We start from the raw sequence: 115,343 nt of genomic DNA, 5'->3' as shown, positions 1-115,343 counted from the left end.
TGAATTTCTATTTTGAATAGCATTCTAGGCAATAAAAAATGCAGGCCAAACCCCACAATGTGGCTTTTGGTCTGCATACATACAATTTGGAAACATTCATATTAAAGACATAGTTAAATAAAGGTATAGTTAAATAACCAATATCCTCACCGTAACTAATGAATGCTCAATATCGTATAAATAAGCACAACAAAAAAGCCTATCATCGGGTATAGATTCTGCTTTTTTTATTGCCAGCTTATCTTAAACGCATTGAGGCTGTCATAGTTTCGGTTCCTCCTACATCTTTGTTTATATCAATTTATAGTATAACACAACAAGATGATATGTTCAATATAAAAGTTATGGAATGAGACTCATACTTCCAATTCGATGCCAGATTTAAAGGATATGACGAAGTTTTCTTCATAGACTGTAACGCTCTGGATTATCTTCCTTAGTAGCAAGCGATTAGCTTTCACAAAATCTTCTGTTTGTAGTTTTAAAAATTCATCAGGATTTTCTAACTCAACCTCAAAATATTTCATTTTACATTCCCTCATTTCATTTATTGATAAATTGAGTTTGCAAAAAAGAGTGGACAATTTTTGTCTACTCTTAACCTTTAAAATAGTTTTTTTTAATCGATTTGAAGTTGCCTAAATTATTACTTATTCGGTAAAATGAAGTATTGCTTTCAACAGATTTCCTTCAACTACACTTCACTTGATTCAAACAAGGTGGGTACATTTCTATTCCCACAAACTCCTTGTCAATGGAAACAAACACGTACCCACAGGGTAAATGGAATCGGTATCTTCAGACGGCAATTCGATTTCCGCCACAATCAATGGCGCATTGTCGCCGAAATATTCGTCGATCTCATACACAAATCCTTCAAATTCGACCCGATAGCGATATTTTTCCATTTTAAACGGGCACATATCCGCCATCATCGCTTGCGCGTGAGATAACGGAATTTCGTATTCAAACTCGCTGCGCGTCATGTCGGAAATATAGCCTTTCAGGGTCAGCCATGCTTGCGAATCGATAATCCGCACGCGGATGGTGCGCTCTTTTTCCACGCTCAAATAGCCCTGTTGCAACACCAGCGGCTCGCTTGCCGCTTCGCGCCAACTGTCATTTGCCAGCAAAAAGCGGCGTTCGATTTCGACCGTCATGAATTCTTTCCTTATTTACCAAACAGGCCGTCTGAAGATTAAAACGGCTTGAAAACCACCATATAAAGCGCGGCCACCATCATCAATACGGGGAGTTCGTTGAATACCCGATACCAGCGGTGCGAATACACATTGCTGCCATTTTGAAAACGGCGCAGCAGCAGACCGCAATAAAGCTGGTAAGCCAAGAGCAGCAAGCCGCACAATAATTTAACCGCCAGCCAGCCGTTGCCCCACCAATTGTTTACAAACCCGATGGCTGCGCCAAATATTAGCGTTCCCCAGCCCAAAGGCGACATAAAGCGGTACAGCCGCCGCGACATATCCGTCAGCCGTACATATTCCACGCTGCCGGGCTCTAATTGCGCCAGATTCACATAAATCCGCGGCAGATAAAACAGTCCGGCAAACCAAGAAATTACAAAAAACACATGCAGCAGCTTAAACCACAAATACATTTCAGACGGCCTCAACACCTAAAACCGTTATTTTATCCGCAATACGGCCCGAGCCAAAACAAAATAGTCAAAACAATCCGCTTTAGTACGCCGCAACAATGTGTTGCAGGCATGATTCTACCCAAAAACCAAATTGTAAATTCTGCAATAATATGCAAGTTGGGATATGCATGATGCAAAAAACTTGTTAGAATTCTATGCTATTTAATTATAAAAACATTATGGACGGAAAACATGAAACAATTCGAAATCAGCAACAGCGTCAGGAAAGAGCTTAGCAACTACCTGAATACGCACAATCTAAACCTCAAAGCCGCCATGGACAACGAAACAACCAATGGCGAAGTCGCGGCCATCGTTCATGCAGGATTGCCGGCGATGATTCGGAAAATCTATTCTTTGGAAAAAATGAAAACCTTTTTCTGGACGAAAAAAGATTTGATGATGGAATTTATCAATATGCGCTTGGATGCCGACGATAAAAAGGGCAAAAACTAATTTTAGCGTTGGGTAGGGGGAGATAGGAGTTTGAAATGCGGACTTTTGTTTTCTCGAAAATTTTGTTAGGGGCAGGGCGCACTCATTGTTCCTAATAAGTTTTGATAACCGAAAGACCGTCTGAAATTCAAATGATAGGGCATGGGAACATGCCCTGTTTTTATGGGCGACTTCCGCATTGGGAAAATATTGAGCATGGCAACCGCTGCGGCGTTCCGCGCCGGGTGGTTTTATCGGCTGAATGGTTTTATTTGTTTTGCTGAAAATATTGAATTAATTATAAAAAGGCCGTCTGAAACATTTCAGACGGCCTTTAACTTTGAATCAGCAACCGTTCTGTTTAAAACGGCGGATTTTCAAATCAAGCTGCGTTGTCGAAACCGCTGTGGCGGAGCAGGGCATCCAGGCTTGGTTCGCGGCCGCGGAAGGCTTTGAAGGATTCGGCTGCGCTGCGCGAACCACCAACGGCCAGTACTTCTTTCCAGAAGCGGCGGCCGGTTTCGGCCACGTCGTCGCTTTCTTCAAACGCCGCGTAAGCGTCTGCGCTCAAAACTTCCGCCCATGCGTAGCTGTAATAGCCTGCGGCGTAGCCGCCGGCGAAGATGTGGCTGAAGCTCAAGGCAAAGCGGTTGTATGCCGGCGGTTGGGTTACGGCGACTTCTTGACGCACTTTGTCCAAGATTTGCGGCCATTCTTTCAGACGGCCTTCGTCTTCCTGATGGTAGATTTCCATGTCGAAGAGGGCAAATTCCATTTGACGGACGAGGAACATACCGCGTTGGAAGTTTTTGGCGGCATGCATTTTGTCGAACAGCTCTTTCGGCAATACCGCGCCGGTTTCTTCGTGCGAGGACATTTGCGCCAATACGTCGTATTCCCAAACGAAGTTTTCCATGAATTGGCTAGGCAGCTCGACCGCGTCCCATTCGACGCCGTTGATGCCGGATACGCCCACTTCGTCAACCTGGGTTAACAAGTGGTGCAGGCCGTGGCCGGTTTCGTGGAAGAGGGTAATGATTTCGTCGTGGCTCAAACGCGCTTCTTTGTCGCCGACCGGAGGGGTGAAGTTGCAGACGAGGTAGGCGGTCGGCAGTTGCAGCGTACCGTCGGCAAAACGGCGGCGGCTTTTATAGCCGTCCATCCATGCGCCGCCGCGTTTGCCTTCGCGTGCGTACAAGTCCATGTAAACGCCGCCGATGGTTTGGCCGTCTTGCTTCAGCTCGAAATAGCGCACGTCTTTGTGCCAAACGGGGACGGTTTTTTCAGCCAGCTCGATGCCGTAGAGTTTTTTGATTTGGGCAAACAGGCCTGCCAATACTTTGCTGATAGGGAAGTATTTTTTTACTTCGGTTTCGCTGAAGGCATATTTGGCTTGGCGCAGTTTTTCGGCGGCGTAGCTCAAATCCCAAGATTGCGGATCTTCGATATTCAGGCTCTCGCGTGCAAAGGCTTTGATTTCGGCAAAGTCTTTTTCGGCAAACGGTTTGGCGCGACGAGCAAGGTCGTGCAGGAAGTTTAGAACCTGTTCGGGCGTATCCGCCATTTTGGTTGCCAGCGACAGCTCGGCGTAGGTTTTGAAGCCGAGCAGTTTGGCGGTTTTCAGCGCGTTTGCAAGCGTTTGTTCGACGTTGGCCGTGTTGTCGAATTTACCTTCGTCAGACAATTCGCTGGCACGGGTAACGTAGGCGCGGTAGATTTGTTCGCGCAGTTCGCGGTTGTCGGCGTATTGGATAACGGCGAGGTAGTGCGGAATCTGTAGGCCGATTTTGTAGCCTGTTTTGCCTTCGCTTTGCGCGGCGGCGGCAAACATGGCGATGGAGTCTTCGGGGATGCCGGCAAGCGGCGCGGTATCGTCAAAGTAAATGCCGAAAGCGTCGGTTGCGTCTTGGATGTTTTGTGCGAATTTGGCACCCAGTTGCGCGCCTTCGGTTTGCAGTTGCGCCAGTTCTGCCTGCTGTTCGGGCGGTAATTCGGCACCGCTGAGGACGAAATCGCGCAAATCGTGGTTGAGCTTGGTTTGCTGCGCCGGGGAGAGGGTGTCGAATTCGGCAGAATTTTTGATGATTTTGAAGCGGTTGTACAACTCGATGTCTTGACCGATTTCGGTGAAGAAAATGGTGATTTCGGGCATCAATTCGTTGTATACGGCACGCAGCTCGGGCGTATCGACCACGGAGTTGAGATGGGAAACCACGCTCCAAATGCGGCCGACGCGTTCGGTAATGTCGGTCAGTTTTTCGACGGTGTTTGCCCAGTCGGTGTGCGTTTGCGCTTTGATGGCGGCGATTTGTTCGCGCGCTTCGGCGATGGCGGTTTGCAGGGCGGGTTTGATGTCTTCGGTTTTGATTTGGTCGAAACGGGGTTCTTCGCCCAAGTGGAGCAGGACGTTGTCGCTCATATGGTTTCTCCTGAATAAGATGGATTCAGACGGCCTTGTGGCCGTCTGAAAAGAAAACGATAGGCGTTATATGGTGGCAGACAGGCAGAATTAAAGTGTCCCGCATGCCTGCCGGCCAATCTTATTCTGCGCCGCGCGGATTGGCGTGCAACGGTGCAGCCAGTTCGAGGCGCATGGTGGTGCCTTCTGGGGCATAAACCGCATTGGCAACATTGGTTTGCAGGGATTCGGCAAACGAGCCGCGATACACTTTTGCGCCTTGGTGGGTCAGGTTGGATTGTACATCGACGTACACTTCGCCGCCGATTTGACGCCAGAGGTAGCAGAAGGTGTAGTCTTCGGACAGGTAGCGTTTGCTTTCAGGATCGACCATGCAGTCGAAGAAGCGGTAGTGCAGGCCTTTGTTTTCCGGGCTGTAGTCGCTGTCGGAGACGTAGTTCAACTCGGGGTAGGCCTCTATCATTTTTTCAAATACGCTACGTTTGATAACCATGAAGCCGGTTGGCGCGTCATGAACTTTCATGAAGCCTTCTTCATCCACTTTCAGGACGATTTCACCGTTTTCGTTTTTATCGTTGGTGTTGACGGTGTAAGAAGTGTACATGCGCTCAAAATCGGCTTGGGTCATGCCGGCCGGAAGGCCTGCTTCAGGCCAATTCTCGCGTTTGAGCGGATAAACGCCGGCTACAACGTCTTTGTCTGCCAAAAGCAGGCGGTAGAATGAATCGGGAGAGAAGCCGATGTCGGAGTCAATCCAAAATAAATGCGTCCATTCTTTGTTTTCCAAAAATCTGGCCACGCAGTTGTTGCGTGCGCGCGTAATCAGGCTTTCGCCGCGCTGCATCATCACTTGAAGCGGCAGGCCGAGGGAGGCGTTGGTGTGGACGATGTTTAGAAGCGAGAGGGTATAGTTGTGGAAATATTTGCCGTCATGGCTGGGGTCATAATGACTGGGTACATTTCGGCAAGGGCTGATTCGGGCAACATGATTTTTCCTTATTGTTTATTGTGAACCTCGGTATTGTAAGTGATTTGATAGTATATATAAACTGGGCTATTTTAATTTATTGATTAATCGGCATTGCGTACGCAAGAATTCGTCCAAAACCGCCTGTTGGATTTCCAAGCGTTTGGCTACGGGCGAGGCAAAGCGCACGATGATGTTGTACACCTTGTCATCATGTGGCACACGGGATACACGCGGCTGGGCGGCGGGCGTGATAAACAATTTTTGGGTTTGCACGTTTTCCAAATGCTGCTTGATGGCAGGGACATAAGGCTCGCACAAGGGCTCAAGAACATTTTTCAGACGGCCGATGATTTCGTCCGAATCCAAATGAATCGGCACGGGGATTTCCACCGTATGAATCACATAATCGCCCAAAATATTGTCGCGGCGCACGGGGTGGCTCAAAAGCAGGCTGTTGGGAAACGAGAGCGTTTTGCCGGAAAGTTGGCCGATCAATGGATTAGGGCCGATTTGCATCATCAGCGTGTTCAGCATATTGATATCGACCACCCGTCCGCGCAGGCCGTTGATTTCGATGTAGTCGCCGATGGAATATTGTTTGGTTACCGAACGCAGGATGCTGCCGGACAAACACATAATCAGCTCTTTGGTTGCCACCACAATCGCCGCGGCTACCGCAAACATCGACAAGGCCAAAGTTTGAATCTGCGCCGCCCAAATCATCGCCAGCCCGAACAAGAGCAGCAACATGGTCACGTTGCGGCTGAACACCAGCGAACGGCGTTTGTTTTCGATACTCAAATCCGGATGGCTGCGAAAATGCGCCGAGAGCAAGATGCTGCGCCCGGCAATGACGGCCACAATCATCAAAGCCGATTTGATGATTTCTTCACTGACAGGCAAAGCATTCAGCCATTCCTGCATGGTGTTCCACATAATCCTGTTTCCTTTCCCTTTTTAGGCCGTCTGAAAACCCACGCGTTCAAAAATTTCTGCCGCACACGCTTCCGATACCGCAAACAAAGTTGCCACGCTGCCCAAAGCCCGTTGCGTAGCCGCACTCAAATTATCACGGCACACTTCGCCCAGCCACTCAACCGGCCGCACCAGCGACATTTTTTCATCGTCCCATTGCGGACAATGTACCGCGCCGCCCGTAATCCTGCCGACCCGATAACGGCGCAAAGCAGGCGAGTAGGTCAGTACGGCATCTCCATCAGCCAATTCGTTGACAAACCGCCACATTTGAGCCGCGCCCGATTGCGCCGTTCTCAACTTCACATCCGGCACGGCCGAACGGTAAATATCCGTCAGCTCCTCACGGCCAAAACCTTTTGCCGCCGCTTCGGCCAGCATGGGCCAAGCCAACGCCGCCACACCGCGTTCAAAAAATACATCATAAAGCGCACCTTGCGTGCTGCGAACCATATAAAGTTTGGCTTGTTTTCCCATTGCAGTACCTATTTGTTTGAAGAACCCATCCCTTTGTTTCCATGTTACCTGTTACGGCTGAAAAATTCGATATTTTACATTGCCGGAAGGGTTTGAATTCTCGCTGAAAATAAATGAATTATAGATGAAAGGCCGTCTGAAAAATAAAATAGGCTGATATATCAACAGATGATATATCGTAACAATATATTAATAACTGTAAAATTTTTTACGTTTGTATCAAAAAAAAGATAAAATGAAAGAATCAATCGCGAAAGATTGCTATTCACTGAACATTAGGAGAGAAAAAATGACCTGCAAAACCCACGAACATCATGACCACGTTCACGGCGCAAACTGCGGCCACACTGCCATCAAACACGAAGGCCACGTCGATTATTTGCACGACGGCCACCTGCACCATGAGCACAACGGCCACTACGACGAGCATGTCCTGAGCGTCAATGAAACCAATCCTGACGGCTGCCATCCGGTTGACACCTGCCACGGCCACGTTCACGGCGAAGGTTGCGGCCACGAAGCCGTACCGCACGGTGATCACGTTGACTACATCGTCAACGGCCGTTTGCATCACCAACACGGCGATCACTGCGACGACCACGGCCCTGTTGAAATCGTTAAATAAAACTGTTTTTCAGACGGCCTTTAATATGGGGCTTCTATAGAAAAAAGGGGGGTATTTTCACCCCCTTTTCATATATATTGTTGTACCGTACACTAAAACAACCATTATTATGTTTGACATCATATTTGTATTGGTATTCGGCAGGCTCCAAGCCTCTGGAACACTGAATTTCCCCGATAGGCTTTATCCCATCTGGAAATGGGCGGTAGGCGCAGGGACGTTTTATGCCGTGATAGGGACAATGCTGGGATACGTTTTCTACGGTTCCTTCTCCCTCGTCAGCTTTTTGCTGACTACTTTCTTGTCATCCGCCTGGTTCTCCTTGTATTTCAAACTGCTGCGGCTTACCGCCTCAAAAACTATATTGAACCAATGTATTTACTGGGTGCTTGGCATTGTTTCGGCATTGTCGCTCCCCTTTGTTGTGGGCTACCTTTCCTTATTGGCCAAAGGCTTTGTGCAATAAACTTTTCAGATAAACTCTCTATACAATAAGGTCGTTTGAAAGCCTTCTATACAAGGTTTTCAGACGACCTTTGCTTTATTGGGGAACACTTAAAAACCAATGCGGCAAACCGATAGCCATCAACACTGCCGTGATACATGCTAAGAGCGCGCAGATTTGCAGGGCTGTTGAGTTGGCTTTTGGGTAACCCATCAGATTGGGCAGAGGGTTGGACGGCAATATCATGCCGTAGACGAATTGAAGCAGCCCACCTGCTACCATAGGCCATGTAAATACCGGAAATATCAGGCTGATGGCGGCAAGTACGATGCTAATTCTGAACATCCATATCGCCGGATAATGCCCTTTTTCGGCATCATTGCACCGCTTTTCAAGCCAAGTGCTTTGATAGTGCAGTAGGCCGTAAAAGGCGATAGCAAAGACATACACGGAGCCTCCGACCTGACGGCTGAGGCTGCATTGATCCAAGCATGATTGGTTTATCCATAGCAATAGTGCAGACACTACACCTATGCCCAGCAAAATAGGCAGGTTTACTGCGGCAAAACGCGTATGGTTGGCTCTGCGGTTGTCGAGGGGATCGGGTCTTTCGTCGTACAGGATGAAGCCGTCAGGATCTTCGGGGTATGTGCTCATGATGTGGTGAGTGATGATTTAGTTGTAATGCGGTGTTGTTTTGTGTTTTCAGACGACGACTTTGAATTGTTTATCAAACGTTGTCTGAAAAACAAAGGTACAGCTTTGCATCTTATTGGCGATGCAGTTTAAGCAGCAGCTTTCCGTCGCTGTTTCAGACGGCCTTTAATTTTACCAATTTACACGAACAGCCCTGCTGCCGAGCAATGTTTCCAGTTCGTCAAACAAGGCGGTGCTTGGCGTTACCATCCATTTTGGCGCAATTTTCAATTTGCCTGATGCTTTGCCGTTGCTGTACGACAGTTGCAGCGGGATGTGCGACGTGTCGGGCAGGCGGTGTGCGGTGAGGATGGCGGCGAGGCGTGCGATGTCGTGGCCGGGGCGAGGGCGAGGCTGAGGCTTCGGGCGTAGCGTTCGCGCGCCATTTGCAGGGTCATGACTTGGTTGGCCATGATGCGCAGCCCGTCGCCGCCGCCGTAGTCGTCGTGGCTGACTTTGGATTCGATAATCAGCACTTGGTCGGATTTGAGGTAGTCGGCGCAGTTTTCCAGCGTCTGGCCGCTGACCATGATTTCAATCTGTCCGCTCAAATCTTCAAGGCTGACGAAGGCGATTTTGCCGCGTTTGCCCATCATGGTGCGCACGGCGGTCACGAATCCGGCGAGGCGCACGCTGTCTTGCGGTTTCAGACGGCCTAATTTGGTCGGGGCGATTTGGCGGACTTCTTGGGCATACGGGCCGAACGGGTGGCCGGAGAGGTAGAAGCCGATGACGGTTTTTTCTTCGGCGAGTTTTTCCGATTCGCTCCACATGGGTGCGTCAACGAGCTGCACCGGTTCGATGGCGTCTTCCATCATATCGAAAAGCCCGCCCTGATTGGCGTTGGCGGCTTTTTGGTCGGCGTTGTTCATGGCGAGGTCGATGTTCGCCAAGAGCATAGCGCGGTTGGGTTCGATGCTGTCGAACGCGCCGCCGCGTATCAGAGCTTCGAGGGTGCGGCGGTTCATGTGTTCTTTGCCGACGCGCTCGCAGAAGTCCAAGAGGCCGGTAAACTTGCCGCCGCTTTGCCGCGCGGCGATGATGGATTCGACGGCGGCTTCGCCCGTGCCTTTAATCGCGCCGAGTGCGTAGCGGATTTTCATGTTCGGATACGGCGTGAAGCGGTAGTCGGATTCGTTGATGTCGGGCGGCAGGAACTCGATGCCGTTGGCGCGGCAGTCGTCGTAGAAATGTTTGAGCTGGTCGGTGTTGTCCAATTCAGACGACATGGTTGCCGCCATAAATTCGGCAGGATAATGGGCTTTGAGCCATGCGGTCTGGTAGGAAATCAGGGCGTAGGCGGCGGCGTGGGATTTGTTGAAACCGTAGCCGGCGAATTTTTCCATGTAGTTGAAGATTTCGTCGGATTTTTCGCGCGAAATACCTTGTTTTGCCGCGCCTTCGGCGAAGATTTCGCGGTGTTTCACCATTTCTTCAGGCTTTTTCTTACCCATGGCGCGGCGCAGCAAGTCCGCGCCGCCGAGCGAGTAGCCGCCGATAATCTGCGCCGCCTGCATCACTTGTTCTTGATACACCATAATGCCGTAGGTCGGCGCGAGGATGCCTTCGAGCAGCGGGTGGATGTATTGGAATTCCTGCCCCTTCATACGCGCGACAAAGTCGGGAATGTTGTCCATCGGGCCGGGGCGGTAGAGCGACACGAAGGCGATGAGTTCTTCAAACTTGGTGGTGTGCGCCGTTTTCAGCATTTTCTTCATGCCGGTCGACTCGAACTGGAAGACGGCGGTGGTGTTCGCATCGCGGAAGATTTGGTAGGCAACCTGGTCATCAAGCGGAATCTTGCCGACATCGACGATATCGCCGGTGGTGTTTTTGATGTTGTTCTGCGCCATTTCGATAATGGTCAAGTTGCGCAGACCCAAAAAGTCGAATTTCACCAAACCCACGTCTTCCACATCGCCTTTGTCGTACATGGATACGGGCGAGGCGGATTCGTCCGCCTGATACACGGGGCTGTAATCGGAAATCTTACCCGGCGCAATCAACACGCCGCCTGCGTGCATACCCAAACCGCGCGTCAAATCTTCCAGCTTTTTCGCCAGTGTAATCAGTTCGTCCGCTTCTTCCGCTTCGATTAATTCCTGAATCTGCGGCTCGGCCTCCATGGCTTTTTCCAAACTCAGGGGTTTGTTGGCTTCTAACGGAATCAGCTTGGACAGTTTGTCGCACAGCATAAACGGCAGTTCCAGCACGCGTCCCACGTCGCGGATGACCGCTTTGGACGACATCGTGCCGAAGGTGACAATTTGACTGACCGCTTCCGCGCCGTATTTCTCGCGCACATACTCAATCACGCGGCCGCGGTTTGCCTGACAGAAGTCTACGTCAAAGTCAGGCATGGAAACGCGTTCAGGGTTCAAGAAACGTTCAAACAGCAGCGCGTATTTGAGCGGATCAAGGTCGGTAATCTTCAGCGAATACGCCACCAGCGAACCCGCGCCCGAACCACGGCCCGGCCCCACCGGACAGCCGTGCGTTTTCGCCCAGTTGATAAAGTCTTGTACGATAAGGAAATAGCCGGGGAATTTCATCTGGATGATGATGTTCAACTCAAAATCCAAACGTTCCTGATATTCCGGCATTTTTGCCGCACGCTCCGCCTCGTCGGGATAAAGCTGAACCATGCGTTCCTGCAAACCCTCATTGGACAGTTTCACCAAATAATCATCCAGCGACAGGCCGTCCGGAGTAGGGAAGAGCGGCAGGAAGTTTTTGCCCAATGTGATGTGCAGGTTGCAGCGTTTGGCAATTTCTACTGTGTTTTCGAGGGCTTCAGGCAAATCGGCGAAACGTTCGGCCATGGTTTCCGTCGGAATGAAAAACTGGCTCGGCGTGAAATCGCGCGGACGTTTTTTGTCCGTCAGTACCCAGCCGCCTGCGATACATACCCGCGCCTCGTGTGCGTTGAAATCATCGCTGCTCATAAACTGGGTTGGATGCGTTGCCACTACCGGCAAACCCAGTTCCTCCGCCAGCTTCACGCTGCCGGAAACGCAAGCCTCCCATTCAGGACGTTCGGGCAGGCGTTGCAGCTCTAAATAAAACGCATCGGGAAACCACGCCGCATATTTCAACGCCGCCGCACGCGCCGCGTCTTCATTGCCGTTCAACAGATTCACGCCCACCTCGCCGTAATGCGCGCCGCTCAAACAAATCAAGCCGCTGTTGTTGCCGTTTTCCAGCCATTCGGGGTTGAGTTCCGCATGATGGACATTGCGGTCTTTGCCGACATAGGCCTCCGTCAAAAGCTCGCTCAAGCGCAGATAGCCCGCATCGTTGCGGATAATCAGCATGGCGCGAAAGGGTTTGTCGGGCGCATTCGGATTGCCTATCCACACGTCCGCCGCGCCGATGGGCTTAATCCCTGCACCGCGGCAGGCTTTATAGAATTTCACCAAGCCGAATTCGTTCATCAAATCGCTGATGCCCAAAGCAGGCAAACCGTATTCCTGCGCTTTGGCAATCAGTTTTTTAATCCGCACCATACCGTCGGTAATCGAAAATTCGGTATGCAGGCGCAGGGGGATGTAGGTCGGCTCGGTCATGGCAAAATCGGCGTGAACAATAAAAGGCGTATTGTAGCAGGGTTGGCGGTTAAAGGCCGTCTGAAAACCAAATGTAATGGGTTTGGATAAAGCAAATCAAACAGAAGGGGGCTTTCTTTCAGACGGCCATGTTAAAATATCGCCATTATTGAAAAGGATTAAATGATGGAAGCAACCGTCTATCTTGAAGACAACGAATACATCGCGTTGTGCGACTTATTGAAATTGGCCGGCCTTGCCGAAAGCGGCGGACAGGCAAAAGCGTTTATCGCCGAAGGGCTGGTATTGCGTAACGGCGAAACCGAAACCCGTAAAACCGCCAAAATACGCGGCGGCGAAGTGATTGAGTTTGACGGTGCGCGTTTGGAAATCGCCGATGGATACGACCCTGAAGAATAAGGCCGAAGCCATCTTGGGCGAGCCGTTGTTAGACGAACCTGTCCGCCCTGAGTCGTGGGAATGTTGCGGCAGCGAGTGCGGCGATGCCTGTATCCAGACAATGTATTGGGCGGAAAAAGCACGCTATGATGCGCAACAGCGGAAATTGAGAGAAGCGGGTTGGACTGATGGCGAAGATGAGGCAAAGGCCATCTGAAAACGATTGGTTTCAAACAATGCTGCATTAAAGCCAATGCCGTCTGAAAGTTTCAGACGGCATTGGCTTTTTAAAAGTTTAAATTAAGATTTTGTTACCTCGGAAGCGGTTGCATTTTCAGGTGTGTCAGGTGCAGCATCGGCAGGAGCCTGATAATCTGTATTTTGCGATGAAGAGGGCTCGGTATTGTCATAGTTATCATGTTTATGATGCTTATCATGTTTACCAAAGTGTCGTTTGTCTTGATCGTCATCTTGCGCTACCGCCAATACTTTGCCGTTTTGAGCATCAACCAAAGCTTCGTATTCGACGCCGTCTTTCAAGATTTCTACTTTGTAACGGCCGCCCAAATGTTGTTTGTATTTGTAATCGACATCTTTAACGACGCCGCCCACTTCTGCTACCGCTGCTGCGGCTGCTTGCTGGCCGGAAACCTTTGCAAACATACCTTCTTTGAAAGCCATGGTACCTGCCGCACCAGCAACACCCAAACTTGAAGCAATAATACCGGCAATGATGAGTTTTTTTGAAATAAAAGCGTTAATGCGTTTCATGATTTTCTTTCCTACTGTGTTGTTGAACGATGAATGCATTCTATGCCTCAACAATTAGCTGAATATGAGCAAAATGCTAAGATGTGTAATTAGTTGCAATACTAAAATTAACACTTTAATAATAATGGAGATCGAAGCCGCGCTTTCAGACGGCCTTGCTGATATGTTGTGATGGCATATTTGGCGGAGATTGTGGTTTGCGTGTGAAAACAAAAAAGTGTGATGAAAAAAGGGCATGTGTGAGACATGCCCCCGGATTAAATGGTAAATGCGATGGTGAGAAACCAAATGACGGAATAAGATTTGCGGTTGGTCAACTTATCTCATTCCGCCTTGTTTTACAATCACTCAGGCGATGTTTCGCCTGCAAGATTTTCGATTTCTTCGCGATGCGCGTCAAACCATGAACCGACCACTTGATTGACTTCGTCCATGCCTTGTTTTTTCAGGCTGGAGAATAATTGAACGCTGATTTTTTGGCGGTCGGTGTAGGGTTTGAGTGATTTTTTAACCGCCGCCAACGTTTTAATCTGATCGTTTTTAGACAGTTTGTCTGCTTTTGACAGCAGGATATGCACAGGACGGCCGGTGATGTGGAAAAAGTCCAGCATTTGAATGTCTAAAGCTTTGAGCGGATGGCGCGAGTCCATAATCAAAATCAGGCCGATCAGTTGGCGGCGTTGTTGCAGGTAGTCGCCCAAGAGTTTGACCCAGTGCGCACGGATGGCCTCCGGTACTTGCGCGTAGCCGTAGCCGGGCAAGTCGACCATGAAATTGCCGTTTTCCAGTTCAAAGAAATTGATGTGTTGGGTGCGGCCCGGTGTTTTGGAAACATAGGCAAGGCGCACATGATTGGTTAAAGTATTGATGGCGCTGGATTTGCCGGCATTGCTTCGGCCGACAAAGGCAATCTCGGCCGACGTGTCGGGCAGGTCTTTCAGATGGTTGACCGTTGTAAAGAATTTGGCGTTTTGAAAAAGGTTCATCAGTATTTCCTTGCATGGAAACAAAACTGCAACATCATAATTTGTATCGGGCATTTATGTTGCAGCAGTTTGGTAATTTGAGTAGTAATTTAATGTAAACTTGGTATAGAATAGCACGTTTATAGAATTATCGGTTTTAATCGGGAAAATTCCCCGGTATTTGAGTATAAAAAAGGCATTGACGCGGTACGCAATGCTGTAATCAGGAGCACTCCATGAAACGATTGACTTTATTGGCCTTGGTATTGGCTGCCGGTGCGGTTTCCGCTGCCCCTAAAGCAGATGCTGAAAAAGGCAAACAGGTAGCGACTACTATCTGTGCGGCGTGTCACGCAGCCGATGGTAACAGCGGTATCGCAACTTATCCTAAACTGGCAGGTCAGGCTGCGGCCTACACCTACGGTCAAACCATGGCCATCAAAGACGGTACCCGTACCCACGGTGCTGCCGGCGTGATGAAACCGATGGTGATGAACTTGTCCGAACAAGACATCCGCGACGCTGCCGCCTACTACGCCAAACAACAAGGCAAACCGGGCGAAGCTAATCCTAAAGAAAACCCAGAGCTGGGCGCGAAAATCTATCGCGGCGGCCTGAGCGCTAAAAAACTGCCGGCATGTATGTCTTGCCACGGTCCTAGCGGCGCAGGTATCCCTGGCGGCGGTACTGAAATCCAAGCCTATCCTCGTCTGGGCGGCCAACACAAAGCTTACGTTGTCGAGCAAATGAAAGCTTACCAATCCGGTCAACGCAAAAACGCCATCATGGCCGATATTGCCAACCGCCTGAGCGAAGAAGAGTTGAACGCAGTAGCCAACTTCATCCAAGGTTTGCACTAATTTCGTTTTGAAACGAGCTTATTGATACAGGCCGTCTGAAAACCCTTCAGACGGCCTTAGCCAATATAGGCCGATAAGCCTGATTGTTTTTTTCAAATAGCGACAGCAAGATTTTTACTACAATATGCAGTATTCTTCCTTTCGCATCACACGTCATTGCAGTCCGTTCCATCGGATCGGGTTGCCCCAAGCCGACATTTGAGACATGAGTAAATCTTCATCATCCGTCCCACTTATCCGTAGACCATGGTTTGCCTTTTTCAGCTCCATGCGTTTTGCCGTCGCCCTGCTCAGCCTGTTGGGCGTGGCTTCGATTATCGGTACGGTCTTGCAACAAAATCAGCCACAAGTCGATTATTTGGTGAAATTCGGCCCGTTTTGGTCGCAGATTTTCGGCTTTTTGGGCCTGTACGACGTGTATGCCTCGGCGTGGTTTGTTGTCATCATGATGTTTTTGGTGGTTTCCACCGGATTGTGCCTGATTCGCAATGTTCCGCCGTTTTTGCGCGAGATTCGTTCCTTCCGTGAAAACGCGAAGGAAAAATCACTGGCGGCAATGCGCCATTCCATCGTTTTAGACGGACAGGTGACGCCCGAAGTCGCGCAACGGTATTTGGAAGTACAAGGCTACGGCTGCAAAACCGTTACGCGTGAAGACGGTTCGGTTTTGGTGGCGGCAAAAAAAGGCGCGATGAACAAATGGGGCTATATCTTTGCCCATGCCGCGCTGATTGTGATTTGTTTGGGCGGTTTGATAGACAGCAATATCCTGCTGAAAATCGGTATGCTCACTGGTCAAGTCGTGCCGGACAATACTGCGGTTTATGCCAAAGACTTTAAGCCAGAAAGCGTGTTGGGTGAATCCAACCTGTCGTTTAGGGGCAATGTCAATATTGCGGAAGGGCAGAGCGCGGACGTGGTGTTTCTGAATGCGGATAACGGCATGCTGGTGCAAGACCTGCCGTTTTCGGTCAAATTAAAGAAATTCCATATCGACTTTTACGATACCGGTATGCCGCGTGATTTTGCCAGTGACTTGGAAGTAACGGACAAGGCAACCGGCAAAGTCAGCGAACACACCATCCGCGTCAACCATCCTTTGACGTTGCACGGTATTACGGTTTATCAGGCAAGTTTTGCCGACGGCGGCTCTGACTTGACGTTTAAAGCGTGGAATCTGGTTGATGCCGACCGTACTCCGGTCAAACTCAAAGCGACTTCCATGCGCGAGTTTCCGCTGGATTTGGGCAAGGCTTCTTATAAGCTGGAATTCGACCAGTTTACTTCGATGAACGTCGAAGACATGAGCGAGCCGTCTGAAAAAGAGCAAAATTTGAAATCCGCCATCAATGATGTTCGCTCCGTCCGTCAAGAAGGCAAAAAATACACCAATATCGGCCCGTCTATCGTTTACCGTATCCGCGACAAAGCAGGGCAGGCGGTCGAATATAAAAACTATATGTTGCCGGTAAAACAAGATGAAGACTATTTTTTCATTACCGGCACACGCAGCGGCTTGGCGCAGCAATACCGCTGGTTGCGCATTCCGATGGATAAAAACGGCCAAATCGACACCTTTATGGCTTTGCGCCAATATCTGAAAGACGATGCGGCACGCCGTAAAACCGTTGCCAATGCCGTTAAAGGCGCGCCTGCCGAAATCCGTGAGCAATTCATGGCGGCGGCGGAAAACACTTTGTCTATTTTTGCCAAAGGCGGCTATTTGGCTTTGGACGAATTTGTTACCACCAATATTCCGAAAGAACAGCAGGAAAAAATGCAGGGCTATTTCTATGAGATGCTCTATGGCGTGATGAATGCCGCTTTGGAAGACACGATCAGCACATACAATCTGCCGGCTTGGCCGCAAGATGAAAAACGCAACCGCTTCCTGCTGCATGCAATGGATGCTTACACCGGTTTGACCGAATATCCCGCGCCGATACTGCTGCAACTGGAAAGTTTTACCGAAGTGCGCTCTTCCGGTCTGCAGATGACCCGTTCGCCGGGCGCATTCTTGGTGTATTTGGGTTCGGTATTGCTGGTGTTGGGTACGGTGTTTATGTTCTATATTCGTGAAAAACGTGCTTGGCTGCTGTTTTCAGACGGCCGTATCCGTTTTGCCATGTCTTCCAGCCGCAACGAACGCGACTTGCAGAAAGAATTTCCGCAACACACACGGCAATTGCAGCAGCTTGCCAAGGATTTGAACCATGAATAACAAACATCAGGCCTTGCCCGAGCATGAGCTTCTGACACACAAATCATTTATCCGAAACCTCAACCTTTTCGACTGGGCATTTGCGCTGCTGATTGCAGTCGGTGCGTTTATTGCCCAAACCCAGGCCGGTCTGCACATGGACATCTACGAAATGGTGATTTTGTGGGTGAGTGCTGGGATTGCCGTTTTTCTGGGTTGGTTTTTCAAACCGATGCGCTGGTTTATCCCTTTGGGCGTGTGCTTGGCGTATTTGGCCGTTGATTTGTATGGGGGCGACATCAAACGCGCAGACGGCTTCCTGCTCAAATACCTGTTAAGCAGCCAGTCGGCGATTATGTGGCAATGCGCGTTTGTGTTCTTCGCCTTGTTCGCCTATATCGTCGGCGCGATAGCGGCGGTGCGCAAAAATGTACCGTCCAATACGCTTTTGGGCATGGGTACCGTGTTTGCATGGGTTTCCGCGATGGCGGGCTTTGTCGGTTTGCTGGTGCGCTGGCATGAAAGCTATCTGCTGCGTCCCGATGCCGGCCATATTCCGGTTTCCAACCTTTACGAAGTATTTATCTTGTTCTTGGTCATTACGGCGCTGATGTATCTCTATTACGAAGGCCGTTTTGCCGTACAAAAACTGGGCGGCTTCGTCTTCAGCTTTATGGCGATTGTGGTCGGATTTGTCTTGTGGTACAGCGTTTCACGCGAGGCGCATACCATTCAGCCGCTGATTCCGGCTTTGCAGTCTTGGTGGATGAAAATCCACGTTCCGGCCAACTTTATCGGCTACGGCGCATTCTGTATCGCCGCCATGCTGGGTATTGCCGAATTGCTGGCACTCCGAAAAGAAGATGCGGGCAAAAAATCATGGCTGCCGCACTCGCAAGTCATTGAAGAAGTCATGTACAAAGCGATTGCCGTCGGTTTCCTGTTCTTCACGATTGCCACCATTCTCGGCGCATTGTGGGCGGCCGAAGCGTGGGGCCGCTATTGGAGCTGGGACCCGAAAGAAACTTGGGCATTCATCGTTTGGCTGAATTACGCGGTCTGGTTGCATTTGCGGCTGGTGGCAGGCTGGCGCGGCAGGGTGTTGGCTTGGTGGGCAGTCATCGGCTTAATCATTACCGCCTTTGCCTTTATCGGCGTGAATATGTTCTTAAGCGGCCTGCATTCTTACGGCACTTTGTAAGCAACTATCCCACACTTTATTTCAGACGGCCTTTTTCCGTTTTCGGAGAAAACGCCGTCTGAATCGTTTTTAATCATTTTTTCAGACGGCCTCAAACCATGTTGGTATTAGGAATTGAATCATCTTGCGACGAAACCGGCGTTGCGCTCTACGATACCGAGCGCGGCCTGTTGGCGCATCATTTGCATACACAAATGGCGATGCACGCCGAATACGGCGGCGTTGTCCCAGAATTGGCCAGCCGCGACCATATCCGTCGTGTCGTGCCGTTGACGCAAGGTTGCTTGAAAGAAGCAGGCGTAGGCTATGCCGATATTGACGCGGTTGCTTTTACGCAAGGTCCGGGCTTGGGCGGCGCATTGCTGGCCGGTTCAGGCTTCGCCAACGCTTTGGCATTTGCCATCGGCAAGCCCGTTATCCCCGTCCACCATCTTGAAGGCCATTTGCTCTCGCCTTTGTTGGCAGACGACAAGCCCGAATTTCCGTTTGTCGCTTTGCTAGTGTCAGGTGGACATACGCAATTTATGGCTGTACGCGGTATCGGCGATTACACCTTGCTGGGTGAAAGCGTCGATGATGCGGCAGGCGAGGCGTTCGACAAAACTGCCAAGCTTTTAGGTTTGCCTTATCCCGGCGGTGCCAAATTGTCCGAGTTGGCCAAACTCGGCACGCCTTATGCTGTCACATTTCCACGCCCCATGCTCCATTCGCACGATTTACAGATGAGCTTTTCCGGTTTGAAAACCGCCGTTTTGACCGCTGTCGAAAAAGTCCGTGCCGAAACCGGCAGCGATGAAATTCCGGAACAAACACGCAACGACATTTGCCGCGCTTTCCAAGATGCGGTAGTTGACGTATTGGCGGCCAAAGCCAAAAAAGCGTTGTTGGATACCGGCTTCAGAACTTTGGTGGTTGCCGGCGGTGTGGGTGCAAACTGGAAACTGCGTGATGAATTTTCGCGCTTAACCGTCAAAGTGCCGTCTGAAAAAGGCAAACCCAAACCGCAGGAAGAAAAAATCAATGTTTATTTCCCACCGATGGCATATTGTACCGACAACGGCGCAATGATTGCCTTTGCCGGCGCGATGCGTCTTGCCGAGCGTCAGGCTGTCGGCGCATTCAATGTCAAGCCGCGCTGGCCGCTGTCGGATATTGTGAAACAGGGCTGATGTATTAGACTGCTTCGATGCAATGAAAGGCCGTCTGAAATGACGAATTTATCCAAAGGTTTGCTGGCGGCCATAACGTCCAATGCATTGTTTGCCATGCTGTTTCTGTACGGCATATGGATGCAGCCGATGAGCGGTACGGAAATTTTTGCGTGGCGTATGGTGGCGATGCTGTCGGCTTTATGCGTGCTGATGACGATGGTCAACGGTTGGCAGGCGGCGGCGCGGTTTGCGAACAATATCGGCCGCGATTGGAAGAGGTGGCTGTTGATTGTATTGCCGACGCCGATATTTGCCAGCCAGTTGTGGCTGTTTGTCTGGGGACCCGTCAACGGCGAAGGTGTAAACGTGGCGATGGGCTATTTTCTGTTCCCATTGTCTATGATGTTGGGCGGACGGATTTGGTTTAAAGAGCGTTTAAACCGATTGCAGACGGTTGCCGTTGTGTTGGCCTGTGCAGGCGTGGCATGTGAATTGGTACGGTCGGGTGCGTTTTCGTGGACGACTGTATGGGTGTTCGGTACTTATCCGTTTTATTATCTACTGCGCCGAAAACTGGGCGTGCCTTCTTTAATCGGTCTGACCTTTGATTTAATGATGATTACGCCGTTTGCGTTGGCGTATATTTTGCTGGCAACGGATACTCCGGCGATGATTGCGGCCAAACCGGTTTTAATTTTCTTTATTGTGTTGCTGGGCTTCAATAGCGCAATATCTATGCATTTGAATTTGAAGGCGAATCAGTTACTTCCGGTTGCGGTGTTCGGTATGTTGAGCTATTTGGAACCTGTATTGCTCTTTATCGTGTCGATTGTGTGGCTGGGCGAACCGGTACAAAAAGGCGCATTGATCGGCTATGGCCTGATTTGGTCGGGATTGTGCGTGATGATAGCCAATGGCTTGTTGGGAATGAAGAAAGAAAAAAAATTGGCTAAAGCTTGATGATAGATTTAAGGCCGTCTGAAAAATGGGTTGCCCAATATTTTCAGACGGCCTTTGATATTGCAAGGGACGTATCGGATACGCCCCTTTTGTTTTACCAGCTTTGGGCGATACGGTCGGCTTCTTGCAGGCGTTCGACTGTGCCGACGTCCAACCAAAGGCCGTTGTGATGTTCGCCGCTGATTTGGCTTTGACTCATGGCTTGACGCAACAGTGGGGCAAGTTTGGCAGCTTGGTGTGCCGGTGTGTCTTTGAAAAGCGCAGGATGATAAACGCCCACGCCGCTGAAAGTCAGGGCTTGGCCGTCTGTGGATGATGCGGATACCAGGCCGTCTGAAAGCAGGCCGAAGTCGCCTTCGGGATGATGGGGCGGATTGTCCACCAGCCACAAATGGGCGAGAAGGTTGTGTTCCTGTATGCGCTGGGCAGCCAGTCGTGCAACTTGGAAATCAATGTCGGTCAACACGTCGCCATTGACGACCAAAAACGGCTCGTTGCCCAAAAGCGGTAGGGCGGTGGCAATGCCTCCGGCAGTTTCCAGGCCTCCGGCGCGCTCGGGAGAATAGACAATGTGTACGTCGTAGGTTGAACCGTCTTTCAATGTATCTTCGATTTGCTGGCCAAGCCAGGCATGGTTGATGACGATTTCAGTGAATCCGGCCTGTTGCAGGCGGCGCAAATGCCAGCCGATAAGCGGCGTGCCTGCTACTTTGAGTAAGGGTTTGGGCGTGTGGTCGGTCAGGGGGCGCATGCGTTCGCCGCGACCGGCGGCCAGTATCATTGCTTTCATGGGTGTGCCTATAATGTGTGAAACAGAAAAAGTCTCAGGCCGTCTGAAAAATGAAACCGATGTTTCAGACGGCCTGAGACCTTTATTTATTCCAAAGATTTGAATTGCCTACGGAAATACAGCAATGCCGGTGCTTGCGTGTCGGTATTGCGGATTTCGTTGAGCTGAACGAAAAAGACGTAATGCGTGCCGATTTCGCGCTGATCGACAATGCTGCCGTGCAGGTGCGCCAGCGCGCCTTCAACCTCGAGCTGTCCCGTTTGCCCTCTATGCCAAATATGGTATTCGAAGCGTTCTTCGGGCGAGAGGTCGGTCAGTCCGGCAAAGTGTTCGGCGACATCCTGCTGGCTGTCGTTGAGCGTGTTGATGCACAAATCACGATTGCCTTGCAGGATGGGAATGATGGCGGATTGGCGGTTGATGCACAGCATGACCGTCGGCGGCTCATCGGTAACGGCGGTTACGGCAGTCATGGTAATGCCATAGCGTCCTGCTTCGCCGTCTGTCGTGATAACGTGCACGCCGGCGGCACAGGAGGCCATGGCATCTCGAAATGGTCTCTTGAGTGTGTGTGTTGAGTCTGTCATCCGGCTTTCTTTATTTTAATGCCTGTTCGATTTTTGCCAGCTCTGCCAAGAGTTCTTTAAGTTGTGCCATTTTTTCTTTGGATAGAACTTTTTCAATCGCATCGTAGCGTTCGTCAACCAATGCACCGGTGGATTCATAGAGTTTCTCGCCTTCGGGCGTCAGTTTCAGGTAAACACGGCGTTGGTCGTTGGAAGGCTTCAGGCGCACGGCCAAACCTGCTTTTTCTAAGCGGGTCAGAATGCCGGTCAGGCTGGGACGGAGGATGCAGGCCTGATTGGCCAAATCTTGAAAGTCGAGTGTGCCGTTTTCCGCTAAGAGCCGGATGATACGCCATTGCTGGTCGGTAATATTGGCTTGGTTCAGAATAGGGCGGAATTGGGTCATCAATGCTTCCCGCGCCTGAATCAGACCGATATTGATAGATGCATGTTTAGATTGGTTGGGCATTACTAAGTCTCCGGTGTTATCAAAAATCAAACCGTTGAAGCGTAGGTAGATTGATAAAGGCGAATATTGCTGTTTTAAGGCTGCCGTCGGCAGCCGGGTCATGGGAACAAAAGCATCACTGCCACAATATTAGATGAAGATCTCTAACAGTTTGTTTTAATAATAATGTTTCCAATTGTTCTTATGGTTATATCTTAGTCTATTTTCTTTATAATCTCAACAAAATCATATGTTATTGGGAAAGAGATAGTTTATTTATTTATGAAATGGAATTGGTTGAATATATTCAGGTGAAATTATTCTTTAGATTCTCTATTTTTAGTGGATTTTCAATGAATTTAGCTGAAGATGTTTGCCAAGTAAATCCTGATTTTTAAACCGATATAACTGGAAAGTCCGGATGTGTGATGAATCATTTTGCCATCTTTTAATATGATAATGGTCGGTGTGACGGCTATGTTCCATTTTTGAGCCATCAGGCCGTCTGAATCATTGAAGTTTGGAAAGGATAGATTGTTTTGTTGCATATGGTAGGCAATGTCTGCATCGCTTCCGGAGCGCAAGGCTACGCCCAGTGTTGGGATATTGTCTTGGTGCAGCTTTTCTATGGTTGATGATGTGTATGAACAAATACGACACCAACTACCCCAAAAATAAACGACGGCAACCCGATTTTGGCTGAAGGATTGGAGGGAGGTGGTTTGATCATTGGTTAAGGTCAGGGTTTGTGCTGCTGATTGTGAGGGTTGGTCAGGCTTGCGCACCCAGTCGACAATCAGGGATAAGAAGATGAAGATAATCACAGCCTGAAGCAATGATTTGGCGTAGTGGAGCAGGGTTTTCATCATATATTGCGGGGGATATTGGATTATTGTTTTATAAATGAAAAAAGCCTTGCAGAGCAAGGCTTTTTGATTCGATTCTGAAAACGTATTAACGTTTGGAGAATTGTTTTGCGCGACGTGCTTTGCGCAAACCAGGTTTTTTACGTTCAACTTCACGAGCATCGCGAGTAACGAAGCCTGCTTGAGACAGAGCTGGTTTCAGAGCTGCGTCGAAGTCGATCAGGGCGCGGGTGATGCCGTGACGGATAGCGCCGGATTGACCGGTTTCACCACCACCGGTTACGTTAACTTTGATGTCGAAAGATTCGGCATTTTCAGTCAGAACCAGAGGTTGACGTACAACCATGCGGCTGGTTTCACGTGCGAAGAATTCGTCAACGGGACGGCCGTTTACGATGATTTGGCCGGTACCTTTAGTCAAGAATACACGAGCCACTGAACTTTTGCGGCGGCCTGTGCCGTAGTAGTATTTACCGTTCATGTCGTGTCCTTATTATTTCAGTTCCAAAACTTTAGGTTGTTGTGCAGCGTGGTCGTGTTCGGCGCCGGCGTACACTTTCAGTTTTTTGATCATGGCGTAGCCCAGAGGACCTTTAGGCAACATGCCTTTTACGGCTTGTTCCAAAGCGCGACCCGGGAATCGCTCTTGCATTTCGCGGAAAGTACGCTCGTAGATGCCGCCTGGGAAACCAGAGTGACGGAAGTATTTTTTGTCTTCGAATTTAGCACCGGTCACGCGCAGTTTGTCTGCGTTGATGACGATGATGTAGTCGCCGGTATCAACGTGAGGGGTGTATTCGGGTTTGTGTTTGCCGCGCAGACGGTGTGCGACTTCGGCTGCGACACGACCCAGAACTTTGTCTTCTGCGTCAATGACGAACCATTCGCGCTTCACCTCATGGGGTTTTGCAGAGAAGGTTTTCATGGTTGGAATCCAGATATATATAGAAAGTTATGGATTTTAAAGAGGAGATTGGTTTTTGTCAATCTTAATTGAGTGTGTTTGATGCATGAATATGCGGTTTTTTCAGACGGCCGGAAATCTTTACGAAAGTCTTTACTTAGAAAGGGGAAAGCCACACCTGTCGGTATGGCTTTTTTAGGGAATCCCCACGAGTGCCGTTTAGGCTGAATCCGCTTGAACCTTGCTGACAAGGCGGTCACCTCGGGTAGTTTCGGGTGCGTCCGATAAACGGACGCTCGCGCCCACTACAGCTCCCGGCAACCTAAAGCGAACGTATTGGTTCAAAGGAATATATGCCTTTGCGAACACCGCAGGGAAAAGGGGGAAATCAGTTTTGTTCCAAGCGCGCCAGTGCTTTTTGGCACGCGTTGTTCATGTCGGTTATTCTACGCTCAAATTCACCGATTGCCAAATCGTCGTTGAGGGTGGTTTTCAAGAGGTCGTGTACGACGTTGAGGGCTGCCATGACGACGATTTTGTCCGTGCCGACGATGCGGCCGCTTTCTTTAATTGCATCGCTTTTTTTGTTGAGCATTTCAACGGCTTGCAGGAGGGTGGCTTTTTCTTCACTCGGCGTGTTGATGGTGAAGTTGACATTCATGATGTCGAGATTGACTTGTTCGATACTCACGGGGCATCCTTTTATTGTTGTGTTTCTTGGGGCAATCGGGCAATGAGGCTGCGGATTTGGTCTGCACTTTGGGCCAGCGCGTTGCGGTAGTTTTCTTTTTCGGCAGTCAGGTTGTCAATTTTGCTTTGCAGGTCTTCTTTGAGTTTGCCGACTTGAACCAGCAAGGCTTCGCTGAGTTCGTCAATGGCCGCGTCGTGTTGGCGTTTTTGTTGCTCTTGCTCGAGTTTGAGTCTGTTGATTTCTTCGTTGAGGCGGCGGTTTTCTGAAACCAGAGTTTCAAATTTTTGGACAAGTTGGTAAACGTTGATTTCCAGATTGTTCAGTGATTGGTTCATGTGTTTCCCTTCAGACGGCCTTATGGCCGTCATATTGTGCGTCAGGCCGTCTGAATGGCAGACGGCGCGACCGTTTATTCGAAGCGCGCGCTTCGTTCCATCAGTCGTTCAACGACTTGCTGCGGGGTCATTTCTTTGCGGATGAGTTGCAGCAGGGTTTGAGTGATGGGCATATCGATTTGGTATTTGGCGGCGGTATTGAAGACTTCTTCAATGGTGCTGACGCCTTCGGAAACGTGGCCGATTTCGACAAGCACTTGATGCAACTCTTTGCCTTCTGCGAGACCGAGGCCGACACGGCGGTTGCGCGAGAGTGCGCCGGTACAGGTCAGGATAAGGTCGCCGATGCCTGCCAAGCCCATCATGGTTTTGGGTTGCGCGCCCATGGCGATGGCAAGGCGGGTGATTTCGGCAAGGCCGCGTGTTACTAAGGCTGCGCGTGCATTGAGGCCGTACTCGAGGCCGTCTGAAAGGCCGGTGGCAATTGCCATGACGTTTTTAACGGCACCGCCCACAGCGACGCCGATGACGTCGGTGCTGCCGTACAGACGCATCACGTTGGTGTTCAGTTGGGCAGTGGTTTCCTCCACCCAGTCTTTGTTTTCGGAAGCAAGCACGACGGCGCAAGGCAGTTGGGCTGCAAGTTCTTGGGCAAAGCTCGGACCTGAGAGAACGCCGATTTTTTTATTGTTAGGCAGGACTTCTTTCAGTACTTGGAAAGTCAGAAGGCCGGTATCTTGTTCAAAACCTTTGCAGGCGGCGAGAACGGGAATATCGGCGGCGTTATGCTGTTTGAGCAGCTCGGCGCTGCTTCTGAGTCCGGCTACGGAGGTGACGATCAGGGCAAGTTGGCTGTCTTTCAGCGCTTCTCCCAAATCGGCGTGAACAGTCAGGGACTCAGGGAAAGGGAAGCCGGGCAGGCCGCGTTTGTTTTCGCGATCTGCTTGCAGGGTGCGGATTTGGTCGGGATTGCGTGTCCAAAGTGCAACTTCATTGTTGTGGTGCGCAAAGTGCAACGCGAGAGCTGTACCCCACGAACCTGCGCCGATGACGGTAATTTTCATGTTTCTCTTCCATATGGGAACGGGGCTTACTTTAAAACAAACGGCTTTGGGGTGCAAGGGCGGCGTTTGTGAAAAGTATTTTGTGCCGTTTAAAAAGCCTTAGGCCGTCTGAAAGTTCAGACGGCCTGCTTCGGTTTATGATTTATTGTTACCGGAATGGTAGGCATCGTAGGCGTAGTAGTCGTAGCTGTTGTTGGCTTCACGCTTCATGCCGTTGAGGACGACACCTTTGATGTTGATGTGGTTTTGTTTGAGGCGTTCGACGCTGGCCTCAAGCTCTCGTGCACGTGTGTGTGCATAACGGCTGATCATCAGGACGGTGCCTGCATGTTGGCCGATGATGACGGCGTCGGTCACGGCCAATACGGGCGGCGTATCCAAGATGACGTAGTCGTAGCGTTGGCGCGCGTGGGCAAGCAACTCGTTGAAACGGTTGTCCATCAAAAGCTCGGACGGATTGCTAGGATAGCTGCCGCTGCTGATGAGGTGGAGGTTCTCAATGCCGGTTTCTTGTACGGCTTTGGCCGGAGCGGCTTTGCCGTTGAGGATGTCAGACAAGCCGAACTCGGGGTAAGGCCGAAGAGTCGGTCGAGGTAGCCTTTGCGCATATCGGTATCGATAAGCAGAACGCGTTTGCCTGACTGCGCCATTACGGTGGCGAGGTTGGCGGAGATAAAGGATTTACCTGCTTCAGGCGCGGCACCGGTAATCATGAGGACGTTGTTAGGCGCATCCAGCATGGAGAAGTAGATATTGGTGCGCAGGGCGCGGATGGCTTCGACGGCAGTGTCGGTGCGGTCTTCGCTGGCCAGCAGATAGTTGGAACGGCCGCCGGTTTTCTTGAATTTGCTTTTGAAGAAGTCGCGTTTTTGCTGGGTTTTGGAGTGCGGAACAAGAGCGACGACTTCCAAATTGAGGTTTTCGATTTCTTCAGATGAAGTAATGCCGTTTTTCATGCGGTTGCGGATCATCAGCCACAAAGCGGTCAATGAGCCCGCGGCAAGTGCGCTCAGGAGCGTGATGACGGCTTTGCGCGGGGCAACAGGGTTTTCGGGGACATAGGCATAATCGACGATGCGGACATTACCTTGCGCACTGGCTTTCATGATGTTGAGTTCTTGTTGTTTGCTCAACAGTTGAACGTAGGTAGCCTGGTTGGTTTCTACGTCGCGGGTCAGGCGGATAACTTCTTGTTGGGTATTCGGCAACTCGGCAATTTGTTGGTTGATTTTGTTTTTAGCGCGCTCGAGAACGGCAAGTTTGTCCAATACGGCTTTATAGGAAGGGTGTTCCGGCGTGTACAGCTCGGCCAAGCCTGCTTCTTCGGTTTTGAGCAGGGTAATTTGGGTTTCGATACCGGTCAGGCTTTCCAATGCACCTTTGGACTCGAGCGGAATGTCGAGGGAACCTGATTGTTGGCGGTAGGCATTGAGCTTGTTTTCAGCGTCTTGCAAGGTTTCTTTCAAGCGTGGCAATTCTTCGCTGATGAAGGCCAAACCGCTGGATGCAACTTGGACGTCGCGTTCGCGGTTTTGTGCAACGTAGTTGTCGGCAATGCTGTTGAGGATGACGCTGGTACGTTTAGGGTCGGTGCCGGTAAAGGCAAGGTTGATGATGGGGCTGGTTTTACCTTTGCTGATAACAGCCAGCTTGTTTTGGATGTTTTCGATGGCGCTGATGCGGGAGAACTTGGTCAACGCAAATTCTTGACCCGGATTGGCCAAGATTTGATCGATTTTGAGGGTGGTTTGATTGTTGATTTTCAGAGGCACGCCGACCTTGCCTTCTACAACGCGTTTGTCAGGAAGGGTAAGGGTATAGGCTTTGTTGCTCTTGGCGGTCAGCGTGAAGGTTTTGTTGAACCATTCGTCTTGTACGGTAAAGTTGCCGACGGTCAGTTTGGGATCGGGGTCGCCGCTGATGTTGTGCATCAGGCTGCCGATAATAGGTGTGTATTTGGCTTTTACTTCTTGGTCAAGCTGAAGGTCGTCAACGGTTTTACCCAGCACCAAGCGTGATTGAACCAGCTCGACTTCTGCTTCAGACGGCGTGGTTTGGTTGTTGAAGATGCTGTTGATTTCGGTCAGGATTTGGTTTTGTCGCGTTTCAATTTCCAGCATGGCGTCGGCACGGTATTGTGGAGTGGATGCCAGGCTGAAGGCTGCGCCAAGAATGCCGCCTGCAAGCAGGGCGGCGAGGATTTTGTATTTATTTGTCCAAATTACGCGCAGTTGTTGGCCGAAGTCGATTTCGTCGTTGTCTGCGCTGTAAGGTGTATAGGTCGTTTTTTTCATTGCTTGCTTTCTTGTTCATGCCGGTTTTATACCGGTTGAGTTTTTCCGTTTAGTTTGGTTTTCCAAGTGTCTGCGGCAGCATTGAGTTGTTCAAAAACGGCTTCAAACATTTCGCTGCTTTGTTTGTATGGGTCAGGTACGGTTTTTTTAGGCAACCATTGGGCAAACAGCATGGTTTTGCTGCGTGCCGGCGGATGGATGTCGGCCACCATGTCGATTTGGCTGGGCTCCATGACGAGAATCAAATCGGCCTGTTCGCACATCGAGGCGGTCAGTTGGCGTGCCGTATGGCCTGCAACGATAACGCTGTGTTTGAGTGCGGTTTTAATGGCTTGAAAATCGGCATCCTTACCTGCCAGTGCTTTTATGCCGGCGCTGCTGATTTGATGGCCGGGTAGTTTTTTCTGCATGATCCGCTCTGCTGTGGGGGAGCGGCAGATGTTGCCTAGGCAGACGATGAGTATGTTGTGGTACATGATATTGTTTTCGGTTTATGGTCTGAAAAAAAGCGTGAGTCAGACGATAAGGTACTGCTTTTCCGTTTGTGCGGTGTGTACGGCTTTTGTATGCCGTTTATGTAATTGGCGTGGATTGTGCGTGATTTTGTATCCTGCTGTCAAACAAGGGTCTGACAGCAGGAACCACTGCTTATTTAAACGTATTGTCGAGGGTGTTGACGTTGCTGATGGAGTTGGTAATTTGTGACATTACGCGGTTCCAACGGGTAACTGGGGCGGCGGTAACGTAAACGGTGTCTTCCGAACGCAGTTTGAATTCGCTGCCCAGTGCGTAAGAAGTCGCATCTTTCAGGTTGAGCTGGTAGATGTGGATAGGTTTGGCCGCATCTTCAGGTACGCGGCGGATCACGAATACACCGGTTGCATCAGCATAGTTTTGGTTCATGCCGCCAACTTCGCCGAGCGCTTGGGTCAGGTTGAGGCCGTGATTGCCGATCGGCAGGGTGGCTTGTTTGCCGACTTCACCCATGATGTAGATTTTGTTGTTGCTGCTGTTAGGAACGTAAACGATGTCGCCATGGCTGAGGAGGTGGTTTTGCGACATATCGCCGTATTGCAGCATGTTTTGCAGGGAGATGGTGCGGTCGACGCCGTTGTGCGTCCATTTGATGTGTTGGGTGTCGGCACTTTGGGTGACGCCGCCTGCTTGGTTGATGGCATCCAAAATGGTCATCGGGATATTGGTAATCGGCAGTTGACCTGCTTGGTTGATGGCACCGGATACAGAAATGCGTTGCGAACGGAATTCGGTAACGTTGATGGCGACTTGAGGGTTTTTGATGTAGCGTTTCAGAAGGCTGGTCAGGGTATTTTGCAATTCGTCCAAAGTTTTGCCTTTGGCTTGAATTTTGCCTGCCAACGGGTAAGTGATATAACCGCCCTCATCTACCCAGGCGCCGCGGCTGACTTGGTTGGTTTGCGGGTTGCTTTGCTGGATAGGGGAGTTGAGGTCGGAGTGCGCCCAAACCATGATATTGAGGACGTCGCCGCTGCCGATGCGGTAGCGGTAAGCGCTTTTGCTTTGCTCCAAGCCTTGGTTGGATTGGGAAAGTACGGGCGGCGTACGCATTTTTTCAATCAGGTTGGGCGTGATGGGGTAAACGGCAACGCGGCTGTCGAGGTTTGTATCGGCGGCGGTGTCGGTATCGGTGTAAACAATGGTTTTGGTTCGGGTTTTGATGGTTGAACCAGGAATGACTGTTGTGCTGTTACAGGCAGTCAGTGCGAATAGAGTAAGCAGGGAGAGCGTTTTTTTCATGTAGTAGTCCTTGCAGTATGGTGTCCGGGCCGTCTGAAAATGTTCAGACGGCCTTATTGTTTTGTTGCCAAACCAAGTCGCAGATACCGTCTTTAGGTACGAAGCCTGTCGGTGCGCGCAACAGAAGCTGGCGCAGGCTGTTTTGGTCGCTTTGGAGACAAGCGGTTTGGAGTTCCGACAGTATGTCAGATAATTGCATCCATGGAAGCATTACTTCACTGGCGGTCATAATACGGGGATGAGTGGTTTTTTGCACCTCGTCTCCGATGAGCAGTTCTTCATAAAGTTTCTCGCCCGGGCGCAGGCCGGTAATCTTGATTTCGATGTCGCCGTGGGGGTGTTGCTCGTCTTTCACTTTGAGGCCGCTGAGGACAATCATTTGACGGGCAAGGTCGATGATTTTGACGGATTCGCCCATGTCGAGGACGAATACGTCGCCGCCTTTACCCATTGCGCCGGCTTGGATAACCAGTTGCGCCGCTTCGGGAATGGTCATGAAGTAGCGGGTAATGTCTTGGTGGGTCAGGGTAATCGGGCCGCCTTCGGCAATTTGTTTTTCAAATACAGGGACAACGGAGCCGGACGAACCCAAGACATTGCCGAAACGAACCATGCAGAAGCGTGTTTTTTGTTCCGGCTCGGCGGCAAGGGCTTGCAGGCAGAGTTCGGCCATGCGTTTGCTGGCTCCCATGGTGTTGGTCGGACGGACGGCTTTGTCGGTGGAAATCAAAACAAAGGTGGAAACGCCTGCATCTACGGCAGCCTGTGCGCAGCAGAGTGTGCCGAACACGTTGTTTTGAATGCCTTCGATGGTGTTGAACTCGACCATTGGAACGTGTTTATAGGCTGCGGCATGATAAACGGTGTCGACGTGATAGGCCTTCATGATGCTGCTAAGGCGTTCTTTGTTTTGAACCGAGCCCAAAAGCGGTACGACTTCGACTTGGCTGCCTTGCGCGGCTTGGGTTTCACGCAATTCTTTGTCTATGCTGTACAGGGCAAATTCGGACAATTCAAACAACAGCAGTTTGGTCGGACGGCAGTTGAGAATCTGACGGCAAAGTTCGGAGCCGATAGAACCGCCTGCACCGGTCACCATCACGACTTTGTCGCTGATGTCGGCACTCATCAATTCAGGGCGCGGTGCCACAGGGGCGCGGCCGAGCAAATCGACCACAGAGATTTTTTTCAATGAGCTGACGTTGATTTTGCCGTCGACCAAATCTTTCATGCCCGGAATGGTCAGGACTTCGCATTTGTATGCTTCGAGGCGGCGGATGATGTCTTTGCGTTCTTCCGGCGTAGAACTTGGAATCGCCAGCAAGATTTTGCGGACGCCGTAGCGGCTGATCAGCATCGGGATTTCGTTGGGGTTGTGGACGGCCAGGTCATAGATGACGGTACGTTGGATTTTCGGGTTGTCATCGACAAAGGCAATGGCCGAATATTCGTTAACCTGTTTGATGGCTTCCAACAACTGGCGGCCGGATTGGCCTGCGCCGTAGATGATGACGGGTGTCATTTGTTTGCGGTGATGGTCGGTCAGAATCGCACGCAGGATCATGCGCGAGCTGGTGACGCCGACCACCAAGACCAAGAAATAGACGATGGGCAGGGCAAGGTGCAGTTTTTGTTCAAAAATCAGGGTGGTCAGGCAGAACAAGACTGCTGAAATGATGCTGCCGAATGCGGCGGCGGTCAGGACGCGGATGCTGACGAAGCGCGTGACGGCGCGATAGAGGCCGATACGGATGAAAAGGATGATGGTCAGCACAGCGGTGCTGCCGAAAGCCAGCCAGTTGGCGATACTCAACCATTCGTCGGAATATTGCACTTTGAGGCTTTGGGCAAACCAAAACGCCACGAATATCATCAAGATATCGTGGATGACGAAGAAGGTTTTTTTAAGGTTGCGCGGCAGAGCCAGCAGGGTTTCCAAGTTCATTTTATATTTCTTGTGTCTGAGTGTTGTAATGTGGCTTGGTATGGATTGTTTGAAGCAGGCTATTTTATTTTTTTCAGACGGCCTGAAGTTGCAGGCCGTCTGAAAATGATTATGCCGTGGCTTCAGTCAATACGGCTTCGATGTTTTCTTTGCAGAACGCAATTTCTTCATCGGTCAGGGTTGGGTGGACCAAGAACATCAGGCTGGTGTCGCCCAACTCGACGGCGTTTTTCAAACGCTCTTTCGGACGCCAAGGCGTGTTGTCGAAGGCTTTTTCCAAATACACTTCGGAGCAGCTGCCTTGATAGCATGGGACTTTGCGCGCATTCAGTTCGTTGACGATGCGGTCGCGCGTCCAGCCGTCTTTCAGGTGTTCGGGTTTGACAAAAACGTAGAACTTGTATTGCGCGTGTTCGATGTAATCGGCTACTTCGACCAAACGGATGCTGGCAAATTTGCCCAAGCTTTCAGCCAGTTTGGCGGCGTGTGCTTGACGGCGTGCCGTCCATTCGGGCATACGTTTGAGTTGGATGCGACCGATGACTGCCTGCATTTCCATCATGCGCCAGTTGGTGCCGAAACTTTCGTGCAACCAGCGGAAACCGGGTGCGTGTTCGCGGTGGTACACGGCATCATAGCTTTTGCCGTGGTCTTTGTACGACCACATTTTGCTCCACAGTTCTTTGTCGTTGGTGGTCACCATGCCGCCTTCGCCGCCGGTGGTCATGATTTTGTCTTGGCAGAACGACCATGCGCCGACGTGTCCGATGGAGCCGACGGATTTGCCTTTGTATTTCGCACCGTGCGCTTGGGCGCAGTCTTCGATAACCCACAAATCATGTTCTTTTGCCAAGTCCATGATGCCGTCCATTTCAGCAGGCATACCGGCGAGGTGGACGACGATGATGGCTTTGGTATTCGGTGTCAGTGCGGCTTTGATGGTTTCCGCGCTGATGTTTTGGCTGTTCAAATCCACATCGGCAAACACTGGATTTGCACCGGCAGTCACGATACATGACGCGGAAGCCAAGAAAGTGCGCGAAGTGACAATCACATCATCGCCTTGGCCGATGCCCATTGCTTTGAGGGCTACGTCCAAAGCCAACGTACCGTTGGAAAGGGCAACGGCGTATTGTGTGCCGACAAAGGCAGCAAATTCTTTTTCAAATTCGCGACATTCCGTACCTGTCCAGTAGTTGACTTTGTTGGACAGCAGGACTTTGGAAACGGCATCGGCTTCTTCTTGAGTAAAGCTTGGCCATGGGGAGAGTGATGTGTTAAGCATTTGTTTTTCCTGCGAAAAGACTGGTTGAGCCTTTGGGGGCGATTTCTTCCAGCAGTTGACGGTTGATCAGGGTGTATTTCTGACCGTTGATTTCGACGTATGCGCCGTCGTAAGGCGGGAACCAGAAGGCGCGGATTTTCTTCTCGATATTATCGCCGTCGCGGATTTGCTTCATGGCTTCCATTTCGTCACGGCTGACATAGCGGCCACCGATGTTTGGCGTGGTCGGTAATTTGGTTTTCGACTCGATGGCGCGGGTGATGATGCGTCGTGCGAAATCTTCCAATGCCTGCATGGTTTTGCGTTCGAGCGATTGGGCGGTTTCTGTTTCAGCTTCGATAGGGAAACGGTCCACTTCGATAATTTCACCGGTATCGATGGAAGCATCGACGTAGTGGGCGGTATTGCCCCATGCGTTCAGCTCGTCCATGATGGCCAGGTTGTAGCCGCCAGTACCTTTGTATTCGGGTAACAGCGCAGGGTGGAAGTTGATCGTGCCTAAAGTCGGAATGCTCAGGAATTCATCACGCAGCTTGCGCCAGTAAAGGACGGACAAGCCCAAATCGTATTTCAGACGGCCTTCTCGCATTGCTTCCAAAGCCGTATCGAAGGTGTACAGGGGCAAGCCCAATTCCTGTGCGGTAGCCGTGGTCGGCGAGCCTTGCAGATGGCTGTCGGTCAAGACACCGACGATTTCGATATGGTCTTGTTTGGTCAAAAAATGAAGCAGGTTGGCGGAAACCTGTTTACGACCCATAAATAAGATTTTCATGGAGAAATGTCCCTTATGCATTTGCTTTTTCGGTGGCGGAAGTTGTCAGTGTAGTCAGTTCTTCCAGGGTGTTTATCCAAAGGGTGGGCTGGTATTCACGACCGTATTGCTCGGGCTCGGCTTGATGAATATTGTGCGGCTTAGGCATGATGCCTATGGAGAGCCAACCCAGTTTGTTGGGTGCGACAAAATCTTTTTTGATGTTGTCGCCGATGTAGATGAAACGTTTTGCAGCCGGATATTTGTTTTGCAGGAAGACAAAACGCTTATTGTCGGGTTTTTCCGATTGCATGGCTTCCGAAATCAAAATGTCGTCAAACAAATCGGTCAAACCCAAGGCCTGTATTTTCAAACGCTGTGTCAGACTGCGGCCGTCTGTAATCAGGGCGCGTGCGGCAAAAGGGCGCATCAGCTTCCGCAAAAAAGACGGTTCGACATAGGGTCGGATAACAGGCCTGTGTAGTCGATATTGCCACAAAAGTGATTGTTTCTCTAGTTCGTTTAATTTGCAATGATGACACAAATTATCGAGCCAGTCTTTACTTTTATTGTCTGCAATTTCATTTAGTACGTCGGCATCGTATTGCGGGTAAAGCGACGTAATTATCCCTACAACTGCCTGTATTCCGGAGCATTTGTAGTCGTACTCAGAGTAAAGCGTATCGTCAAGATCGAAGACGATGACGGATTCTTCCGGCTTAATCATGTTCTCTTACCAAAACCTTAGCATCGTAACGAAGCATGATTAAATTGTTTTCCCAGTCGTCGGAGAAAGGGACGTCTTGGCCGCCGATGTATTCTTGAATCAGCCAGCCCGGATAGTTGCCGCCTGCGGCGTAAGTCAGCGGGAAACCGCCGCCGAAACGCGGGTTGATTTCCACGCCGTAGGTCGTGCTGTCGGTTTTGCTGACGAAGAATTGCGCGGTAATGCAGCCGCGTGCGCCTTCCAATACGGCCATTTTTTCAACCAGCTCTTCATACAGGGCATTGCGTCGGGTTGCGCCTTTGCTGACTTCACCGGTACGCACTTCCAAACGTTCGCGAGGAATGGCGCATTTCAGACGGCCTTGACGGTCGTAATACATATCGACGGTAAATTCGGAGAAAGTATTCTCGATATCGATGTATTGGGCGAACATCATTTTCGGGTCTTCGGTAATGTCGACAGTCAAATCAGCCGGTGTGTTAATTTTTTTCGCACCGATGGCGCGGCTGCCGTCATAAGGCTTGGCAAAACATGGGAAAACCAGGCGGTCCCGTTCGTAAATTTCAGGCGAACGGATGCCGTATTGTGCAAACAGGCCTGCGGTCAGGCGTTTGTCGCGGCACAGGGTAATCAGTTTTGCATCGGAAATGACAATATGTATTCCTTCAGCTTCAAAACGATCACGTGCTTCGGCCAGTTTGAGCAGCTCGGTATCGATGGTTGGCACAATCAGACCGATGTCGTGTTGTTGGGCCAGCTCGAAAATGCTGTCAATGTATTCGGCTGCATCGATGCGCGGTACGCTGAAAGCGCGGTCGGCAACATGGCAGGCAGAAGACATGTGGGGATTGAGGTCAGTAGCAAAAACGCCGATGCCGTCTGAAAAACGTGCGGCTTCGGTTTGGAAGTCCTGCACCAATTCGACACGGCGACCTGCCGACAGAATCAGTATGTTATTTTTTTTCATCAGTTTTATTACCCGTGAAATAAGGCATGGTGGCTTCTCCTTCGGCTGAGATGCCTTCTTTGACGAAGACTTTTTTAACCGTCAGGAACAAAATTTTGATATCCAGCCAAAAGCTGAAGTTGTCGATGTACCAAACATCGTGGGCGAATTTTTCATCCCATGAAATGGCGTTGCGGCCATTGACTTGCGCCCAACCGGTCACGCCCGGTTTCATTTCGTGGCGGCGGTTTTGGAAGTCGTTGTACAACGGCAGGTAGTGCATCAGCAGCGGACGAGGGCCAACTAGACTCATCTCGCCTTTTAAGACATTCCATAATTCAGGAAGTTCGTCCAAACTGGTGGCACGTAATTTTTTGCCGAAATCGGTCAGGCGTTCGCTGTCCGGGAGTGGGTTGCCGTCTTTATCGATCGCATCGCGCATGGAGCGGAATTTGATCATTTTAAACGGCTTGCCATCCTTGCCCGGCCGCTCTTGGATGAAGAACACGGGCGAGCCTAGGTTTTTGCGGATGAGGTACACCAAAATCAAAAACACAGGCGACAGGATAATCAGCCCTGAAGCGGAGGCAACAATGTCAAACAGGCGTTTGAAAAATTTATTCATGAGCTAATCTTTCAATCAGGTTGACGATTTTTTGATAGGCAACGTCGCGTTTGAAGCGGCGGACGATTTCTTCGGACTGAACGGGATCGTTTTTGCGCTTCAAAATATCTTTGGCGGCTTGAACAAAACCGTCCACATCGCCGGAACGGTAGTTCGCATGCGGCAGCAGGGTAAGGACTTCGGCAACTTCGTCGTTGACCTGGCTGTTCAGAATCGGTTTTTGCAAAGCCATATAGTCGGAGAGTTTGTTGGTAATCGACTGCATGGCGTAAGAATGGATGGCGTTGACGGAAATATCGCAGCCTTTGGCGACGGACATCATTTCGGCGTAAGGAATGTAGCCGTAAAACTTGATGCCGTCGCAGGCGTATTGTTTGAGCCTGTCCAAATCGGGGCCGCCGCCCATGATGTGCAATTCGACGTTTTCGCCGGCGTCCAACAGCTTGCGAACGCCTTTGCACACGGTTTCCACGTCATAGCTGTAACTGAGCGTGCCCAAGTAGAAAAAGCGGGTTTTGTCGTCGCCGAAATTTTTGGCAGGCGCGGCATCGAGTTTCGGAAAATCCGCGCCGATATAGACGACTTCGCCGGGTACGTTCGGATTGGCTTCTTTGGCACGGTCGAGATAAGTCTGCGATACGGCGACCAGCGCGTCGGCGTAGCGGTAGGCTTGGTTGGCGCGTGAAGCAAAAGGCAGCAGGTTGTGCGGTACTTTTTTCAAAAAAGGTACGACCGAGGAGAAGGACTCCGGCCATACGTCCTGCACATCGACAATCAGCTTGTAGCCCAAACGCGCTTTGTGTTTGCCCAAGAGCAGGTTGGTGGCAATCAGCGGATAGGCGGAAAAGACGACGTCTTGTTCGCCCGGACGGCAGTTTTCCAACCATTTTTCAAAATGTTTGACGAAGCGGTGATGGCTGGTCACGCGCCCTAAAGACACGTTTTTGCTGTATCCGCTTTCTTCCAACAACATCACTTTCAGACGGCCTTGTGAAGCGGCCTCGGCATCTTCGGGCCGTCTGAAAGATTTGTCGTAGTGTTTGAAATTGCTGGTAATCAGCAATACGTCATGCGACTGCGACAACAGCTCGGCAAGATACCAGAAGCGGTTGAAATGCGGCTCGGACGGCAGCGAGCAATAAGGGGCGACGATGGTAATGTTCATGTTTCAGACGGCCTTACATTTCGTACGCAGCCATGGTGGTGCGGTAGATTTCGTCGTCGGAGCATAAAGTTTCGACGTGTTTGTGCAGGGCTTTGCCCATTTGACCGCGCAGCTCTGGATGCTTGATGAGTGTATCGACGGCTTCGATAAACGCTTCGTCATCGCCGAAAGGAATGCAGTAGCCGGTTTGGCCGGTGATGACCATTTCGGAAATACCCGCCATGTTGTAGGTCACGACAGGCGTGTCGTAAAGGCCGGCTTCCAAAATATTGTTGCCGACACCTGCGCCGTGGTCGCCTACGCAATGCGGCGTGTTCACCAAAATATCGACTTCTTTGAAGTAGCCGGTCAAGTCGCGGACGCCGCCGAGGAAGGTGACTTTGTCTTCAATGCCCAAACGTTTGGCTTGGGCTTTGAGGTTGTCCATTTCTTCGCCGATACCTGCAACGTTGAGGCGTACAGGCATACCGCGGTCAACCATTTTCTTCAAAATATCCAACATCAGATGCACGGCGCGGACGGTGTCCAAACGGGAAAGCGTGCCCAGTTGGACATAGTCTTTGACCGTTTTTTCAGGAACGAAATCCGCTTTGTGCAGGGCGTTATAAGTGTAGGTGATGCGGTTGGCAGGGAAACCGTAACGGATAAGTTTTTCGCGTTCGTGTTTGCAGTTGCCGATGATGTACACGCCCAGCTTGTCGAAAAGCTTGGCAATTTTCGGATAAGTTTCCGGGTCAAGGCCGCGCGCGTGGTAGAACACTTTGGTTTTCGGAGAGGCAAACTTGGCCGCAATGGCGCAGGCCGGAACGATACGCGCCATTTGGCAGTGAATCACATCGGGCTTCTCTTTTTTCAGCAGTTTCATATAGGCAAACATGCCTTTGACGTAACCTAAAAGACCGCCTTGGTAAAAATCAATCGGCTGCCAACGGATGCCCAATGCTTGCGCTTCCTGAATCAAAGGGCCGTCTGAAGAGGCCAATACGATATCGTGTCCGCGTTGTTTGAGCAGGCGGCCGAGGCGGAAAGTGGCATTTTCAGTGCCACCGAGGCCGGACATGGAGGTAGTCAGGATGATTTTCATGATGGTTTCTTCGTATCGTATAGTGTTTCGTTGTATGCGTAAGCGGCCATATTTTTCAGCTTGGGCGCAACAAATACGCTGTAAATAAAAATCAGCAGGCAGGGCAGCCAAATAAACGGCATACGCAAAATGGTGGACGGAATAAAACCGGCCAGCAGGAAAATACCCAAGGCAACCCAAGCCAAAACGCGCGATTTGCCTGTTACTGCGCGGCTTGAGGCAATGTAGAGGAAATAAAATGCCACAAAAGCAATAAAGCCGAGTAAGGAAATCATGCCGAAACCCAAATACAACTCAATGATGAAGCTGTGCGGGTTTTCAAAGCCCAAGCTGCCGCTCAAATGGCCGCCGAAATATTCGCGGAAGTTTTTAGGACCGTAGCCGGTCAGCAGCAGGGGAGGATTATTCCAGAAGTAGTTGTAAATCTCCTGACGGTAGGACACGGAGTTGTCGCTGCCCAAGTCGTACAGGAAGAGGTACACGCGGCTGGAAAAACGTTCTAAGAACTGGTTGCCGTTGAGCGACAGCAAAAATTCCGCAATCGCGCGTGACGGAATCATCGACAACACCAAAGCCAGCAAACCAGCTACGCCGACTGTAATAAAACCGTTTTTGCGATAGGCTGTATAAACCAGAAAAATCAACAGGTAACAGCCGATGGCGGTACGCGATACGCTGGCGAAAATGGCCATGCCCAACAGTAGGAACAAACCCCAGCCCAGTAGTTTTTCTTTGTGTTTCCGTCCTTGGAGTTGGAAGAAAAACAAAATGGCAGGGGCAAGGCAGACTGCGGTGGCGGCAAGGTTGTTCGGGTTAAAGAACAAGCCTTTGAGCGAGCCTTCGTCAATAGCCAACTCATCGCTGGCACTCACAAACTGAATCCCGGTGGCCAGCTCTACAAACGGCGGTACGGCGATAAACAGCGTAAATACGATGAGGAACTTCTGAATTGTCCCCAAAGGGTCGTCGGCGCGTTTCAATACTTGGTAAAACAAGTAGAAGAAAGCCGGAACCGCCATAAAAAACAAAATATCCATGTACTGCGTCGGCGTCAGCGACGTAATGCCCATGTGGATGGCAGGCCAGATGCACATGGCGGTCAGGGCGCAGAGCATGGCAAAAATCTTGCGCGGAATATGCTTGCTTTCTAGAAAAAATACGACAAAACCAAGCAGTACAAATATCAGGGTCAGCGGGTTGTCGATACGCGGCACGCCGACCTTAAAGGACAGCGCTGGCCCCAGCATATAAGCTGCGAGCATGATGTATAGGATGTAAGTGTATAAGTTCAGACGTTTTATTTTCATGGTCGTTCTGTTGTTATCGTAGAGACGTGAATCTCAGGTTGGCTATTTTGCCGAACGGTTTAATTTGGATTTGATTTTTTCGGTCGCGGCAAATAGTGCGTGTTTGTATTTTAGGAACAGGAAACCCAGTCCGACTGCCCATGCCAGCGCAAACCAAATGTAGTTGTCGCGCGTACCCAGCCAAGTGTAGGCAAGGCAGATTATCAGGCAGAGCGTTGAGTTGGTATAAATCTTCAGGCGCGGCAAAGGTTGCCACAGGCGTGAAGAGAATTCGGTTTTAAAGATGAAAAACAGCCAAAAAGCCGTTGCGCTGGCCATAGCCGCGCCTTTTGCACCGAATTTCGGTACCAGCAGATAGAGCAGGGCGGTATTGGCGATAAAGGCAACGATGTTGATGACGGTAATCAGCCAAGTCGAGCGGACGACGTTCAAACCGATGCCGCTGACTTCGGTCAGCGTGTAAAACAGGGGGAAGAGCATACACGAGAGCAGGATAAATTGAACCTGCGTGTATTTTTCCGGCAGTATCCAAGTCGCCATCGGCGAGAAAATCCCGATGAGGCAAATCATTGCGCTGATGAGGACGGTCATGGAAAGCGTGATGTCGCCGATTTTGTCCAGATTGGTTTTTTCTTCTACCCATTTGAACACCAAAGGCGCCCAAATAGTGGAAAACACGCTTTGGAAAATCAGGGCGACGGCGCCAAAGCTGACCGCCATCGAGTAAATGCCCAATTCGTCCAAACCTGAGATGTCTTTGAGGACGAAGCGGTCAATCGAAGTCAGGCCCCAATAGGCCAAGTTGCCGAATGCCAGCGGCAGGCCGTAGCGCAGGCCGTCCCGATGTAGCTCGGACGACCATTTCGCATGGGAAACGGCTTTCAGGTCTCGGCGCAGCTGATATATCAACAGTACAACAGTCAGCACTTGGGCTGCGGTGTAGGCAAAAACCAGCGAAGTGGTATTGGCAGGCAAGCCGGAAGCAATCACGGCAAAAACCAACACCAAAATCAAGAATTTCGGCGCAAGCTGGCTGACGGAAAAAGCCAATGCCTGCTCTTTCATCCGCAAAATCAGAGCTAAAAAACGGGTAATCAGCGTGGTGGCCAAGAAAATCAGAAAGAGAATCCCCAAATTTGCACTGGGGATGTCAAAAATGATTTCAGACGGCCATGATGCGTTTATCAGTAACGCTAAAACCACAACTGCCACAGTCAGAATCAATGGCGATAAAAAAACGGATTTGAACAGCGCAGCCTTGTCTTTAACGGCGTAATAGTCGCGAATATAGGATTGATCCAGCCCCAAGCCCAAGAGCAGAATGCTCAGTCCGGCAATGGTCTGCAAGAGTACGATACGGCCGATGTCTTCCGCAGGGAAGTACCATGAGATGAGTGGCAGGGAAAGCAGGCCGAAAGCGGCGCTTCCTACCGGGCCCAATGCATAGCCGAGGATTTTTTTCGCGTTCATATTATTTGTTTTCAGACGGCCAGAAGTTCGAGCTGAGCGTTTTTCGTAAGGTATGTGTTGTTACCGTTGCCGGTTTGCCAAGGCCGTCTGAAAAACAAATGGCCTTGGGAAACCGGCCGCCGTCCCGGTCGGGGAAACCGGAGGCAGCCGGATGCGTCTGAAGCAAGACTATGCTTTGATGACTTTAGGATTTTTTACTGGGAATTTGCCGCGGGTATCGACAATCAGCTTGGCATGTTCGGTAATCATGTCATAGTCGAATTTGTCGTGATCGGTGGTCAGAACCACGCAATCGTATTGGGCGACAGTTTCAGGGGTCAGCGCTTCGCTCTTCAGGTCGAAGTAGTGGTGGCCGGGGATGTGCGGGAACTCTGGAACGTGTGGGTCAGAGTAGGAAACCACTGCGCCCAGTTTGTGCAGGCGGTCCATCACTTCCACAGACGGGCTTTCGCGCATATCGTCCACGTTTTTCTTGTAGGCGATACCCAATACCAAGATTTTGCTGTCTTTGATAGAACGGTTGTGGTCATTCAAAGCCAGGCCGACTTTTTCGATAACGTAGTCAGGCATATGGGAGTTTACTTCGCCGGCCAATTCGATGAAACGAGTGTTTACGCCGTATTCGCGTGCTTTCCAAGTCAGGTAGAACGGGTCGATAGGGATACAGTGGCCGCCCAAGCCAGGGCCTGGGTAATAAGCAACGAAGCCGAATGGTTTGGTTGCAGCGGCATTGATGACTTCGTGAATGTCGATGCCCATTTTGTCGGCAACGATTTTCATCTCGTTTACCAGGCCGATGTTTACGGCGCGGTGGATGTTTTCCAGAAGTTTGGTCAGCTCGGCAGCTTTGGTAGAGCTTACTGGAACAACTTTATCGATGGCAGGTTGGTACAGCGCAAGGCCGACTTCCAAACAAGCAGGGGTATGGCCGCCGATGACTTTGGGAATGGTACGGGTTTCAAAGTTAGGGTTACCCGGGTCTTCACGCTCAGGAGAGTAAACCAAGAACACGTCTTGACCGACTTTCAAGCCGCCTTCTTCCATGCGCGGCAGCAATTCTTCTTCGGTAGTGCCGGGGTAGGTGGTGGATTCCAAAGACAACACTTGACCGGCGCGCAGGTAAGGTTTTACCGCATCGGTAGTGTCAATCACAAAGCTCATGTCCGGCTCGCGGTATTTGTTCAGCGGAGTCGGTACGCACAAAATGACGGCTTCTACTTCGCCAATACGGGAGAAGTCGGTCGTTGCTTCAAACAGGCTGTTGGAAGCAGCGGCAATTTTGTCGGAAGGGATATGCTCAATGTAGCTTTCGCCTTTGTTGAGCTTGTTGACTTTGTTGGTGTCAATGTCGAAACCCAAAACTTGGTAACCGATATCCACATAGCGCAACATCAGTGGTAAACCGACATAGCCTAAGCCAACGATGCCGATTTTTGCGGTCTTATCGGCAAATTTTTGTATCGTAATGTTTTTCATGATGTCTTTCGTTTAATGAATGAGTAAATCGGGAGTGTTTTCCCGATGCCTGAGTTGTTTGCTGCAACCGCATAGCCATAGCCGGCTGCCGTATCGTGTGAAGCCTTAAAAACCATACTTATAATTACATTAGACAAAATCATAAGCACTTATCAGATTCGTCTCAATCGGAAAAGTTTAACGGTCGTTCAGACGGCCTCTGTGGTATGGAAACGGTATTTTTGAATATTAAATTTTTAGAAGTCACATTCAACTACATGTTTTGAATTTAGATATTGCTTTGTCAAATGCATGGTTCATGAAATTAAACTACCGTTTATGCCGTTTAAAACCCTTCTAGAATAAAAACTTTTAATAAATTTTCGTGGCTTAACTTATCTTAATAATCCATTATTTCGTGATGAAAAAAAGGAAAATTTGTCGACAATCAGCTTGAGGATGGTTGACTCAAGTCAAAGTTTTAAATTGGAATACGCTATAGTCATTATAATATATCGACGAAAAAAGCACATTTATTGCTATATAAATGATATATAAATTCTATTGAAAATGGTTTAGCTATTAAACTAAGGCAATTAGACGGATTTTTTTCGGAGAACCCATTTAATGTCCTGCCCGATGATTTCCACCGATTGACTTTGCCAAGGGCCGTCTGAAAGTAGGGCGGCCGGATTTTCAGGAAGGGAGAAAAGAGGTTTGCCTGCGCCTAACAGTTTCGGTGCTTGGTAGAGGACAATTTCATCCACCAAGTCATCCTTCAGGAAGGCTGAAGCAAGTGTTGAGCCGGCTTCTACCAGAACTTCGCCAAAGCCAAGCTCTGCCAGTTGCGGCATGAGGGAGGAAAGATTGATGCGGCCGTTAATGTGTTCGGACGGCCTGATGATGCGGACATGTTCAAATGCGCTTAGAGCCTGCAAACGTTGTTCGTCTGAGGAAAGGGTAACGATAACGGTCGGGCTGTCGGTATCGGTAACGAGGTGGCAGTCCAAAGGGATTTGCAGTCGGCTGTCCAAGACGATACGCGCAGGTTGACGCAGGGTGGAGAAGCTGCGGACGTTGAGTTTCGGGTTGTCGGCAAGTACGGTACCGATACCGGTCAAAACGGCGCAACTTTCGGCACGGAGAATTTGTACGTCTTCGCGTGCTGCTTCGCCGGTAATCCAAAAGCTGCGGCCGTCTGAAAGGGCGGTTTTACCGTCCAAACTGGCGGCGCATTTGAGGCGGACAAACGGTCTGCCACGTTCGATACGCGACAGGAAACCGCGGTTGAGTTCGCGCGCCTGCGCTTCTAACAAACCGCTTTCGGTACGGATTCCGGCGGCTTCCAACATAGACAAGCCTTTACCTGCAACCAATGGGTTCGGATCGGTCATAGCGGCGACTACGCGCGTTACGCCGGAATGAACCAGCGCTTCGGCACATGGCGGTGTGCGGCCGTAATGGCTGCAAGGTTCCAGCGTGACATAGGCTGTTGCGCCTTTTGCCGCCGCTCCGGCCTGCCTCAACGCATGAACTTCAGCGTGCGGCTCGCCTGCTTTGACGTGGAAACCTTGTCCGACGATTTGGGCGCCGTGTGCAATCACGCAACCGACGCGGGGATTGGGGGAAGTAGAAAACCGCCCAAGCTTGGCCAGCTCGAGGGCGGTTTGCATCATTTGGGTATCAAGTGCGGAAAACATGGTTTCAGACGGCCTTATTTGGCTTTGCATTCGGCGATGACTTGGGTGAATTCGGAAACGTCTTTAAAGCTTTTATAGACGGACGCGAAGCGGACATAGGCAACTTGGTCGATTTTTGCCAGCTCTTCCATCGCCATTTCGCCGACGATGCGCGAAGCGACTTCTTTTTTGCCCAAACGGTAGAGGCGCTGCTCGATAAGGGCAACGGTTTCATCGATTTGTTCTTGCGTGACAGGGCGTTTATGCAGCGCGCGCTCAAGGCTGGTCTGCAGTTTGTGCGGATTGAAGGGAACCCGTGTGCCGTTGGATTTGATGACTTGCGGCATCCGCATTTCAACGGTTTCAAAGGTGCTGAAGCGTTGTCCGCATTCCAAGCATTTGCGACGGCGACGGATGCTGTTGGTGTCTTCCAACCATCGCGAGTCGGCTACTTGTGTGTTGGGGTGTTGGCAAAACGGGCACTTCATCGGGTTTCCTTGTCATACGCTCGGCAAGGTCGCTAAGCAATTGAATTTATTGTTTGTGACCTATTATTGTAGCGGATTGCGCTATTTTCGTATAGTAAAGGCTTTTCGCTGGATTAAGTATAAAAAGGCCGTCTGAAAGGGCAACTTGAGCAAAGTTGGGCTTTTCAGACGGCCTTGAGTTTTTCAGTCAATCAACCGTTAAACCGATACGCCAACGGCACGGGCGATTTCCAAACCTTCTTCCGCACTCATATAAACCGGATTTTCGGGGCGGTCGCTGAGGACAATGTCGCCGTCTTGAAACATCACCAATTCATTGACTGCCAACTGCGACCAAGTTTCATCGCGGGTCAGGGGCAGGGTGGCGATGACGGAGACCTTATCGTTTGGCGTGGTCACTTCGGAAAAATCGACCATCACGTCATCGTCCAGCAGACGTGCTTTGCCAAACGGGGCTTTGCGCACGATGTAGTGCAGTAAGGTACTGGCATGGGCAAACAGGCAGTCGCCGTTGGACATTACAAAGTTGAACAAACCGTAGCGGCGGATTTCATGGGTCAAGCCGGCAATGGCATCAAACAAAACTTCAGGTTCGGGTTTGGTGGCAAAGCGGCTGCGCAGGCGGTTGAGGATAAAGCAGAACGCGCGTTCGGAATCGGTTGAACCGACGGCATGGTAGTACTCGCCCTGCTCGGGGAAAAAATCAATCAAATGGCCGTTGTGTGCAAACAGCCAATATTCGCCCCACATCTCGCGCATGAAGGGATGAGTGTTTGCCAATGAGGTCTGGCCTTGTGAGGCCTTGCGGATGTGGGCGATAACGTTTTCAGATTTGATCTGATAGGCGCGTACCAGGTCGGCAACGGGCGAGTTGGCGCTGGGTTTGTCGTCGTGAAACAAGCGCACACCTTTGCCTTCAAAAAAACCGATACCGAAGCCGTCGGCGTGGTAATCGGTAATGCCGCCACGGCGGCGGAAGCCTTCGAAAGAAAATATGATGTCTGTGGGAGTGTTGCAATTCATGCCGAGTAGTTGGCACATGGCGTTAACCTTTTTTCCGAGTATTTATAGGGTCATTATGGTGTATCAGGCAGGCAGTTTCAATATGTAGAGTGTGATATGTTTATAACTGTCTCATACTTGGCGGGCCGTCTGAAAAATTGCTGTCAAAAATTCAGACGGCCTTAAAGTGTTCCCAGACCGGGCGGCATTGTTCGGGTAAGTCGGGGCAGGCGCCGAGTATGCCGCCGCTGAAGTCGTTGGGGCGGTGGAAGTCGCTGCCTGCGCTGGCGAGAAAGTCGAAGCGGTCGGCAAGCAGGGCATAGTTGAGGCGGTCGTTTTTGCAGCAGTTGCCGCTGTGTACTTCAATCCCTGCGCCGCCGAGATTTTTAAATTCTTGAAACAGGTTTCGTTTGGCGGTGGCGGATAATTCATAGCGCATCGGGTGGGCGATAATGGCCATGCCGCCCGCGCCTGTAATCGCGGCTACGCAGTCTTCCAGTGTGGTCCATTCATGTCTGACGGAACAGGATTTGCCGTCCCCCAGATATTTGGTAAATGCCTGCTGTTTGTTTTTGACATGGCCTTCGCGAATGAGGAATTCGGCAATGTGGGTGCGGCTGGCCATTTCTTTATTGGCAGCCAATGCCAGCGCGCCTTCATACGCGCCTGTGATGCCTTTTTTATCCAGTTTGGCCGCAATGGCTTCCAATCGTTTCAGACGGCCTTTGCGGACTTCAGCAAGCAGGTTTTGCAGGGTTTCGTTGTGTTCGTCAAAGTCCAAGCCGACAACGTGGATGGTGCGGCCGCGCCAAGTGACGGATATTTCCACGCCGTTGACGAAGGGGAGGCCGAGGGTATCGGCTTCGGCGCGAGCTTCGGCCAGTCCGCCTGTGTGGTCGTGGTCGGTCAGGGCGAGCAGGGTGCAACCGTTTTGATGGGCGAGTCGGACAACTTCGGTTGGGGACAGCATGCCGTCTGAAACGGTTGAATGGCAGTGTAAATCAATCATGGTTTTGCTTTGAATTTTCTCAAAAAAGGCCGTCTGAACGTTTCAGACGGCCTTGATTTGTTAGAACAGAGAGTCCAGTTGTTGTCTGTTATTGTTGCCGGTATTGCTTGGAGGAACTGGGGTTTCGTCTAATTCTTCACGGGCTGGCGCATTGCCGCTCTCGGTACGGCGGCGGTTTTCATTCGGAACGGCACGATGGGCAGGACGCGGAGCAACGCCGCTGTTGTCCAAGGCCAGGTCGGAGCTGGTGGTCATGCGTTCGCGCATATACACTTCGCCGCCGTTTGTAACCACGCCTTCAGGTGCTTTCATCGGTTTGACGCTGGTGCCTTTCAGGGCGAAGCGCATGTATTCTACCCAAACCGGTACGGCGATTGTACCGCCGTAGCCTGCACGGCCCATGCTGCGCGGTTTGTCAAAGCCGATATAGACGGCAGTCACAATGCTAGGGTTGAAGCCGACAAACCATGCGTCTTTGTTGTCGTTGGTGGTACCGGTTTTACCGGCGATGTCGGAGCGGCCGAGTGCGGCTGCACCGCGTGCGGTACCGACACGGACAACGTCCTGCATGATTTTGTACATAATGTAGGCGTTGCGCGGGTCAATGGCTTGAGGTGCATTTTCACCGGCTACCAAAGGTTGCATTTGCGCCTTCAGACGGCCTTGACTGTCGTAGATTTTATCGATGACGTGGGCAGATACTTTGTAACCGCCGTTGGCAAAGACGCTGTAACCTTCTGCAATACGCAACGGCGTGGTTTCGCCTGTACCCAAAGCCATAGACAGGCTGGCAGGAATTTCAGACGGCTTGAAGCCGAAGCGTTGGATGTATTGTTGCGCGTAGCCGATGCCGATAGACATCAGGATGCGGATGGACACCATGTTTTTCGAAGCGGTCAAAGCCTGGCGCAGCGTGATGTAGCCGGAATAGCGGCCGTCTGAATTTTTCGGGTTCCACGCTTTGCCGTTTGCACCTTTACCCGGCAGGGAAATCGGCGCATCGTTAATCATGGTGGAAGCAGTCATGCCTTTTGCCAAAGCGGCGGAATAAACGAACGGTTTGAACGTCGAGCCGGGTTGGCGCATGGCTTGAGTTGCACGGTTGAAGGTTTTGCTGTGGTAGTCATAGCCGCCGACCAATGCACGGACTGCACCGGTTTTCGCATCTAAAGACACCAATGCGCCTTGCAGCAAAGGCTCTTGAACGACGGTAAAGGTATCGCCGCTGCCTTTAACGCGAATGACGGAGCCGCGACGGATACGGTCTTCGCCCATTTTTTCGTTGTTGACGGCACGGGCGGCAAAGCCTAAAGCGTGGCTGTTCAGCGTGACTTTACGGCCGCTCGGCAACTGAATCTGTACACCTTTGCGTGAGGCTTCCAAGACAACCGCCGGAATCATTTTATCGACGGTGTAAAGTGTAGAAAGATATTGGCTGACGGTTTCTTCTACGTTGTCGCTTTTGCTCAGATCAATGTAGTTTTCTGCACCGCGGTAGCTGCTGCCGCGGTCGAAATTGCGCAGAACTTTACGCAGGGCTTCGGTAGCCACGCGCTGGTGTGCGGTATCGACGGTGGTATATACCTTGAAGCCTTGTGTGTAGGCATCTTCGCCGTATTTTTCAAACAGCTCTTGACGCACCATCTCGGCAACATACAGGGCATTTTGGTCGATGTTTTGTACAAAACGCTCGTAATGCAACTCTTCTTTCAAAGCCTGATCGCGTTGCTGCAGGGTAATCATGCCTTCTTCCAGCATATTGTTCAGAATATAAGTCTGACGCAATTTGGCACGCTCAGGGTTCACAATCGGATTGTAGGCAGAAGGTGCTTTAGGCAAGCCGGCCAACATGGCGGCTTCGGCCAATGTTAATTCGTTAACATTTTTATTGAAATAAATTTGGGCGGCGGAGGCAAAACCATAAGCGCGTTGACCCAAATAGATTTGGTTGAAGTACAGCTCCAAAATCTTGTCTTTACTCAAAGACTGCTCGATTTTGTAGGCCAGCAGGGCTTCGTTGAATTTACGGGTGAACGAACGCTCGCTGCTCAGGTAGAAGTTTTTGGCAACCTGTTGCGTAATCGTACTGGCACCGGATTGAACACCGCCGGCCATGACGTTGCCGATTGCGGCACGCGCAACGCCCCAAACGTCCACACCCCAGTGGTCGTAGAAGCGTTTGTCTTCGGCAGCAATCACGGCGTCTTTCAAAATTTTCGGGAAGTCGCCGATTTTGGTAAATTCACGCCGTTGTTCGCCGTAAACGCCAATGACTTGGCCGTCTGAAGAATAAATCGTCAGCGGCATTTTTGGTTTGTAGTGTTGTAAAGAGTCCAAAGACGGCAGTTTTGGATAGGTTACCAAAATTGCAATTGCAATCAGACCTACACCGAAAAGAGCCAGTCCTAATAAGAGACCCATGCAGGTCGTTATAATCTTTTTAATCATGACTAAGTAATAATTTTGCCATTAATGGCGATAAATAAAGTAAAATGGGAAACGATTTCTATCAGCCACAGTCAATACTGTGTAAAGAATAAGAAGTCCTTTACGGATAACGAAACAGTTACTCACTCCTAAATGATACAGGGAAGTCAAATCATGCGCTTATTTAAAAGCACGAAGGATACCAAAACAGGCAAGGCTTCTAGCGGATTGAACAACCGCTCTGCCATCGGCGTCGACATCAGCCAACATGCCATTAAGATGGTACAACTGACAGGCCGTAGTTTAAACCAAATTCAGCTGGAAAAATACGTTATTACCAAATTGCCTAAAAATATTGTCAAAGGCAACAAAATTCAAGACTACGATCAGCTTGCTACTTACATCCAACATACTTACACACAATTACGCAGTTCTTGCAAAAATATTGTTGCGGCTGTGCCACAAAATTTGGCGACAGTCGAGCAAATTATTTACAACCCGCGTGATACCGATTTGGATTTGGAAGAGTTTGTCGAGGCGGAAGTCGGCCAATTTGCGCCTATTGAAGAAATGAACTACGACTTTCAAGCCGAAGAAGTCGGTTCGGGCCAGCATGTTTTAGCTGTTGCCGCCAAAAAAGACGATGTCGAGCCGCGTATTGAAATGTTTGAAAATGCGGGTTTGCCTTTGTCTGCTTTGGATTTGGACTTGCTGGCGCAACGCAATGCCTTTGTTTATTGGATGAATACGCATGCTCCCGAAATGGCAGAGGAAAAAGTTGCCGTGTTCGGCATTCATGCGACGCAAATGTATGCCCTGATTTTGCAAAACGGCCGCATTCTCTACAAACAAGAAACACCGGTCAGCACTGAGCAGCTCAATCAGCTGATTCAGCGTACTTATCAGGTAACGGAAGAAAAAGCCGCGCAAATGATGGCTTCTCAAAACAAGCCTTCCGACTACCAGTCTCAGATTGCCGACCGTTTTAATGTACAGGTTGCGCAAGAAGTTCAGCGTGTTCTGCAATTTTACTATACCACGCAGGCCACTGATTCTTTCGCCAATATCAAACACATCCTGCTGACCGGCTTTACAGCGCAACAGGCAGGTTTGGCAGAAAGCATTTTCTCGCAAACCAATACGGCAACAGAATATCTGCATCCGATTTCATATGTGGAACGCAGTGCAAAAGTAGAATTGCCGCAGTTTCAAATTGATGCGCCGTCACTGACTTTGGCGTTCGGATTGGCATTAAGGGGACTTTGAGAACATGATCGAATTAACCAGAATCAACCTTCTTCCGTATCGGGAAGAGATTAAACAGCGCAAGCAGCAGCAATTCAAAATATTGATGCTTGGTGCTTTTGCAGTGGGTTTGGGCTTGGCGGCCGCTACTTATCTCGGTATTGATAGCGCCATTAGCAATCAAGAAGGCCGCAACAACTTCCTGCAAACCGAAATCGACAGACTTGATAGAGAATTGGGCGAAATCGATAAACTTCAGCAAGAAAAAGAAGCCTTCTTAGCTAAAAAGCTGAAAGTTGAAGAGTTGCAGGAAAAACGCTATCAAGCGGCTTATATCCTTGATTCTTTGAATGCGCTTACGCCCGATAATACTTATTTGACTGCGTTGGAAGCAGAAAGCCCGACCAGCTATAAAATCAGCGGCCATGCCATCAGCGACAATAAAATCGCCGTTATGATGCGCTCCCTGCCAAGTACAGGTATTTTCTTGCAGCCTGAATTGTTGAGCATTAAAAAAGTAGATAACTACCAAGAATTTACTTTGAAATCTTCAATCAACCAAGTAAATACGCCGGCTCCTGCACCGACTGCCCAAAGCAGCGGTGAAATGGCCGAACCTGTGGCAGAACCTGCTCCGGAGGCTCAATAATGGCATCTAAAAACCTGAAACAATTGGACGTACAAAACCTGTACCTGCTCAATATGCCTTCAAAACTTTTGCTGGCAGGTTTATTGATTGTCGGTATATTGGCTTTGGGCTATGTCGGCGTATTTAAAGATCAGATTGAAACCTTGAATACGCAGGAAGCCAAAGAAGAAGAGCTGAAGGAAACCTTTACGCGTAAAAGCATTCAGGCGGCAAGCTTGAATAATTTGAAGGCTGAATTGGCTTCGATCCGTTCTGCATTTGATGTTTTGTTGAAACAATTGCCGACCGACGCGGAAATTCCGAACCTGATTCAAGAGCTGCATCAGGCAGGTTCAACCAACGGACTGCGTTTGGACAGCGTTGCGCCGCTCCAACCTGAAAACGATGGTCCGATTCAAAAACTGCCTTATCAGATTTCCATCACAGGCAAATACTCTCAGATCAGCCAATTTACCCGTGATGTAGGTGATTTGTCGCGCATTATTACTTTAGATTCCTTGAAACTCGTGAACGTAGGCGAGGATAAAGAAGGCAAAGGCAATAAAGGCGAGTTGACATTGAGCGCGATTGCGACGACTTACAAAGCCCGTCCGGCCGAAGAGATTGCTGCCGAATTGGCTGCGCAACAGGCACAAGAAGAAGGCAAACCTGCCGAGAATGAGCAAAAATAAAAGAATAGGGAAATCATGAAAAAAATCATCTTACTCTTAAGTCTTCTTCCCTTGGCAGCCTGTACGCAAAGCTATGAAGATTTGACTCAATGGATGACGCAAACCCGTCAGGAAGCGAAATCCAAGATTATTCCGTTTGAAGAACCGACGGTTACATTGCCTAAGCCGTATAGCCCGCCGAACTTTAAAGGCATGAATGCGTTTGATTCACGCCGTTTGGACACTGCCCCTAAAGGTGGCAATGCGCCGGATGTGAACCGTCCGAAAGAAACATTGGAAGCCTTCAGTTTGGAAAATATGGCCTTTGTCGGAACGCTGCAAAGCGGTGGCAAAGTTTCCGGATTTATCAAGGTCAACGACCATGTTTATACCGTTTATCCCGGAAACTACATCGGTCAGAATTATGGCAGAATCCAAAGTATTACCGAAGATAAAATTATCTTGACCGAGCAAGTCGAAGACAGCTACGGCAACTGGGTATACCGGAAGGCCGAATTGCCATTGAGCAGTAAAGAGGCGGATTCTTCCAATAGCTCAGATAGTTCGAATTCAAATTAATTTAGGGGTCTCACTCAATTATGAAAACCAAGCACATGACAAAATTATTTGCCGGCTTCAGCGTTGCCCTCGCTATTCAGACGGCCTTTGCAGGCAATATTACCGATATCAACGTTTCCACTTTGCCTGACAACCAAAAAATTATCAAAATCCGTTTCGACAAAGACGTCACTACACCTCATGGTTTTGTAACATCTACTCCGGCGCGTATCGCATTGGATTTTGCCAACACCAATATCCGTTTGCCTCAGCCTGTTTTGGAATATGCAGACCCATTGCTGAATCAAATTACTGCGGCACAAAACAATGACCGCGCACGCGTAGTTTTGGGTTTGAACAAAATCAGCCAATACAATACTGAAATTCGCGGCAACGAAGTTTGGGTATTTGTAAATGAATCTACTGATCAAACCAATGCGATCGTTGCAAATGAACGTGCGGCTACGCCGTCTACCGCGCGCTCTGCTCAGACTTATCAAGCCGTTTCAGCAGCCAATATCGATTTTCGCAAAGGCGCACGCAATTCCGGCATTATTGAATTGTCCGCCCCTGGTTTCAGCGGACAGCCGGACATTAAACAGCAGCGCGACCGCGTGGTTGTTACCTTGAAAAACCATACGCTGCCGACACAAGCGCAACGCAGTTTGGATGTGGCTGATTTCAATACCCCTGTACAAAACGTTACGCTCAAACGTATCGGCAATTCTACCCAGCTCATTATCCGCAACAATAATGCGAATTGGGACATCAATACCAAAGCCTCTTCCGGCCGTTTTGTATTTGAAGTATCGCCTAAAGCCGCCAATACCGAATCCGGCGGCTTGAACCAAAATGCAAACAAATCGTTCAAAGGCCGTAAAATTTCTTTGGATTTCCAAGATGTAGAAGTTCGTACCATCTTGCAGATTTTGGCAAAAGAATCCGGCGTGAATATTGTTGCCAGCGATACCGTCAAAGGCACCATGACCCTGTCTCTGAAAGATGTACCTTGGGATCAGGCTTTAGACTTGGTTATGCAGGCGCGCAATTTGGATATGCGCCGTCAAGGCAACATCATTAATATTGCGCCTCGCGATGAATTGTTGGCAAAAGACAAAGCCTTCTTGCAGGCTGAAAAAGAGATTGCCGAATTGGGTCCGCTGTATTCTCAAACCTTCCAGCTGAAATACAAAAATGTGGAAGAGTTCCGCAAAATTCTGCGTTTGGAAGAATACGACAGCAATAATTCCAACACCCGCAACACTCTGTTGAGCAACCGAGGCAGCGCCTTAATCGATCCTGCCACCAATACGCTGATCGTGACCGACAACCGCGGCGTGATTGAGAAATTCCGCAAACTGATTGATGAATTGGATGTTCCAACCCGTCAAGTAATGGTGGAAGCGCGTATTGTGGAAGCAGAAGATACCTTCTTCCGCAACTTGGGCGTTAAATTCGGTTCCGGTGGTGCAAGTGGCCGTAACGCATGGGGTAGCAACTGGAGCAATGCGCAAACCAACTACAATACCAATGCCTCGTTTAACCGTGGCGACGTAGGCTACCGCACATGGACTTTGGATCCGAATGTCAGTCTGCCGACCGCAGCCGCAGTCAACAGCATTGCGCTGGTGCGTGCGTTCTCGTCCGGTGCATTGGGCTTGGAAATCAGCGCGTCTGAAGAACAAGGTAAGAGCAAAACCATTTCCAATCCGCGCGTGCTGACACAAGACCGCAAAGAAGCTAAAATTGAATCCGGTACGGAAATTCCTTACCAAGAGGCTTCTTCCAGCGGTGCGACTTCGATTACCTTCAAGAAAGCCGTTTTGGGCTTGACCGTAACGCCGAACATTACGCCTGACGGTCAAATCATCATGACTGTGAAGATTAATCGCGATACCCCGATCGACTGTACCGTGGATTCTCTGACAACCAAGTGTATCAATACCAAGCACTTGAATACCCAAGCCATGGTTGAAGATGGCGGCACGCTGATTGTCGGCGGTATTTACGAAGAAGAAAGTACTAATGCAGTGAACAAAGTCCCTGTTTTGGGCGATATTCCTGTTGTCGGCAATCTGTTCAAATCACGTGGCAAACGTGAAAACCGCCGTGAGCTGTTGATCTTCATCACGCCGCGCATCATGGATAATGTGGGTAACAATCTGCGTTACTGATTTTTAAAATGACAAACAGGCATATCTGCAAAGGTATGCCTGTTTTGGTTTTCAGACGGCCTGAGATGAAAAGGCCGAGACCTTTGCAAAATTCCTTTCCTCCAACAGCCGAAACCTAAACAAAGATTTTCGGCTGTTTTTGTTTCAAATATCCACTGATTCTACTCAAATACCCCCTTAATTCCCCTTGGATACCTGATTAATCAGGCATCCGGCCGCCTTTTAGGCAGCAACAGGCGCACTTAGCCTGTTGGCGGCTTTCAAAAGGTTCAAACACATCGCCTTCAGATGGCTTTGCGCACTCACTTTAATCAACCCGAAATAGGCTGCCCGGGCGTAGCGGAATTTACGGTGCAGCGTACCGAAGCTTTGTTCGACCACATAACGGGTCTTCGACAAATATCGGTTGCGTTTGGTTTGCGCTTCCGTCAGCGGACGGTTGCGGTGTGCTTTGCGCATAATACCGTCTAACAACTGATGCTCTTCCAGATGTTGCCAGTTTTCCTCACTGTCGTAGCCTTTGTCGGCATAGACGGTCGTACCTTTGGGTAACCCTTCCAACAAAGGCGACAGATGTTTGCACTCATGGGCATTGGCAGGGGTAATGTGCAGTTTCTCTATATAGCCTTCCGCATCGGTACGGGTATGTTGTTTGTAACCGAGTTTGTAGAGGCCGTTTTTCTTTATCCAACGGGCATCGCTGTCTTTACTCGGTGTGGTTTGGCCGCTGACTTGCTCTTCTTCATCAACTTCTATGGCCTGGCGTTGTTTGCTGCCGGCGGTCTGAATAATGGTGGCGTCAACAACGGCGGCGGATGCTTTCTCTACTTTTAAGCCTTTTTCGGTCAGTTGGCGGTTAATCAGTTCCAGCAGTTCGGACAGGGTGTTGTCTTGCGCCAGCCAGTTGCGGTAGCGGCATAAGGTGCTGTAATCGGGGATACTCAGTTCGTCAAAACGGCAAAACAGGTTGAAGTCGATACGGGTGATGAGGCTGTGTTCGAGTTCGGGATCGGAGAGGCTGTGCCATTGGCCGAGCAGGACGGCTTTGAACATGGACACCAGGGGATAGGCGGGACGGCCGCGGTGGTCTCTAAGGTAACGGGTTCTTTGACGATTCAGGTATTGTTCGATCGGCTGCCAATCAATCACCTGATCCAACTTCAATAGTGGGAAACGGTCGATGTGTTTGGCAATCATGGCTTGGGCGGTTTGCTGGAAGAAGGTGCTCATGAGAAATCCCCTAAATGTCTTGGTGGGAATTTAGGGGATTTTGGGGAATTTTGCAAAGGTCTCAGGCCGTCTGAAAAACGACGAACTTTTCCACGAAACCACCATATCGTATAAAATGACCCTCATGGAAAAAATCAACGGTAATTTAATTTTAATCGGGCTGATGGGCGCGGGCAAAACCACTTTGGGCAAGCAGCTTGCCCAAATGTTTGAATGCCCGTTTTACGACAGCGACTACGAAATCTGCACTTCTTCAGGCGTATCCATTCCGACTATTTTTGAGATGGAAGGGGAGGAAGGCTTCCGCAACCGCGAAACCAATATGCTGAAGAAGCTCGCTTCCCGGCGCAATATTGTTTTATCAACTGGTGGCGGCTCCGTATTACGCAGTGAAAACAGACAGATTTTGCGCCAAAACGGTATGGTTGTTTATCTGCATGCCAGCCCCGAAACCTTGCTGGAGCGTACCCGTTACGACAGCAACCGGCCGCTGTTGCAAGTTGCCGACCCTTTGGTCAAACTGCAAGAGCTGTATGACCAACGCGATACGCTGTACCGTCAAACCGCCCATCTCGTCATCGAATCCGACAGCTGTCACAAAACGCTCAAACGCCTGATGCAGGCTTTAGGCGAATAAACACGCTTTGCAAAGGAACACCATGCGCACACTGACTGTCCAAACCCCGTCACATCAATACCCCATCTTTATCGGGCATAAACTGATTGAGCAGGCAGATACGCTGCTTCAGCCCTATTTAGGCAAAAAAGCAGCCATTATTACCAACGAAACCGTTGCGCCGCTTTATCTCAAACAGCTTCAGACGGCCTTAGACAGACTGGGCGTGCCGCATTTCAGCATCATCCTTCCCGATGGCGAAGAATATAAAAACTGGCAGACGCTTAACCTGATTTACGATGGCCTGATGCAAAACCGTGCCGAACGCAAAACCACTTTAATCGCTTTGGGCGGCGGCGTGATAGGCGATATGGTCGGCTTTGCCGCGGCGACTTATCAGCGTGGCGCCCCTTTTATCCAAGTGCCGACCACATTGCTCAGCCAGGTCGATTCCTCGGTCGGCGGTAAAACCGCCATCAACCATCCGCTCGGTAAAAATATGATTGGCGCGTTCTACCAGCCGCAAGCCGTTTTGGCCGATTTGACCGCCCTGCAAACGCTGCCGCAACGCGAACTTTCCGCAGGCATGGCCGAAGTCATCAAATACGGCGCATTGGGCGATGCCGAATTTTTTGCCTGGTTGGAAGAAAATATGGCCGACCTAATGGCGCAACATCAAGAAAAAATGGCAGAAGCCGTTTATCATTGCTGCAAAATGAAGGCCGATATTGTTGCCCAAGACGAAACCGAGCAGGGCATCCGCGCATGGCTTAATCTCGGCCACACTTTCGGCCATGCCATCGAAGCTGAAATGGGCTACGGCGTATGGTTGCACGGCGAGGCTGTTGCCGCCGGCTGCGTCCTTGCTTCCCGTTTGTCGCAAATCTTGGGCAAAACCCAACAAGCTGATACCGACCGAATTGCCGCTTTAATGGAAGCCGCCTCCCTCCCGTCTGCGCCGCCTGTTTTCTCATTTGAAAAATGGATTGAACACATGAGCCACGATAAAAAAGTCAGCAGCGGCATCATGCGTTTTGTCGGTTTGGAATACTTGGGCAAAGCCAATATCACTGAAATTACCGATATGGAAATCCTCCGCCAAACCTTGCAGCCGTATTTGTGAAGAATGAATGAGGTTTGCTTTAAAATATAAAAAAGGCCGTCTGAAAGTTATTTTCAGACGGCCTTTGGTTTTTTAAGCGTTTTGATTCATCAGATTAAAGCTAGATAAACCAATTTGAGCGGGTCAATTATTTAAAGCGTCTTTTTATCCAACTCGGCAATAATTAGCAAGCCGCTGTCAAAGCGTCGGCTGTCTGCCAGTTTCAGACGGCCTTGATGGCGTTTGACAATGGTGTTTGCGATGGAAAGCCCCAGGCCGGTGCCTTGTTGTTCGGTGCCGAGAATGCGGTAGAAGGGGTCGATAACGCGTTGGCGTTCGCTTGGGGGAATGCCGGGGCCGTCGTCTTCCACCCAGATGTTGAGGTATTCGGCGGTTTCATCAAAGCCCAAATCGATACGGCCGCCTTTGGGGGTATAGCGGATGGCGTTGTCGGCAAAGGTTTTGATGAGGGTGTAGATTTCGGTGTCGTCGGCGTGGATTTGGCAGTCGTTTTCAACGGCGACACCGATGTCTTGACCTTTGGCCAACGCCAGCGGCATGAGTTCCTGCAAGACGCGGCGGAACTGGTTTTGCAGGCTGATCAGGGTTTTGGGGCGTTGGGTTTCGGGTGCTTGGGCGCGTGCGAGGGAAAGGAGTTGCTCGAGCAGGTGGCGGTTGCGCTGTATGCTTTGTTGCAACAGGGTAGACTGCTCGCGCGCTTCGGCGGACAGCTGCATATTGTTGAGCCGCTCTGCCTGAAGGGAAAGGGCGGTCATGGGGCTGCGCAATTCGTGTGCGGCATCGGCGATAAAGCGTTGCTGTTGGCGGACGTTTTCGTCGGTACGTTGCAACAGGTTGTTGATGGCGACGACAAAGCCTTGGATTTCGCTGGGAATGGCTTTCGTGTCCATCGGTGAGAGGTCGTTGATTTGGCGCTGTTCTAAATCGTTGGACAGGGTTTTGACGGAACGCATGGCGCGGTGGGTAATCCAGACGGTAAGCAGGATAATCAGGGGCAGGGCGAGGAGCATGGGGAGGATGCTCTGCACGGCGGCCATTTCGGCCAGCTCTTCGCGATAGTCGCTTTCCTGCATGACGGCGATGCGGCCTTGCTTGGTGTCGCGGGTATAAACGCGGTAGTAATCGTCGTCGTCATCGGCCTGAATGGTGTGCAGGCCGTCTGAAATCTTTTCAGGCAGGCTGACAATGGGGTTGGGCGTATTGGGAAATTGAACGGAAATTTTGTTGTCGTTGTCTAGCGAGTGTTTCTCGTCATCGGCATCGCTCGGGTCGAGATAGTTCGCGACTTGGCGCAACAGGTCGTCTTGAACCTCTTGGGTCTCGTGATAAGTATCGTAATATGAAAATATGCCTGCAAGGATGGAGAGGGGCAGGAGCATACAGATCAGGGCGAGGCTGATCTTGACTTGCAGGGATTGTTTGATGGTGTGGATAAGGCGTTGCATGGTTTGTGTGTTGATATTGTTGTGGTTTTTCAGACGGCCTGGTTGTTTTGTGCAACCAGCCAGCCGACCCCGCGGACGTTTTGAATCGCTTCTTTGCCGAGTTTTTTGCGTAAGGCGTGAATCAGGAAGTCAACGGCGTTGCTTTCAACTTCTTCACCCCAGCCGTAGATTTTGTCTTCCAAATCGCTGCGCGACAGAATCATGCCCGGACGCAGCAGCAGGGCTTGGAGGACGGCAAATTCTTTGTTGCTGAGCATGATGGCCTGTTCCTGCCCGACTACTTCCGCCTGATGGGTGGAAGGGTTGAGTGTGATGATGCCGTTGCTCAGCAGCGTTTGCGCCTGTCCGCCGTGTCGGCGCAATACGGCGCGCATACGGGCTTGCAGTTCCGCCATGTCGAAGGGTTTGACGATGTAGTCGTCTGCGCCGCCGTCTAGGCCGTTGAGCCGGCTGTGCAAATCGTCGCGTGCGGTCACGATTAAGATGGGAACGGTACAGCCGCCGTTGCGGATTTGCGCCAATACGTCCAAACCGTCTTTGCCGGGCAAACCCAAATCCAAGAGCAGCAAATCGTATGCTTGCGCCGCCACTGCTGCGGCAACTTCCGAACCGCGGCTGACCCAATCGACAGCGTAGCCGGTGTCTTTCAGATTGGCACTGACGGCTTGGGCAATCATGGCATCGTCTTCAACCAATAATACGCGCATGGAAGTTCTCCGTGAGGATGGGCGGATAGTGATTATAACCGCACTCAATTAGTAAAAATTTAGGAAGGGTCGAAAAACTGATTTTTTGCAAAAGATGAGGCCGTCTGAAATTCGTTTTTCAGACGGCCTGTATGCTTCAATCCCGATTATTTAGGGTTTTTCTCAATCAAGGCAACCAATTGGTCGATATATCCTTGAACAAAGCCGCGCGTGGATTCGATGAGCTGGCCGTTGTCGTCAAACAGGGTAGGCGAGTTGCCGAGGAACACTTCCGGTTGGCCGGTCAATGGCATATCGAAATACGAAAGGGCAAGGCGCAGATTTTTTTGCGCGCTATAGCCGCCCATTTTACCGACAGAATGGCTGATGATGCCGGCAGGTGTTTTTTTCCAGGCAACATCGGCATTGGGTTTGGAGCCGATATCGATGGCGTTTTTCAGGCAGGCCGGTACGGTACGGTTGTTTTCGGAAGTCACGAACAATACGCCGGCAGAGGCTTTGATGGTTTCGCGGAACTCGGTATAGCTGGATGGAGTGGGGAAGTCGGTAACGGCAGGATCGTCGTAGTCGAAGTTGTATAAAGGCAAATGGCCGATTTCGACGATTTGCGCTTCGTAGCCTTCGGGGAACATGGAAATGACGTTTTGTGCGATTTTTCGTGCGAACGAGCCTTTACGCAGGCTGCCGACCAAGATGCTGACTTTCTTTGACATGTTTTTCTCCTGTTTAATAATAAAAATGAAAACAATTCTAAATTTTAGTGTTATCTGGGGAAGCGGTCAAGGTTTCAGACGGCCTGTCAAAATGGTTTATGCTAAAATAACGGTTTCGCTGATATTTCAAATTATTATGCACGCTTCTGATTCGCAAGAGGGCGAAACGGCACACGAATACTATGCCGACAATCCCGACTTTCCAGCTAAAACCATTGTCGCCACCTTATTCATCGGCGCATTTTTCGGCTATCTCAACGACACGCTGCTGAATGTCGCGCTCACGCCGATTATGAAAGATTTCGGTGTCGATAAGACCACGGTTCAATGGCTGACGACGGGCTTTTTGCTGGTCATGGGGGCATTTACGCCGATTACGGCAGGCGTGATTCAATGGTTTGAAACACGCAAAATGGTGCTGTTTACGCAGGTGACGTTTTTAGCCGGCTCGCTGATTTGCGCGTTTGCACCGACGTTTGGCGTATTGGTGGTCGGGCGTATGGTGCAGGCAGTGTCTGCCGCGTTTTTTGTCCCGCTTTTGTTTAATGGCGTATTGTCGATTTTCCCGCCCAACAAGCGCGGAACGGCGATGGGCGTGATTACCATGATGTTTACCGCCGCGCCTGCAATGGGGCCGACGCTGTCGGGCATCATCATCGACCATACGCATTGGCGCGTGCTGTTCGGTTTTACCGCGCCGTTTATGTTGGCGGCGATGGTGCTGGTGGGCAAATATTTGACGGTCAATTTGAGCAACATCAGCCGTCCGAAAATCGATATGTTGTCGGCTGTGCTGTCGATTGCGGGCTTCGGCGGGCTGGTTTATGCGAGCAGTAATTTTGCCCATATGCCGCTGGTGGAATTTATCCTGCTCTTTGCCGCTTCCGTTGTGCTGGTGGGGTGGTTTGCGCACCGTCAATTCCGTTTGGCCACGCCGTTGTTGAACCTTCGTGCGTTTGAATACAAACAGTTCAGATGTTGTGTTGTGATTTTGGCCGGTGCGATATTCCTGTTCTTGGGCTTGGAACTGATGGTGCCGATGTACACGCAGCAAGTGTTGATGCTGACCGGGACGGCAACCGGCCTGATTCTGATGCCTGCCAGTATTGCACAAGCGGTTGCCGCGCCTTTGTTCGGCAAATTGTTGGACAAAAAGGGCGGACGTTTTGTCGTCTTGCCTGCAACAGTGATGCTGGTGGTGTCGTTGGCGGTATTGTGGCTGTTTTTGCGGATTGATACGCAAGTGGTGATGTTGACGGCGATGTTTACGCTGTTGGCACTTTCCGTGTCTGCTTGTGTAACCGGCGAAACCCATGGTCTGAACGCGTTGCCGAAAACACTCAATCCGCACGGTGCGGCGATTCTGACCACCATCAACCCGATTGCCGGTGCCATCGGCGCGGCGTTTTTCGTCGGTGCGACCAATATCGGCGAGAAACTTTCCAGCGCAGATATGCCGCAACAGGCAATGTTGGACGGTATCCATTTGGCGATGGGTTGCGCTTTGGGTGTCGGTGTTATGGTCGTCATGTTTGCTTTGCGTTTGAAAGCGCATCAGAAATAAATAAAAAGGCCGTCTGAAACGTTCAGACGGCCTAAGTACCTCGTAAGAATTTATAAGATTTTGTAACACAATGAAGTTAAAAAGTATTTTATCAGTCAGCCTGATGATGGCGGTTTGTCCGTCATGGGCTTTGGATTTCGGGCGCATTCCTGAAAATGAAATTTCCGTTTATGTACAGGAATTGGACAGCGGCAAAGTGATTGCCGAACACCGTGCCGATGAATTGCGCAATCCTGCTTCGACCATGAAGCTGGTAACGGCGTTTACCGCGTTTCGTATGTTGGGCGGCGATTATCGTTGGAAAACTGAGTTTAAAACCAACGGCTCAATCAAAGGTGATACGCTGAAAGGCAACGTGTATTGGGTGGGGAGCGGCGATCCTGTGTTTAACCAGCATGATTTGGTGCAAATGCAGCAACAGATGCGCGATAAGGGCATACGCCATATTGACGGACATCTGATACTCGACCGCAGCCTGTGGGGCGATGTGAAGAATCCGGATGATTTTGCTTCCGATTCTGCCGAAAGCTTTATGACGCCGCCTGACCCTAATATGTTGGCGTATAAAACCGTTGAACTCCGTGCTGAAAAAGAAGAAGACGGAAGCTTGGTCATCCGTACCAATCCTCCGCTGCCGAATCTGAACATTCAAAACAAATTGACGCTTGAGAATAAAGAAGGGAAGTGCGGTGTTTTAAAAAATCACATGAAGACTTCCTATAAAAACAATACGCTGACTGTATCGGGCAAGCTGCCGGAAAGCTGCTTGGGTCAAGAGTTATATCTGAATATGTACAGCATGAAAGAATATGTCGGCAGAAGTTTTGTGAACCAATGGCGCCAACAAGGCGGTACGGTTTCAGACGGCCTGACAACAGGTGTCGCGCCTCATGATGCGCATGTGTTGGCAAGCCATCTATCCAAACCGCTTACCGATATCCTCACCGATATGAACAAGCATTCCAATAATCTGATTGCCCGTTCGGTTTTCCTTAAATTTGCCGGAAATATGTCTGATTACAAGCTGGCGCAGGCCAAGGCCGCGTCTATCGTAAAAAGCGAGCTGGCGGTTGCCGGTATCAATACGGAAGGGCTGGTGTTGGAAAACGGCTCAGGCCTGTCCCGTGTCGAACGGCTCAATGCGCGAATGATGGCGCAAATGTTGGAAAAAGCCTACTTCAGCCCGTTTAAAAACGAGTTTATCAGTACGCTGCCGATTGCCGGTAAAGACGGCACGCTTAAAACACGCTTGAAACAGCCCGGTGAAAACCTGCGCCTCAAAACCGGTACGCTTAAAGATGTCCGCGCATTGGCAGGGTATTGGTTGGGCGAAAAGCCGTTGCTGGTTGTCGTGATTATCAACAGCCAAAAATCAACCGATTATTTACGCGACTTGGATAAGCTGGTGTCTAAAATTGTTCAGCCCGGTGGCGAACATTGGATTGATGCTAAGGCCTCCTGCATGATTAGGTATCAGGCTTGATAAGCTAAAAAGGGCCGTCTGAAAATGTATTGACGTTTTCAGACGGCCTTTGTGTAAGAAGGGGAGGCAAGCATTGATGTCTATTTTGAAAGATGATTTAGAGATTTGATGAATAAGCGTTTGGTGTGAATCAGCTTGAAATAGATGGTCTTTCAGGATTTAAACCATATGTCTGCTTTATTGTGCTGTCCTGTTTATACTATTTAAAAAGCTCGATTTTTCATAAAAAGGCATCAAGTACAGACGAAAAAAATACCGGTAAAAACCGGTATTTTTTATTTTTAACTTGATGGCGCGGCGGACGGGGCTCGAACCCGCGACCCCCGGCGTGACAGGCCGGTACTCTAACCAACTGAGCTACCACCGCGCATCCATTGTCAGAGACAATGAAAAGGAAAGTGGTGGGTGATGACGGAGTCGAACCGCCGACATTCTGCTTGTAAGGCAGACGCTCTACCAACTGAGCTAATCACCCGAAAAAGGGAGATACTGAAGAATCAGTATTTTTAAATAATGGCGCGGCGGACGGGGCTCGAACCCGCGACCCCCGGCGTGACAGGCCGGTACTCTAACCAACTGAGCTACCACCGCGCATCCACTGTCAAAGACAATGAAAAAGAAACTTGGTGGGTGATGACGGAGTCGAACCGCCGACATTCTGCTTGTAAGGCAGACGCTCTACCAACTGAGCTAATCACCCATGCGCAAAATTGCGAAGACGCTATTAAACCAAAAAATCCTGATGCGCGCAAGATCTATTTGCCGATAATTAGATGTCTCCCTGCAAGCACCAGTTTTCAAAGGAAATAATTTCTTCCTGCTTGCCTGCGACAACCAAAATATCACCGGTTTCCAGAACAAAATCAGGATCAAGGTCTTGGATTTTTCCGGTATTGCGGCGGATAAACAATAGTTTCAGATAATGTGCTGCCAATGGTAATTCACGGATGGTTTTACCGATGGCATGTGCTTCTCCTTGCAATGGGAAGGCATGGCGGCAGACGGCCTTGCTGTCTTCGTCGGAGAAGCTGTCATCATCACTGCCGACAAACAAGTCTTGCAACGATGCATAGCGGCTGTGACGGATGTGGGTTATGGTTTGATAAACATGATTGTAGGAGAGGCCGTGGCCCAACATGGCATAGCTTGCCAGCACCAGGCTGGTTTCTTTGGTATCGGAGACGGTTTCTTCCGCACCCATTTCGGTAAAGGTTTTGACGTAATCGTCATTGGTGGCGCGAACATAAACCGGCATGCTCGGATGCATGGACATGATGTTGCCGAGAACATGTTGGGTTTCGTGCATATTGTTCAGCGTGATGACCACCATTTTGGCGCGTCCCAAGCCGGCGGCTTCCAAGACTTCACGGCGTTTGGCATCGCCAAAGGAAACCGGTTCGCCTGCGTTGCGTGCCACTTGTACGCGGGCAATGTCCAAGTCAAGGGCAAAGTAGGGGATACCCTCTTGCGCCAATACACGGGCAACCGATTGACCGCCGCGTCCGAAACCGATAATCAGGACGTGTTCGGATTTGCTCATGGTTTCCACCAGCATGGAGTGCAAGTCCAAGGCTTTCATGTCCCAGTCGGATTTAACGAAGCGGCTGACGATGGTATCGCTGCTGCCCAAAATGAATGGTGCGGCAATCATGGAAAGCAAGACGGCTGCAGTGGCTGCTTGTTCCAATTCGGGCGAAACCATATTGATTTTGCTGGAAATGGCCAGCATCACGAAGCCGAACTCGCCGCCTTGCGCCAAATAAAGCGCACTTTTGAGGCTGTCGCCCACAGGGTTTTTCATGCGCAAAGCGATGATGAAGACAACCAGTGCTTTCAAGACCAACAGGATTGCCAACAAAATCAGGATTTGCTGCCAGTTGCCGATCAGCGCCTGAATATCGAGCTTCATACCGACGGTAATGAAGAAGAAGCCCAGCAGGATGTCGCGGAATGGACGGATGTCGTCTTCCACCTGAATACGGTATTCGGTTTCGGAAAGCAGCATACCGGCGACGAATGCGCCCAATGCCATAGACAGGCCTTCAAGCTCTGTCAGATAGGCCACGCCCAAAGTAACCAGCAAAACGTTGATCATGAAGAGTTCGGACGATTTGCGTTTGGCAACCAGTCTGAACCAGCGCGACATCACTCGGCTGCCGACAACGAACAAAATGCCCAAGGTCAGCAACATTTTCAAACCGGCCAAGCCCAGCTCTACCCACAAGTTGCCTTCGCTGCCGCCAGCAAGTGCCGGAATCAGAATCATCAGCGGTACAACGGCAATATCTTGCATCAACAAAACCCCCATGGCCATTTGACCATGCGGTTGACCCAGCTCGGTTTTCTCCGACAGAATGCGGCTGACGATGGCGGTGGACGACATGGTCAGTGCGCCCGCAGTGGCAAACGCCCAGTTAAACGGCGTGCTCATTGCCATCAAAATGCCCATAATCGAGAGCATGGTAATGATGACTTGCAAACCACCCAAGCCGAATACGAGGCGGCGCATGGCTTTGAGTTTGGGCAGGGAGAATTCGAGACCGATGCTGAACATCAAGAACACAATGCCGATTTCGCCCAAATAGTCGGTGGCGTGGCTTTGCGGAATCAGTTTGAACATACCCGGACCGGCAATAAAACCGACCAAAAGATAACCGAGCATGGAAGGAATGTTGAACTTGCGACAGCAGATAACCGTAATGACGGAAACCAACAGGACAATGACAATGGGACCGAGGGAGAATTCGTGCATAGAGTGGGCGGCCTTTCGTTAAAAGTAGCTATTGTTATATAGGCCGTCTGAAACACGTCGAAAACCGACAGCAAACCCAAATAAAAACGCACAGAATGAACTTCATTTCTGCGATTTGATTTCCCGTATCATGCTTATTTGGACTTACTGTTTCGAGCGTTATCTAACGGATTATTAAGATTATATCAAGATAGAATGTAAAGTAGTGTTTTGATTGACAAAAAGGGCCGTCTGAAATATTCAGACGGCCTTTAAATAAACAAACGGTTTAAGGCATCAACATGCCGCCGTTGACATGAAGTGTCTGACCGGTAATGTATTTTGCCTGATCAGAAGCCAAGAACAAGACTGCATCGGCAATATCTTGCGCTTCACCGAATTTGCCCAAAGAAGTTTGCGCTTCAAAGGTTTTGCGGGTTTCTTCCGGCAGGGCGCGGGTCATATCGGTGTCGATAAAGCCGGGGGCAACGCAGTTGACGGTAATGCCGCGACTGCCGACTTCACGCGCCATAGATTTGGAGAAGCCGATTAAGCCTGCTTTTGCAGCCGCATAGTTGGTTTGGCCGGCATTGCCCATCACACCGACAACGGATGTGATGTTGATAATGCGGCCGGTACGCTGTTTCATCATGCCGCGCAATACGGCTTTGGAGGCACGGAAGACAGATTTGAGGTTAACCTGCATGATGTCGTCCCACTCTTCCTCTTTCATGCGCATCAGGAGGTTGTCACGGGTAATACCGGCGTTGTTGACCAGAATATCCAGTTTGCCGAATTCTTTTTCGATGTCGGCAATCAGGTTTTCGATGGTTTCAGGTTCGGCAGAATTCAATGCACGGCCTTCGCCGCCCCATTGTGCCAAGCGTTCGCCGATTGCAGCCGCACCGCTCTCACTGGTAGCTGTACCGATAACTTTTGCACCGGCCGCCGCCAAAGTATCGGCAATCGCCGCACCAATACCGCGCGATGCGCCGGTTACCAAAGCGATTTTACCGCTCAAATCTTGTGTACTCATGTTTTATTCCTTAATTGCGATTGGGAAAAATGGTTTCAGACGGCCTTATTTACCTAGGGAGGGTGCTTGATACCGTCGTTTGTTGATTCTGCGTAATAAATATTCTTTGTAGTATGCCCATGCTTGCTTTTTTTGTCCTTGTTTCCAAAGTCGTTTGGCTGCTTGTCTAAATTTCCTTTTAGGATTTGGAAAGGGCAACCAAGTTGATAGAGGTTGTTCTAGATATCCGTTATTCCATGGGGAATTCTTAAAATATTGATCATATGCAGGGTGGAAGCCTAATTGATGCCACGGTTTGATATGACCAACAAAATGGACTAAGCGGATACTGTTGGGATTGTCGATTAATTCACTGTATTTTTGATGCCAATGTATCCAGTTAAAGTTTTCTGAAAGCCAGTGTACATGACCTATACAGGCTAAATTCAAAATATCTTGGTCTGGACAGGAGAGTTTAAAATTCTGTTTTTCTACGGCTTGCATTTTTTCAGACAAAATTTTATCTATTGCCATATCATTCCATTTGTCAATATTGAATAGAATGACCCCAGAGTTGAAATAAGGCTCAGTATCTGTAAAACCAAATTGATTGAGTTGTTTTATATATGCTCTGTATAAAATTGCATCAGGTACGGCAGCAATCAAAGAATTTGAAATGTCGATTTCAAATAAATCATCAATATTGCCCAAGCATAGTACATCAGTATCTAAATAAAGCGCAGTATGAGCAATACCTTTTAATAAGCAAGGGATACTCATACGGTAATACATAGCGATAGTAAAATAATGGGTAGTCTGCAGGGTAGAAAAGTATTCTGTATTTAAATGGTAAACGCTTATTGCGTAGTTTTGATTTGATGTTTCAATTTGATCGAAAATATTAAAATCATAACCTTCTGAACCACTAACTAACAAATGAAAATATATTGGACTGGTATTGTTTTGCAGCACAGAAAGTAACGCAGTGCCGATGTGTTTGATATAGTTTTGATCGGCTGCATAAACAATATGTTTCGGCTGTTCAATGAATTCTCGTTTGCGGATATGAACAGTTTCTAATACTAATTTTTCTCTATCAAACATTTAAATTCTCCACAACTTCTCTATCGATTTCAGGTAATCCGATAGGGATATTCGGTTCAATATCAAATGCGCAGCTGATCCAGTTGCTAAAGCTATATTTGTGTTTCAGGCCGGGGGCAAGCGGTACATACGGTAAGGTCAGGAAGGCTTTGAGTTCGTCAAGGTTGCTTCCATTCCAGTAGAACATATTGTTCGGGTGATAAAAATCGTAATGTACGATGGTCGGATTGGTCGTAATCAGTTTTTTGTCCAAACCGATCGCTTCGAAAATCCGCAAAGAGAGGCCGTAGTGCTTACGGTTGAGGAAATCTACCAATACGGAGGATTTGGCTGCTTCTTCTAAGTTTTGACGATAGGAGAGGGCGTTTTCAAATGAGAAGAACTCGACTTCTGGAATGCCTAAAGCCGCTTTTTCTTCTTCAATTTTCTTACTGGCCAAGCGGAAATCTATTTTTAAACCGATTGAACGCGCAGCTTCGCAAAATGCACGGATGTCATTGTTACGGTCGGCAGCGTACGAGCCGATAAACAAGATTTTGTTTTGCGGGTTTTCAGACGGCCTGAAGCTGTCAAAGTAGAAGCTGGTGGTTGGAATGAGTTTTTCAGTGTATTCAGGATGTTTGCCCTGGTCAAACGGATCGAAAAAGTAAAATTTGTCGAAAAATTCGATATTGTCGAAGTCTTCTTTTAAGAAGGTCAGGGCTTCCCAGTTGTAATACACCATTAATTTTGAATGCGCTCTGAGCTTGGCGATGAAGTCTTTCGGATAGGCGCCCAGCCAAATCATGAAGCAATAATCCGCTTGTTCGGGATGTTCGCTTAACAGGGTATTGAGGCGTTCTTCTACGGCGCGGAACATGGTCCGTTTTTTGAAGTCTTTTTGTCCAAGAATATTTCGATACCAAATTTTTTTCAGCCGTTGAAATGCATTTTTGTATTTGAACTCTTTTTCTTCATAGGTCAGGGACAGCACTTCAAATCCGCATTTCTCCAAGTTCTCAATAATGAGTTCGTGGATTTTGAAGAGCTCCGGCATGGCGAGAATGACTTTTTTCTTACTCATAATGTATTCAATATAATATTTTGTCAGGCAGGTATATTTGCCATAGGCAATAAGGTTAATCAATGCCGAGCAGGCGGTTTAGCCATTGTGTAAACGAATAATAGGCTTTGATTTCAGGGGCAGGTTGCTGATACGGACCTGCCAAAAATTCAGGCAATGCGTCTAAATTACCGCCGTCCCATACGAACACGCGGTCTGGGTGGTATAGGTCGGTTTCCAAGATATGTTTGTTGGTGGTAATCAGTTTTTTATCGAAACGCAATGCATCGAAGATACGGAATGATAAGCCGTAATGTTCGAATTGTGCAAAATCGACGACCGCACCGCAACTTTGCACTTGGCTGAGGTTTTCTTCAAAGCTGAGGATACTGCTGCGGTCGAGATAGCGGATGCCATTGTGTCCGAAGGCTTTTTCAGCCCTGTCGTCTTTGCAGTAGATATGAAAATCCAAGGGTAGGTTGAGGCGTTCGGTTTCTTGGATAAAGCGTTTGGTTTGCTCTTCGCGTCTAAGTTCGTAGCCGCCTAAAAAGTAGAGTTTGTTGGTGGGTGTATATTCCGCCACGGGAAAGTCAAAGTAAAAATTGGTGGTGGCTTTGAAATGGCATTGTGGATATTTTTGAATATCGTCGGGGTCGAAAACCCAGCATTGGTCAAAATAATCCAAATATTCAATAATATCTGGGAAGCGGCCTACGCCATCCCATTGATAGTTCACACAAACATTGCTGTGTTCGCGGATGGTGGCGATAATTTCTTTGGGGTAAATATTGGCGCGGATGCAGAGCGCATAATCGGCTTTTTTGCCGTTTAGCAAGGCCAATTTTTGCTGAATGTCGTCGAGGTGGCGGCTGTATTTGAGGTATTTTTTATAGTTGCCGTCTTTGGTGATGTGTTTGTGGTAGAGGTTTTTGAGTCTGCTGCCCAAGTTCGGATAATAGGAATCTCGGTCGTCATAGCACAGATTAATGACATCAAAACCAAGAAAACGCAGATTTTTTTCGATACATTGATCCAGTCCGTACATGTAGGGAACGGCAAGAATAATGGTTTTTTTCATAATGTATTCGGATTGGAGTGGGCTAATTTTTCAGACGGCCTTGCCTGACAGGATAAGGCCGTCTGAAAACGTTTTAGTGAGCTTCGATAAATGCAGCCACTTGGTCGGCATTGGTCAATGCGCTGCACGCGGCTTCTTTGTTGATGCGTTTGGCGAGACCTGCGAGGACTTTGCCGGGGCCGCATTCGGCTGATTCGGTGATACCTTCGGAAACAAGCGCGTTGACGGTTTCTGTCCAGCGCACCGGGCTGTACAGTTGGCGTACCAAGGCATCTTTGATTTTGTCGGCATCATCGTAAGAGGCAACATCGGCGTTATGGATGACACGGATTTGAGGTTGTTTGATTGTGATGTCTTTCAATGCTTCGGCAAGTTTTTCCGCTGCAGGCTTCATGAGGCTGCAATGTGAAGGAACGGAAACGGGCAGCGGCAGGGCGCGTTTGGCTCCGGCTTCTTTGGCGGCGGCCATGGCGCGTTCGACTGCGGCGGTATTGCCGGCAATCACGACTTGGCCTGGGGAGTTGAAGTTGACGGCTTCAACGACTTCGCCTTGTGCAGCTTCGGCACAAATGGCTTTTACTTGTTCATCTTCCAAACCCAAAATGGCGGCCATTGCGCCTACGCCTTGCGGTACGGCAGATTGCATGAGTTCGGCTCGCAGGCGGACCAGTTTGACCGCGTCTGCGAAATCCAATGCGCCGGCGGCGACGAGGGCGGTGTATTCGCCGAGGCTGTGGCCTGCAACGACGGAAGGGATTTTACCGCCGGCTTCCAAGTAGGCGCGGTAGGTGGCAATGCCGGCAGCCAGCATGATGGGCTGGGTGTTGACGGTTTGCCCGATTAATTCGGCATCTTCGCCGTTAATCATTGCCCACAGGTCTTGACCCAATACGGCGGAAGCTTCGTCAAATGTGGCTTTAACGATGGCTTGCTCGGCAAAGCCGTTCATCATGCCTAGGCTTTGTGAGCCTTGTCCGGGGAAGAAGAATGCGAAAGACATGGTAATTCCTTATTGGTTTGAATGTTTGAGGGTGTCTGCCAGCAGAAGGAGGGTAGCGACAGTATTGGTTGCGGCGGTCAGCCGGAAGGTGCGGACAAATCCGGGTTTGCTGGTTTTGTGTCTGAATGCGAGGCTGCCGCAATAACCGCCCGGCCAGCCGCCAAACAGGTTGAGCAGGTGTAATTTTGCTTCGGGTATGCGTCTGCCGTGGTTGCGTGCGCGCTGTTTGTCTAGGTAGTAAAGCAGGAAAACGTATGCACTCAGTGCGAGATAGGCGATTGCCAGTTTGGGCAATACCATAAACGTTACGCCTAAAAATAAGATGCTGATGCAGAGTGCAAATGTTAGGGATTTCATGGGTTGTGGCAGAAGAAGCCGTCTGAAAGGGATGTTCAGACGGCCCAATCGTTAGTACTTCACCAAAACCGCACCCCAGGCAAAACCGCCGCCGATGCCTTCGAGCAAGAGGTTTTGTCCGCGTTTGATTTGGCCGTTTTTAATACCGACATCCAGTGCCAGCGGAATGGAGGCGGCGGAAGTGTTGCCGTGGTCTTGGACGGTCAAGATCACTTTGTCCATGCTCAAGCCCAAGTGTTTGGCGGTAGAGTCGATAATGCGCTTGTTGGCTTGGTGCGGCACAATCCAATCGATTTGATCGGCGGTGTAACCGGCTTCTTCGATGACGTCATCTGCAATTTTTGCCAGCATTTTGACGGCAAACTTGAATACGCCGGGGCCGTCCATGCTGATGTAGGGCGAACCGCAAATCTGGCCGTTGGCGATTTGTCCCGGGACGTTCAAAAGGTTGAGGTAGTTGCCGTCGGCTTTGAGTTTGCTGTGGATGATGCCCGGTTCGTCAGATGCGCTTAAGACAACCGCCCCCGCACCGTCACCAAAGAGAACGCAGGTGGTGCGGTCGTTCCAATCGACGATGCGGCTGAAGGTTTCCGCGCCGATGACCAAAGCGTTTTTCGCCATGCCGCTTTTGATGTAGGCATTGGCAGTGGTCAGGGCATACATAAAACCGGCGCACACGGCTTGTACGTCGAAGGCAGGGCAGCCGTTGGCAATGCCCAATTTTTGCTGCACGATGGTTGCCGTAGAAGGGAACTGCATATCGGGAGTGGCTGTGGCGACGATAATCAGGTCGATATCGTCAGCCTGCAAATTGGCATCTGCCAAGGCGCGGCGCGCTGACTCGGCGGCCAAATCGCTGGTTTTTTCGCTGTCGTCTGCAATATGGCGAAATTTGATACCTGTACGCGTGGTAATCCACTCGTCGGAAGTGTCCACTTTTTTGGCAAGGTCGTCATTGCTGACGCGGTTGGCAGGAAGGTAGCTGCCTGTACCGGAAATTTTAGCATATTGCATGAGAACGGCCTTTTTAGAGAATTGATTCAGATAGTCGGGTATTGTAAGCGAAAATGGGAAAATTCCCAATATTAAGAATGAAGCCGGTAATTAAAGATAAAAACAGGCCGTCTGAACATTTTGAGGTTTCAGACGGCCTGTGTATATCAGCCTTAAGCTTCCGTTGCTGGAGTAGCAGTTTCTAGTTCTGCTTTGGCGGCTTCCAAAGCGGCCAACTGGGTGGCTACGCCTTGTTCGATTTGAGCGAGGCCGGCAGATTTGGCTTCGTGATAGGCTTCTTCCAAAGCATAACGGAAGCCGACTTCGTCGGTTCCGCCGTGGCTCTTAATCACGATACCGCGTAAGCCAAGCAGGATGGCGCCGTTAAATTTGCGCGGATCCAATTTGCCTTTCAAACCTTTGAGCGCGGGCAGGGCGGCAATGGCGGCAAGTTTGTTGAACAGAGTGCTTTGGAATTCACGGCGGATGGCGCCGCTCATGAATTTAACCGCGCCTTCGATGGTTTTGAGCATAACGTTGCCAACAAACCCATCAGCGACAACGACATCGGCTTCGCCATACAAAACGCTGTTGCTTTCGATATTGCCGATAAAGTTGAGTTTGCTGCTGCTCAACAGTTTAAAGGCTTGTTTGACGGCATCCGTACCCTTGATGTCTTCTGTACCGACGTTCAAAAGGGCGACGCGCGGGCTGCCTTTTTCGGGGTGTAACGCGTGTACCAGCTCGCTGCCGATGATGGCAAATTGAACCAGTTGTTCGGGTGTGCAATCGACATTTGCACCCAAATCCAAAGCCAGGGTAACGTGTTCGCTATCGGAAGGCAGGAATTTGGCGATGGCAGGGCGCTCAATGCCGGGAATGGTTTTGAGGACGAATCGGGCGGTCGCCATCAGTGCGCCGGTATTGCCTGCCGATACGGCGGCTTGCGCATTGCCTTCTTTGACTTGGTTGATGGCGATGCGCATGGATGATTCTTTTTTGTTTTTCAGCGCGGATTGAGGCGCTTCATCCATTTCGACGACTTGCGCTGCATGGCAGACGGTAATGCGGTCCATAGGCGCGCCTGCCAAGCTTAATGCTTGGCGGACTGCTGCTTCATCTCCGACCATAATCAGATGTACATCGGATTGCTGTTTCAGGAAATCCACTGCACCGGGGACGGTCATCGCAAGGCCTGCATCTCCGCCCATGGCATCTACGGCCAGTGTAATCATGTTGTTCTCCGGTTTGTGTGTTTCAGACGGCCTCAAATAATCGGACAAGCACTCTCATCTGATTTTCAGGAAATTGAATTGAAAATCAGATGAAAAGGCTTGTTGCGACGGTCGTACCAAATTTATTGGTTTTGCGCGGCCAATTTGTTGTGTTCGTCAATGTCCAGCGCGTCCCAAGGATAGTTGATCCACCAGTCTTCAACGGTAATGCCGCTGAAATAAGGGATACCTTCAGGAATTTTACCGGCTTTGGCTTTGATTTTTTCATGCAATACTGCCACGCCGACAGTGCCGAAATCTTCTTTCAACAATTCGTTCAGGCAGAATTCCATGGTAACGCGGCTGTCGTCCACTTCGTCAACGACCAGTACGTTTTTGCCTTTCAGGGCATCTGGAATGGGATCAAGCCATTGGACTTTTTTCACTTCCTCGGTAACTTGACCTTCGTTATCACTGTCGTAGTAGGCTGTGGTGACGGCGTAAATCGGAATTTCCAAGAAGCAGCGCAACATGCGGGCAGGGATAAAACCGCCGCCGCCAATGGCAATCATGGCATCGTATTTGGTGCCGGAGTTTTGGATTTTTTCCGCCAATCCTTTGATTACGCGGTGAATGTCGTCGTAGGTGTACCAGATTTTACGTTTCATGGTGTGCTTCCGAAGAGGAAAATACAGGGTGCAATGCAAAAAAGCCAGTCATTGCATGGCAATATTCTGGCTTTTTCAGTCAGACGAACGGATTATTCGCCTTTAGCTTTTACCACTTTACGGCCACGGTACATACCGTTTGGGGAAATGTGGTGTGGACGATGCACTTCGCCGGTTGTGCTGTCAACAGACAGAGAAGGCGCAGTCAGAGCGTCGTGTGAACGGTGCATACCGCGTTTAGAAGGGGATTTTTTGTTTTGTTGAACGGCCATTTCAAGCTCCTAGATAAATAAACTGTGTCCTAATTAACTGCTTTTCAAACCTGCTAAAACAGCGAAGGGGTTTGGTTTGTCCCGATTGACTTCGTCCAGTGTTCCATTGTTGCCGCAGTCTTCGTGTCGAGGGGAGAAAGGGAGCGACATCAGGATTTGGTCTTCAACCAGAGTCCGCACGTCAAGCTCTTTTTCGAGCAGCATGCCTTCCAATTCTTCATCGGCAAGCATGGCTTCGTCCAAACTCTCTTCATCGGCAAACAGGACGATACGGCTGGTTTCATCGAGTAGAAACGGCATGGGCGTAATGCAACGCTGGCAAATCAGGGGCATGTCGGCTTTGACGTTTAAATCGAGAAACAGACGTTGCAACCGGTCGCGACCGCCTTGCAGCGTAAACGACACACGTGTCTGTTTGTCGGCCGGATAATCGTGCGAACTGACTCGTTCATCCAATTCTTCGAGCAGGAAGCTGCCTTGCAGATTCTGCCCTTCGGCGGCGAAAACTTCTGGGTCAATCAAATTAGGGTATGACATAAACGGAGTATGATATAATTTCGGCGGTCTAACGTCAATGTTTTTAAGTAAAAATATGGAAGTAAAACTGCCTTTGGTTTTAGGGTCGAGTTCGGTTTTCCGCTGCGGACAGCTTCGCCGTTTGGGTATCGATTTTCAGACGGCATCGCCTGATTTTGACGAAACGCCTATTGCGGGCGAGCATGCGAGCGAAACGGCGCTGCGTTTGGCGGAAGGCAAAGCCCGTTCATTGGCGGCAACTTTCCCTGCCGCGCTGATTATCGGTGCAGACCAAGTCGCATGGTGCGAAGGACGGCAGTTGGGTAAGCCGATGAACGTCGCAAATGCACAACAGATGCTGGCGGACTTGAGCGGAAAACGGATTGAATTTTACAGTGCAATCGTGCTTTTGAATACTGCTACGGGCAAGGTTCAGCATCATGTCGATCATACGGTGGTTGCCATGCGCCAGTTGACGCAGGAACAAATCAGCCGATATTTGGAACGCGAGCCGGATGCGGTTTATTGTGCCGGCGCAGCGAAGAGCGAGGGTTTGGGCGCCGCTTTGTTGGAGTGGATTGAAAGTACGGACCCGCATGCTTTGATCGGTCTTCCGATTTTCCGTCTGATTGATTTTTTGAAAAACGAAGGTGTGGAAGTTTTATAGTTTGAGGCCGTCTGAATGTGTTCAGACGGCCTGAGATTTTTTGGAGTTGCAAGAATGAAACCGGTTTTGTATTTGATTCCAACCCCTTTGGGTGCGCCTGATACGCCATGCCTGTTGCCGCATGAACAACAGGCGATTGTCGGGCTGACGGATTTTGTTGTGGAGGCGGAAAAAACAGCGCGTGCACATTTGAAACATTTGGGTGTGACTACGCCTATCCGCGAGCTGAATCTGCAAACGCTGAATGAACACACGGATTTGAAGACTTTGCCGGAATTGCTGAAACCTTTGCAAGAAGGGCGCAGTATGGGCATTGTCAGCGAGGCGGGTTGTCCGGCTGTTGCCGATCCGGGCGCGAATTTAGTGGCGTTGGCGCATAAACACGGCTTTGAAGTACGGCCTTTGATCGGCCCGTCCAGTTTGTTGCTGGCGCTGATGGCTTCGGGTGCGAATGGGCAGAACTTTGCATTTAAGGGTTATCTGCCGTCTGAAAAAAATGAGCGGATTCAGGGTTTGAAGGCTTTGGAGCAACGTTCGCGCCAGCAGAATGAAACGCAGCTGTTTATCGAAACGCCGTATCGTAACGATGCGTTGTTGGCTGATGCAGTAGAAAACCTGCACCCTGAAACGCGCTTATGTGTGGCTACGGACTTGACCTTGCCGACACAGGAAATCATCAGCCAGACGATTGCGCAGTGGCGAAAAAGAAAAGAAATGCCGAATTTGAAGAAACGCCCGACGATTTTTGTGTTGCATGCCGCTTAAAAGCTTAAAACTGGATTGGGTTCAATCTCAAACTGTATTTGTTTGAGGAAATAAAAAAGGCCGTCTGAACAACAGACGGCCTTTGTGTTGCCTAAGCTTTTATCAAGAAACGACTTCGCCTTGGGCGCGTTGTTTTTCGATGCTGCGGTTGATGTGCCATTGTTGGGCGATGGTCAAGAGGTTGTTGACTACCCAGTACAGAACCAAGCCGGCAGGGAAGAAGAAGAACATGATGGAGAAAACCAAAGGCATGATTTTCATCATTTTCGCCTGCATAGGGTCGGTTGACGGCGGATTCAGATAAGTTTGTGCAAACATGGTTGCCGCCATAATCAAAGGCAGGATGTAGAAAGGATCCGGACGGCTCAAGTCGGTAATCCAACCCAACCAAGGCGCTTGGCGCAATTCTACGGAAGCGAACAATGCCCAGTACAGACCGATGAAGACGGGGATTTGCAACAGCATAGGCAGACAGCCGCCCAGCGGGTTGATTTTCTCGTCTTTATAAAGCTGCATCATGGCTTGTTGTTGCGCCATGCGGTCATCGCCGTATTTCTCTTTGATGGCTTGCAATTTAGGTGCAGCGGCACGCATTTTTGCCATAGAGCGGTAAGAGGCGTTGGTCAATGGATACAGTACGGCTTTGACGATGATGGTCAAAACGATGATTGCCCAGCCCCAGTTGCCGATGATGTTGTGCAGTTGGTTCAAGAGCCAGAAGAGTGGGGAGGCGAACCAGTGTACTTTGCCGTAGTCTTTGGCCAGTTGCAGTTTGTCGGCGATGTTGGCGATAACGGAAGTGGCCTGCGGACCGGCATACAGATTGATGGCGGTTTCGGCTTTTGCGCCGGCTTGGATGGTAGCTAAAGGCACGCTGACGCTTGCACTGTACAGGTTGTCGTTGCGACGTTTGATGTCGATGTTGCATTCGCCTGCAGTGCATACGCTTTGACCGTCTTTAGGCTGCAAAATCCAAGTGGACATGAAGTGGTGTTCAATCATGCCAAGCCAGCCGGTCGGGGTTTTGCGGATGTATTCGGCTTCGGATTTGCTGGATTTGGCATCGTCGTCCAAATCAGAGAAGCTGACTTTTTGGAAGCCGCCTTCAGGGGTGTAAACCACCGGGCCGACGTAAGAGCGGGTGAAGTAGCCTTGGCCTTCAGGTTCGCTGTGGTCGCGAACGATGCGGTAGTCTGCACTTAGGTTGACGGGTTGGCCGTTGCTGTTGGTAATGTCAAAGCGGACGTTGACCAAGTAGCTGCCTTTGGTAAAAGTATAAACTTTGTCGATTTTCAGGCCGTTGGTTTCAGGTGCGCTCAGGCGGACTTCAACTTTGTCGCCTTCCAAACTGTATTGTTTTTGTGGAGCGGTAAAGCTGATGCCTTTCAGAACATTGTTGCCTTGTGCGTCCAAAAGCTCAGATTGGGCGACGTAGGTGTATTCCTTGCCGTCGTTAAACAGAACGAAAGGTTTGTGTTCGTCGCCGGTTGCTTTGTATTGCAAGAGGGTCAGTTGACGCAGGTCGCCGCTTTTCTCATCGATGACGGCTTTAACCGTGTCTGTGGTAACGGTAATGGGAGAAGCCGGGGCAAGTGCGGCTTCAGCAGCGGCTTTTGCCGGAGCAGCGGCCGTTTGCTGTTGCGCGGCTTGTTGCGCCGGATTAGGTTTGGGGCTGGGGAAAAAATGTTCCCAGCCGGCAAAGATTGCCACTGAAATGGCAAAAAACGCCATTAGTCTTTTAAAATCCATAAGAGATTCCTGGAATTGACGGATAGGTAATCGAGATGAAAACTGCTTCAGACGGCATTATATAGAAACCGACGGGAAATTAAAGGAAATCGTGTTCTTTAAATGGTTGACAGCAGCATTATGGAACAGGGTCATGTCCGTGTCCGCCGAAAGGATGGCATCGTGCGATGCGTTTGATTGCCAGCCATCCGCCTTTGAATGCGCCGTATTTTTTGACGGCTTCGACTGCGTATTGTGAACAGGTCGGGGTATAGCGGCAGCGCGGCGGAATGAGGGGGCTGATGCAGTATTGGTAAAAGCGGATGAGTGCAAGGAGGAGCTTGGAAAGCAGGGTATTCATCGGCGTTTTTTCATCAGCTGGGCAAGTTGGTCTCGGGCTTCCGGGGCAGTTTCCCGATTAAACGCCTGACGCACGCGCACAACAAAATCATGCGGCGGCAGCTGGTGTTGATTCAGCCGGAACCAGTCGCGGATGACGCGCTTCATGTAATTGCGGTCATGGGCGCGTTTGGCGGTCTTTTTGCTGACGATCAAACCAAGGCGCGGATGGCCGAGCGCGTTGTCTGCGGACTGGGAGACTTGCAGCAAATCGCGGCTGCGTCGGTTTTTCAACGCAAAAACGGATGAAAAATCATCCGTTTTTAATAAGCGATACTGCTTCGAGAAGCCGTAATTCAAAATTATACAGCCAGGCGTTTGCGGCCTTTGGCGCGACGGGCAGCCAATACTGCGCGACCACCGCGGGTTTTGGAGCGAACCAAGAAGCCGTGGGTGCGTTTGCGTTTGGTAACGGAAGGTTGATAAGTGCGTTTCATGATGTTTCCTAAAAATTGGTAGATAATTAAACCGTGAATTACACTCCAATTTGCTGCTTTTGTCAATCAATATAAAAACTTTTCGTTGGCCAAAGTGTGACAACGGGTTTTATGCATTGATAGAATTTGTGGATAAAATTTTGCGGCGGTTGTGGATAAAAAAGAGCGGAATGGGTATAATCGCCCAACCTTGCTTTTCTCTGTGCGCAAGGCCGTCTGAAAGCAGTAGGAGTATCGTAAGAATTTGATTTTTATCGGATTGTCTGGCTGCTCTGCCTTTTTGTATTTCCCAAATCTTCCATTTTCCGAGCTTAATCTCATGACGTTAGCTGAATTTTGGCCGCTGTGCCTTCGCCGCCTTCACGAAATGTTGCCTGCCGGGCAGTTTGCGCAATGGATTGCGCCTTTGACCGTGGGCGAAGAAAACGGCGTATGGGTGGTGTATGGTAAAAACCAATTTGCCTGCAATATGCTCAAAAGCCAGTTTGCCGCCAAAATTGATGCCGTGCGTGCCGAGTTGGTGCCTCAGCAGGCTGCTTTCGCGTTTAAGCCGGGCGTAGGTACGCATTATGAAATGGCGGCTCAGGCTGTTGCGCCGGTGCAAGTGCAAGAAGTCATTGAAGTTGAAGAATTTGTAGAGCCTGTTCAAATGCCTTTGCAAACTGCTGCAATGGAAGAAGATAGGCCGTCTGAAACGGTTTCCAAACCTGCCGCTGCCATGACGGCTGCCGAGATTTTGGCGCAACGAATGAAAAACCTGCCGCATGAGCCTCAAGTGCAAACTGCTGCTCCGGCTGAGTCTAAAGCAGTTACCAAAGCCAAAATCGACGCGCAACACGATGCGGAAGAAGCACGCTACGAACAGACCAATCTGTCGCGTGACTATACATTTGAAACTTTGGTAGAAGGTAAGGGTAACCGCCTTGCCGCCGCAGCCGCCCAAGCGATTGCTGAAAATCCGGGGCAGGGCTACAACCCGTTTTTCTTATACGGCAGTACCGGTTTGGGTAAAACCCACTTGGTGCAAGCCATCGGCAACGAATTGCTGAAAAACCGTCCTGATGCCAAAGTGCGCTATATGCACTCGGACGACTATATCCGCAGCTTTATGAAGGCTGTGCGCAACAACACTTATGATGTGTTCAAGCAACAATACAAACAGTATGACCTGCTGATTATCGACGATATTCAGTTCATCAAAGGCAAAGACCGTACGATGGAAGAATTCTTCTATCTGTACAACCATTTCCACAACGAGAAAAAACAATTGATCCTGACGTGCGACGTATTGCCTGCCAAAATTGAAGGTATGGATGACCGTCTCAAGTCCCGTTTCTCATGGGGTTTAACTTTGGAGCTCGAACCGCCCGAATTGGAAATGCGCGTGGCGATTTTGCAGAAAAAGGCAGAAGCGGCCGGTATCAGTATCGAAGACGAAGCCGCTTTGTTTATTGCCAATCTGATCCGCTCCAATGTGCGTGAGCTGGAAGGCGCGTTCAACCGCGTCAGCGCCAGCAGCCGTTTTATGAACCGTCCTGTCATCGATATGGATTTGGCGCGTACGGCTTTGCAGGATATTATTGCCGAAAAACACAAAGTCATTACCGCCGATATCATCATCGATGCGACAGCAAAATACTACCGTATTAAAATCAGCGATATATTGGGCAAAAAACGCACGCGCAATATTGCCCGTCCGCGCCAAGTTGCCATGAGCCTGACCAAAGAGCTGACCACGCTCAGCCTGCCTTCTATCGGTGATGCCTTTGGCGGTCGTGACCACACGACTGTGATGCACGGTGTCAAAGCGGTGGCGAAACTGCGCGAAGAAGATCCCGAATTGGCGCAAGACTATGAAAAACTGCTGATTCTGATTCAGAACTGACCCAATGCAATATTCAGACGGCCTGATGTCAATATGAGGCCGTCTGAAAACAAAAAATATTTTAAAATATCCAAATCAACCGATTTCAAATTCAAAGGAATGGAACATGCTGATTTTACAAGCCGACCGCGACAGTCTGCTCAAGCCGTTGCAAGCCGTTACCGGTATTGTCGAACGTCGCCATACTCTGCCGATTTTGTCCAATGTGTTGCTGGAAAGCAAAGAAGGACAAACCAAACTTTTGGCAACTGACTTGGAAATCCAAATCAATACCGCCGGCCCTGAAAGTCAGGCAGGCGATTTCCGCATTACGACCAACGCTAAAAAATTCCAAGACATCCTGCGCGCCCTGCCTGACAGTGCGCTGGTGTCACTGGATTGGGCGGACAACCGTTTGACTCTGCGCGCGGGCAAATCCCGCTTTGCCCTGCAAACCCTGCCGGCCGAAGACTTTCCATTGATGAACGTTGGTAGCGACGTCAGCGCGACTTTCTCGCTGACTCAAGAAACCTTCAAAACCATGCTTTCGCAAGTGCAATACAGCATGGCGGTTCAAGATATCCGCTATTACCTTAACGGCTTGCTGATGCAGGTTGAAGGAAACCAACTGCGCCTTGTTGCAACCGACGGCCACCGCCTTGCTTATGCGGCCAGCCAAATTGAAGCAGAACTGCCGAAAACGGAAGTGATCCTGCCACGTAAAACGGTATTGGAACTCTTCAAGCTGTTGAACAATCCGTCCGAGTCCATCACCGTTGAGCTTTTGGACAATCAAGTACGCTTCCAATGCAATGGCACGACCATTGTCAGCAAAGTCATCGACGGCAAGTTCCCTGACTTTAACCGCGTGATTCCTTTGGATAACGACAAGATTTTCCTCGTATCCCGTACCCAGCTTTTGGGTGCGCTCGAGCGTGCCGCCATTCTTGCCAATGAAAAATTCCGCGGCGCGCGACTGTTCCTGCAGCCTGGTTTGCTGAGTGTCGTATGTAGCAACAACGAGCAGGAAGAAGCGCGTGAAGAGCTGGAAATTGCTTACCAAGGCGGAGAACTCGAAGTTGGTTTCAACATCGGCTACCTGATGGATGTGTTGCGTAATATCCACTCCGATGATATGCAGCTTGCTTTCGGCGATGCCAACCGTTCAACGCTGTTTACCGTGCCGAATAATCCGAACTTCAAATACATCGTGATGCCGATGCGTATTTAATTGGTGTGTGAAGAAACAAAAAGAGCGTGTACGGTACACGCTCTTTTTATAGGCTTGAATCAAAAGGCCGTCTGAAAATTGTTTTTCAGACGGCCTTTCTATCAAACCGGGATGATTCGGTTAAATAGGAAAACTGGGATTAACGTGGACGTGGTTCGCAGTTTTTCACCAGGAATGAGCCGTTAGGGGCGTTCACGCCAACTACTTCAGAAGTAGTGTGGGTGTTTTTGTCGATGAAACCGGCAGACATTGTATAGCCGCGGCGGTTGGTGAAAGTAGTGCCAGTGCTGTCAGAACGTTTTTTGTCGACAACCAAAGAGGCTTTTTTGCCACCGGCGTTTACGTCGGCAGTAACTGCACGGCCGCTACGGTCAAAGCCGTACATCACGTTCAGTGATTTGCCACCGTCACAACTGTAAGAAACGAAGCCGGCAGGTGCAGCGGCAGCGGAGAAGGAAACAGTAGCCAATGCGGCTGCAGTGATAACAGAAAGTAATTTCATGATCTAAGCTCCATATGAGGGTTGTGTGTTATCTTGCAAAGTGAGAAAGGGTTTCCGTTTGCAGATGAAGCGTATTTTAGGCGTTTTGTCGGTAGTGGCAATTAGGTAAATTGCAAAACAGTGTTTACTTATGGTTACCCGATTGTTTATTAATAGAAAGTTGTTTGTGATTTGGTGTTGCAAAGTGGTGATGCGGGTTGTTGCGGAATATATACATTAATGATTCTTTAAGAAATATAGCGAAAGAATACAAAAAAGGCCGTCTGAATATTCAGACGGCCTTTGATATGAAGCTGTTTACAAGAAGAAAATTGCAGCCACAGTCACGGCGATGATGCCGTAGATGGTCATCGGGATGACAGTTTTCTTGATGATGGCACCTTCGGCGTTGTTCACGTTCAACACGCTGCACACGGCGATGATGTTGTTGATGCAGACCATGTTGCCCATTGCGCCGCCGACAGATTGCAGGGCGAGGATGAGGGTAACGGACAGGCCGGTATCAAGCGCGATTTGTTGTTGAATCGGACCAAAAGTCAGGTTGGATACAGTGTTGGAGCCGGAGAAGAATGCACCGATTGCGCCCAAGTATGGGGAGAAGTACACCCAATGTTCGCCGGCCATATTGGCAAATTCTTTACCGATGATTTTCACCATGGAGTCGTCGCCGCCAACCATCATCAGTTGAACCATAATCAACGCACCCATCAGGGCAAGCAGAGGTTTTTTGGTTTGGTTGAAGGTTGCAGCATAGAAAGACCACGCATCTTTGAATTTGGTTTTGTACAGCAGGATGCAAATCCAAACGGTGAAGACAAACGGAATCCAGGCCGGAACGTAGAGGGTTTGGTAGGAAGCATTTACGCCTTGGCCGAAGATGTTGCCGAAGGTGATGGTCAGGGAGTCGCTGACGGTGATTTTGGACAAATCAAACGGCAGTTGGAAGCTGAACCATTCTTCTTTGCTGGTCAGCAGGCCTTTGATGCCCAGCTGTTTGATACGGGTAACCACCAGCATACCGATAAGCATACCCAGAGGGGCAAGTGCTTTGGCAACTTGGGCGAAAGGTACTTTTTCGGCATTCGGGTCTTTCGGATGGTCTTTGCTCAAGCCCCAGCCGTGGTTGGCCGCGAATACGGACACCATCAGGCCGATTGCGCCGGCAACGAGTGATGGGAATTCTTCATTGACCATCGCCAATGCAACGTAAGGAAGGGTACAGGAGAATACGGCGATACCGATGAAGCCTAAGTTTTTGCGGATTTCAGCCCAAGGTACGATGAAGCTCAAGCCGATAACAGGGATGATGAAACCTGCGAAGAAGTGCATCACGCCGGTTTGTCTGCCGATAGCCAAGATGTTTTCAGCACTCAAGTTCAACGGTGCGAAACCGAACCAAGTCGGGGTACCAACTGCACCGAAGGACACGGGTACGGAGTTCATAACCAAAGTGAAGATAGCTACTTTTAACGGGTTAAAGCCCAAGCTCATCAGGATTGGCGCGGCAATGGCGGCAGGCGTACCGAAACCGGATGCGCCTTCAATCATAAAGGCGAAAGACCAGCCGATGATCATCAACTGGGCAATCGGATTCGGGCTGATGGTAGCCAGCCATTTGCGGATGACGTCGATACAGCCGGTAGTTTCCATCATGCGGTTGAACATAATGGCACCGAAAATCACGGTAATCGGGGTCAGGGTAGAGACGAGGCCGGACGCGGCTGTTGCATTGAGCAACATGGCGTTGTCGCCGAAATAAAACAGTTTGATGGCATAAATCAGCGCGGCGGTAATCGGCAGTGCGACGTAGGACGGCATACTGTTTTTCTTAACCATCAGCCAGATCAGCAGCACGATGGGAAAAATACTGAGAAAGAGAGCCATGGGATTATCCTCGGGGCAACAAGCATCATAACCGTCAATCAATGGCGGTTTGATGCGATGTGTTGAGTAGTTAATGTTTTTCGAATAAGGATTGCCACCTTTTAGATGCAACCAGTTATCAGGTAAATTGGTTTTACCAATTTATGAAAACTGTTGCACACTTTACGTAATCTTATGTAATCGGTCAAGAGGTTTGTAACAAAAAAGGCCGTCTGAAATTAGGTTTTCAGACGGCCTGAGAGCATTGCCAGTAGTGCATTTGGTCGAATATCGAATGGTATTTACATTCAATATTTTGTAAAGGTTTTGTTTTTAATTGATTTCAAACGAATTATTCTATTCCTGCCCATTTATGCGTCTGTACGCTCAGTTGCCAATGGACGGGGGCGTCGGGCCGGCTGTTTAATACGCCGATTTGGCGGATGGTGTCGTAGATATTCATCACACCGTCTTGCTCGCAAGGCGAGAGGTAGTAATGTTGGGCGCGGATTTTGCGTTCCATCTCTTGGCAAAACGCAACGACATCGCCGTCGGCAACAATACGCACTTCGTCGGCTTTCTCGATGCAACTAGATTCATATTTGGCGGCATAGCAGGCCTTAGGGCTGGTGGCAACGTAGTCGATTTGCGGCGGCGCGGGGTTGAGGCCGTTGGTTTCGATACACAGAAAATAGCCTTCGGCTTTGAGTGCATTGAGCAGGGTATCCAAATGCGGTTGGATGGTGGGTTCGCCGCCGGTAATGATGATGTTGTGCGCCGTGTAGGTTTTCAGACGGCCTAAAATATCGGACAGGCTCATTATGCTGAATTTGAGGTAGTCGGTATCGCACCAGCTGCACGCGAGATTGCATTTGCCCAAACGGATGAAAACGGCAGGCATGCCTGTATTCCAGCCTTCGCCTTGCAGGCTTTCAAAGATTTCGACAATGCGGTATTGGGGATTGTTTGGTGTGATTTGAATGGTCATGAATGTCGGATGTGCGGGATTTAATTGTTGTGGTGAAGCGTTTTGAGAAATCGGTTGAGACAGCCATTCTTTCTGTTAGTTTGAGGGGAAAGAATGGCTGGTGTGTTTAAGCGTTAATGACGGCTGCGGCGGCCAAAAATGCCGGCAAGCCTTGTTTGAGCAAAATGCCTTTGTTGCCGGATGAAAACGCGCCCCATGCGGCGGCGATGAGGACGAAGCCGAGGAACAGGATGGTCGCGCCGTAAACCGCATTGTCAGGTGCAGCAAAGTGCGCCCATACCAAGCCGATAGCGAGGAAGCCGTTGTACAGGCCTTGGTTGGAAAACAGGGTTTGCACACGTTTTTGTTCCATAAATTCGTAAGGCATGTTGAACAGTTCCGATGCTTTTTCGCTTGGGATTTGCGTCATTTCGAGCCAGGCGATGTAGAAGTGTTCTACAGCGACGAATAGGACGAGGAGGGTGGAGAGGAGTTTCATAAAGATTCCTTATTGATGTTTAGTGTATGAGGTATTGATGGGAACAGGCCGTCTGAAAAATAGAGGACAGCAGTTTATTCCCCTTCATATTCCGCACACGAAGTCGGCGTTTCCCATAATTTCACGCTGCACACTTTGACACCGGCGTTTTTCAGACGGCCATACATTTCTACGCTCATGTTTTCTGCGGTGGTGCGGCAGGGCAGGCGCAGGGTTTTCATGTTCCAGCCTTCCAAAAGCGCGGCAATTTGGCTTTCGCGTTCGTTGTTGCCGTGATAGATGAAGGCATGGTCGAACGGGTCGGTAATGTGTTGTTTGACGATGGCTTTCAGGTCGGTAAAGTCCATCACCATGCCGTCTTTTGCGCCGCCTTGGATAACGGGCGCGGAGACGGTGATTTCGAGTTTGTAGGTGTGGCCGTGCAGGTTTTGGCACTTGCCGTCATGCCCGTCGAGCATGTGCGAGGAATCGAAGGTAAAGATTTTGGTGATTTTCATGAGATGAAGGAAGCCGATGAGGCCGTCTGAACGGTGTAAAACCTGTTTCAGACGGCCTTAAGATTATTGTTCGGAAGGGAGTTTGAGGAAATGCTCGCGATAATGGCGCATTTCTTCGATGCTTTCGAGGATGTCGTCCAATGCCTTGTGCGAACCGCGTTTGACCACGCTTTTGGCGACGGCCGGATTCCAGCGTTTGGCCAATTCTTTCAGCGTGGATACGTCCAAGTTGCGGTAGTGGAAATAGGCTTCCAAACGCGGCATGTATTTGACCATGAAGCGGCGGTCTTGATGGATGGAGTTGCCGCACATGGGCGTGGATTTCTCGGGTATCCATGCGGACATGAAGTCCAACAGGTTTTGCTCGACTTCGGCTTCGGTCAGTTTGGATTCGCGTACGCGTTGGGTCAGGCCGGTGCGGCCGTGGGTGGCGGTGTTCCACTCGTCCATGCCGTCGAGCAATTCGTCGCTTTGATGGATGACATAGACGTCCGATTGCGCCAGTACGTTCAAATCGGAATCGGTAATGATCATGGCGACTTCGATGATGCGGTCGTGTTCCGGGTTGAGGCCGGTCATTTCCATATCGAGCCAGCAGAGATTGTTTGCGTTTTGGGTCATTTCAGACGGCCTTGTGTTTTTAGTTGGCAGTATTATAAAGGATAAAGGTTCGGGCCGTCTGAAAGCATTTGTAACAAGTTGTGCAATCTCTTGATATAATCGTCCGTTACACAAAAAATCACCGCCAAAAATCATGAACCCAAGCCCTTTGCTCGATATTATCGATACGCCTCAGGATTTGCGCCGTCTGGAGAAAAAACAGCTGCCGCAAGTCGCCGCCGAATTGCGCGAATTTCTGTTGGATTCCGTCGGTAAGACAGGCGGCCATTTCGCCAGTAACTTGGGCGCGGTCGAGCTGACGGTGGCCCTGCATTATGTGTACGACACGCCCGAAGACCATCTGGTCTGGGATGTCGGCCATCAAAGCTATCCGCACAAAATCCTCACCGGCCGCAAAAATCAAATGCACACTATGCGCCAATACGGCGGTTTGGCCGGTTTTCCGAAACGCAGCGAGTCGGAATACGACGCGTTCGGCGTGGGGCATTCTTCCACATCCATCGGCGCGGCTTTGGGCATGGCCGTTGCGGACAAACAGTTGGGCAACAACCGCCGCAGTGTCGCCATCATCGGCGACGGAGCCATGACGGCGGGTCAGGCGTTTGAAGCCCTGAACTGCGCAGGCGATATGGATGTAGATTTGCTGGTCATCCTCAACGACAACGAAATGTCGATTTCCCCCAATGTCGGCGCGTTGCCGAAATACCTTGCCAGCAACGTCGTGCGCGATATGCACGGCCTGTTGAGCACTATCAAAGCCCAATCGAGCAAAGTGTTGGACAAATTGCCCGGAGCGATGGAGCTTGCCCAAAAAGTCGAAAACAAAATCAAAACCTTGGCAGGCGAAGCGGAACACGCCAAACAGTCGCTGTCTTTGTTTGAAAACTTCGGTTTCCGTTACACAGGCCCGGTGGACGGCCACAACGTTGAAAATCTGGTGGACGTATTAAAAGACTTGCGCGGCCGCAAAGGCCCTCAATTGCTGCACGTCATCACCAAAAAAGGCAACGGCTACAAATTCGCCGAAAACGACCCTGTCAAATACCACGCTGTCGCCAAGTTGCCGAGCGAAGTGCCTGTTCCGGAAGTCAAACCTGCCGCGGTCAAACCGACTTATACGCAAGTGTTCGGCCAATGGCTGTGCGACCAAGCAGCGGCGGACGAACGTTTGGTTGCCATCACGCCTGCCATGCGCGAGGGCAGCGGCTTGGTTGAGTTTGAACAGCAATTCCCCGACCGCTATTTCGACGTCGGTATCGCCGAGCAACACGCCGTTACCTTTGCAGGCGGTTTGGCGTGCGAAGGCATCAAGCCCGTCGTGGCGATTTACTCCACTTTCCTGCAACGCGCTTACGACCAGTTGGTGCACGACGTTGCCTTGCAAAACCTGCCTGTTTTGTTCGCCATCGACCGCGCCGGTATTGTCGGTGCAGACGGACCGACCCATGCCGGTTTGTACGACTTGAGCTTTTTGCGTTGCGTGCCGAACATGATTATTGCCGCACCGAGCGATGAAAACGAATGCCGCCTGCTGCTCTCAACCTGCTATCAGGCAAATTCGCCGTCCGCCGTCCGTTATCCGCGCGGCACAGGCACGGGCGCAACCGTTTCAGACGGCCTGGAAACCGTTGAAATCGGCAAAGGCATCATCCGTCGCGAAGGCGAGAAAATTGCCGTTATCGCCTTTGGCAGCATGGTTGCCCCATCATTGACCGCCGCCGACAAGCTGAACGCCACCGTTGCCGATATGCGTTTTGTCAAACCGATAGATGAAGAGCTGATCGTCAGCCTTGCCCGAAGCCATGACTACATCGTTACCGCCGAAGAGAATGCCAAACAAGGCGGCGCAGGCAGCGCGGTGTTGGAAGTGTTGGCGAAACACAGCATCTGCAAACCGGTATTGCTGCTGGGTGTAGAAGACAAAGTTACCGAACACGGCGACCCGAAAAAACTCTTAGCCGATTTGGGGCTGAATGCCGAAGCCGTTGAAAAACGCATTGCCGGTTGGATAGAGGCCGTCTGAAAAAATATTAAAATATATCAATACATTGCGTAATTTATGAGAAAAAAATTAATCAGCATCAGTATGGTGCGCAACGAAAACGACGTTATCGAATCGTTTGTCCGTCATAATCTCGAGCTGATGGATGAAATGCACATCATCGATCATGGCAGCAGCGATGGCACAAGGGAAATCCTGATTCAATTGAAAGAAGAAGGTTTACCTGTATTTATCTATCAATATCAAGCGCTCAAGTTCAATCAAGACCAATTGGTAAACCTGCTTATGAAGCAGCTTGTAGCAAAAGATGAAGCGATAGATTTCGTATTTCCGTTGGATGCGGACGAATTTATTTCATGTCCTAGCCGTACCATGCTGGAACAACTCTTGGATGTCATCGGCGAAAACAGGATCGGCATGTATCTTTGGCGCGGCTATTTGCCGACATCGTTGCAATACAACCCTGATTTCACCACTCAATTTACCGAGCAACGCCTCGAAACGCTCTTTACCCCCAAAGTCATTGTTCCCAGATGGGCTGCCGAATCTTGCAGCATGATTATCGGCAGCCATTACATGCTGGATAAAGATGGCAATAAGGTTAAATCAACCCTGTTTCATTCGCCGGATTATCGAGGCTTACATTCTTGGTTTATAGAGCAGTTTTCCGCCCAATTTGCAGAGACCGATTTGTTGTGGCTGGGGCATTTCCCAATCCGCTCCTTGAACCAGCACATCAAAAAAATCCTCGAAAAGTCTATCCTGATTGCCATTAAAGACGGAAGTACCGATATTGCCTGGGAAAACCAGTTGCGCGAATTGCTGGACAACGGCATGAAGATGGACTTGAACGATTTACGGCTGTTGGCATACAGATACCGTGCCGGTTCTACAAGTTTAGAGGCCTCACGATGTGAAGTCAGCCATTACGAACCCTTGCGTAAAAAACCGCTGACGCTGAAATACACCTCGCCGGAAGCAGGCGACCCTTTGATGATTGTCGGACATTTGGTCCTTGTATTGGCAAGCGGCGCGAAAGATTCCTCTTTAGGCCTTAAGGCCGTCTGAAAAACAGTCAGCCCGCACACACAATGATAGGAAAACCTTATGATCAGTATTTTCGATATTTTCAAAATCGGCATCGGCCCGTCCAGCTCACACACCGTCGGCCCGATGAAGGCCGCTGCCGCTTTTGCCGATTTGCTGAATGCCGAAAACTTGGATACACAAGTGGCGCGCATTGTCATTGAAGTGTATGGCTCGCTTGCTTTGACCGGCATCGGACACGGCACATTCGACGCATTATTGCTCGGTTTGGAAGGCAGCCTGCCGCACGATATTCCGCTGGCGGACATCCCCCAACGCTTGGAACGCATCCGCACGCAGCACGTTTTAAAACTCAACGGTCGTGAAATGGCCTTTAATCCTGAAAAAGATTTGGATATCCGCGGCGACAAAGTGTTGCCCAAACATCCGAACGGTTTGAACTTTATCGCCTACAATTCAGACGGACTGAAGCTGAAAGAGCAGATTTATTATTCGGTCGGCGGCGGTTTTATCGTAACAGACGAAGGATTTGCACAAGAGGCGCATGAAAATTCGGATGTGCCATATCCTTACAAAAACTGCGACGAGCTGCTGGCACAATGCCGTCAGAACCAGTTGAATATTTCCGAAGTTGTGTTGGCCAATGAAGCGGCGTTGGCAGGTTGTGATGAGGTGGAAGTGCGCCGTCGTGTGGCCGCTGTGGCCGATGTGATGGAAAACTGCATCAAGCGCGGCTTGGGTGCGGAAGGGCAGTTGCCCGGCGGCTTGAACGTTCGCCGACGCGCGCCGCAGTTGGCGGCCAAGCTCAAAGTCCTGCGCGAGAGCGAAATCGTCAATACCCAGCTTTGGCCGATGGTGTACGCCATGGCAGTTAATGAAGAAAACGCTGCCGGCGGCCGCGTCGTAACCGCACCGACCAACGGTGCGGCAGGCATTATCCCTGCCGTCTTGCACTATTTCCGCAAATTTAATCCGCACGCCAAGCAATCGCGTGTCGAAGACTTCCTGCTGACTGCCGGCGCCATCGGTATTTTATATAAAACCAATGCGTCGATTTCCGGTGCGGACGTCGGCTGCCAAGGCGAAGTCGGCGTGGCATGTTCCATGGCGGCAGGCGCATACGCCGAAGTTATCGGAGGTACACCGAAACAAGTGGAAAACGCCGCCGAAATGGCCATGGAACACCACTTGGGCCTGACTTGTGACCCTGTCGGCGGTTTGGTGCAAATCCCCTGTATCGAGCGCAACGGCATCGCCGCCGAAAAAGCCCTCAAGCTCGCCACCCTTGCGCTTTTGGAAGACGGCACAGATAAAAAAGTCTCACTTGATGAAGTAATTCAAACCATGCTGCAAACCGGCCGCGATATGAAAGCAACTTACAAAGAAACCTCACTCGCAGGCCTGGCCATCACCTTGCAGAAAAAAGCCGTGCCGGTATCCGTGCGCGTGGTGGAATGTTAGCAATAGGGTAGGGGACCTACCCGATAAGAAAAGGCCGTCTGAAATCATTGGGTATTTATTACTGTAATACAAGAACAAATATGGTTAAAAATATGTTCTTCGTAAAATTTGGTTGATGATAAATGGGAAATATACTGCATATTATTAAAAGGAGAATCCTATGCCGAAATACTCTAACATTTGCAGTGCCGCACGTGCTAGCGATTTGGCTGCTGTGCAGGATATTGTTCAAGCCGATCCAAAATCTGTTTTTACCATAAACAGCTATGGTTTTAACGCCCTACATGAAGCTCTCGTTGCCGACAGTTGCGGTAATATCAATTTTGAATTGGTAAGATTTTTAGTAGGAGCAGGCTGTCCAATCAATCAAATCAGTAAAGGGGAACACCCTCGCTCGCCGCTGTGGATAGCTGCAGAGTTTTGTCCTGATACTGAAATTGTACAATTTCTTATCGACAATGGGGCAGATTTGGCTACGTTGGAGTCAGACGGAAATCACAAGCATGTTATAGACTGTATCGATAACCTCAGTGAGCAAAAAGCTGTCCAACAACTACTTAGTAAATTGACAGGATATCCACTTCCTGAGCCTCCGTCACCACCCAAATTTCCCGAGCAGCGCGCCGATACTGCGATATGGAGAAAAACCACGGCGGCAATTAAAAAAGCTTTTGCGCAACTGGAGTGCGCAGATATTATTGCGATACCGAATGCAAGTTATACTGTCGGTGAATGTATTGCTGAATGTTTTGATAGGCTAGATCATCAGCCTGACCGCAATCGCTTTGTGGGTTACTGTTTTTATACAGAGCCTAATAAAAATCGTGCAAGAGAATATGGTTGCCTATATCTGAACTATGGCATGATTGGAGATGACGAAAGCGGAATCATTGAATTAGCAGACCGTATTGTTTCTTTATTGCGGCAACAAGGTTTTGATGCAGAGTGGAATGGTAATCCTGATGATTATATCAATGTATGGTTACAGCCATTTTATGCAGCCATAAGGGGGTAAGAATAAGAAAAGGCCGTCTGAAAAATTTTCAGACGGCCTTTTTTTGTATGGATCGGATTTTGTATGGATCGGATAATTAACCGTTTTTTTGATAAGGGTTTTCCAGTCCGGCCATTAAGTCGCGGAAGTATTCGCGCAACTGTTTTTCGGAACAACCCATCAGTAGCGCGTCTTCAAATGCGTCCTGCGCTATTTGGTACAGTTCGTTCAAGTTTTCGGTCATGACTTTGACTTTTTCGGTGCAGGAAACAATCTGACCGTCGTCGTCATACCATTTGGGCATTTGCGGCATCGCCATTATGCACCTCAATTCAAGAAGCGGGATGGATCGTTTTTCTTCACGCGGCGGCCGAAGGCGTATTTCGCGTTCCAATATTTGTGGCCGAGGCTGGTAATTTCGATACGTTTGCCCGTTCTCGGCGCATGAATGAAATTGTTGTTGCCGATGTAAAGACCGACGTGGGAAATGCGGCCGCGCCCCATGGTGCGGAAAAAGACCATGTCGCCCGGCTGTAATTCCGAACGGCTCACGGCAACGCCCATTTGCGCCTGTTCGGCAGAGGTGCGCGGCAGGTTCACACCTATGGCGCGTTTAAAGATGTGTTGCATGAAGCCGCTGCAGTCAAAGCCGGTAGAAGCCGATGTGCCGCCGTAGCGGTAGGCCACGCCGAGCAAGCCCATGGCGCTGCCGATCAATTCGTCTGCATTGCCTGAAGGGGCGCGCGTATTGTTGCTTGGGGCGGAGTATGTATTGACGGGGTGGACAGGGGTTTCCTGACGCGTATTGCCGTAAACGTTGGCGTTGTCGTTGAATTGGTTTAAAACACGCTGACGGGTGGTAATCAGGTTTTCCAAATCATCGGCGTAAGAAAAATTGACGCTCGCGAGCATGGCGACCGAAGTCCAAACTGCTGCGAGCCGGAGTAAAAAATTCATTATAAAAACTTCCGTTTCAGAAGGCATTCCCTGCCGATTGCAGGCACATTGCCGGTTTCTGAGATGTTATCCCGTATCATTCTCTTGTTATCTGCTTGATTGTATTCAAAAACCGTCTTTTTGGCAAAAAAACTGCTGTTATTTTGCGTTAAACCCTTGTTTCCAAACAAACTAGAAAAACATCAAACACGGTTTCGCTTGATTTATCCGACGCTGCAACCATATAAGCGGCATTCATTGATTTATTTTCAGAGACTGACATGACACAAAATCACAGCGATATCCGTACACGCTTTATCTTCGACGATATGCCTATCCGCGGCATGCACATCCGCCTTGAAAAGGTTTGGCACCATATCGTCAACCAAAAACATTATCCTGTCGCCATTCGTCGCGCATTGGGTGAATTGTTGGCCGCCGGTTCTTTATTGTCTGCCAACCTTAAAAACGAAGGCGCGCTGATTGTTCAGGTTCAAGGCCAAGGCCGTCTGAAAATGTTGGTGGTGGAAGCGACTTCTGAAAATACTGTCCGTGCTACCGCGCGTTGGGATGAAACCGCTGAAATCCGTGATGATGAAAGCCTGACTGCGCTGTTGGGCGAAAACAGCGTGTTCGTTTTGACCCATCAGCCTAAAGATGCCGACCCATGGCAAGGTGTTGTCCCGCTGGAAGGCAACAGCATTGCGCAAATGCTGGTCAACTATATGAAACGTTCTGAGCAGCTTGATACCTATATTACGCTTGCTGCCGACGACCAAGCCGCAGGCGCATTATTGCTGCAACGTCTGCCGGAGGAAGAATTGGATGATGCTGCGTGGGAGCATGTGACTACACTTGCGCAAACGCTTACTCCGCAAGAGTTGACCGGTTTGGACGCGCATCACGCCCTTTACCGCCTTTACCATGAAACCCCGCCCCGCGTTTTTGAACCGGAGACCATTGAATTTGCCTGCACCTGCTCACGCGGCAAAGTCAGCGATATGCTGTTGATGCTTGGTGGTCAGGAAGTTGGCGGCGTGGTGGCAGAACAAGGCAGCATTCAAATCGATTGCGATTTCTGCCATACTAAGTATGTGTTTGATGAAACCGATGTCAACGCTTTGTTTGGCGCGGATGTGGTGAATGCCGTCCGTCAAGAAAATGAGCGTTTGCAGTAAGCACGGGATAAAAGTTTCTTAAGGAAATTGGCTTAATAGAAGGGCAGGCGTAATACCTGTCCTTTCTTTTTGGGAAAACTGAATATCATCAATAGAAAATGCCGTCTGAAAAAAAGCGTGGCTGATTTCAGACGGCATGAGACCTTTGCAAAATTCCCCAAAATCCCCTAAATTCCCACCAAGACATTTAGGGGATTTCTCATGACCACCTTCTTCCAGCAAACCGCACAAGCCATGATTGCCAAACACATCGACCGCTTCCCACTATTGAAGTTGGATCAGGTGATTGATTGGCAACCGATCGAACAGTACCTGAATCGTCAAAGAACCCGTTACCTTCGAGACCACCGCGGTCGTCCCGCCTATCCCCTGTTGTCCATGTTCAAAGCCGTCCTGCTCGGCCAATGGCACAGCCTCTCCGATCCCGAGCTCGAACACAGCCTCATCACCCGTATCGACTTCAACCTGTTTTGCCGTTTTGACGAACTGAGCATTCCCGATTACAGCACCTTATGCCGCTACCGCAACTGGCTGGCGCAAGACGACACCCTGTCTGAACTGCTGGAACTGATTAACCGCCAACTGACTGAAAAAGGCCTAAAAGTAGAGAAAGCATCCGCCACCGTCGTTGACGCCACCATTATTCAGACCGCCGGCAGCAAACAGCGTCAGGCCATAGAAGTTGATGACGAAGGGCAAGTTAGCGGCCAAACTACACCGAGTAAAGACAGCGATGCCCGTTGGATAAAGAAAAACGGCCTCTACAGACTCGGTTACAAACAACATACCCGTACCGATGGGGAAGGCTATATCGAGAAACTGCACATTACCCCCGCCAATGCCCATGAGTGCAAACACCTGTCGCCTTTGCTAGAAGGGATAGCCGAAGGTACGACCGTCTATGCCGATAAAGGCTACGACAGCAAGGAAAACCGGCAACATCTGGAAGAGCATCGGTTACTGGACGGCATTATGCGCAAAGCCCACCGCAAACATCCGCTGTCGGAAGCGCAAACCAAACGCAACCGATATTTGTCGAAGACCCGTTATGTGGTCGAACAAAGCTTCGGTACGCTGCACCGTAAATTCCGCTATGCCCGGGCAGCCTATTTCGGGCTGCTCAAAGTGAGTGCGCAAAGCCATCTGAAGGCGATGTGTTTGAACCTTTTGAAAGCCGCCAACAGGCTAAGTGCGCCTGTTGCCGCCTAAAAGGCGGCTGGATGCCTGATTAATCAGGTATCCAAGGGGGATTAAGGGGGCATTTGGGTAGAATTAGTGGATATTTGAAACAAAAACAGCCGAAAATCTTTGTTTGGATTTCGGCTGTTGGGAGAAGGACTTTTTTGCAAAGGTCTCGGCATGATTGTTTTAAACGATGCGTTTAATGTTTAAAGATTATTTCCAAACCAACAAGGCATGGTTGCGTTTGCCGCGGCGGACGATGGTGTATTTGCCGAAACGTTTGTGTTCGTCGGTCAGCATGTAGGCATCGTCAGGTTTTTCAGCGGCATGGTCCGGATTGTTGGCTTCAGCAGGTTTACCGTTGAGTAAAACCGCTTTGCTGTTTACAAAACCGCGTGCTTCTTTGTTGGAAGATGCCAAACCAGTTTTCACCAAAGTCTCAACCACGTTGAGGCTCTCGGAAACTTCAAAAGTTGGCAGGCCGTCGAGGGCCAGCTGCTCGAAGTCGCTTTCGGTGAGATGGCTTTGGTCTTCGGCAAACAGGCTTTCAGAAATACGTTGGGCGGCGGCAAGGGCCTCTTCGCCGTGAATCAGACGGGTCATTTCCTCTGCAAGAATGCGTTGCGCTTCTGGCTTGGTACCGCTGGCTTTGTCTTTGGCCTCGATGGCATCGATTTCTTCGATAGACAGGAAGGTAAAGTATTTCAGGAATTTATACACATCGGCATCGGCGACTTTCAGCCAGAATTGGTAGAACTGATACGGAGAAGTTTTCTTTGCGTTCAACCATACCGCGCCGCCTTCGGTTTTGCCGAATTTGGTGCCGTCTGATTTGGTTACTAGAGGCAGGGTCAGGCCGAATACTTGTTTTTGGTGCAGGCGGCGGGTCAGGTCGATACCGGCGGTGATGTTGCCCCATTGGTCGGAGCCGCCGATTTCCAAAACCGCGCCGTGGCGTTTGTTCAACTCGGCAAAGTCGTAGCCTTGCAGCAGGGAGTAAGCGAACTCGGTAAAGGAAATGCCCACATCGTCGCGTTCGATACGCTGTTTGACGGATTCTTTGTTCAGCATGGCGTTGACGGAAAAATGCTTGCCGATGTCGCGCAGGAAGTCGAGGCAGTTCATGCTGCCGAACCAGTCGGCGTTGTTGGCCATAATGGCCGCGTTATCACCGTCAAAGCTTAAGAAAGGGGTCAGTTGGTTGCGGATGCTTTCTACCCAGCCGGCAACGGTTTCGGCAGAATTCAAGCTGCGTTCGGCGGCTTTAAAGCTTGGGTCGCCAATCATGCCGGTCGCACCGCCCACCAAAGCAATCGGCGTATGGCCGGCTTGTTGGAAACGGCGCAATGCCAATACAGGCAGCAAGTGGCCGATGTGCAGGCTGTCGGCTGTCGGGTCAAAACCGCAATAGAGGGAAATTTTTTGTTCGTTTAGCAAAGCGTCTAAGGCTTCGATGTCGGTAGTTTGCGCGATTAAGCCACGCGATTGTAGGTCTTTGATGACGCTCATTGATATCTTCCAAAAAAATTAGCAGTTTTACAAACTGCTAATTGTAACAAATTTCATCGGATGAATGGCTATGGCTTATTGAAGAAGCGTGTGTTTTTCAGAAAAACGCTTGGCCAGTTCTCTGCCGCCGTAAGGGTTGATGTGGTCTCTATCGGAATAAACCGGCAATCCGTTGATTTTGAAGTTCTCCGGAATATAGGCAGTGGCATCGATAATGTGCACATTGGCATATTTTTCTGCCAATTCTTTGATGCGTTCATTTCCTTTTGAAGTGACTGTTTCATCAATGGCAAGATTTTGACTAAATCCCGGTATGCGGTAAGACAGAATATAGGCGCGCAAGCCGTTGTATGACAGATTAGGGTTGTCTATCATCAGGTAAACCGCTTGTTTTTCCGAAGAAAATTTTTGCAACATGAGGTCGAATTTTTTGAAAAAATCGGCATCGTAAGCAAGGGAGTGGCTGTTTTCAGGCATTTGGCTGCCCCAGCGCATGGCCAAAAGCACTTTTGAGTATTGGGACAGATGCTCTTTGGCATACTGATAAACGGCACGGCAGGAGGCGTTTTGCTTGAATACGGGGGCGGCATAATCTTCTACATAGGCACAACTGTCGGCAGAAACCATCGCTGCCGACCAGTTTTCTTTTTTGCCGACGGTATCAAAAAACGTTTTATATTGGTCGGCATGCGAATCGCCTAGAATCAGTAATTCCGGCTGTTTGTCGGTATCGCCCCACACACACTGTTTGTCGGTATTGTTGTGACAAGAAGTGTAGGAACGTGCCAATCCCATACGGTCGTATTGCTGCATAAACGGGAGCTTCATGGCAAGAAAAGGCGTAATGGCCAAAACAAGCATGGGGACGGCATAAATCCATGTCACAGATTGGGCAAAAGAGCCTTTCCAGTGTTTAAACGGCTTCTCGACAAAATAATAAGAAAGCAGAGAGAGTGCGAGCATGATGGCAATCGCGACCGCAGTCGAATACGAAGGCAGATTATTTGAACCGATGTATCTCATAAAAGCCAATACAGGCCAATGCCACAGATACAGCGAATAGGAAATCAAGCCTATGCCGACAGTAATCTTCCATTGGAAAAATTTTTTCAGCCGGTGTTCAAATTGATTGAAATAAATGAATGCGGCGGCGGCTAAACAAGGAATGATGGCGGCTGGCCCCGGAAAATAGGCGGTTTTTTCCGTATAGGTAAACAGGCAGGCAAACAGTACGCATACGGAAAGTAATGCGCCTGCCGCTGCATATTGTTTGCCGGTATCCAGCCCTTGTTGTTGCCGGTATTGCATCCACACTGCCGTCAACGAGCCGATCAGCATTTCACAGGCGCGCAGATGGGGAAGGTAATATTTATCCAGTGTAGTCGGCATAAAAGAAGCCAAAATGCTGAATATGCATAGCGTGATGAGAAAGGCAAACTGAGTGCGCCAGCTTTTGCGGACAACCAGTAACAGCAATATCGGGAAGACGAAATAATACTGTTCTTCGACCGATAAAGACCAAATGTGAAGCAAAGGTTTTTCTTCTTGTATGGGGTCGAAATAGCCCTGACCCTTTGCAAAAAAGATATTGGAGATGAATCCCAAGGTGGACAGGGCTGTCCTCCATAAAAGGAAGAAATCATCTTTGGTGAATAAAAGAAAGCCGCATACCAGCGTTACCGTCAATACGGTGAAAAATGCGGGCAGTATCCGCTTGATACGGCGGATGTAAAACTTTTTGAACGAGAAAACCCCGCTGCTCATTTCACGATGGATAATCATCGTGATCAGAAAGCCGGAAATGACAAAAAAGATATCAACACCAAGAAAGCCGCCAGGCAGCCAGTTTTTTTCAATATGGAAAACGACAACGGATAGAACAGCAATGGCACGCAATGTATCAATATCAGGGCGGTAAGATAAAACTTTGCTCATAATATTTTGATTTTAATTAGTTTATTTTAATGGCGTCGTCTGAAAAGTGATTCCTGCCGAGAATGGCAGCATTTCGGAGATCAGCCATCGTTTGTCAGTACTGGGCAGTTTGTTTGCCTTCTTAGAATGATTGCTGATGATATGCGTTTGAATAGTAATAGATTAGAGTAGGAATAAAGTTGATAGTTTCAACATAATATTTAATATATTGTTTTTATAATGAATCAATACGATGTGGTATTGTTTAATTTTTTATTGTCATATCAGTGGTATTGTTATTGATGATGTAATCTTGCGCTATTTTTAGTTAAGGCGTCGGCAAGAAATGAGAGATTTTAAGAAAGAAAAATTACGGGCTATGCCCGCATTCATTATAGAGATAATGTCTTGTTTTGTTGATATTTCAATACATGAGGCCGTCTGAAAATAAATTCAGACGGCCTTAATCTTAGAAAAGGCCGTCTGAAAAAGCGTTATGCTGATTTTATACGTTAAACAGGAAGTGCATCACATCGCCGTCTTGTACGACGTATTCTTTGCCTTCCACACGCATTTTGCCTGCTTCTTTGGCTTTGGCTTCGCCGCCTAAAGCGATGAAGTCTTCGTAGGAGATAACTTGGGCACGGATGAAGCCGCGTTCAAAGTCGGTGTGAATCACGCCGGCGGCTTGTGGCGCGGTGTCGCCTTTGTGGATGGTCCAAGCGCGGACTTCTTTGACACCGGCGGTGAAGTAGGTTTGCAGGCCCAAGAGGTCGTAGCCGGCACGAATGAGGCGGTTCAGGCCCGGTTCTTCCAAGCCCATTTCAGCGAGGAATTCGGCTTTTTCATCATCTTCCAATTCGGCGATTTCGCTTTCCATCGCGGCGCAAACGGCCACAACCGGCGCGTTTTCTTTTGCAGCCAATTCTTTCAGGCGGTCGAGGTGCGGGTTGTTTTCAAAACCGTCTTCGGAAACGTTGCCGACGTACATGGCGGGTTTGGCGGTCAGCAGGAACAGTGGCTTGAGCATGGCGAGTTCTTCCGCGTCCAAACCGAAGGAGCGGACGGGTTTGCCTTCGTCCAGATGCGGCAGCAGTTTTTTGCACAGATCGACCAGTTTTTGCGCGTCTTTGTCGCCTGAGCGTGCGCGTTTTTCTTCGCGGACGATGGCTTTTTCGACGCTGGCCAAGTCAGCCAGTGCCAACTCGGTGCCGATGGTTTCGATGTCGGCAATCGGATCGACTTTGCCTGCAACGTGAACGATGTTGTCGTCGTCAAAGCAACGTACGACGTTAACAATCGCGTCAGTCTCACGGATGTTGGCAAGGAACTGGTTGCCCAAGCCTTCGCCTTTGCTCGCACCCGCAACCAAACCGGCGATGTCGACGAATTCGACGATGGCAGGCTGCATTTTTTGCGGATTGACGATTTTTGCCAATTCGGCCATACGCGGATCGGGGACTTCAACGATGCCGACGTTGGGTTCGATGGTACAGAAAGGATAGTTTGCCGCTTCGATACCCGATTGGGTCAGCGCGTTAAAGAGGGTGGATTTGCCGACGTTGGGCAAACCGACGATGCCGCATTTCAAACTCATGGTTTTTCCTGAAAAGATAAAAGTTTAACGGCGGATTATAGCATATTGTGGAGGTACTCAAAACAGCCGCAATGCTGGTGTGTTCTTATGATAAAAGGCCGTCTGAAAAAAGAGGCGCAGGCATTCAGCTTATTGTGCTTCCGAAGAATGAGAAAATGAATAAAGCCATTAAATAAAACAAATTTCCGGATAGGAGGCTTAAGATCAAACCCAAAAGAATGCCCAGTACCCAATAAATCATCTGACGGTGTTTCGGGTTGGATGCGGTACGTAACATTTTGAAATACAAAACCAGACAGCCGAACATGCAGATTGTTTGAAACAGAATGAGGGGGAGGCTGTCAATGGCTCCGGAAATCGAATCATGAAGGATGATTATCCCTATGCGTATGCATAAATAAATTAAAGCCGAGCCTGCTGCCGAATGCCCAAAAGGGACGGGCGTGTCGGATGAATCGGGTGTTTTGTGTGGCTGAAGCCTGCCGAATAACAAGATAAATACAATGTCAAACATAATGATAGTTGCCTTGGTGTGAGATGTTTTCGTTTTTCAGACGGCCTCAGGGTGTCTGAAAGCTTATTGTGCGGCGATATGGGGCAGTGCCGCGGTAAGGTATGTCAGTAGGCCGACTATTTACCATGCTGAAGCGGTTGCCATACTTAAGTGAACACTTTGATTTAGCAGAGGGTTATCTTCTGTTTCCAAAAATAGTCTGAAATACAGGGCAAGTTAAATGAATAGGGTAAGAGTGGCAAGCAGGTTGAGAAACGGTATGGGGTTCGCAGGTAAAACCTTTGCTGCGGTTCGCAATTAGTTTAAAGGCCGTCTGAAAACTGTTTCAGACGGCCTTTTTTCCGTGTGGCCTTAACCGGTATTGCGCAAACCTTGCGCCACGCCGTTGATGGTCAGGTGAACCATCAGCAGGGCGTGTGGATTGTCGGGCTCTTTGCGCAGGCGTTTGAGCATGGCGACTTGCAGGCCGTTGAGGGCGTTCAAATATGGAATCCTCAAGGCAAGCGAACGGGCGAGGCTGCGGTTGTCGCGCAGAAGCTCTTCGGTTTGCAGCAGGTCGAGCAGTGCTTTGCGGCTGCGTTGGTATTCTTCCTTGATCATGCCGAAGATGACTTTTGCTTTATCGGGCGATTCGCTCAAGCCGGCATAGTTTTCCGCCAAAGTGATGTCGGTTTTCGCCATGACTTGTTCCATATTGGAGAGCATGGCTTGGAAGAACGGGTTGCTTTGGGCGTGTTCGCGCAGCGCGGCCAGTGTGTCGGGATTGCCTTCGCACAATGTTTCCACTGCGCTGCCGAAACCGTACCAAGCCGGCAGCATGAGGCGGTTTTGCATCCATGAGAATACCCACGGAATCGCGCGCAAGTCCTGAATCCGTGCCAAGGTTTTGCGGCTGGCGGGACGGCTGCCGAGGTTGAGGGTGGCGATTTCCTGAATCGGGCTGGTTTGCAGGAAGTAGTCGATGAAGTCGGGGTGGGTAATCAGTTCGCGGTAGTATTTGAACGATACGTCCGACAAATCCTGCATCAGTTTGGCATCAGGGTCTTTTTTGTCCGGCAGGATGCTGGCTTCCAAAGTCGCGGCAACTAAGGTTTCCAAGTTGCGTTGGGCATTGCCCGGGTCGGCGTATTTGGCGGTAATGACTTCGCCTTGCTCGGTAATGCGGATTTGTCCGGCAACGCTGCCTGCAGGTTGTGCCAAAATGGCTTGGTAAGAAGGGCCGCCACCTCGACCTACGCTGCCGCCGCGGCCGTGGAACAGGCGCATGCGGACATCGTATTTTTTGAAGAGTTCGACCAAGCCCAACTCTGCCTGATACAGACACCATGAGCTGGTAACGTAGCCGCCGTCTTTGTTGGAATCGGAGTAGCCGAGCATGATTTCTTGGATGTTGCCGCGGCTTTCGAGCAGGGCATCATACCAGTCGAGGCGGAACATGGTTTCCATGACCGGACAGGCGTTTTCAAGCGCTTCGATGGTTTCAAACAGAGGCACGATGTTGATGCGGCTGTGCGGTTTGCCGTTTTCCACCACCAACAGGCCGCTTTCTTTCAGCAGCAATGCCAAGGCGAGCAGGTCGCTGGGTTGTTCGCAGTTGGAAATAATGCTTTGTGTAACGGCATCTTCACCGAATTCATCTTTGATTTTGCGCGCTTCGTTGAAAATTGCCAGTTCGTGGCGGGTATGGTTGCTGTATGTGATGAACGGGCTGTACAGCGGACGTTGATGGCTCAATTCGCGCAACAGGGCGGTTTGTTTTTGCTCTTCGTTCAGGCTGTTGTAGTCTTCCAAGTCTGCGTGTTGGAAAAGCTCGGCAACCACATCGGCGTGTTTGCCTGCGTGTTGGCGCAGGTCGAGTGGCATCATGTGGAAGCCGAACACGGATACGCTGCGGATAATGTCGGCCAGACGGCCTTCTGCCAGCAGTTGGCTGCCGTTTTCGTGGAGCGAGCGTTGCAGTTTTTTCAGGTCGTTGAGGAACTCTTCGACTGTGGCATAAGGCTCGAGGAAGCCGAATTTGCAGCCCATGCCCAAACCGAGTGAGCGTGCCTTGCCCATAGCGCGTGCCATGATGTAGGCGATGGCGCGGCGGTAGGGCTCTTCGGTACGGGCGATTTCTTCGTCAGGCGAGAGGGTGGCCAATGCCATCACATCGTCGTTGACTTTGACGCGGCGGATGGAGAGCGGCAATTCGCGGTAAAGTTTGTCGAGTTCGCCGCGATAGAAACGGAACACTGCGTCGGCATGCCGTCTGAACGCAAAACGCAAGGTTTCGGCAGAAACGAAAGGGTTGCCATCGCGGTCGCCACCGATCCAGCCACCGATTTTAAGGATATTCGGAACGCGGACGCCGGGATAGGCCGTCTGAAAATCGCGTTCCATCGTACGGTAGAGCTTGGGCAGGGCTTCAAAGAAGCTCATTGGGAAGATGGATACACCGTTGTTGATTTCGTCGTTGACGCTGAGTTTGTGGCGGCGCGTTTCGCTGGTCTGCCACAGGCCCAAAAGGACAGTGTCGATTTCGCGGCGCAACTGAGCCAGCGCGTCAGGGTTGGTGCAGCGTTCGCGTTGCGGCAGCAGCGCGCGGATGCGGCGGTTGAAGCTCAAGACGGTTTGGCGTTGCACTTCGGTCGGATGCGCGGTCAAAACGGCGGTAACGACTGTGTTGTCCAGTTGTTGTTGCACCGCTTTGCCGTTGATTTTTCCGGCTTTAAGCTTGCGCACGGTTTCCGTCAGGCTGCCTTCGGCGCTGTTGTGTCCGGCCTCTTCGTGGATTTGGCGGCGGCGTTCGTGGTGCACGTCTTCGGCGATGTTCAAAATCTGCGCGAACAGGCCGCAGGCCAAGGTTAAATCGTGGGTTTGTTGTTCGTCCAATTGCGGCAACACCTTTTCAATCAAGGCAGCGCTGTCGTCTGAAGTCGATAATAACTTAACGGTTTCGACCACCAAAGGCGACGCTTCCTCATGCAGCAGATTGAAAAGAGACTGTTTTAAAAATTCCGCATCCGCTGCCAGAGCGGCATCTTTTGGATTATTTAAGATATGCAGTTGCATGATTTTTCTCTTATTTAAATGTTAATTTGGGTGTATCGTGAATCCATTGTATAGCAGATTTTTATAAACTGCCAATGGTAACATCCGATACATTTCAAACCGAAAAACGGCCGTCTGTGTCCGCCGCGTGGTCGCTGTCTGTAAAATGCCGTAAAATATTGCCCATCAAAACAGAGGCGAGAAACCCATGATTGAATTTCCCAACCAGCCCGATTTTCCTGAGCAACACACCGCCGTCGCCGTCGGTACTATCAACATGAGCCAGCAGGCGATAAGGGTGTTGATAGAGAATGCCACCGAAAAGGCAAGTATCCTGACCATCGCCCGCGTTGCCGCCATTCAGAGCATCAAACAAACTGCCAACCTGATTCCGCTGCACCTGCCCGGCCGCATCATCGGCGTGCAGGTTGATTTCGATATTAACGTTGAGTTGGCCTGCCTGAAGGCCACGCTGACCGTCCAAGCGCACAGCAACGGCAGCATTGCCACCGAAGCCCTGACTGGCCTCAATTTGGCGCTCTTGAGCGTTTACGACATGATGAAAGACGTTGACCGCAATATGATACTCAGCGGCATCCGCCTCGAATCCGAAACCAGCAGCGAAGGCCGTCCTTTCCTGTTTGACAACGCGTACGAAAATATTAATTTCTAAACCATTCAGGCCGTCTGAACATTGGGTTTCAGACGGCCTTATTGTTATGATGAACGATCAACAACTCTTGCGGTTCAGCCGCCATATCCTGCTTGACGAAATCGGTATCGAAGGCCAAGAAAAACTCTTGGCCGCCCATGTGCTTGTTGTCGGTTGCGGCGGGCTGGGTGCGGCGGCCTTGCCGTATCTTGCCGCCGCCGGTATAGGCAGCCTGACAATTGCCGATGCCGATACCATCGACGAGACCAATCTTCAACGCCAAATCACGTTTACTGAAGCCGACATCGGTAAAAATAAGGCTTTGGTAATGCAAGGCCGTCTGAAACAGATCAACAGCCAAACACACATTACAGCCATTGCCGAATTTCTCGATGAGGCCAGTCTTGTCGAATTGGCAAACGCCGCCGACATCATCCTCGATTGTTCCGACAATTATCCCACACGCCAAGCAGTCAACCGCGCCTCCGTTGCCACGCGCACGCCTTTGGTTTCCGCTGCGGCTGTCGGCTTTGACGGACAAATCGCCGTGTACCGTCCCGATCTTCCCGATACGCCCTGCTATGCCTGTCTGTTTGACGGCGAACAAGCCAGCGATGGCGCTTGTGCATTGTTCGGCGTTTTTTCGCCGTTGGTCGGCGTTATCGGAACGACCCAAGCCGCCGAAGCGCTTAAAGTGCTGATCGGTATCGGTACGCCGTCGCACGGCAAACTTTCTACCTACAACGCGTTGAGCGGAAAATGGCAGCAATACGGGGTGAGACGCAATCCCGAATGCCCGGTTTGCGGCGGCCGTTAAAGACAAAAGCAGGGTAGGGGTTTCGACATTGCCTAAGCCAATCCGCTAGAGTAATCATACTTATCTTTCATTAAACTTGAAGGAAGGCGTTTCTTCCCTTTTCAGACGGCCTGTGGCACGATATGATTCAATGATTAATAAATTTTTTGAGGCCGTCTGAAAAAGGATAAGGAGAAACCGGCTTAATGAATATTATTCGTGCCTTATTGGTGGTATTGGGTTGCCTGGCTTTGGGCGAGGCAACCGTTTGGATTTTGGGGTTGAAGCTGCCGGGTAGTATTGTCGGCATGGCTTTGCTGTTTGCCGCGCTTCAGGCCGGCTGGGTCAAATTGTCTTGGGTGGGAGAGCTGGCAGACATTTTGATGGCAAACCTGACTTTGTTTTTGGTGCCGCCTTGCGTGGCCGTCATCAGCTATTTGGACGTGATTGCAAACGACTGGTTTTCGATTTTGACGGCCACAATCGGCAGTACGATCTGCGTATTGTTGGTGACCGGCAAAGTGCATGAGTGGGTCAGGAGGTGGATGTGATGAATATAGACGGGCTGTTGCGTATGCCCTCGGTCATGCTGTTCCTGACTTTGGCCGTATATGCTTTGGCGGTGCAGATTCGGGCGCGCACGGGGAATGTGCTGTGTAATCCGGTATTGATCAGTACGCTGGTGTTGATGGGGTATTTGAAGGTATTTGCCATCGATTACGAGCTGTACCATTCTGCTTCGCACTTTATTGATTTTTGGTTGAAACCGGCAGTCGTGTTGCTGGCCGTGCCGCTTTATCGCAATTGGGACCGTATCCGCAGCCAGTGGTTTCCGGTGGTGTTGTCGCAGTTGGCGGGCAGCGTGACAGGCATTGTCACGGGCGTGTATTTTGCCAAATGGCTGGGCGCTTCGCGCGAAGTGATTTTGTCGCTGGCTCCCAAATCGGTGACCAACCCGATTGCGATTGAAATCACGGCGTCTATCGGCGGTATTCCGGCGATTACGGCGGCAACGGTGATTATTGCCGGACTTTTTGGACAGATGGCCGGATATAAAGTGTTGAAAGGGGCGTTGTATATGCCTTCTTCAGTGGGAATGTCTTTGGGTACGGCCTCACATGCGATGGGTATTGCGGCGTCTTTGGAATACGGCCGCCGTATGGCCGCATATGCCGGCTTGGGCTTGACGCTCAACGGCGTGTTGACGGCGATATTGGTGCCTATCTTGATTCCCTTATTGGGCGTATAGCGTTTAGGCCGTCTGAAAATAGTGTAAACAGGAGAAAATGATATGGCTGTAAATTTGACTGAAAAACGTGCAGACGAATTGTTGGAAATCGACGGCATCCGTCTGTTTACAGGTCGTGCCGGCATCAAGCAACAAGACCGCGACGATTTGACGCTGATGGTATTGGGCGGCGGACATACGGTGGGCGCGGTGTTTACGCAAAACCGTTTCTGCGCCGCGCCTGTACATATCGCCAAGTCGCATCTGTTTGACCAAGACGGCGTGTGTGCCTTAGTCATCAATACGGGCAATGCCAATGCGGGTACCGGCGCACAAGGCCGTCTGGACGCGATTAAAGTGTGCGCGGCAGCGGCGGAACAGGTCGGCTGCCAATCCAATCAGATTATGCCGTTTTCGACCGGCGTGATTTTGGAGCCTCTGCCTGTGGATAAAATCGTGGCCGCTTTGCCGCAAGTACGCCCTGCATTTTGGTCGGACGCGGCGCGTGCCATCATGACGACGGATACTGTACCGAAAGCCGCTTCGCGCACAGGCTTGGTCGGCGAAAAACACACAGTCCGCGCCACCGGCATCGCTAAAGGTTCGGGCATGATTCATCCGAATATGGCGACCATGTTGTCGTTTATCGCCACTGATGCCAAAGTGTCCCAACCGATTTTGCAGCTGATGACCCAAGAAATCGCAGACGAAAGTTTCAATACGATTACCGTGGACGGCGATACCAGTACCAACGACAGCTTTGTCATTATGGCGACAGGCCGTTGCGGTCAGAGCGAAATCGACAATACCGCCGATCCGCGCTATGCGCAGCTCAAAGCCTTGCTTGGTTCGCTGGCTTTGGAGTTGGCACAGGCGATTGTCCGTGATGGCGAGGGTGCGACCAAGTTCATCACGATTGAAGTGCAAAACGCGAAAACCCGCGAAGAGGCGCGCAAAGTGGCTTATGCCGTTGCCCATTCACCTTTGGTGAAAACCGCTTTCTTTGCCTCCGACCCGAACTTGGGCCGTCTGTTGGCAGCCGTCGGCTATGCCGGTATTGAAGACTTGGATGTCGATGCTTTGAAAATGTGGCTGGATGACGTGTTGGTTGCCGAAAACGGCGGTCGCGCGGAAAGCTATACTGAAGAAGCAGGACAAGCGGTGATGAACCGTCCGGAAATCACTGTTCGCATTGATTTGCAACGCGGCGATACGACGGCGGCCGTCTATACCTGCGATTTGTCGCACGAATATGTGTCGATTAACGCGGATTACCGTTCTTAAAAACCTTTATCCTTGTTTTCAGACAGCCTTTGAGAAAAGTATCAAGGCCGTCTGAACACATTGACTGCGTGTTTATTATGAAATTTCCCCAGACTTGGGCGGCGCGCCTTGCCCACAAAATCCGCCAAACCAAACGCCTGTCGAAAAAGAGCATTGCCCTTCTGTTTTTGCTGGCAGGCTCGGCACTGGTTGCCCTGACGGCTTTGATGTTTGCGTACTTGGCGGATTTGGCTTTGGAATGGAACGCTTTGCTGGTGGGGAAATATCCGTGGTTTGCGTGGGTGGCTTTGCCGCTAGGTTTGCCGCTTTTGGCATGGTTTACGCGCAAATTTGCGCCGTACACTTCCGGCAGCGGTATTCCGCAGGTCATCGCTTCATTGTCTTTGCCTTATGGTGCGCAGAAAACCCGTTTGATTCGTTTGGGCGAAACCTTTTTCAAAATTCCGCTGACGTTTTGCGCCATGCTGTTGGGCGCGTCTGTCGGTAGGGAAGGGCCGTCTGTGCAAGTAGGCGCGGCGGTGATGAACGCTTGGGGCGCGTGGTGTAAAAAGCACGGGCTGGCGTTTAGGGGCATGCAGGAAAACGATTTGATTGCCGCAGGCGCGGCCGGCGGTTTGGCGGCGGCGTTTAACGCGCCTTTGGCTGGCGTGGTCTTTGCCATCGAAGAATTGGGGCGCGGCGTGATTTTGCGTTGGGAGCGTCAAATCCTGATGGGTGTGTTGGCGGCCGGTTTCATTCAAGTGGCGATACAGGGCAATAACCCGTATTTTTCAGGTTTTCAAGGGCATGAGCTGCCAAATATGCTGATGTGGGCCGTGGTGTCGGGCATTGTCTGTGGCGTGGCAGGCGGATTGTTCGGCAGCTTTTTGTATCGTGGCGCGGCGGCATTCGCACCGGTACGCTGGCGCAGTTTCATCCGCCGCCATTTGTTGGTGGTCGCCTTTACAATGGGTATTTTGCTGGCGCTGCTCGGTACGTTTTATCAAGGTAAAACCTATGGCACGGGCTATCACGAAGCCGCAGCCGCACTCAAAGGCGCGTATGAAGCGCCGTTCGGCTTGGCAGTCGCAAAATGGGCGGCAACCGTGTTCAGCTACTGGGCAGGCATTCCCGGCGGTATCTTCACGCCGTCGTTAACCATCGGCGCGATGATAGGCGAACACATGGCTTCTTTCGCGCAACTGGGCGACGCGTCCAATGTCGCGGTTTTACTCTGCATGGCCGCATTCCTTGCCGCCGCGACCCAATCGCCGTTGACCGCCGCCGTGGTGGTAATGGAAATGACGGGCGGACAGAATTTGCTGTTTTGGATGCTGCTGACTTGTATCTTCGCTTCGCAAGTATCGCGCCAATTCTCGCCGCATCCGTTTTACCATGCCGCAGGTTTGCGCTTCAGACGGCATATCGAAGCCGAAAGCGGTCATGTTCAGCACGAGAAAAAAGAATAGGTTGGCATATAAAAGGCCGTCTGAAAATCAATTTCAGACGGCCTTTTATATGCCGTTTAAGGCTGTATTTCAGTTTTACTTAAACAGCAAAATCAGCAACAAAACAACCGCAATCACACCCAGCCACAGGCTTTGGCGTTGCTGTACTTTGACCAAGTGAACATAGGCATCGCGCATTTCCTGTTGGCGGTTTTCATCAATCAGCGCACTGATTTTGCGCGGCAGGGAAGGGATGATTTGCGCCCAATCGGGAGCTTCGTTTTTGAGGTTGCGCCAAAGGGCTTTGGGGCCGACCTGTTCGTTCATCCAGCGCACCAAAAACGGTTTGGCGGTTTTCCACAAGTCCAAATCGGGATCGAGCTGGCGGCCCAAGCCTTCGATGTTGAGCAACGTTTTTTGCAGCAATACCAGCTGCGGTTGGATTTCGACATTGAAGCGGCGACTGACCTCAAACAGGCGCATCAGCACCAAGCCGAAGGAAATCTGCGAAATCGGTTTGTTGAACACAGGCTCGCACACGGCGCGGACAGCGGCTTCCAATTCTTCCGCACGCGTGTCGGCAGGCACCCAACCCGATTCGATGTGGGCGGTGGCGACGCGGTGGTAATCGCGGTTGAAGAAGGCGAGGAAGTTGATGGCGAGATAACGCTTGTCATAATCGGTCAGCGTGCCGACGATGCCGAAATCGAGGGCGATGTAGCGGTTGTCGGCGGCGACCAGAATATTGCCGGGGTGCATGTCGGCATGGAAAAAGCCGTCGCGGAAGACTTGCGTGAAGAAGATTTCCACGCCGTAATCGGCAAGTTTGTGCAAATCAATGCCGTCGGCTTTGAGTTTGGCGATATCGGATATCGGTGTGCCGTCCATCCACTCGATGGTCAGTACGTCGCTGGTGCAGTAGTCGTAAAATACCTTCGGCACAATCAGCATATCGCTGTTTTGGAAATTGCGCCCGAGTTGGCTGGCATTGGCGGCTTCGTGCATCAAGTCCAATTCGTCGTGCAGGTATTTGTCAAACTCGGCCACCACTTCGCGCGGCTTCAAACGCTTGCCGTCTGAAAACAAACGTTCCACACAGCCTGCACCAAAACGCATCAGCGACAAATCCTGTTCAATCACAGGCAGAAGGTTGGGGCGCAAGACTTTCACTGCGACCTGTTCGCCAGAATGCAGGCGGGCTTTGTGTACCTGGGCGATGGACGCGCTGGCGACAGGCTCTGTTTCAAATTCTGCGTATAAAGTGTCGATGGATTGGCCTAAAGATTTTTCGATTTGCGAGCGCGAAAGCTGCGCGTCAAACGGCGGCACTTTGTCTTGCAGCCTTGCCAGTTCGACCGCGTAATCGTGCGGAATCAAATCGGGGCGCGTGGACAATACCTGTCCGAATTTGATGAAAATCGGCCCCAGGCTTTCCAACGCCAAACGCAGGCGCACGGCAGGCGTCTCGTGTTTGAACTTGGACGACTGCGGCAACATATTGAGGAAAGTCCGCGCCCAACCCGGACGGACCAGCGAGGCAATCAGCTCGGCAAGGCGGTAGCGGTAGAGCGTGCAGAGGATGGTTTTAATGCGTTTGAGGCGGTTCATGATGGGCGCGGATAAATCGAAAAAACAGAATTATATAGGAAAAACGGGTAAGGGCTTCAGACGGCCTGAGACTTTTGCAAAAACATTTGCCGCATAGCTAACAATTTTATAAAGGCTCAGGTTTTGCCGCCCCAATAAAAAGATGAATATTCATATCATAAATATTCGTCGGCTACTTGCTCAAACCGCCGATTCAAGACATAATCGGGAAATGTGCAGGAGAGTGTTACACCTAACTACAATGTAACCACCGAAGGCGCAGACACCCTTAAATCGCTCAGGTATCAGGGACTGCACATTGAAACAAACAATCTGGAGAGCGGCGTTTGAATAACGTCCACCGAAGGGGAGAAGGCCGTCTGAACCACCATTCAGACAACCGCGCAAAACAGTGAGCAGACTGGTTTGCCATCATGCGGATATGGCCGAAAATCTCAGGTTCAAGGACAGATAGGGTCATCCGCGCATAGGTGCGCGGGCGGCATCTGAACAAAAAATCCGGAGAAACTTGAGAATGACTGCTCTGAAAACCACCCCATTTCATCAAGCCCATCAAGATGCAGGCGCGAAGCTGGTAGATTTTGCCGGCTGGGAGCTGCCCATCCATTATGGTTCACAAATCGCCGAACACGAAGCCGTGCGTACCGACGCCGGTATGTTTGACGTATCCCATATGCTCGTTACCGACGTAGCAGGCGCAAATGCCAAAGCCTTTTTCCGCAAACTGATTGCCAACGATGTCGCCAAACTCGCTTTTGTCGGCAAAGCCCTTTATTCCGCTTTGCTCAACGACAACGGCGGCGTGATTGACGACTTGATCGTTTACCGCACCAATGAAGCCGAAACCCAATACCGCATCGTGTCCAACGGTGCGACCCGTGAAAAAGATACGGCGCAATTCCACAAAGTCGGACAAGAGTTCGGCGTTGCCTTCAATCCGCGCTACGACCTCGGCATGCTTGCCGTACAAGGCCCGAAAGCCATCGAAAAACTCCTGACCGTCAAACCTGAATGGGCAGACGTGATTCACGGCCTCAAACCGTTCCAAGGTGCAGACTTGGGCAACGACTGGTTTGTCGCCCGTACAGGCTATACCGGCGAAGACGGCGTCGAAGTGATTCTGCCGGGCACTGAAGCTGTCGCATTCTTCAAAGCCCTGCAAGCAGCAGGCGTACAGCCTTGCGGCCTCGGCGCACGCGATACCCTGCGCATGGAAGCCGGTATGAACCTCTACGGCAACGATATGGACGACAACACCAGCCCGCTTGAAGCAGGCATGGGTTGGACCGTTGACTTGAAAGACGAAAGCCGTGATTTCGTGGGCAAAGCCGCCTTGCTGGCATTGAAAGAAAAAGGCGTTGCCGTCAAACAAGTCGGTTTGCTGCTCGACAAAGGCGGCATCCTGCGCGCGCATATGGAAGTGTTGACCGACAAAGGCAAAGGTGAAACCACCAGCGGCGTATTCTCGCCAAGCCTGAAACAATCCATCGCCATCGCCCGCGTACCGAAAGACTTTGACGGCGATACCGCCAAAGTGCTGATGCGCGGCAAAGAAGTGGACGTACGCGTACTGAAGCTGCCGTTTGTCCGCAACGGTCAAAAACAGTTTGATTAATATCGGTTCAGACGGCCTTTATTTGAATTAAGGCCGTCTGAAAGCAGGTTTTAATTGTCGTTCGATACGGACGTTTGTAGAAAGCATTGAACAAGGCATCTGTGGATATTGATTCATGCAGATGCCGTCTGAAAATAACCCCCTATCAATGGAGTATCAAACCATGAGCAACATCCCAGCAGAACTGAAATACGTTGCCAGCCACGAATGGCTGCGCCTTGAAGAAGACGGTACCATCACCGTCGGCATTACCCATCACGCGCAAGAGCTGTTGGGCGACATCGTGTTTGTCGAGCTGCCAGAAGTCGGCGCAAACCTGGCTGCCGAAGAGCAAGCCGGTGTGGTTGAGTCTGTAAAAGCCGCATCTGACGTATACGCGCCGATTGCAGGCGAAATCGTTGCCGTCAACGAAGATTTGCCAAGCGCGCCGGAAACTGCCAACAGCGACCCTTACGGCGCAGGCTGGTTCTTCAAAATCAAACCTGCCAACCCTGCCGATTACGACGGTCTGCTGACTGCCGAACAATACGCAGGCGAAGTAGCTTGATTTTTGCAAACATCCAAACAGGTTTTGCGCCTGTTTGATGGTGCAGGTCTTAGGTCGTCTGAAAATACTTTCAGACGGCCTTTGTTTCAATTTTTCCTCAATAAACATGAATTACTGCGAATTTGTCGCCACGCTACCCGACGATACGGACAACCCCAACCAACATTATCACGACACGCAATACGGTTTTCCGATTGAGGACGACAATGAATTGTTTGAGCGGCTGGTGTTGGAAATCAATCAGGCAGGATTAAGCTGGACGCTGATGCTGAAGAAGCAGCAGGCATTTCAGACGGCATTTAAAGGTTTCGACATCGAGACGGTCGCCGCATTTGACGAAGCCGATATTGAGCGGCTGCTTGCCGATGCAGGCATCGTCCGCAACCGCCTGAAAATCAATGCCGCCATCCACAACGCACAAAAAATCAAACAGTTGCAGCAGGAATACGGTTCGTTCAAAAACTGGCTCGACGCCCACCATCCGCGTGAAAAAAACGAATGGGTCAAACTTTTTAAAAAACACTTCAAATTCGTCGGCGGCGAAATCGTCGGCGAATTTCTGATGAGTACGGGCTACCTCAAAGGCGCGCACGTCGAAACCTGCCCCGTTTACCGTGAAATTTCGGCACTAAATCCGAAATGGGCAGAGGTCGTCTGAAACTTGTCAGCAGTGGGGGCAGGCAGTTAGAGTAGGGGTATCAGATTGCTATAACGTTCAATAAGCAAAGATTTTACTCTGTAAATAGAGAATAGGAGTTTAACGGTTATGATGGAATATA

Annotated in this window: 107 protein-coding genes, 4 tRNA genes, 1 other RNA gene, 3 pseudogenes and 1 riboswitch (1 of these 116 only partly in view); of the genes and pseudogenes, 39 read left to right on the top strand and 76 right to left on the bottom strand. The window is 50.2% G+C overall.

Annotation, left to right across the window (positions count from 1 at the left end):
* Positions 1–731: 731 nt before the first annotated feature.
* Positions 732–1,160, bottom strand: coding sequence for a CYTH domain-containing protein (locus KCG55_RS02785; protein ID WP_222571041.1), 429 nt, complete (start codon positions 1,158–1,160; stop codon positions 732–734).
* Between the two features lie 38 nt (positions 1,161–1,198).
* Positions 1,199–1,618 carry a CopD family protein gene (locus tag KCG55_RS02780; protein WP_003681587.1) on the bottom strand — a complete coding sequence of 140 codons (420 nt, stop codon included), beginning with the start codon at positions 1,616–1,618 and terminating at the stop codon, positions 1,199–1,201.
* A 234-nt stretch (positions 1,619–1,852) separates the two neighbouring features.
* On the opposite strand from KCG55_RS02780, the gene KCG55_RS02775 reads away from it, so the two are divergent.
* Positions 1,853–2,116, top strand: a complete 264-nt coding sequence (locus KCG55_RS02775) for a hypothetical protein (protein ID WP_222571040.1) — start codon at positions 1,853–1,855, stop codon at positions 2,114–2,116.
* A 361-nt stretch (positions 2,117–2,477) separates the two neighbouring features.
* Here KCG55_RS02775 and KCG55_RS02770 read toward each other — a convergent pair whose 3' ends face one another.
* From KCG55_RS02770 to KCG55_RS02755, 4 genes and pseudogenes are all read right to left on the bottom strand, one after another.
* Positions 2,478–4,514, bottom strand: coding sequence for a M3 family metallopeptidase (locus KCG55_RS02770; RefSeq protein ID WP_254323331.1), 2,037 nt, complete (start codon positions 4,512–4,514; stop codon positions 2,478–2,480).
* Positions 4,515–4,635: 121 nt separating this feature from the next.
* Positions 4,636–5,501 (bottom strand): annotated as a pseudogene (locus KCG55_RS02765) (hypothetical protein).
* A 67-nt stretch (positions 5,502–5,568) separates the two neighbouring features.
* Entirely contained in the window at positions 5,569–6,420 is an 852-nt protein-coding gene (locus KCG55_RS02760; protein WP_254323330.1) for a mechanosensitive ion channel family protein, read from the bottom strand.
* A gap of 21 nt (positions 6,421–6,441) precedes the next feature.
* On the bottom strand, positions 6,442–6,936 hold the full coding sequence (locus KCG55_RS02755; RefSeq protein WP_254323329.1) for a restriction endonuclease: 495 nt from the start codon (positions 6,934–6,936) through the stop codon (positions 6,442–6,444).
* A 289-nt stretch (positions 6,937–7,225) separates the two neighbouring features.
* On the opposite strand from KCG55_RS02755, the gene KCG55_RS02750 reads away from it, so the two are divergent.
* Positions 7,226–7,561: a hypothetical protein gene (locus KCG55_RS02750; protein ID WP_254323328.1), complete on the top strand. Its 336-nt coding sequence runs from the start codon at positions 7,226–7,228 to the stop codon at positions 7,559–7,561.
* A gap of 109 nt (positions 7,562–7,670) precedes the next feature.
* Complete coding sequence (locus tag KCG55_RS02745) at positions 7,671–8,027, top strand: hypothetical protein (RefSeq protein WP_254323327.1); 357 nt, start codon at positions 7,671–7,673, stop codon at positions 8,025–8,027.
* A 75-nt stretch (positions 8,028–8,102) separates the two neighbouring features.
* Here the strand turns inward: KCG55_RS02745 and KCG55_RS02740 are convergent, their stop codons facing one another.
* Entirely contained in the window at positions 8,103–8,663 is a 561-nt protein-coding gene (locus KCG55_RS02740) for a cytosine permease (protein WP_254323326.1), read from the bottom strand.
* A 171-nt stretch (positions 8,664–8,834) separates the two neighbouring features.
* Positions 8,835–12,268: pseudogene (gene dnaE, locus KCG55_RS02735) on the bottom strand (DNA polymerase III subunit alpha).
* 165 nt (positions 12,269–12,433) lie between these two features.
* Here dnaE and KCG55_RS02730 point away from each other — a divergent pair.
* Entirely contained in the window at positions 12,434–12,667 is a 234-nt protein-coding gene (locus KCG55_RS02730; RefSeq protein ID WP_002221492.1) for an RNA-binding S4 domain-containing protein, read from the top strand.
* The gene (locus KCG55_RS02725) at positions 12,645–12,863 is read left to right on the top strand and encodes a hypothetical protein (RefSeq protein WP_254323325.1); all 219 of its coding nucleotides are present in this window, start codon (positions 12,645–12,647) and stop codon (positions 12,861–12,863) included. The genes KCG55_RS02730 and KCG55_RS02725 overlap by 23 nt, the downstream gene beginning before the upstream one ends.
* A gap of 83 nt (positions 12,864–12,946) precedes the next feature.
* Here KCG55_RS02725 and KCG55_RS02720 read toward each other — a convergent pair whose 3' ends face one another.
* Together KCG55_RS02720 and yihA are read right to left on the bottom strand one after the other, a co-directional pair.
* On the bottom strand, positions 12,947–13,417 hold the full coding sequence (locus tag KCG55_RS02720) for a PepSY domain-containing protein (RefSeq protein WP_254323324.1): 471 nt from the start codon (positions 13,415–13,417) through the stop codon (positions 12,947–12,949).
* Positions 13,418–13,761: 344 nt separating this feature from the next.
* Positions 13,762–14,403: a ribosome biogenesis GTP-binding protein YihA/YsxC gene (gene yihA / locus KCG55_RS02715; RefSeq protein WP_254323323.1), complete on the bottom strand. Its 642-nt coding sequence runs from the start codon at positions 14,401–14,403 to the stop codon at positions 13,762–13,764.
* 215 nt (positions 14,404–14,618) lie between these two features.
* On the opposite strand from yihA, the gene KCG55_RS02710 reads away from it, so the two are divergent.
* From KCG55_RS02710 to rarD, 5 genes are all read left to right on the top strand, one after another.
* On the top strand, positions 14,619–15,242 hold the full coding sequence (locus KCG55_RS02710; RefSeq protein WP_003684518.1) for a c-type cytochrome: 624 nt from the start codon (positions 14,619–14,621) through the stop codon (positions 15,240–15,242).
* A gap of 268 nt (positions 15,243–15,510) precedes the next feature.
* Positions 15,511–17,463: a cytochrome c biogenesis protein ResB gene (locus KCG55_RS02705; RefSeq protein WP_254323623.1), complete on the top strand. Its 1,953-nt coding sequence runs from the start codon at positions 15,511–15,513 to the stop codon at positions 17,461–17,463.
* The gene (gene ccsB / locus KCG55_RS02700; protein WP_254323322.1) at positions 17,456–18,643 is read left to right on the top strand and encodes a c-type cytochrome biogenesis protein CcsB; all 1,188 of its coding nucleotides are present in this window, start codon (positions 17,456–17,458) and stop codon (positions 18,641–18,643) included. The genes KCG55_RS02705 and ccsB overlap by 8 nt, the downstream gene beginning before the upstream one ends.
* 98 nt (positions 18,644–18,741) lie before the next feature.
* Positions 18,742–19,812 (top strand): tRNA (adenosine(37)-N6)-threonylcarbamoyltransferase complex transferase subunit TsaD, encoded by a 1,071-nt coding sequence (gene tsaD / locus KCG55_RS02695; RefSeq protein WP_254323321.1) that lies wholly within the window; start codon positions 18,742–18,744, stop codon positions 19,810–19,812.
* Positions 19,813–19,851: 39 nt separating this feature from the next.
* On the top strand, positions 19,852–20,754 hold the full coding sequence (gene rarD / locus KCG55_RS02690) for an EamA family transporter RarD (protein WP_254323320.1): 903 nt from the start codon (positions 19,852–19,854) through the stop codon (positions 20,752–20,754).
* Positions 20,755–20,848: 94 nt separating this feature from the next.
* On the opposite strand, the gene murU is transcribed toward rarD, so the two are convergent.
* The 29 genes and pseudogenes from murU to KCG55_RS02545 form a co-directional block, all read right to left on the bottom strand.
* Positions 20,849–21,544 (bottom strand): N-acetylmuramate alpha-1-phosphate uridylyltransferase MurU, encoded by a 696-nt coding sequence (gene murU / locus KCG55_RS02685; protein WP_254323319.1) that lies wholly within the window; start codon positions 21,542–21,544, stop codon positions 20,849–20,851.
* 86 nt (positions 21,545–21,630) lie between these two features.
* Positions 21,631–22,131 (bottom strand): 4-hydroxyphenylacetate 3-monooxygenase, reductase component, encoded by a 501-nt coding sequence (hpaC, locus tag KCG55_RS02680; protein ID WP_254323318.1) that lies wholly within the window; start codon positions 22,129–22,131, stop codon positions 21,631–21,633.
* A gap of 10 nt (positions 22,132–22,141) precedes the next feature.
* Complete coding sequence (hpaR, locus tag KCG55_RS02675) at positions 22,142–22,579, bottom strand: homoprotocatechuate degradation operon regulator HpaR (protein ID WP_003681518.1); 438 nt, start codon at positions 22,577–22,579, stop codon at positions 22,142–22,144.
* A 338-nt stretch (positions 22,580–22,917) separates the two neighbouring features.
* Positions 22,918–23,427 (bottom strand): protein disulfide oxidoreductase, encoded by a 510-nt coding sequence (locus KCG55_RS02670; RefSeq protein WP_254323317.1) that lies wholly within the window; start codon positions 23,425–23,427, stop codon positions 22,918–22,920.
* Positions 23,428–23,512: 85 nt separating this feature from the next.
* Positions 23,513–23,905, bottom strand: coding sequence for a 30S ribosomal protein S9 (gene rpsI, locus KCG55_RS02665; RefSeq protein WP_003681515.1), 393 nt, complete (start codon positions 23,903–23,905; stop codon positions 23,513–23,515).
* Between the two features lie 12 nt (positions 23,906–23,917).
* Positions 23,918–24,349, bottom strand: a complete 432-nt coding sequence (gene rplM / locus KCG55_RS02660; RefSeq protein WP_254323316.1) for a 50S ribosomal protein L13 — start codon at positions 24,347–24,349, stop codon at positions 23,918–23,920.
* Between the two features lie 178 nt (positions 24,350–24,527).
* A non-coding RNA gene (ssrS, locus tag KCG55_RS02655) (6S RNA) lies at positions 24,528–24,708 on the bottom strand.
* An 8-nt stretch (positions 24,709–24,716) separates the two neighbouring features.
* Entirely contained in the window at positions 24,717–25,019 is a 303-nt protein-coding gene (locus tag KCG55_RS02650; protein WP_222571028.1) for a cell division protein ZapA, read from the bottom strand.
* Positions 25,020–25,030: 11 nt separating this feature from the next.
* Positions 25,031–25,354 carry a hypothetical protein gene (locus tag KCG55_RS02645; RefSeq protein WP_254323315.1) on the bottom strand — a complete coding sequence of 108 codons (324 nt, stop codon included), beginning with the start codon at positions 25,352–25,354 and terminating at the stop codon, positions 25,031–25,033.
* Between the two features lie 74 nt (positions 25,355–25,428).
* A complete protein-coding gene (locus tag KCG55_RS02640; protein ID WP_107810433.1) occupies positions 25,429–26,418 on the bottom strand; it encodes an NAD(P)H-dependent glycerol-3-phosphate dehydrogenase in 990 nt (329 codons plus the stop codon).
* Positions 26,419–26,553: 135 nt separating this feature from the next.
* Positions 26,554–28,712: pseudogene (locus KCG55_RS02635) on the bottom strand (polysaccharide biosynthesis tyrosine autokinase).
* A gap of 26 nt (positions 28,713–28,738) precedes the next feature.
* Entirely contained in the window at positions 28,739–29,188 is a 450-nt protein-coding gene (locus KCG55_RS02630; protein ID WP_254323314.1) for a low molecular weight protein-tyrosine-phosphatase, read from the bottom strand.
* Between the two features lie 172 nt (positions 29,189–29,360).
* Positions 29,361–30,488: a polysaccharide export protein gene (locus tag KCG55_RS02625; protein WP_254323313.1), complete on the bottom strand. Its 1,128-nt coding sequence runs from the start codon at positions 30,486–30,488 to the stop codon at positions 29,361–29,363.
* A gap of 43 nt (positions 30,489–30,531) precedes the next feature.
* A complete protein-coding gene (locus KCG55_RS02620; protein ID WP_254323312.1) occupies positions 30,532–32,433 on the bottom strand; it encodes a polysaccharide biosynthesis protein in 1,902 nt (633 codons plus the stop codon).
* A gap of 109 nt (positions 32,434–32,542) precedes the next feature.
* The gene (locus tag KCG55_RS02615) at positions 32,543–33,718 is read right to left on the bottom strand and encodes a DegT/DnrJ/EryC1/StrS family aminotransferase (RefSeq protein WP_254323311.1); all 1,176 of its coding nucleotides are present in this window, start codon (positions 33,716–33,718) and stop codon (positions 32,543–32,545) included.
* On the bottom strand, positions 33,711–34,490 hold the full coding sequence (locus KCG55_RS02610) for a formyltransferase family protein (RefSeq protein ID WP_254323310.1): 780 nt from the start codon (positions 34,488–34,490) through the stop codon (positions 33,711–33,713). The genes KCG55_RS02615 and KCG55_RS02610 overlap by 8 nt, the downstream gene beginning before the upstream one ends.
* A 13-nt stretch (positions 34,491–34,503) precedes the next feature.
* Entirely contained in the window at positions 34,504–35,196 is a 693-nt protein-coding gene (locus KCG55_RS02605; RefSeq protein ID WP_254323309.1) for an HAD family hydrolase, read from the bottom strand.
* A complete protein-coding gene (locus tag KCG55_RS02600) occupies positions 35,189–36,163 on the bottom strand; it encodes an ATP-grasp domain-containing protein (RefSeq protein WP_254323308.1) in 975 nt (324 codons plus the stop codon). The genes KCG55_RS02605 and KCG55_RS02600 overlap by 8 nt, the downstream gene beginning before the upstream one ends.
* Positions 36,150–36,767, bottom strand: a complete 618-nt coding sequence (locus KCG55_RS02595; protein WP_049333552.1) for a sugar transferase — start codon at positions 36,765–36,767, stop codon at positions 36,150–36,152. The genes KCG55_RS02600 and KCG55_RS02595 overlap by 14 nt, the downstream gene beginning before the upstream one ends.
* Positions 36,760–37,932: a glycosyltransferase gene (locus tag KCG55_RS02590; RefSeq protein ID WP_254323307.1), complete on the bottom strand. Its 1,173-nt coding sequence runs from the start codon at positions 37,930–37,932 to the stop codon at positions 36,760–36,762. Before KCG55_RS02590 ends, KCG55_RS02595 begins: the two co-directional genes overlap by 8 nt.
* 13 nt (positions 37,933–37,945) lie before the next feature.
* On the bottom strand, positions 37,946–39,016 hold the full coding sequence (locus tag KCG55_RS02585; RefSeq protein ID WP_128580227.1) for a glycosyltransferase family 4 protein: 1,071 nt from the start codon (positions 39,014–39,016) through the stop codon (positions 37,946–37,948).
* A complete protein-coding gene (locus KCG55_RS02580) occupies positions 39,013–40,323 on the bottom strand; it encodes an O-antigen ligase family protein (RefSeq protein WP_254323306.1) in 1,311 nt (436 codons plus the stop codon). The genes KCG55_RS02585 and KCG55_RS02580 overlap by 4 nt, the downstream gene beginning before the upstream one ends.
* A gap of 42 nt (positions 40,324–40,365) precedes the next feature.
* Entirely contained in the window at positions 40,366–41,793 is a 1,428-nt protein-coding gene (locus KCG55_RS02575) for an oligosaccharide flippase family protein (RefSeq protein WP_254323305.1), read from the bottom strand.
* Positions 41,794–41,961: 168 nt separating this feature from the next.
* Positions 41,962–43,269 carry a nucleotide sugar dehydrogenase gene (locus KCG55_RS02570; RefSeq protein WP_128580224.1) on the bottom strand — a complete coding sequence of 436 codons (1,308 nt, stop codon included), beginning with the start codon at positions 43,267–43,269 and terminating at the stop codon, positions 41,962–41,964.
* A gap of 575 nt (positions 43,270–43,844) precedes the next feature.
* Positions 43,845–44,948, bottom strand: coding sequence for a bifunctional diaminohydroxyphosphoribosylaminopyrimidine deaminase/5-amino-6-(5-phosphoribosylamino)uracil reductase RibD (gene ribD / locus KCG55_RS02565; protein ID WP_254323622.1), 1,104 nt, complete (start codon positions 44,946–44,948; stop codon positions 43,845–43,847).
* A gap of 14 nt (positions 44,949–44,962) precedes the next feature.
* A complete protein-coding gene (nrdR, locus tag KCG55_RS02560) occupies positions 44,963–45,415 on the bottom strand; it encodes a transcriptional regulator NrdR (RefSeq protein WP_070584707.1) in 453 nt (150 codons plus the stop codon).
* A gap of 198 nt (positions 45,416–45,613) precedes the next feature.
* A complete protein-coding gene (locus KCG55_RS02555; RefSeq protein WP_254323304.1) occupies positions 45,614–46,456 on the bottom strand; it encodes a class II glutamine amidotransferase in 843 nt (280 codons plus the stop codon).
* 133 nt (positions 46,457–46,589) lie between these two features.
* Complete coding sequence (locus KCG55_RS02550; protein WP_254323303.1) at positions 46,590–47,426, bottom strand: PHP domain-containing protein; 837 nt, start codon at positions 47,424–47,426, stop codon at positions 46,590–46,592.
* 60 nt (positions 47,427–47,486) lie between these two features.
* Entirely contained in the window at positions 47,487–49,874 is a 2,388-nt protein-coding gene (locus KCG55_RS02545; RefSeq protein ID WP_254323302.1) for a penicillin-binding protein 1A, read from the bottom strand.
* A gap of 153 nt (positions 49,875–50,027) precedes the next feature.
* Between KCG55_RS02545 and pilM the strand changes: the two genes are divergently transcribed.
* Genes pilM through pilQ form a run of 5 tightly spaced genes read left to right on the top strand, consistent with a single transcriptional unit; the run spans position 50,028 to position 55,129 of the window.
* The gene (gene pilM, locus KCG55_RS02540) at positions 50,028–51,119 is read left to right on the top strand and encodes a type IV pilus assembly protein PilM (protein WP_070825873.1); all 1,092 of its coding nucleotides are present in this window, start codon (positions 50,028–50,030) and stop codon (positions 51,117–51,119) included.
* Between the two features lie 4 nt (positions 51,120–51,123).
* Positions 51,124–51,747, top strand: coding sequence for a PilN domain-containing protein (locus tag KCG55_RS02535; RefSeq protein WP_107867828.1), 624 nt, complete (start codon positions 51,124–51,126; stop codon positions 51,745–51,747).
* Positions 51,747–52,418, top strand: coding sequence for a type 4a pilus biogenesis protein PilO (locus KCG55_RS02530; protein ID WP_254323301.1), 672 nt, complete (start codon positions 51,747–51,749; stop codon positions 52,416–52,418). The genes KCG55_RS02535 and KCG55_RS02530 overlap by 1 nt, the downstream gene beginning before the upstream one ends.
* Before the next feature lie 15 nt (positions 52,419–52,433).
* Complete coding sequence (locus KCG55_RS02525) at positions 52,434–52,976, top strand: pilus assembly protein PilP (RefSeq protein ID WP_003684527.1); 543 nt, start codon at positions 52,434–52,436, stop codon at positions 52,974–52,976.
* 20 nt (positions 52,977–52,996) lie between these two features.
* Positions 52,997–55,129, top strand: a complete 2,133-nt coding sequence (pilQ, locus tag KCG55_RS02520) for a type IV pilus secretin PilQ (RefSeq protein ID WP_254323300.1) — start codon at positions 52,997–52,999, stop codon at positions 55,127–55,129.
* 222 nt (positions 55,130–55,351) lie between these two features.
* Here pilQ and KCG55_RS02515 read toward each other — a convergent pair whose 3' ends face one another.
* Positions 55,352–56,359: an IS5 family transposase gene (locus KCG55_RS02515; protein WP_254323299.1), complete on the bottom strand. Its 1,008-nt coding sequence runs from the start codon at positions 56,357–56,359 to the stop codon at positions 55,352–55,354.
* A 124-nt stretch (positions 56,360–56,483) separates the two neighbouring features.
* Between KCG55_RS02515 and KCG55_RS02510 the strand changes: the two genes are divergently transcribed.
* Together KCG55_RS02510 and aroB are read left to right on the top strand one after the other, a co-directional pair.
* A complete protein-coding gene (locus KCG55_RS02510) occupies positions 56,484–56,996 on the top strand; it encodes a shikimate kinase (protein WP_283255526.1) in 513 nt (170 codons plus the stop codon).
* A 22-nt stretch (positions 56,997–57,018) separates the two neighbouring features.
* Complete coding sequence (gene aroB / locus KCG55_RS02505; RefSeq protein WP_107848890.1) at positions 57,019–58,098, top strand: 3-dehydroquinate synthase; 1,080 nt, start codon at positions 57,019–57,021, stop codon at positions 58,096–58,098.
* Positions 58,099–58,229: 131 nt separating this feature from the next.
* Here the strand turns inward: aroB and KCG55_RS02500 are convergent, their stop codons facing one another.
* The 3 genes from KCG55_RS02500 to KCG55_RS02490 all read right to left on the bottom strand — a co-directional run bounded on the left by KCG55_RS02500 (position 58,230) and on the right by KCG55_RS02490 (position 60,963).
* A complete protein-coding gene (locus tag KCG55_RS02500) occupies positions 58,230–59,543 on the bottom strand; it encodes a sensor histidine kinase (RefSeq protein WP_254323297.1) in 1,314 nt (437 codons plus the stop codon).
* A 29-nt stretch (positions 59,544–59,572) separates the two neighbouring features.
* Positions 59,573–60,250 (bottom strand): response regulator, encoded by a 678-nt coding sequence (locus KCG55_RS02495; RefSeq protein WP_254323296.1) that lies wholly within the window; start codon positions 60,248–60,250, stop codon positions 59,573–59,575.
* Between the two features lie 146 nt (positions 60,251–60,396).
* Positions 60,397–60,963 carry an NADPH-dependent FMN reductase gene (locus KCG55_RS02490; RefSeq protein WP_254323295.1) on the bottom strand — a complete coding sequence of 189 codons (567 nt, stop codon included), beginning with the start codon at positions 60,961–60,963 and terminating at the stop codon, positions 60,397–60,399.
* A gap of 136 nt (positions 60,964–61,099) precedes the next feature.
* Between KCG55_RS02490 and KCG55_RS02485 the strand changes: the two genes are divergently transcribed.
* Positions 61,100–62,527, top strand: a complete 1,428-nt coding sequence (locus tag KCG55_RS02485; protein WP_254323294.1) for an MFS transporter — start codon at positions 61,100–61,102, stop codon at positions 62,525–62,527.
* 70 nt (positions 62,528–62,597) lie between these two features.
* Positions 62,598–64,010: a D-alanyl-D-alanine carboxypeptidase/D-alanyl-D-alanine endopeptidase gene (gene dacB, locus KCG55_RS02480; RefSeq protein WP_254323293.1), complete on the top strand. Its 1,413-nt coding sequence runs from the start codon at positions 62,598–62,600 to the stop codon at positions 64,008–64,010.
* Between the two features lie 290 nt (positions 64,011–64,300).
* Here the strand turns inward: dacB and KCG55_RS02475 are convergent.
* The 16 genes from KCG55_RS02475 to KCG55_RS02400 all read right to left on the bottom strand — a co-directional run bounded on the left by KCG55_RS02475 (position 64,301) and on the right by KCG55_RS02400 (position 76,021).
* A tRNA-Asp gene (locus tag KCG55_RS02475) sits at positions 64,301–64,377 on the bottom strand.
* Between the two features lie 32 nt (positions 64,378–64,409).
* A tRNA-Val gene (locus KCG55_RS02470) sits at positions 64,410–64,485 on the bottom strand.
* A 39-nt stretch (positions 64,486–64,524) separates the two neighbouring features.
* Positions 64,525–64,601: transfer RNA gene (locus KCG55_RS02465), tRNA-Asp, on the bottom strand.
* 33 nt (positions 64,602–64,634) lie between these two features.
* A tRNA-Val gene (locus KCG55_RS02460) sits at positions 64,635–64,710 on the bottom strand.
* A gap of 69 nt (positions 64,711–64,779) precedes the next feature.
* Positions 64,780–66,762: a monovalent cation:proton antiporter family protein gene (locus KCG55_RS02455; protein ID WP_254323292.1), complete on the bottom strand. Its 1,983-nt coding sequence runs from the start codon at positions 66,760–66,762 to the stop codon at positions 64,780–64,782.
* Positions 66,763–67,030: 268 nt separating this feature from the next.
* The gene (gene fabG / locus KCG55_RS02450) at positions 67,031–67,777 is read right to left on the bottom strand and encodes a 3-oxoacyl-ACP reductase FabG (RefSeq protein WP_004520427.1); all 747 of its coding nucleotides are present in this window, start codon (positions 67,775–67,777) and stop codon (positions 67,031–67,033) included.
* A 45-nt stretch (positions 67,778–67,822) separates the two neighbouring features.
* Positions 67,823–68,860 carry a glycosyltransferase family 8 protein gene (locus tag KCG55_RS02445; protein WP_254323291.1) on the bottom strand — a complete coding sequence of 346 codons (1,038 nt, stop codon included), beginning with the start codon at positions 68,858–68,860 and terminating at the stop codon, positions 67,823–67,825.
* The gene (locus KCG55_RS02440) at positions 68,853–69,923 is read right to left on the bottom strand and encodes a hypothetical protein (protein ID WP_254323290.1); all 1,071 of its coding nucleotides are present in this window, start codon (positions 69,921–69,923) and stop codon (positions 68,853–68,855) included. The genes KCG55_RS02445 and KCG55_RS02440 overlap by 8 nt, the downstream gene beginning before the upstream one ends.
* A 55-nt stretch (positions 69,924–69,978) precedes the next feature.
* A complete protein-coding gene (locus KCG55_RS02435) occupies positions 69,979–70,980 on the bottom strand; it encodes a hypothetical protein (protein WP_188209381.1) in 1,002 nt (333 codons plus the stop codon).
* A 73-nt stretch (positions 70,981–71,053) separates the two neighbouring features.
* Positions 71,054–71,980, bottom strand: a complete 927-nt coding sequence (fabD, locus tag KCG55_RS02430; protein ID WP_254323289.1) for an ACP S-malonyltransferase — start codon at positions 71,978–71,980, stop codon at positions 71,054–71,056.
* Between the two features lie 9 nt (positions 71,981–71,989).
* Entirely contained in the window at positions 71,990–72,337 is a 348-nt protein-coding gene (locus tag KCG55_RS02425; protein WP_254323288.1) for a DUF1294 domain-containing protein, read from the bottom strand.
* 51 nt (positions 72,338–72,388) lie between these two features.
* Positions 72,389–73,351, bottom strand: a complete 963-nt coding sequence (locus KCG55_RS02420; RefSeq protein ID WP_254323287.1) for a beta-ketoacyl-ACP synthase III — start codon at positions 73,349–73,351, stop codon at positions 72,389–72,391.
* Positions 73,352–73,503: 152 nt separating this feature from the next.
* Positions 73,504–74,565, bottom strand: coding sequence for a phosphate acyltransferase PlsX (gene plsX / locus KCG55_RS02415; protein ID WP_254323286.1), 1,062 nt, complete (start codon positions 74,563–74,565; stop codon positions 73,504–73,506).
* 122 nt (positions 74,566–74,687) lie between these two features.
* Positions 74,688–75,212, bottom strand: coding sequence for a phosphoribosyltransferase (locus KCG55_RS02410; protein ID WP_254323285.1), 525 nt, complete (start codon positions 75,210–75,212; stop codon positions 74,688–74,690).
* A 92-nt stretch (positions 75,213–75,304) separates the two neighbouring features.
* Positions 75,305–75,484: a 50S ribosomal protein L32 gene (gene rpmF / locus KCG55_RS02405; RefSeq protein ID WP_003751054.1), complete on the bottom strand. Its 180-nt coding sequence runs from the start codon at positions 75,482–75,484 to the stop codon at positions 75,305–75,307.
* Positions 75,485–75,517: 33 nt separating this feature from the next.
* Positions 75,518–76,021, bottom strand: a complete 504-nt coding sequence (locus KCG55_RS02400; protein ID WP_004520416.1) for a YceD family protein — start codon at positions 76,019–76,021, stop codon at positions 75,518–75,520.
* A 55-nt stretch (positions 76,022–76,076) separates the two neighbouring features.
* Between KCG55_RS02400 and KCG55_RS02395 the strand changes: the two genes are divergently transcribed.
* Positions 76,077–76,667, top strand: a complete 591-nt coding sequence (locus KCG55_RS02395) for a Maf family protein (RefSeq protein ID WP_254323284.1) — start codon at positions 76,077–76,079, stop codon at positions 76,665–76,667.
* A 54-nt stretch (positions 76,668–76,721) separates the two neighbouring features.
* Positions 76,722–77,432 (top strand): SAM-dependent methyltransferase, encoded by a 711-nt coding sequence (locus KCG55_RS02390; protein ID WP_254323283.1) that lies wholly within the window; start codon positions 76,722–76,724, stop codon positions 77,430–77,432.
* Between the two features lie 102 nt (positions 77,433–77,534).
* Here KCG55_RS02390 and yidC read toward each other — a convergent pair whose 3' ends face one another.
* From yidC to rpmH, 4 genes are all read right to left on the bottom strand, one after another.
* The gene (gene yidC / locus KCG55_RS02385; RefSeq protein WP_254323282.1) at positions 77,535–79,181 is read right to left on the bottom strand and encodes a membrane protein insertase YidC; all 1,647 of its coding nucleotides are present in this window, start codon (positions 79,179–79,181) and stop codon (positions 77,535–77,537) included.
* 118 nt (positions 79,182–79,299) lie between these two features.
* Positions 79,300–79,521 carry a membrane protein insertion efficiency factor YidD gene (yidD, locus tag KCG55_RS02380; RefSeq protein WP_003682178.1) on the bottom strand — a complete coding sequence of 74 codons (222 nt, stop codon included), beginning with the start codon at positions 79,519–79,521 and terminating at the stop codon, positions 79,300–79,302.
* On the bottom strand, positions 79,518–79,859 hold the full coding sequence (gene rnpA / locus KCG55_RS02375; RefSeq protein WP_254323281.1) for a ribonuclease P protein component: 342 nt from the start codon (positions 79,857–79,859) through the stop codon (positions 79,518–79,520). The genes yidD and rnpA overlap by 4 nt, the downstream gene beginning before the upstream one ends.
* A 2-nt stretch (positions 79,860–79,861) precedes the next feature.
* The gene (rpmH, locus tag KCG55_RS02370) at positions 79,862–79,996 is read right to left on the bottom strand and encodes a 50S ribosomal protein L34 (protein WP_002214728.1); all 135 of its coding nucleotides are present in this window, start codon (positions 79,994–79,996) and stop codon (positions 79,862–79,864) included.
* 319 nt (positions 79,997–80,315) lie between these two features.
* On the opposite strand from rpmH, the gene dnaA reads away from it, so the two are divergent.
* Positions 80,316–81,881: a chromosomal replication initiator protein DnaA gene (gene dnaA, locus KCG55_RS02365; RefSeq protein ID WP_254323280.1), complete on the top strand. Its 1,566-nt coding sequence runs from the start codon at positions 80,316–80,318 to the stop codon at positions 81,879–81,881.
* Between the two features lie 106 nt (positions 81,882–81,987).
* Complete coding sequence (gene dnaN, locus KCG55_RS02360) at positions 81,988–83,091, top strand: DNA polymerase III subunit beta (RefSeq protein ID WP_254323279.1); 1,104 nt, start codon at positions 81,988–81,990, stop codon at positions 83,089–83,091.
* 139 nt (positions 83,092–83,230) lie between these two features.
* On the opposite strand, the gene KCG55_RS02355 is transcribed toward dnaN, so the two are convergent.
* From KCG55_RS02355 to orn, 6 genes are all read right to left on the bottom strand, one after another.
* A complete protein-coding gene (locus KCG55_RS02355) occupies positions 83,231–83,593 on the bottom strand; it encodes a DUF7606 domain-containing protein (protein ID WP_049328541.1) in 363 nt (120 codons plus the stop codon).
* Between the two features lie 297 nt (positions 83,594–83,890).
* Positions 83,891–85,477: an L-lactate permease gene (locus tag KCG55_RS02350; protein ID WP_254323278.1), complete on the bottom strand. Its 1,587-nt coding sequence runs from the start codon at positions 85,475–85,477 to the stop codon at positions 83,891–83,893.
* Positions 85,478–85,808: 331 nt separating this feature from the next.
* The gene (locus KCG55_RS02345; RefSeq protein WP_254323277.1) at positions 85,809–86,444 is read right to left on the bottom strand and encodes a 7-carboxy-7-deazaguanine synthase QueE; all 636 of its coding nucleotides are present in this window, start codon (positions 86,442–86,444) and stop codon (positions 85,809–85,811) included.
* A gap of 106 nt (positions 86,445–86,550) precedes the next feature.
* The gene (locus tag KCG55_RS02340; RefSeq protein WP_254323276.1) at positions 86,551–86,922 is read right to left on the bottom strand and encodes a DUF1304 domain-containing protein; all 372 of its coding nucleotides are present in this window, start codon (positions 86,920–86,922) and stop codon (positions 86,551–86,553) included.
* A 74-nt stretch (positions 86,923–86,996) separates the two neighbouring features.
* Positions 86,997–87,419, bottom strand: a complete 423-nt coding sequence (gene queD, locus KCG55_RS02335; RefSeq protein ID WP_003748900.1) for a 6-carboxytetrahydropterin synthase QueD — start codon at positions 87,417–87,419, stop codon at positions 86,997–86,999.
* 63 nt (positions 87,420–87,482) lie between these two features.
* Positions 87,483–88,040, bottom strand: coding sequence for an oligoribonuclease (gene orn / locus KCG55_RS02330; RefSeq protein ID WP_039862353.1), 558 nt, complete (start codon positions 88,038–88,040; stop codon positions 87,483–87,485).
* A gap of 133 nt (positions 88,041–88,173) precedes the next feature.
* On the opposite strand from orn, the gene dxs reads away from it, so the two are divergent.
* The 4 genes from dxs (at position 88,174) to KCG55_RS02310 (ending at position 93,565) form a co-directional block, all read left to right on the top strand.
* Entirely contained in the window at positions 88,174–90,063 is a 1,890-nt protein-coding gene (dxs, locus tag KCG55_RS02325; RefSeq protein WP_254323275.1) for a 1-deoxy-D-xylulose-5-phosphate synthase, read from the top strand.
* 36 nt (positions 90,064–90,099) lie between these two features.
* Positions 90,100–91,110: a glycosyltransferase family 2 protein gene (locus KCG55_RS02320; RefSeq protein ID WP_254323274.1), complete on the top strand. Its 1,011-nt coding sequence runs from the start codon at positions 90,100–90,102 to the stop codon at positions 91,108–91,110.
* Positions 91,111–91,149: 39 nt separating this feature from the next.
* Entirely contained in the window at positions 91,150–92,550 is a 1,401-nt protein-coding gene (locus tag KCG55_RS02315) for an L-serine ammonia-lyase (protein ID WP_254323273.1), read from the top strand.
* Between the two features lie 160 nt (positions 92,551–92,710).
* On the top strand, positions 92,711–93,565 hold the full coding sequence (locus KCG55_RS02310) for an ankyrin repeat domain-containing protein (RefSeq protein ID WP_254323272.1): 855 nt from the start codon (positions 92,711–92,713) through the stop codon (positions 93,563–93,565).
* A 76-nt stretch (positions 93,566–93,641) separates the two neighbouring features.
* On the opposite strand, the gene KCG55_RS02305 is transcribed toward KCG55_RS02310, so the two are convergent.
* Both KCG55_RS02305 and KCG55_RS02300 read right to left on the bottom strand, forming a co-directional pair.
* The gene (locus tag KCG55_RS02305) at positions 93,642–93,863 is read right to left on the bottom strand and encodes a hypothetical protein (RefSeq protein WP_004519529.1); all 222 of its coding nucleotides are present in this window, start codon (positions 93,861–93,863) and stop codon (positions 93,642–93,644) included.
* 8 nt (positions 93,864–93,871) lie between these two features.
* A complete protein-coding gene (locus tag KCG55_RS02300) occupies positions 93,872–94,501 on the bottom strand; it encodes a C40 family peptidase (protein WP_254323271.1) in 630 nt (209 codons plus the stop codon).
* Between the two features lie 260 nt (positions 94,502–94,761).
* Between KCG55_RS02300 and hslO the strand changes: the two genes are divergently transcribed.
* Entirely contained in the window at positions 94,762–95,658 is an 897-nt protein-coding gene (gene hslO / locus KCG55_RS02295) for an Hsp33 family molecular chaperone HslO (RefSeq protein WP_254323270.1), read from the top strand.
* Between the two features lie 201 nt (positions 95,659–95,859).
* Positions 95,860–96,867, top strand: a complete 1,008-nt coding sequence (locus tag KCG55_RS02290) for an IS5 family transposase (protein ID WP_254323269.1) — start codon at positions 95,860–95,862, stop codon at positions 96,865–96,867.
* A gap of 186 nt (positions 96,868–97,053) precedes the next feature.
* On the opposite strand, the gene tyrS is transcribed toward KCG55_RS02290, so the two are convergent.
* The 4 genes from tyrS to ppc form a co-directional block, all read right to left on the bottom strand.
* Positions 97,054–98,349, bottom strand: coding sequence for a tyrosine--tRNA ligase (tyrS, locus tag KCG55_RS02285; protein WP_254323268.1), 1,296 nt, complete (start codon positions 98,347–98,349; stop codon positions 97,054–97,056).
* A gap of 75 nt (positions 98,350–98,424) precedes the next feature.
* Positions 98,425–100,284, bottom strand: a complete 1,860-nt coding sequence (locus KCG55_RS02280) for an acyltransferase family protein (protein WP_254323267.1) — start codon at positions 100,282–100,284, stop codon at positions 98,425–98,427.
* A gap of 484 nt (positions 100,285–100,768) precedes the next feature.
* Entirely contained in the window at positions 100,769–101,860 is a 1,092-nt protein-coding gene (gene ychF, locus KCG55_RS02275) for a redox-regulated ATPase YchF (protein ID WP_049330669.1), read from the bottom strand.
* Positions 101,861–102,725: 865 nt separating this feature from the next.
* The gene (gene ppc / locus KCG55_RS02270) at positions 102,726–105,428 is read right to left on the bottom strand and encodes a phosphoenolpyruvate carboxylase (RefSeq protein ID WP_254323266.1); all 2,703 of its coding nucleotides are present in this window, start codon (positions 105,426–105,428) and stop codon (positions 102,726–102,728) included.
* Between the two features lie 187 nt (positions 105,429–105,615).
* Here ppc and KCG55_RS02265 point away from each other — a divergent pair, with 187 nt between their 5' ends.
* The 6 genes from KCG55_RS02265 (at position 105,616) to KCG55_RS02240 (ending at position 110,815) form a co-directional block, all read left to right on the top strand.
* Positions 105,616–106,080 (top strand): cyclic pyranopterin monophosphate synthase MoaC, encoded by a 465-nt coding sequence (locus KCG55_RS02265; protein ID WP_254323265.1) that lies wholly within the window; start codon positions 105,616–105,618, stop codon positions 106,078–106,080.
* Between the two features lie 49 nt (positions 106,081–106,129).
* Positions 106,130–106,876, top strand: coding sequence for a HesA/MoeB/ThiF family protein (locus tag KCG55_RS02260; RefSeq protein ID WP_254323621.1), 747 nt, complete (start codon positions 106,130–106,132; stop codon positions 106,874–106,876).
* Positions 106,877–107,061: 185 nt separating this feature from the next.
* Positions 107,062–107,406, top strand: coding sequence for a CidA/LrgA family protein (locus KCG55_RS02255; RefSeq protein ID WP_049343552.1), 345 nt, complete (start codon positions 107,062–107,064; stop codon positions 107,404–107,406).
* Positions 107,406–108,104, top strand: coding sequence for an LrgB family protein (locus KCG55_RS02250; RefSeq protein ID WP_432761069.1), 699 nt, complete (start codon positions 107,406–107,408; stop codon positions 108,102–108,104). Before KCG55_RS02255 ends, KCG55_RS02250 begins: the two co-directional genes overlap by 1 nt.
* Positions 108,105–108,146: 42 nt before the next feature.
* Positions 108,147–109,367: a bifunctional glutamate N-acetyltransferase/amino-acid acetyltransferase ArgJ gene (gene argJ, locus KCG55_RS02245; protein WP_070460366.1), complete on the top strand. Its 1,221-nt coding sequence runs from the start codon at positions 108,147–108,149 to the stop codon at positions 109,365–109,367.
* A 77-nt stretch (positions 109,368–109,444) separates the two neighbouring features.
* Positions 109,445–110,815 (top strand): chloride channel protein, encoded by a 1,371-nt coding sequence (locus tag KCG55_RS02240; RefSeq protein WP_254323264.1) that lies wholly within the window; start codon positions 109,445–109,447, stop codon positions 110,813–110,815.
* A 75-nt stretch (positions 110,816–110,890) separates the two neighbouring features.
* Here the strand turns inward: KCG55_RS02240 and ubiB are convergent, their stop codons facing one another.
* Positions 110,891–112,402 carry a ubiquinone biosynthesis regulatory protein kinase UbiB gene (gene ubiB / locus KCG55_RS02235; RefSeq protein WP_254323263.1) on the bottom strand — a complete coding sequence of 504 codons (1,512 nt, stop codon included), beginning with the start codon at positions 112,400–112,402 and terminating at the stop codon, positions 110,891–110,893.
* Between the two features lie 206 nt (positions 112,403–112,608).
* Positions 112,609–112,706: riboswitch (glycine riboswitch) on the top strand.
* A gap of 210 nt (positions 112,707–112,916) precedes the next feature.
* On the opposite strand from ubiB, the gene gcvT reads away from it, so the two are divergent.
* The 4 genes from gcvT to KCG55_RS02215 all read left to right on the top strand — a co-directional run.
* Positions 112,917–114,017, top strand: coding sequence for a glycine cleavage system aminomethyltransferase GcvT (gene gcvT, locus KCG55_RS02230; protein WP_254323262.1), 1,101 nt, complete (start codon positions 112,917–112,919; stop codon positions 114,015–114,017).
* A 148-nt stretch (positions 114,018–114,165) separates the two neighbouring features.
* On the top strand, positions 114,166–114,564 hold the full coding sequence (gene gcvH, locus KCG55_RS02225) for a glycine cleavage system protein GcvH (RefSeq protein ID WP_063068454.1): 399 nt from the start codon (positions 114,166–114,168) through the stop codon (positions 114,562–114,564).
* Positions 114,565–114,670: 106 nt separating this feature from the next.
* Positions 114,671–115,222, top strand: coding sequence for a DNA-3-methyladenine glycosylase I (locus KCG55_RS02220; RefSeq protein ID WP_063076670.1), 552 nt, complete (start codon positions 114,671–114,673; stop codon positions 115,220–115,222).
* A 108-nt stretch (positions 115,223–115,330) separates the two neighbouring features.
* Positions 115,331–115,343, top strand: the 5' end (the start) of a protein-coding gene (locus tag KCG55_RS02215) for a hypothetical protein (RefSeq protein ID WP_254323261.1). Its footprint extends 461 nt past the window's final position; 13 of the gene's 474 nt are visible here — the first part of the coding sequence; it begins with the start codon at positions 115,331–115,333; the stop codon falls past the right edge of the window.

The organism is Neisseria subflava, assembly GCF_024205745.1.
GTDB lineage: Bacteria > Pseudomonadota > Gammaproteobacteria > Burkholderiales > Neisseriaceae > Neisseria > Neisseria flavescens_B.
Note: the sequence above shows the minus strand (reverse complement) of the source record. Positions and strands in the feature narration are given on the sequence as shown.

Coding starts and splice junctions, on each gene's coding strand:
- KCG55_RS02785 (WP_222571041.1), bottom strand. CDS start 1,160: ATGACGGTCGAAATCGAACGCCGCTTTTTGCTGGCAAATGACAGTTGG.
- KCG55_RS02780 (WP_003681587.1), bottom strand. CDS start 1,618: ATGTATTTGTGGTTTAAGCTGCTGCATGTGTTTTTTGTAATTTCTTGG.
- KCG55_RS02775 (WP_222571040.1), top strand. CDS start 1,853: ATGAAACAATTCGAAATCAGCAACAGCGTCAGGAAAGAGCTTAGCAAC.
- KCG55_RS02770 (WP_254323331.1), bottom strand. CDS start 4,514: ATGAGCGACAACGTCCTGCTCCACTTGGGCGAAGAACCCCGTTTCGAC.
- KCG55_RS02760 (WP_254323330.1), bottom strand. CDS start 6,420: ATGTGGAACACCATGCAGGAATGGCTGAATGCTTTGCCTGTCAGTGAA.
- KCG55_RS02755 (WP_254323329.1), bottom strand. CDS start 6,936: ATGGGAAAACAAGCCAAACTTTATATGGTTCGCAGCACGCAAGGTGCG.
- KCG55_RS02750 (WP_254323328.1), top strand. CDS start 7,226: ATGACCTGCAAAACCCACGAACATCATGACCACGTTCACGGCGCAAAC.
- KCG55_RS02745 (WP_254323327.1), top strand. CDS start 7,671: ATGTTTGACATCATATTTGTATTGGTATTCGGCAGGCTCCAAGCCTCT.
- KCG55_RS02740 (WP_254323326.1), bottom strand. CDS start 8,663: ATGAGCACATACCCCGAAGATCCTGACGGCTTCATCCTGTACGACGAA.
- KCG55_RS02730 (WP_002221492.1), top strand. CDS start 12,434: ATGGAAGCAACCGTCTATCTTGAAGACAACGAATACATCGCGTTGTGC.
- KCG55_RS02725 (WP_254323325.1), top strand. CDS start 12,645: ATGGATACGACCCTGAAGAATAAGGCCGAAGCCATCTTGGGCGAGCCG.
- KCG55_RS02720 (WP_254323324.1), bottom strand. CDS start 13,417: ATGAAACGCATTAACGCTTTTATTTCAAAAAAACTCATCATTGCCGGT.
- yihA (WP_254323323.1), bottom strand. CDS start 14,403: ATGAACCTTTTTCAAAACGCCAAATTCTTTACAACGGTCAACCATCTG.
- KCG55_RS02710 (WP_003684518.1), top strand. CDS start 14,619: ATGAAACGATTGACTTTATTGGCCTTGGTATTGGCTGCCGGTGCGGTT.
- KCG55_RS02705 (WP_254323623.1), top strand. CDS start 15,511: ATGCGTTTTGCCGTCGCCCTGCTCAGCCTGTTGGGCGTGGCTTCGATT.
- ccsB (WP_254323322.1), top strand. CDS start 17,456: ATGAATAACAAACATCAGGCCTTGCCCGAGCATGAGCTTCTGACACAC.
- tsaD (WP_254323321.1), top strand. CDS start 18,742: ATGTTGGTATTAGGAATTGAATCATCTTGCGACGAAACCGGCGTTGCG.
- rarD (WP_254323320.1), top strand. CDS start 19,852: ATGACGAATTTATCCAAAGGTTTGCTGGCGGCCATAACGTCCAATGCA.
- murU (WP_254323319.1), bottom strand. CDS start 21,544: ATGAAAGCAATGATACTGGCCGCCGGTCGCGGCGAACGCATGCGCCCC.
- hpaC (WP_254323318.1), bottom strand. CDS start 22,131: ATGACAGACTCAACACACACACTCAAGAGACCATTTCGAGATGCCATG.
- hpaR (WP_003681518.1), bottom strand. CDS start 22,579: ATGCCCAACCAATCTAAACATGCATCTATCAATATCGGTCTGATTCAG.
- KCG55_RS02670 (WP_254323317.1), bottom strand. CDS start 23,427: ATGATGAAAACCCTGCTCCACTACGCCAAATCATTGCTTCAGGCTGTG.
- rpsI (WP_003681515.1), bottom strand. CDS start 23,905: ATGAACGGTAAATACTACTACGGCACAGGCCGCCGCAAAAGTTCAGTG.
- rplM (WP_254323316.1), bottom strand. CDS start 24,349: ATGAAAACCTTCTCTGCAAAACCCCATGAGGTGAAGCGCGAATGGTTC.
- KCG55_RS02645 (WP_254323315.1), bottom strand. CDS start 25,354: ATGAACCAATCACTGAACAATCTGGAAATCAACGTTTACCAACTTGTC.
- KCG55_RS02640 (WP_107810433.1), bottom strand. CDS start 26,418: ATGAAAATTACCGTCATCGGCGCAGGTTCGTGGGGTACAGCTCTCGCG.
- KCG55_RS02630 (WP_254323314.1), bottom strand. CDS start 29,188: ATGTACCACAACATACTCATCGTCTGCCTAGGCAACATCTGCCGCTCC.
- KCG55_RS02625 (WP_254323313.1), bottom strand. CDS start 30,488: ATGAAAAAAACGCTCTCCCTGCTTACTCTATTCGCACTGACTGCCTGT.
- KCG55_RS02620 (WP_254323312.1), bottom strand. CDS start 32,433: ATGAACTTGGAAACCCTGCTGGCTCTGCCGCGCAACCTTAAAAAAACC.
- KCG55_RS02615 (WP_254323311.1), bottom strand. CDS start 33,718: ATGCTTAACACATCACTCTCCCCATGGCCAAGCTTTACTCAAGAAGAA.
- KCG55_RS02610 (WP_254323310.1), bottom strand. CDS start 34,490: ATGAAAATCTTATTTATGGGTCGTAAACAGGTTTCCGCCAACCTGCTT.
- KCG55_RS02605 (WP_254323309.1), bottom strand. CDS start 35,196: ATGATTAAGCCGGAAGAATCCGTCATCGTCTTCGATCTTGACGATACG.
- KCG55_RS02600 (WP_254323308.1), bottom strand. CDS start 36,163: ATGAAAAAAAATAACATACTGATTCTGTCGGCAGGTCGCCGTGTCGAA.
- KCG55_RS02595 (WP_049333552.1), bottom strand. CDS start 36,767: ATGAATAAATTTTTCAAACGCCTGTTTGACATTGTTGCCTCCGCTTCA.
- KCG55_RS02590 (WP_254323307.1), bottom strand. CDS start 37,932: ATGAACATTACCATCGTCGCCCCTTATTGCTCGCTGCCGTCCGAGCCG.
- KCG55_RS02585 (WP_128580227.1), bottom strand. CDS start 39,016: ATGAAAATCATCCTGACTACCTCCATGTCCGGCCTCGGTGGCACTGAA.
- KCG55_RS02580 (WP_254323306.1), bottom strand. CDS start 40,323: ATGAAAATAAAACGTCTGAACTTATACACTTACATCCTATACATCATG.
- KCG55_RS02575 (WP_254323305.1), bottom strand. CDS start 41,793: ATGAACGCGAAAAAAATCCTCGGCTATGCATTGGGCCCGGTAGGAAGC.
- KCG55_RS02570 (WP_128580224.1), bottom strand. CDS start 43,269: ATGAAAAACATTACGATACAAAAATTTGCCGATAAGACCGCAAAAATC.
- ribD (WP_254323622.1), bottom strand. CDS start 44,948: ATGTTTTCCGCACTTGATACCCAAATGATGCAAACCGCCCTCGAGCTG.
- nrdR (WP_070584707.1), bottom strand. CDS start 45,415: ATGAAGTGCCCGTTTTGCCAACACCCCAACACACAAGTAGCCGACTCG.
- KCG55_RS02555 (WP_254323304.1), bottom strand. CDS start 46,456: ATGTGCCAACTACTCGGCATGAATTGCAACACTCCCACAGACATCATA.
- KCG55_RS02550 (WP_254323303.1), bottom strand. CDS start 47,426: ATGATTGATTTACACTGCCATTCAACCGTTTCAGACGGCATGCTGTCC.
- KCG55_RS02545 (WP_254323302.1), bottom strand. CDS start 49,874: ATGATTAAAAAGATTATAACGACCTGCATGGGTCTCTTATTAGGACTG.
- pilM (WP_070825873.1), top strand. CDS start 50,028: ATGCGCTTATTTAAAAGCACGAAGGATACCAAAACAGGCAAGGCTTCT.
- KCG55_RS02535 (WP_107867828.1), top strand. CDS start 51,124: ATGATCGAATTAACCAGAATCAACCTTCTTCCGTATCGGGAAGAGATT.
- KCG55_RS02530 (WP_254323301.1), top strand. CDS start 51,747: ATGGCATCTAAAAACCTGAAACAATTGGACGTACAAAACCTGTACCTG.
- KCG55_RS02525 (WP_003684527.1), top strand. CDS start 52,434: ATGAAAAAAATCATCTTACTCTTAAGTCTTCTTCCCTTGGCAGCCTGT.
- pilQ (WP_254323300.1), top strand. CDS start 52,997: ATGAAAACCAAGCACATGACAAAATTATTTGCCGGCTTCAGCGTTGCC.
- KCG55_RS02515 (WP_254323299.1), bottom strand. CDS start 56,359: ATGAGCACCTTCTTCCAGCAAACCGCCCAAGCCATGATTGCCAAACAC.
- KCG55_RS02510 (WP_283255526.1), top strand. CDS start 56,484: ATGGAAAAAATCAACGGTAATTTAATTTTAATCGGGCTGATGGGCGCG.
- aroB (WP_107848890.1), top strand. CDS start 57,019: ATGCGCACACTGACTGTCCAAACCCCGTCACATCAATACCCCATCTTT.
- KCG55_RS02500 (WP_254323297.1), bottom strand. CDS start 59,543: ATGCAACGCCTTATCCACACCATCAAACAATCCCTGCAAGTCAAGATC.
- KCG55_RS02495 (WP_254323296.1), bottom strand. CDS start 60,250: ATGCGCGTATTATTGGTTGAAGACGATGCCATGATTGCCCAAGCCGTC.
- KCG55_RS02490 (WP_254323295.1), bottom strand. CDS start 60,963: ATGTCAAAGAAAGTCAGCATCTTGGTCGGCAGCCTGCGTAAAGGCTCG.
- KCG55_RS02485 (WP_254323294.1), top strand. CDS start 61,100: ATGCACGCTTCTGATTCGCAAGAGGGCGAAACGGCACACGAATACTAT.
- dacB (WP_254323293.1), top strand. CDS start 62,598: ATGAAGTTAAAAAGTATTTTATCAGTCAGCCTGATGATGGCGGTTTGT.
- KCG55_RS02455 (WP_254323292.1), bottom strand. CDS start 66,762: ATGCACGAATTCTCCCTCGGTCCCATTGTCATTGTCCTGTTGGTTTCC.
- fabG (WP_004520427.1), bottom strand. CDS start 67,777: ATGAGTACACAAGATTTGAGCGGTAAAATCGCTTTGGTAACCGGCGCA.
- KCG55_RS02445 (WP_254323291.1), bottom strand. CDS start 68,860: ATGTTTGATAGAGAAAAATTAGTATTAGAAACTGTTCATATCCGCAAA.
- KCG55_RS02440 (WP_254323290.1), bottom strand. CDS start 69,923: ATGAGTAAGAAAAAAGTCATTCTCGCCATGCCGGAGCTCTTCAAAATC.
- KCG55_RS02435 (WP_188209381.1), bottom strand. CDS start 70,980: ATGAAAAAAACCATTATTCTTGCCGTTCCCTACATGTACGGACTGGAT.
- fabD (WP_254323289.1), bottom strand. CDS start 71,980: ATGTCTTTCGCATTCTTCTTCCCCGGACAAGGCTCACAAAGCCTAGGC.
- KCG55_RS02425 (WP_254323288.1), bottom strand. CDS start 72,337: ATGAAATCCCTAACATTTGCACTCTGCATCAGCATCTTATTTTTAGGC.
- KCG55_RS02420 (WP_254323287.1), bottom strand. CDS start 73,351: ATGCAATATGCTAAAATTTCCGGTACAGGCAGCTACCTTCCTGCCAAC.
- plsX (WP_254323286.1), bottom strand. CDS start 74,565: ATGATTACACTGGCCGTAGATGCCATGGGCGGAGATGCAGGCCTTGCG.
- KCG55_RS02410 (WP_254323285.1), bottom strand. CDS start 75,212: ATGAAACGTAAAATCTGGTACACCTACGACGACATTCACCGCGTAATC.
- rpmF (WP_003751054.1), bottom strand. CDS start 75,484: ATGGCCGTTCAACAAAACAAAAAATCCCCTTCTAAACGCGGTATGCAC.
- KCG55_RS02400 (WP_004520416.1), bottom strand. CDS start 76,021: ATGTCATACCCTAATTTGATTGACCCAGAAGTTTTCGCCGCCGAAGGG.
- KCG55_RS02395 (WP_254323284.1), top strand. CDS start 76,077: ATGGAAGTAAAACTGCCTTTGGTTTTAGGGTCGAGTTCGGTTTTCCGC.
- KCG55_RS02390 (WP_254323283.1), top strand. CDS start 76,722: ATGAAACCGGTTTTGTATTTGATTCCAACCCCTTTGGGTGCGCCTGAT.
- yidC (WP_254323282.1), bottom strand. CDS start 79,181: ATGGATTTTAAAAGACTAATGGCGTTTTTTGCCATTTCAGTGGCAATC.
- yidD (WP_003682178.1), bottom strand. CDS start 79,521: ATGAATACCCTGCTTTCCAAGCTCCTCCTTGCACTCATCCGCTTTTAC.
- rpmH (WP_002214728.1), bottom strand. CDS start 79,996: ATGAAACGCACTTATCAACCTTCCGTTACCAAACGCAAACGCACCCAC.
- dnaA (WP_254323280.1), top strand. CDS start 80,316: ATGACGTTAGCTGAATTTTGGCCGCTGTGCCTTCGCCGCCTTCACGAA.
- dnaN (WP_254323279.1), top strand. CDS start 81,988: ATGCTGATTTTACAAGCCGACCGCGACAGTCTGCTCAAGCCGTTGCAA.
- KCG55_RS02355 (WP_049328541.1), bottom strand. CDS start 83,593: ATGAAATTACTTTCTGTTATCACTGCAGCCGCATTGGCTACTGTTTCC.
- KCG55_RS02350 (WP_254323278.1), bottom strand. CDS start 85,477: ATGGCTCTCTTTCTCAGTATTTTTCCCATCGTGCTGCTGATCTGGCTG.
- KCG55_RS02345 (WP_254323277.1), bottom strand. CDS start 86,444: ATGACCATTCAAATCACACCAAACAATCCCCAATACCGCATTGTCGAA.
- KCG55_RS02340 (WP_254323276.1), bottom strand. CDS start 86,922: ATGAAACTCCTCTCCACCCTCCTCGTCCTATTCGTCGCTGTAGAACAC.
- queD (WP_003748900.1), bottom strand. CDS start 87,419: ATGAAAATCACCAAAATCTTTACCTTCGATTCCTCGCACATGCTCGAC.
- orn (WP_039862353.1), bottom strand. CDS start 88,040: ATGACCCAAAACGCAAACAATCTCTGCTGGCTCGATATGGAAATGACC.
- dxs (WP_254323275.1), top strand. CDS start 88,174: ATGAACCCAAGCCCTTTGCTCGATATTATCGATACGCCTCAGGATTTG.
- KCG55_RS02320 (WP_254323274.1), top strand. CDS start 90,100: ATGAGAAAAAAATTAATCAGCATCAGTATGGTGCGCAACGAAAACGAC.
- KCG55_RS02315 (WP_254323273.1), top strand. CDS start 91,150: ATGATCAGTATTTTCGATATTTTCAAAATCGGCATCGGCCCGTCCAGC.
- KCG55_RS02310 (WP_254323272.1), top strand. CDS start 92,711: ATGCCGAAATACTCTAACATTTGCAGTGCCGCACGTGCTAGCGATTTG.
- KCG55_RS02305 (WP_004519529.1), bottom strand. CDS start 93,863: ATGGCGATGCCGCAAATGCCCAAATGGTATGACGACGACGGTCAGATT.
- KCG55_RS02300 (WP_254323271.1), bottom strand. CDS start 94,501: ATGAATTTTTTACTCCGGCTCGCAGCAGTTTGGACTTCGGTCGCCATG.
- hslO (WP_254323270.1), top strand. CDS start 94,762: ATGACACAAAATCACAGCGATATCCGTACACGCTTTATCTTCGACGAT.
- KCG55_RS02290 (WP_254323269.1), top strand. CDS start 95,860: ATGACCACCTTCTTCCAGCAAACCGCACAAGCCATGATTGCCAAACAC.
- tyrS (WP_254323268.1), bottom strand. CDS start 98,349: ATGAGCGTCATCAAAGACCTACAATCGCGTGGCTTAATCGCGCAAACT.
- KCG55_RS02280 (WP_254323267.1), bottom strand. CDS start 100,284: ATGAGCAAAGTTTTATCTTACCGCCCTGATATTGATACATTGCGTGCC.
- ychF (WP_049330669.1), bottom strand. CDS start 101,860: ATGAGTTTGAAATGCGGCATCGTCGGTTTGCCCAACGTCGGCAAATCC.
- ppc (WP_254323266.1), bottom strand. CDS start 105,428: ATGCAACTGCATATCTTAAATAATCCAAAAGATGCCGCTCTGGCAGCG.
- KCG55_RS02265 (WP_254323265.1), top strand. CDS start 105,616: ATGATTGAATTTCCCAACCAGCCCGATTTTCCTGAGCAACACACCGCC.
- KCG55_RS02260 (WP_254323621.1), top strand. CDS start 106,130: ATGAACGATCAACAACTCTTGCGGTTCAGCCGCCATATCCTGCTTGAC.
- KCG55_RS02255 (WP_049343552.1), top strand. CDS start 107,062: ATGAATATTATTCGTGCCTTATTGGTGGTATTGGGTTGCCTGGCTTTG.
- KCG55_RS02250 (WP_432761069.1), top strand. CDS start 107,406: ATGAATATAGACGGGCTGTTGCGTATGCCCTCGGTCATGCTGTTCCTG.
- argJ (WP_070460366.1), top strand. CDS start 108,147: ATGGCTGTAAATTTGACTGAAAAACGTGCAGACGAATTGTTGGAAATC.
- KCG55_RS02240 (WP_254323264.1), top strand. CDS start 109,445: ATGAAATTTCCCCAGACTTGGGCGGCGCGCCTTGCCCACAAAATCCGC.
- ubiB (WP_254323263.1), bottom strand. CDS start 112,402: ATGAACCGCCTCAAACGCATTAAAACCATCCTCTGCACGCTCTACCGC.
- gcvT (WP_254323262.1), top strand. CDS start 112,917: ATGACTGCTCTGAAAACCACCCCATTTCATCAAGCCCATCAAGATGCA.
- gcvH (WP_063068454.1), top strand. CDS start 114,166: ATGGAGTATCAAACCATGAGCAACATCCCAGCAGAACTGAAATACGTT.
- KCG55_RS02220 (WP_063076670.1), top strand. CDS start 114,671: ATGAATTACTGCGAATTTGTCGCCACGCTACCCGACGATACGGACAAC.